The organism is Desulfobaculum sp. SPO524, from assembly GCF_044987625.1.
Taxonomy (GTDB): Bacteria; Desulfobacterota; Desulfovibrionia; order Desulfovibrionales; family Desulfovibrionaceae; genus Desulfobaculum.
On record NZ_JBJDSB010000002.1, the window covers coordinates 171,006 to 284,799 of the forward strand.

Sequence of the window (113,794 nt, forward strand, 5' to 3'; positions counted from 1 at the left end):
GGGCAAGGAGCGCCGCAGCGTCATCCTGTCCGAAGAGGAAAAGAAGACCACGGCCTACCATGAGGCAGGCCATGCCATTGTCGCCAAGTCCATCCCGGGAACGGACCCTGTTCACAAGGTGTCCATCATCCCCCGCGGACGCGCGCTTGGCGTGACCATGCAGCTGCCCGTGGACGACCGACACAATTATTCGAGGACCTACCTCGACGCGACCCTCGCCATGCTGCTTGGTGGCCGCGCCGCCGAAGAGATTATCTTCGACCAGCGCACCACCGGTGCCAGCAACGACATTGAGCGTGCCACCGACATGGCCCGCAAGATGGTAACCCAGTGGGGCATGAGCGAAGCCATTGGCCCGCTGTCCCTCGCCGAGAAGGACGACTCTGTGTTCCTCGGCCGGGAAATGACCCGCCATAAGAGCCTCAGCGAGGAGACTGCCCGCTTGGTGGACGCTGAAATCACCCGCGTGGTTCAGGAAGCCAACAACAGGGCGCACAGCATTCTCACGGAGAATTTGGACATCTTGCATGCCGTGGCTGATGCGCTTCTGGAACGCGAGACCATCTCCGGTGCAGACATCGACAAGCTGATGGCTGGCGAGTCCCTGCCACCCATGGAGAATGGTGTGGCCGTCCGCAAGCCCGGCGCTGTCGCCGCGGCCGAGGGCAAGACCACCACTGGCGAGGACCTTGACGACCAGCCTGCCCAGAGCGCCGCGCAGCCCGCGCCCGCCGAGGAAGGCCACAGCGCCGAGGCCACACGCCCCGAGGATGATGACACGCTGAAGGACGCCCATGAGGGCGAGGAGTTCACCCTTGAACCGGGTGAGCCCGAAGAGTCCCCAGAAGGGACATCCGACAAGCAAGGAAAGGACAACTAGCAATGCATGGTCGCGTTCACTGGAACGTTACGGGGGGTAGGGTCCTGGGCCCCGCCCCCTTTTTTGTTGTAGGCATCGTCAACGTTACCCCGGACTCGTTCTACGACGGGGGAGCGCACGACAGTCATGAGGCCGCCGTGGAGCACGGCAAAAAGCTCATCGCCGACGGCGCGCACATCCTTGATGTGGGCGGCGAGTCCACCCGGCCCACGGCCGAGCGCGTGGGTACCGGCGAGGAACTGCGCCGCGTGGTTCCCGTTGTGCGCGAGCTGGCCAAATACATCCGCGATAATGAGCTGGACGCCGCTATCTCCGTGGACACCTATAAAGCTGCGACCGCAGCGGCGGCTCTTGAAGCTGGTGCGGTTGTGGTCAACGATGTGTCCGGCTGCCGCTTTGATCCGGAGCTTATGGACGTGTTGGCGCAGTATCAGCCCGGTTATGTTTTGATGCATTGTCAGGGTCTGCCCGGCAGCATGCAGAACGATCCGTCCTACGTGGACGTGGTTGACGAGATTTCCGACTTTTTCGACCAGCGCCTTCGTCAGTTGACGCGGGCCGGCCTTGCCGAGGAGAACATCGTTCTGGACCCCGGCATCGGCTTTGGCAAAAAGCTGGAGCATAATCTGGAGATTCTGCGCAACATCGAGGCCTTTGGCCGCTTTGGTCTGCCCATGTTCATGGGCCTGTCCAACAAATCCCTGTGGGGCGACCTGCTGGGAGTGGACGTGGACAGCCGCCAGAATGCCACACAGATTGGAACGGCTCTTTTGGCCGCGCGCGGCGTACAGATTCACCGCGTGCATGAGGTGGCCCCCACCGTGGAGACGCTTCGTATCGTGCAGGCCATGGACAGGCGCACCGCGCGCCGCCACTACATGGAGTAGCCTGCATGCTGGAGCTTGGCGGATTCAGCATTTCGTGGATTGAGCTGGTGGACATCGCGCTTGTCGCGGTCATCTTCTACCGGCTCATCCTGCTGATCAAGGGGACCCGTGCACTGTCTGTGTTCACGGGCCTCGTGCTTTTGCTCATCATCTTTTATTTCTCCGACGAGTTGGGACTGACCACCCTGCACTGGTTGCTGGGCAAGTTCCTCGGCTCCATCTTCCTTGTCGTCATCATCCTGTTCCAGCGGGATATCCGCAACGCCTTGTCGCAGTTTGGGGCAGGGCGGATGTGGCGGCGCGCGCCGGTGGCGGAACAGGAGTTCAACACTCTTGCCGCCGCCGTGCTCTCCATGGCCGAAAAGCGCATTGGCGCACTGGTGGTCATTGAGAAGAATGTCCCCCTGGGGGACCTTGTGGCACGCGGCGTGAAGGTGGATGGCGAAATGACCAAGGAGCTTCTGCTCACCATTTTTCATCCGGATACGCCGCTGCATGATGGCGCGGTCATTGTCCGCCGTGGACGCATTGTGGCTGCGGGATGTATTCTGCCGTTGGCGGTGGGCATCCGCAAAAAGCAGCACTATGGCACACGGCACAGGGCGGCCATTGGCATCACGCAGGAGACCGACGCTGTGGCGGTTGTGGTCTCCGAGGAACGCGGCGAGATATCCCTTGCCGTTGGCGGCCGCCTAACGGCCAGCCTTGACGAAGTGCGCCTGAAGCGCGTGCTGAAACGGGTATGGAATAAGTAATTATGTTGCGCAATTGGCAATACAGGCTTCTCGCCCTCGTTCTGGCATTTGCCTGCTGGTACCTTGTCACGGGCCAGCAGAAGGTGGAGACGTGGCTTGAGGTGCCGGTGGATATTGTCAATGCGCCCAAGGATATTGCCATCCAGTCCGGCTTGAAGACGCGCATTAATGTTCGTGTGCGCGGTTCCAAGCCGATGCTTCGTGGGCTGGATGCCCGGAGTCTGGCCTATCCGCTGGACCTTTCCGGCCTGCGCGCCGGGACCGTTGTGCTCAATTTCGACGCGAACCGCATCCCCGTGCCCAAGGCCGTGGAGGTGCTGGAGATTGACCCGCCCCGTCTGACCGTTGACGCGGACAGAATGATCACCCGCCGCGTGCGGGTGGAGCCGCAGTGGAAGGGCAGCGTCGAAAAGAACTTTTCCCTGCTGGAGGCATGGACCGTGCCCGCGGCGGTGAAGGTGCGTGGCCCGCAGGACCTTGTGGACTCGCTTTCCGCTGTGCCGACCCTGCCGCTGGCAGGCAATGTGACCACAGCCGGCACCATGGAACGGGAGCTGGGCCTTGACCTGCCCGAATCCGTGGTGGCAGACCCCGCCGTGGTGAAGGCGAGCTTCCGCTTTGCGGAAAAGACGGAAAAGCTGTGGGTCAAATTGCCCCTGAAGGTGCTGCCTGAAAACCTTGCCAAAAGTGCGGGTGTACAGGTAAAGCCAAAGACCGTTCAGCTTCATGTGGAGGTTCCGGTGAGTCTTCTTGATAAAGAGGACTTCAAAAGCCTGTTCTCCACCTTCATTCTTCTGAACTCATCCATAGATCCGGGGTGGCATGTGGTGGAATACCGCACCAAGCTGCCTCCGGGCTGTACGCTTATTAAGGCTGTTCCGCAGAAGGTTGACCTGCGGGTGAGCCGCCGCCTGGCACCAGAGGGCGGTTAGTCCCCTATCATACGGCCCGCCACCGGCGCGGCGCCTCCTGATCTGACGAGGATACACATGACGCAACGCATATTCGGCACCGACGGCCTCCGCGGTCAGGTGAATATTTTCCCCATGCTTCCGGAGCTGGCCCTGCGCTTGGGCCTTGCCGCCGGGCAATACTTTCGTAATGGCAAAAAGCGCCACCGCGTGCTCATCGGCAAGGACACCCGCGTGTCTGGCTACGTGTTTGAGACGGCGCTGACGTCGGGCTTTTGCGCGGCGGGCATGGACGTGTTGCTGGTTGGTCCCATGCCGACCCCGGCTATCTCGTACCTGACCCGCAGCATGCGCGCGGACCTGGGCGTGGTGATTTCCGCCTCGCACAACCCCTTCATGGACAACGGCATCAAGTTCTTTGACCACAAGGGCTTTAAACTGCCCGACGAGGTTGAGGACCAGATTTCCGCCATGGTCATGGACCCCGACACCGCGTGGGACTACCCGGAGCCGGAGCACGTGGGCAAGGCCAAGCGCATTGGCGACAGCACCGGGCGCTACATTGTGGCGCTGAAGCACACCTTCCCGTCCGCGCTCACCCTCGACGGCGTGAAAATCGTCCTTGATTGCGCCAACGGCGCGACCTACAAGGTCGCCCCGCGCGTGTTTGAAGAGCTGGGCGCCGAGGTCATCAAGGTGGGCGTGGAACCCAACGGCCTGAATATCAACGACAAGTGCGGCTCTCTGTACCCCGAGGTGGTCGCCGACTGTGTGCGCCGCGAGGGCGCGGACATCGGCCTTGCCCTTGATGGCGACGGCGACAGGCTCATCGTGGTGGACGAAAACGGCCGCATCCTCGACGGCGATCAGATCATGGCCCTGTGCGCCATGGATATGATGGAGCGCGATGAACTGCCGGGCAAGCAGCTTGTTGCCACGGTCATGAGCAACATGGCGCTGGAGGTCTTCATGCAGGAGCGCGGCGGCAGCCTGCTGCGCACCGCAGTCGGCGACAGGCACGTTGTGGAGGCCATGCGCCGCGAGGGCGCAACCCTTGGCGGCGAGCAGTCCGGGCATCTGATCTTTTTGAACCACTCCACCACGGGGGACGGCATCCTTGCGGCGCTGCAGCTCCTGCGCATCATGGTGGAGCGCGACAAGCCGCTCTCTGACCTTGCGCACCTTATTGAACCCTTCCCGCAGAAGCTCACCAACGTGCACGTGGAACGCAAGATTCCCTTCGACTCCGCCCCCGCGGTGATAGACGCTGTGGCCGGCGCGGAAAGCGAGCTTGGCTCGCGCGGTCGCGTGCTGCTGCGCTACTCGGGAACCGAGTCCGTGGCGCGCATTATGGTGGAGGGACAGGATGACGCCCTTGTTGAGCGGCTTTCCGGTCAGCTGGCCGAGACTTTGCGCGAACACTTGCGCTAAGTCGAAAAAAAGATAGTATATCATCGTCTTATATATACGATCCAGTAAGGAGACCAGCATGGACATCACGAAAGTCGTCATACCCGTGGCCGGATGGGGAACCCGTTCACTCCCCGCCACCAAGAACATTCCCAAAGAAATGCTGCCCATCTACAAGAAGCCTGTGGTGCAGTACGTGGTGGAGGAAGCCATCCAAACGGGGTTGACCGATGTCATTTTCGTCAACAACCAGAATAAAAAAATTATCGAAGACCACTTCGACTACAACTTCATCCTTGAGAACCTGCTGGAGCGCAAAGGCAAACCGGAACTGCTCAAGGAAATCCGCGACGTGGCCGAGATGGCCAACATCATCTCCGTGCGGCAGAAGCTGCAGCTTGGGCTTGGGCATGCCGTGCTCTGCGCCCGTGAGGTCGTCAAGAATGAGCCCTTTGCCGTTATGGTGGGTGATGACCTGATGTTTGGCGTTGACCCGGGCATCCAGCAGCTTGTGGACGTGGCCAAGGCCGAGCGTATGGCCGTTGTGGGCGTGGTGGAAGTGCCGCAGGAAAAGGTGGACCGCTACGGCATCATTAACGGCGAGGAATACGTCCCCGGCATTTTCCGCGTGCGCAGTGTGGTGGAAAAGCCCGCCGTGGAGGACGCCCCCTCGCGCATGGCTATCGTTGGCCGCTACGTGCTGACGCCCGAGGTCTTTGACCATCTGGACAAGGTGGAGCCAGGCGTTGGCGGCGAAATTCAGCTGACGGACGCGCTGGAGCGCCTTGCTGCGGAAAATCGCCTGCTGGCGGTGCGCATGCGTGGCCGCCGGTTTGACGCAGGCGACTGGGCGGAGTACCTCACTGCCAACATCTACTTCGCATTGCAGGATGAAGAGCTCCGCGACGGCCTCGTTGCGAATCTTCTTGAACTCCTGCCTTGCAAATAATCCGTTGACCGGACATTCTGACCCCCGCCGGAATCCGTCCGGCGGGGGTATTTTTTTGTCATGAAACTCTGGCATGTAGCGCTGCCGTGCGCACCATTTTCCATCCTGACCTACGCTCACCCCGCGTGCCTTGCCCCGGATGCCCTGCATCCCGGTCAGCGCGTGGTGGTGCCCCTTGGCCGTTCCTCGCGCCTTGGGGTCATCGTGCGCGAGGCGGACGCCGCCCCCAAAGGTATTTCCATCCGCGAGATTGCATGGCCCGCAGAGCAGGAGCCACTGCTTGACGCACGCTTCATGGACCTTGCCGAGAACCTTGCCACCCGGCAGATGGTGGACCTTGGCCGCATCCTTGAGACGCTGCTTCCCCACGGCTACCGAACCGTCAAAATTTCCTTCAAGATATTCGACTCCCGCTTCCCCAAGCGCATGAGCGGTGCGGAACTCGCCGCCTTGCCGCAGGAGGACCGCACGGCGCTGGCCGCGCTGTGGGCCGAGGGCCGCATGCAGGTGGCCGCGCGAAGCGTGGCGCAAAAGGAGCAGGAATACTGCTTTCTGACGCAGGACCCGCCGTGGCCTGTGCGTCCTACAGCCAAGCTCCAGACCGCTGTGCTGGAATACCTGTGGGACAACGGCCCCTCGCCGCGCCCCGCCGTATTGCGCGACCTTGGCTCCAAGGTCTCTAACGCCTTGAATACGTTGGTGACTAACGGGGTGGTGAACATCGGCCCGCCGCCCGCCTACCACGATCCGGACGCCTGCGTTATGGACGCCGTCACCGCGGATGTGCCGGACCTGTCGGATGAGCAGCAGGAGAGCGTGGACGGCCTCATCGCCGCCCTTGAGAGCGAGCGCCCGGAGACGCGCCTTGTGTTTGGCGTCACCGGCAGCGGGAAGACCCTTGTTTATCTGCGCCTTGCGGAAAAGGCGCTTGCCATGGGGCGCTCCGTCTTGCTGTTGGCGCCGGAGGTGGCCCTTGCCTGTCATCTGTACAAGGCCGTGAGCACGCACTTTACTGAGCGAAGCGTCCACTTGTACCACGGCTACCAGCCCCCGGCGAAGCGCGAGGAAACCTTCCGCGCGCTTGCCACGTCCACCGCGCCGGAGCTTGTTGTGGGCACGCGCTCGGCGCTTTTTTTGCCGGTGGGACGCCTTGGCGCCATTGTGCTGGACGAGGAGCACGACACGTCCTTTAAGCAGGACGAGCGGTTGCCGTATCAGGCCAAGGAGGTGGCGCACTTCCGCACCCGTCAGGATGGCGGCGTGCTGGTGCTTGGCTCCGCCACACCGGACGTGAAGACCTTTCAGGCCGCGCGGCAGGGGGCCATCAAGGCCGTAACCATGGCCAACCGCGTGGGTGAGGGCACCTTGCCGGAGATTACGCTGGTGGACCTCAAGAACGAGCGCCCGTCCATGGGGCCGCTCACGCCGACGGCGGCGGCAGCCCTCAAGCATGTGGTGAAGCAGGGCGAGCAGGCCATCATTATGCTGAACCGCCGTGGGTATTCGCCGCTGATGTACTGCCTGAGCTGCGGGGCGGTGATGCGCTGCGGCAACTGCGACGTGGGCTTGACCTACCACAAGAACCGCGAGCGCCTTGTGTGCCACTACTGCGGCGCCAGTAAGGAATTTCCTTGCACGTGCACCTGCGGCAGTTCCAACTTTTTGCCCATGGGCGAGGGGACGGAATCCATTGAGGAGACGCTGAACACCATCCTGCCCGCCGGAACCGGCGTCCTGCGGCTGGACCGGGACAGCACCCGGCGGCCCGGACGCATGGAGGCCATCCTTGACGCCTTTGCGCGGGAGGAGGCGCAGGTGCTGGTGGGCACGCAGATGCTGTCCAAGGGGCACCACTTCCCCAGCGTGACGCTGGTCATTGTGCCTGACGGCGATATGGGGCTGAATATGCCGGACTACCGCGCGGCGGAGCGGACCTTCCAGCTGTTGGTACAGGTGGCAGGGCGCGCCGGACGTGGCGGCAAACCCGGCAACGTGCTCATCCAAACGCGCGACCCCAACCACTATTGCTGGGACTTTGTCCGGCGCAATGACTACAGCGGCTTTTTTGAGCGCGAGGTGGAACTGCGCCGCAAGTACAGCTATCCGCCGTTTTCGCGCCTTGCCCTCGTCCGCATGAGCTTTCCCGCCGAATGGCCGCAGGGTGAGCAGCGCATTATGGAATTGGTGCGCCAGCTTGGCGCGGTGGGGCGTGAGCGCGGCGTGCGGGTGCTTGGCCCTGCGCCGTCGCCGTTGGCGTTTCTGCGTGGGCGCAAGCGCTACCAGTGCCTGCTCAAGGGCGAGGACTGGCCGTCCGTGCGGCAGGTCTACGCGCATGTGAAAAAGCACCTGTCCCAGCACTCCAAGATTCGCGTTTCCCTCGACCTCGACCCCGTCAACATGCTGTAGGCAGAAGGGCTTCATGCTTTCCTCAACGCTTATCGTTGCGCTGGTGGTCTTCATCGGCGCGTTCACCCAAGGGCTGGCGGGCTTTGGCTTTGCCTTTTTCAGCTTGCCCATCATCTCGCTGGTGTTGGACTTTCAGACCTCGGTGGTTATCCTTGTGCTGATGGCGCAGGTGATGAACCTGCTCATCCTCAAGCAGCACGGCAGCCTGCCCCAGTGGGGCGACGTGCTGCCGCTGACGGTTGCGACACTGCCCGGTATTCCCGTTGGCGTGGCGATGCTCCAGTATCTGCCGGTGTACGTGCTGCAGGGGACCCTTGGCATCATACTGGTGCTGTATTGCCTGTACATGTGGTTTGTCTGCCCGGTGCCGCGCGTGCTTGGCAAGGCGTGGATTGTGGTGGCAGGGTTCATAGCCGGGTGCCTTGGCGGCGCGCTCAACTCGCAGGGGCCGCCGGTGCTGATGTACGTTGCGCTTCAACCGTGGGATAAGGACCGGGTGAAGGCCACAACCATCAGCTTCTTTATCGCATCCGGGGTGCTGGTCATTGCGGCGCAGGCGTGGCGGGGGCTGATTACCGCCGACGCGCTGGAGCTTTCCGCCCTGTGCCTGCCCGGTGTCCTCCTCGGCGCGACCTGCGGCCGCATTGCCTACCGCCGCCTTGGCGAAGGGGGCTTTCGGACGGTATTTATTGGTCTGCTGTTTGCCCTTGGGCTGTTTATGCTGGTGAAGAGCGCAGGAGATGTCATATGACGGGCGAAACGGGAAAAATGCTCATCTGGCTGGGGCTGGCTATTGCCGCCGTCGGCGTGCTGCTGGTCTTTGGTGACAAGCTGCCATGGGGGCGCATTCCCTTTGGCCGCCTGCCCGGCGACATCAACATCCAGCGCGAGGGCTTCCGGTTTTCCTTCCCCATAGTGACGTGCATTATCGTCAGCATCGTCCTGTCGGTGCTGTTCTCCATATTCCGCAAGTAGCGCCGAGAGGACTTGGCGCTGCCCGCAAAAAAGCGCGGCCTCCTCATGACGAGGGGGCCGCGCTTTTTTGGTGCGATAAGGCGAGGACTCGGCGCTACAGGTCGTTCCAGTCGCCGGGGAGCTTTTCCCAGTTAATCTTGCCGATGGATTTTTTGTATTTGCGCAGCAGGACGTACAGCGCGCCGGGGCCGCCGTCGCGGGGCTGGGCGGACACGAAGGCCAGCACCACCTGCCGCAGCGGGTCGCGGGTGAGCCAGTATTGCATCTCCTCGCGGATGATGCTTCGGCCCATGGGGGAGTTTTTGCCGCGTCCGGTGACCAGCAGCAGATAGCGGTGCCCCAGCTGGTACTGCTTGCGCATGAAGTCGAGAAGCGTGTGGCACGCTTGGTCCACGGTCATGCCGTGCAGGTCAAGGCGCGCCTCGATGTCGTAGCTTCCGGCCTTGAGCTTATTGAAAATCTTGGGGTCCAGACCTTGGACCTGCCCGTACTGGTAGCCCTCGGCGTAGTCCATATCAAAGGCGATATCGTCGTGCAGGAGCTTATGTACGCGCTCGCGGCTGAGGGCTTCCTCGGTGGAGAGCTTGGGCGCTTCCGGCTCTTTGGTCTTTTTGGGCACGGCGCGGCCGGATTCGCCATCCAGCGTCTTGACGCCGGACATGGCGCTCAGGAAGACGTCGGCCTCGGCGTCCGGGTCCACAGGTGCTGCGGGCTCCGGGGCGGGCTTTGGGGCTTTTTTCGGCGCGGGCTGTTTTGGGGCGCTGGCCTTGGGCTTGGCCGCCGCGGGCTTTGGCGCAGCATTTTTGGGGGCCACGCGTTTTGTGCTGTCCATGGGTTTTGTGCCCATCATGGCGGAGAGGAACAGGTCGTCATCCTTGGCTTTCTCCACCTCGGGGTCGGGCTTTTTGGGCTGAGGTGCGGGCTTGGGGACGCCTTTTTTTTCGTCGTCCTTCAGCTTGAGTCCTGCCTTTTTCAGTGCCGCAAAGGGCTTGTAATCTTGATCGTTCACCGTGGTCCTCCTGCGGCTTTTGTCACGCAGTGGGAAGGCGCTGTCAAGGCCCGCCCTCTGCGGTGTTTCATCACTTTTGCTTTGCCCGGGCCATGTGAGGTGATAGTATCCCGTACAGGCTCCGCCCGAATTTTCGCTTGTGGCGGGGCTAAAAGGGCAGAGTGACTGAAGGAGGCCAGCGATGGGAGAAGAACGGCGACACGATGCGCAGGGCGGCGCGGGGGCTGCCCCGGAGGTGATGCAGCTCTTTGGGCAATATCTCCACGTGCAGGCGCGAAACAGACGCATCAAGCGGCTGACCGGCGTTTTGGTGCTGGGGCTGTTTGTGGTGTACGGCTCCCTGATTGCCGGACTGTTTACGCAGTTCAATCAGGAGGAATTTGTGGCGGCGCTGCGCGGGGAGGTGTTGGCACTGCGTCCGCAGGCGGAGGTTATGCTCCGCGATGTGATTGAGGAAAATCGCGAGGAAACGCTGCGGCGTGTGGACAAAGCCGTCCAGCGCAATGCCCCGCTTGTGGCGGAGGCGCTGGACCGCGAAATTTCCCGCCTTGCCGAGGAAGCCAGCGTGGTCATGTACAACCGGGTGAACGGCTTTGTGAAGCGCCAGTTCGACACCCACGGCGCCGCGCTGTTTGGGCAGTATCCCGAGCTGGAGGATCCGGACTACAGGGCGGATGTGGAGAAGCACATCCTCGCCGTGCTGGACCGGACCGTGGCGCGGGTGATGGATGATGAACTGCGCGGCATTGAAACGTCGCTTCAGGACATGGAAAAGCTGCTGGCAATGCCCGAGGTACGGGCGCGCGTCACCCTTATGCGTGACGACCCGGCGCACAGTTCGCGCTTTATTCAGGCGTTTATGGCGCTTATGGCCGGGCCGTATGCCCGCTAGGCGCGCTGACGATATTTCCCGGTCCGGCCGGGTGAGTGCCGGGTGGACCGTTTGCGAGGAGGTGGCGCATGGCGCACGGACATGAAGAATTCGTATCCATGGAGCAGATGCAGGCGCGACTGGACGACGAACTTGCGCGCGAGCGCAAGGCCAAAACGCGCAATATCGTCCTGGGCATCGTGCTCATAGTGGGCGTGTGGTGGTATATGGGGTGGATTTACTCCAATCTGGGGCAGATGATGGACGAGGGCGAGATGGCCTCCATGCTGGGCGACTACGCGGAAGTGGAGGTCCTGCCCAAGGCGCGTCCCCTTGTGCGCGACTTCCTGCTGGAGGAGGTCCCCCGTGGGGTGGAGGATATTTCAAGGGCCGCAGTGGCGCGTTTGCCGCAGCTACGCGCCGAGATGCTCAGTGCCTTTACCGCGCCGCTGGACGCCGAGCTGGCGGCGCTGGATGAGCGTATGACGTCGGAGATGCGGCGCGAGCTTGCCGCCAGCAGGCCGCGCATTGAGCGCGTTCTTGCCGCGCTGCCGGACGATCAGAAGCGTGAGCAGATGGCCGATGAACTGGCCGCGCTGTTCCGCACGTACTATTCCTTCCAGTCGCGCGAGATGGTGCGTGAGTTCCGGCTGGAACTGGCAAGCGCGGAGCGGCACCTGCGGATGCTGCTGCTCACGCCGCCGGACGCGCTGTCGCCATCGCAGGCGCGGCGGCAGGAGCTTGTGTATCTGGCGCTGGCGACGCTGGAGAGTACCTTTGCCGGTGACGGCGCGAGTATTGTGGATGTGTTGCTTTCCGTGGCAACCGAGGGCCTTGACGACGAAAAATAACGCGCAGGTACCTCGGCCAAAAGGGCGGCTCGCACTGGCGTGCGGGCCGCCCGCGTTGTGTGACGGGCGAACGTGACGCGGTGGGGCTGCGCGGCGTGGGGGCAAAGCTGCTCCCACACGGCATGCGGGCGGTGGTACACAAGCGGCAACGATCGATGGGCGGGAGCGCCTTATTGCAGCAAGGGGCACGCGGCCCGTCGCGAAGGATGGTGCACGCAACTGGGGTAAAACAGTGCGTACGCAATGGCCGCTTTGTGCACGGCGTGCAGACTCTGGACAAGACGGCGGACAGCGGCTATGGAAGCAATTCACTGTCTGTGAAAATTTGCTCAAACACGTTTCATTGTCCTGAGAGGAGGTTCATCCCATGTCCGATACTCCCGTTGAACGCAAAGCCGTGCTCATTCGCTTTTTGTACACCATTGTCATCTTCATTGCCTTTGAAGTGGTGCGCCTGCTGGCGGAGCTTGGCACGCTGGTGCAGTACGGCATCGTGCTTGTGACGCAGAAGGAGAGCGAGCCGCTGCGGTCGTTTTGCAATGCCATGTCGCGCTACGCCTACCTGTGCCTGCGCTACATGACCCTCAACTCCAACACCAAGCCCTTCCCCTTCTCCCCCTTGCCCAAGGATGTGGAGACGCCTGACTCTCCTGTGGAGTACGGCAAGTAGAAGAGCTTGCCGGCACGGTTGTGCCAGCCTGATACGCTGTTGCCGCCCCGTTTCGCCCCGCGCGAAGCGGGGCGTTTTTTTCAGGGCCTTGGGGGCGGCGCGTTGTCCGTGTGGGGAAGCCCGTGCAGCACTGTGCGGGCGTAGACGAGGGCGAAGAGGGCGGCCGTCCATGTCACGCCAAAGATGCCCCACCAGATGGAGCCAAGGCCAAAGTCGAACACATGGATGCTCAGCCAGAAGACGGCGGCAGGGGCGAAAATTTGGCGGAACAGGCCAATCCAAATGGCGAACATGGGGCGCTTTAAGCCCTGCATGCACGCGACGTGGGCGTAGAGGACCACATAGGAGTACAGCACAAAGGCGGCAATGCGTAGATACTGCGTGCCCGCGGCTACAACGGCGGCGTCGTCCGTAAACAGGCCCATCAGCGTGTGCGCGCCAAGAAAGATGACCACCGCGCCAAGGCCCATCAGCCACGCGCCATGCACCAGCACGGTGCGCAGGGTCTGGCGGATGCGGTTGTAGTGCCCTGCGCCGTTATTCTGCGCCGTGATGGAGAGAACCGCCACATTCAGCCCAATGGTGGGCAGGAGCACGATTTGCTCCACGCGGGTGGCAATGCCGTAGGCCGCCACGGCTTCCTTGCCGAAGGAGGCGATGAAGTAGGTGATGATAAAGATGCCAAGGCCCACGGTGACCATGTTGAACGCGGCGGGAAAGCCCTGATGCGCAATGGCCGCCAGTGGCCTCGCCTGTGGCCTGCATCCGGAACGCAGGCAGCCGTCCAGCAGGCCCGTTTGCCATGCCCGCCAGCCAAGGTAGCAGGCCCCGGCGGCCTGAATGACCACCGTGGCAAGGGCAATGCCCGTAATGCCAAGGGCTGGCAGACCAAAACCGCCATAGATGAACCACGGGTCAAGGCCAAGGTTCAAAATGCTGCCCACGGCAAGCACGTTGCGGAAGGTTTTGGTGTCGCCCACGGCGTTGAGGACCGCGTTGAACATATAGGTCAGAATGAAGAAGATGGACCCGGCAAAGATGGGCCGCATGTAGGCGAGGCTGTCATCAAGGTACGCGCCGGACGCGCCGAGGGTGCGGAACAAAAAGGGCGAGGCCGCAATGCCAAGAATGGTGATGGCCCCTGCCACCAGCAGGCCGAAAACAAGGGCTTGGCGCGACAGGGTGCGTGCTTCCTCCATGTCATCCGCGCCAATGGCGGTGCCGATGAGGGCGGTTGCGCCGGTTTGCAGCCCGCTGCCCATGGCAATGATGATGAAAAAGACTGGAAAGGACAGCGACAGCGCGGCAAGGGCGCGCGTGTCCAAAAGCCCCGCGAAGTAGGTGTCCGTAATGTTGAACATGGTGTGGAAGAAAAAGCCGATGCTCGCGGGCAGTGCGATGCGCCGGACAAGTTCTGGCACGGGGCGTATGGTCAGCAGGTGGTCGTCGTTTCGCACAAGTTCTCCGCGTAGCGCTGATGCTGTGGGCCATGCGTGTTGCGTTGTGGCATTGCTCCCTCGCCGTCCAGCCTTCACCGTGGGCGTTTGTCTTGGTATGGTCAAGGGGAATGCGAAGGAAGGGCTTTGATTGCCTTGGCGGAATTGGTAAAGAATTCCGGACGATTTGCCGAAAAGACAGGGGAGTGCCCCGGCGCTGTGCCGCCGGCGTCATCCGCCAGCGCGTCAGAACGCGTAGGCCATGACGCCCCGGCGGCGTGAACCCCCAATCGAGTCAACAAGGAGTTGCCAACCATATGTCCTCTTCGCTCAGGCGCGGCGCAGTTGCCGCAATACTCGCCGGTTGTATGCTGCTGGCCCTGCCCATGGCGGGCGTGGCCGCGCAGAAGGTGTCCTTTGTGTTCGACAGCCGCTTTGTGCCCATGTCCTACGTGCGCAACCAAAAGCCCATGGGCTTCGAGGTGGAAATCCTCAAGGCCGCCCTCAACAGCACGGGGCTGAGCATCAGCTATACGCCTATGAAGGACTGGGACCGTGCGCAGGCCAACCTTGCCGGCGGTGTGGCCCATGTGGCCGCTGGTATGACGCGCACCCACCTGCGCGACAGGCTGTTCATCTATCCCCGCACGCCCACTGTGAACTTTTATCTGAAATTCTTTGTGCAGACGGGGTCGGACGTGCAGCGGGTGGACCAGCTTCGCGGCAAGACCGTGGCGACTATCCGTGATACGCTGTACCAGCGTCTGCTGCAGGACTTTGGCGGCGTTATCGTCAAACTGTACGACGACGGCGATAAGGCCCTTGCCGCGCTGGCCAAAGGCGAGGTGGACGCCTATTTCGGCGCGCAGAAAATTACCTACGACATGATGCGCCGGGAAAATTATACCAATATCCGGGCCGTTGGCGCGTCGCTGAGGCGTGTGCCTGTGTACTTTGCCGTGTACAAGGGCCAGCCCGAATTGCGCGAGACCATTGAGCGCGGCCTCAACCGCATTATGGCCAACGGCACCTACGACCGCATCTACCGCAAGTGGTTTGTGCCCGAACTCAGCACGGAGCAGCTCAAGGCCATGCTGAAGCAGGCACAGGACGCGCGCGGCGCGGCATACTTCCCCGACCGTGGCCCCGGCGGCGGCGCGGTGGTTGTGTCCCGCTCCGGTAAGACCTACACAGCGGGCGACGTGAACGGCGGTCCTGCTGGCGGTTATACCGCGCTTGAGGCCGCCGTGATGCAGGCCGTGGCGGCTGGTGACCTTGAAATCCGCGCCGTGGCGGCTGTGAACGGCGAGGGCAAGCCCCGCTTCCTGTCCGGGCGCGAGCGCCAGCTCGTGCGCGAGTTTGGCCGCGACGTCCTCGTTTTGTGGGAACCGTACCCCGGCGAGCTGGATACATGGATGATTGATAAGCTCCTGCCTTTTGGCGGCGGCGAAAGTATACGCGGTCAGCAGTAATCCCGTAACGGCCGGGAGCGCGTCTCCCGGCCCATCCCCACACGCTGTGGAGAGGAGAGGGCGAGATGGACAGCATTCTTGCGGCGGACATCGGCGGCACCAATGCGCGTTTTGCCGTCTTTTCCCTGGATGGGGACGGGGCGCTGGTCATGGGCGAGAGCATCTGGCTGGAGACCGGGCGCTGTGCCAGCTTTGCGGACCTTGTGGGGCAGTTGGAGGTGGAGCACTTTCCGCTGCTCCCGCGCGATGCCGACGTGGTGGGGCTGGCCGTTGCCGGTCCCGTCCATGGGCGGGCGTATAGCGACCCGCCGAATATCCCGTGGGATGTGGACCTTGCCGGGCGCGACGCGCTGTTGTTTAAGGACTTCACCCTCATTAACGACTTTACGGCGCAGGCCTGCGCTTGCATGACGCCCATCTTTGACGAGGCGCTTCTCATCCTGCCCGGCAAGGCCGAACCGGACACCACACGCGCCGTCATTGGCGCGGGCACGGGCCTTGGCATGGCCGCACTGGTCCCCGACGGCGCCGGCGGCTACCGGGTGATGCCCACCGAGGGCGGCCACAGCCTCTTCCCCTTTGTCAGCCGTGAGGAATTCGACTTTATGGACTTTGTCCGCGACAGGACGGGCCGGCGGCAGGTTATCGGCGACCTTGTGGTGACCGGCCTTGGGCTGAGCCTGCTGCATGAATTCTTTACAGGCGAACGTCTTGCCCCGGCGGAAGTGACCGCCGGTTTCTATTCCAAGTCCAAGATTCTGGCGTGGGCGGCGCGCTTCTATGGCCGCGCCTGCAGGAATTTTGCCCTGAGCACCCTTGCCCTTGGCGGGGTGACCATCAGCGGCGGCGTTGCGGCCCGCTCGCCGGAACTTGTCACCCATCCCGCCTTTGGCGATGCCTTCCGCTTTTCCGAAACCCATGCCGCTGTGATGGAACGCATTCCTGTTATGCTGAACGCCAACGAGGCCTCCGGGCTGTGGGGTGCGGCGCATGCGGCGTTACACCATGCGCGCACGGGCGGGCATGTGACCTAGCTCTGTTTTCGCTGTGCAGTGCGTTTTGTACGCAGTGTCTGTCATTGGCCTGAAAAAGGCGTGATTTATCCCGTGTATTGTGGAGGTGGTATTGACTTTTTTTCTGTATCACCATACCACAAGACAATGAGTGTTCTTCGCATGTTAACGTGTTGACGCACTGAGGGGGATGCCTTGAAACGCCTCATTCTGGGTACGCTGGTACTCGCGGTGATAATCGGTGGAGGTCTGCACAGTGCCCGGGCCACAACGCTCGGCGAACTGCTGCCCGGAATGATTGCGGAGCACGAGCGTCTGCATGCCGCGCAAAGCCGCGAAGACGCCGCGCAGTACCGCCTGCGGCAGGCCCGCGCCGCGTGGTATCCACGCCTCGACATCACGGGCGACGTCACCAAGGAAAACATCGAAAAGACCGGCGTTGCCGGGACGTCCCTCGGGCGCAATATCGAAAAGCTGCGCGCCACCCAGTTGCTGTGGGACTTTGGCCGCACCAACAGCATTATCGGCTCCAGCCGGGCAGGGTACGAGCTGTCCGAGGCCGAACGCGTCGCCGTCCGGCAGGCCCTGATTCAAGAAGGGGTCGCCGCCTACCTCAATTGCATCCGCGCCAGCAAGGTGCTGGCCTTTGCCCTCCAGTCCGAAGAAAACATCAAGCACCAGACCGGTATAGAAGAATCCCTCGTCAAACGCGGCGCTGGGCTGTCGTCCGACGTGCTGCAGGCCAAATCGCAGCTTGCCGGCGTTGCCGCCCTGCGCGTTGTGGCCGAGGGCGACCTCGTCAACGCGCGAAACCGCTTCCGCGCCGTATTCGGGCGCGATGTCACCGCCGACGAGATTGAAACCTTCATCCGGCCCGATGTCCCCTACGACAACGTGCCCGTTACGCTGGAGTCCGCCATTGCGCAGGCCATCAGCGACAACCCGAATCTGACCATGCTCCAAAAGAATGTGGACCTGACCGAGCACCAAATCGCCAGCGCGCGGTCCATGTTCTACCCCAGCTTCAATGCCTACGGCGAATACTGGCGCAAGGAGAACGACTCCGGCGTTGAGGAAATCAAGATTGAACAGCGCGTGGGTGTGGAATTTGCCTACAACATCTTTGCCGGTGGCGGCGACATGGCCGCCCTGAGCGCCGCCAAGAGCGACAAGCAAAACGCCGCCAATTCCCTGAAGGATCAGGAGCGCACCATTGAGGAACTCGTCCGTGTGAATTGGCAAAACCTGCTCACCGCCCGCGCCAAGGCCGAGTGGTTCCGCAATCAGGCCAATATCGAGGCAGAATTTCTGGAGCTGGCGCGCAAGGAACGCAAGCTGGGCAACCGCTCCCTGCTTGATGTGCTCACCGCCGAGGTCAACTACAACAACGCCCTGAGCGGAGCCATCTCCGCAGAGGTGGATCAGGACCTTGCGGCATTCAATCTGCTGTATGCCATGGGTGAGCTGGAGCTTGATTTGTTCGCCGCGCCCTAGCGCTCACCACGGTGGGTGACGCGCCCCAAAGCCGCTTGTGCTGGGCGCTCATCTGCGGCCCACGCACGGATCAAACCGGCAGACTGCATGCCACGGCATGGGCCTGCCGGTTTGTTGCATTTGGACCAAAGGAGGTCCCCCTCTGCCCCACGCCACGCCGTTTCCGTCCCTGACGGGGCATCTGGCCCGCCATCCCGCCCGCGCCGCAGAATTGCTGGCGGCCTCTCTGCTTATGAATCTTTTGGCCCTTGTGGATACCGTGTTCGTGATGATCGTGCTGCGGCGGTATGTGGCGCATGGTCTGGACGGAACGTTGTATCTGCTGGGCGGTGGAACGCTGGTTGCGGTGCTGGTGCTGTGGGGTGTGCGCCGGGCGCGAAACCGACTGGCCGCCGCCATGGACATGGGCCGCGCCGAAGCGGTGGAGGCCCGGACCATGGAGCATTTGGTTACCGCGCGGGTTTCGGGGCTGGAGGCAGAAGGCGTGAGCGGGCGGGGTCTGATGAGCGATATTGCCGCTGTGCGCGCCGCTCTTGGTCCGCAGAATCTCTGCGCCACGTTGGACGCGCCTTTTGTGCTGCTCTTCATTGTGGCGGTGTGGATGCTGCATCCGGTGATGGCCGCGGTGGTGGCGGGCGGCTGCGCCGTGGCTTGTGGCGGCGGGGTGTGGACGGCGCGCCGTGGTGTGGCGCTTGCGCCGCGCCTTGAGCGCGCTGCGGACCGGGCGCAGCGTGTGGTCAGCAATATGAGCGATGCGGGGGAGACGGTTCGCGCCTTTTGTGGCGGGGCGTTGGTGCGCAGTGCATGGACCGCCGCGCAGGAGCGCCTTGCGCTGTTGCGGCGCGCTGCGGCGCATGTGGGCGGCACCGGGACCGCGCTCACGCAAGGGGCGTCTGCGCTCTTGCGCGTCGGCGTGTTTGGCATTGGGGCGACGTATGTGGTCCGGGGCGGGCTGTCCGTGGCGGCGCTTATTGGCGTGAGTATGCTTGGGGCGCTGGCCCTGCGCGCGGTGTCGCAATCCGTGCAGGCGTGGCAGAGCATTATGCGGGGGCGGCAGGCGTGGCAGCGGCTAGAGGAATTTTGGAGCCTGCCGCGCGAGCAGGAGCAGGGCGAGCCGCCGGCGCAGTGGTCCGGCGCGCTGCGCCTTGAGGACGTCAGTTTTGCGTGGCCGGGGCGCGGGGCGCTGTTTTCGGGGCTGTCCTGCAGCGTCCGGGCCGGGGATATTTTGTTGGTGACCGGCCCTAACGGCGCGGGCAAGACCACGTTTCTTCGGCTGGTGGCGGGGCTTGTTGCGCCGCAGGACGGGGCGGTGTGGGTGGATGGCGCGCGTTTGGCGCAGGTGCCTGCGTCGTGGTGGCGGCAGCAGATATGCGTCATGCCGCAGGAGGCCGTGTTTTTGGACGGGACCATTGCCGAGAATATGACCCTTGGACCGCCGGGCGAATACGCCGTGGAGATGCAGGCCGCACTGGGAGCGGCAGGGATGCGGCGCTCTATCGACACCAGCGAGCATGGCGTTTCCGAGGTGCTCACCGGTGGCGGTGCAAAGCTCTCGCGCGGGATTCGGCGGCGGCTGGCCCTTGCGCGGGCGCTGGCGTCCGGTGGGCGCGTGGCGCTCTTTGACGAGCCAACGCAGAGCATGGACGCGGAGGGGCGCGCCTGTGTGTACGCGGCGCTCAATGCCATGGCGCGGGAGGGGCGCACCATTCTTGTCGCATCGGACGACCCGCATATCCGCAAGGGCGCAACCTGTCTGCTGGACCTTGCTGACGGCGCGTTTACGCGTGTGCGTGCCGCCGCCCCCGCCGCCACAGCCTCCGGCGCGCAGGAGGTGCGGCAATGAAGGAGATGACCGCCCGCCTGACGCAGGCCGCGCCGCTGACCATGCGCCTTTTTGCCGCGACGGTGTGTGTGAATGTCTTGTCCTTTGCCTCGCCGCTGTTTGTGATGCTCATCCTGGGGCAGTACACCAACACCGGATTTGACGGCACCCTTGTGACCTTTGCCGTGGGCATGGTGCTGGCGATGGCCCTGCAGGTGGGGTTGAAGCAGGTGCGCACGGCCATGGCGGCCGCCGTCAGCGAGGCCCCGGACGAGCGCCTTGCCGCGGGGGTGGCGGATGTGCTGACGCGGGCGCGCATGGGCGCGCTGTGGCGGGTGCCGGAGGCGCTGCGGCGGAGCATTCCCGCGCATCTCGACGCCGTACGCAAGGCCTACAGCGCCACCAGCATTACCAGTGTGCTCGATGCGCCGTTCTGCCTCGCGTTTATTGCGGCGGCGTGGTGGCTCAGTCCGTGGGTTGGGGCGGTTGCCCTTGTGGGGACGGCGGCGCTGCTGGGGCAGGGCCTTGCCGCAACGCGCGCGCAGCAGCGCACCATGCGCGAGGCCCAGCGGGAGGATATGACCCTGCGCGGCATGGTGGAGAGCGCCCAGCGCGGCGCGGATACCGTCCGCTTGTTTGGGGGCGGCGTGTTTGTGCAGGAGCGCTGCGCGCGGCAGGGGGCAACGGTTCGCGGCCTGAATATGGCGGTGGAGCGCATGCGTCTTGGCGGCATGAATGCGGCCATGACCATTCCCGTCTTGGCACGGGTGGCGGTATACGCCGTGGGCGCGAAGGAAGTGGTGGTGGGCAACCTGACCGTGGCGGGGCTTATTGCGGCGAATATTCTTGTGTCACGAGCCTTTATGGTTGTGGCGCAGTTTGTGGGCACGGGCATGCGTCTGGCGCGGGGCAGGCAGGCCCTGCGCGATATCCGCGAGCTGTCGCGCGTGCCTCTTGAGGCGGGCAGCGGCACCGCGCTTCGGGAATTTTCCGGGCGTCTGAGTCTGCGGGATGTGGCCTTTGCCTACCCCGGCAGCAGTGCGCCGCTGTTTGAATCCCTTACCGTTTCGTTGCCGCCGGGGTCGGTGGCCGTGGTGCATGGGCCTAGCGGCGCGGGCAAGACGACCTTTGCGCGGCTGCTCACCGGCCTTGTGGTGCCAACGCGTGGCGACGTGTTGGCGGACGGCATCACCCTGCGTCAGCTTGCCCCGGCGTGGTGGCGGGCGCAGGTGGTGTATGTACCGCAGGAGCCAACCTTCGTCAGCGGCACCCTGCGCGAGAATATTACCCTCATGCGTCCGGACATGGACGACGAGGCCGTGGCGGAGGTGGTGCGGCTGTGCGGGCTGACGGCGCTTGTGGCGGACCTGCCGCAGAGGCTTCAGACGCCGCTGACGCGGGCGGGGCGCACGTTATCCTATGGCATTCGCCGCCGCGTGGCCCTTGCCCGCGCGGTGACCACGCAGGGGCGGCTGGTTGTGATGGACGACCCCTTTGAAGGACTGGACGAGGACGGCGTGCACGTGGTGTCGGCAGTGCTGCGCGACTGTGCGCGCCAGGGGCGGACCATCATTGTCTGCGCGGATGCGCCGGATGTTCTGACGGACGCGCATGTCCGGCTGGACCTTGGGCGCAAGCCGGAACCGGAAATTGTGTGGGCCGCATCTCCCGGTCGGCAACGCACGAAGGAGCAAAGCGCATGACGCAGACGCCGGTACAGCCGGACCAAGCCGCCGACAGCGCGGCGCGGCGCAGTGAACGGGCGGCCCGGAGCTTTTTGTGGCTGTGTGTGGCGGGCGCGGTGGTGTTTGTGCTGTGGGCGGCCATTTTTCGGCTGGATATAGTGAGCATGGCGCAGGGCGAAGTTATCCCCAGCACCAAGGTCAAAAGCGTGCAGCATCTGGAAGGCGGCATTATCCGCGAGATTTTGGCGCGCGAGGGCGACGCCGTAAAGCAGGGTCAGCCCCTTGTCATTTTGGAGGAGACCTCCACCGGTGCCAGCGTGGAGGAGATTGCCATCCGCACCACATCCCTCACGGCGGAGGTCGCGCGCCTTGATGCGCAGGCGCGTATGCTGGACGCCCCGGTCTTTCCCGAAGGGTTTGCCATGGCGCACCCGCAGCTTGCCCGGCAGGCGACGACACTCTTTGAGGCCAGCCGCCAGCGCCTTGAAAGCGAACTGGCCGAACAGCGTGAAAATATCATCCAGCGCGAGCAGGACGTGAAGGAAATCCGCGCCCGCCTCAGGAATAACCGCCAGAGCCTGACCCTTGTGCGCGAGCAGGTGGCGCTGTCCGAAGAGCTGCTGCGTGATAACCTGACCACCCGCTATAAGCACCTGGCCTATCTGCGCGAGCAGTCGGAGCTTGTCAGCCGCATAGAGCAGGACCGCGCGGCCCTGCCGCGTGCGCAGTCGTCCCTTGCCGAGGCTCGTGAACGGCTGGTGCGCCTTGAGCGCGCCTACCGCGAGGAGGCGCAGGAGGATCTGCGCAAGGCCCGGCAGGAGCTGGAGGAGTTTTCCCAGCGGCTCAAGAAATTCCGCGACAGTCTGCGGCGGACGGTTATCCGCTCCCCCGTGGAGGGCGTGGTGAAGACCCTGCACGTGGTGACGCGCGGGGGCGTGGTGCGTCCGGGCATGACCCTTGTGGACATTGTGCCCTCAAGTGACAGGCTGGTGGTGGAGGCGCATTTGCCCATTTCGGACATTGGCTACGTGCAGGAGGGGCAGAGCGCCATTGTACGCTTGGCTTCGGCGGATGCGGCGCGTTTTGGCAAGCTGGACGGACGCGTGGTGCATGTAAGCCCGGACACCTTTACCACGCCGGAGGGGCAGACCTTCTATTCTGTGCGTATTGAGACCGAGGGCGACGGCTTTTCCCACGGCGACTTTCAATACCGTCTCATTCCGGGGATGTTGGTGATGGCGTATATCCATACAGGCCAGCGCACCGTGCTGGAATACCTGACGGACCCCTTCCTTGGCGCCATGGGGCAGGCCATGCAGGAGCGATGACTATGCGCGTCCTGCTGGTGCATCCCAATTTTCCGGCGCAGTTTCGGCACGTGGCGCGCGCCCTTGGCGCGGATAGTGCGACGACGGTGGTCTTTGCCACCACCAATCCGCGCCCGGACTGGACCATCCCCGGCGTGAAGAAGGCGATATTCTCACCAGTCAAGGCCAAGACGGAAGCAAAGGATGGCGACGCCCATCAACAGGCTGTGCGGCGGCTGGTGACGCCGTTTCGCGATGCCGCCGCGCAGGGCGAGGCCATGTACCGGCTGGCCCACCGGATGAAGCGGTCCGGCTTTACGCCCGACGTCATCTACGCCAGCTCCGGCTGGGGGCCGAGCCTCTACCTCAAGGACGTGTGGCCCGACACGCCCCTGATGTGCTACTTTGAGTGGTTTTACGATCCCTTTGGCGAGGACGCGCGCTTTGGCCGCAAGCCCCCGCCTGAGAAGGGGCTTGCCCCGCCGCAGACGCTGCGCTCGCGCAATGCGGCAATATTCAACGACCTGTGGGCCTGCGAGCAGGGCCTCTCGCCCACGCTGTGGCAGCGCTCCCAGTTTCCCGGCGAATATCATCACAAAATGGCCGTCCTGCACGACGGCGTGAATACGAACCTCTTCCGCCCACGGCCGGGCACGCCCATGCAGCTGAAAAACTGCGACCTGTCCGGCGTGCGGGAGGTCATTACCTTTGCCGGACGCGGCATGGAGCCGTACCGGGGCTTTCCGCAGTTTTTGACGGCGCTGGAAATGGTCCTGCGCCGTCGGCCGGAGGCGCACGCCGTCATCGCCGGGGCGGACCGGGTCTGCTACGGCACCCCGCACCCCAGCGGCAAAAGCTACAAGGACATCATGCTGGAGGAGTTGGACCTGCCGCAGGACCGCGTCCACTTTGTGGGGGCGCTGCCCTACGGCGAGTACCGGCGGATGCTGGCGGCGTCCTCGGTGCATGTGTACTTAACGCGGCCCTTTGTGCTGTCGTGGTCGGCCATTGAGGCCATGGCCAGCGGCTGTTGTCTCGTCACCTCGGATACGCCCCCGGTGAGAGAGGCGATGCGTGATGGCGAAAGCGCGCAGTTTGTAGATTTTGCAGATCCGAAGGACATTGCCGCAGGTATGGAACGGGTGCTGGACGATGCGCCCTATGCGGAGCGCCTCAGGCGCGGCGCGCGCGAGACAGCCGTCAGCCGCTACAGCTTGGAGCATTTGCTCCCCATGCACTTGCGCCTTATCGGCAATACGGCAAACCGGGGCGCGGTGGTACAGGGCGCGTTGGACGGGCGAGAGCGCGCTGATATTGAGGCCCCAGAGCGGGCAAAGGCGCCGCAGGGAAAGAACGGGCGCTGACGCGCCCCGGCGCGGCTAGTCCAGAATGACGGTGCTGACGTCCACCGCGTACTTGCGGATGCGGTTATGCACCGTGCCCCGGCTGACGCCCAAGAGGCGCGCGGCGGCGGTCTTGTTGCCGCCAGTGGCGCGCAGGGCGGAGACCAGTTGCGCGCGTGGACCTGCGGGGTGGTGCGCTTCCCCCTCGCGTGGTGCGGAGGGGTCAGCCGGGCGCAGCGGCGGGAGGCTTTCGGCGCGCTGTGCGTCATGATGGGGCAGGGGCGTGGTGTCCACCGGCGGAGGGCATGTCGCGTCTTCGCCCATGATGGAGGGCGGCAGGTGCTCCGGCAGGATGGGGCCGGCGTCCGCGATGACGCAGGCGTATTCCAGCGCGCTTTTCAGTTCGCGCACGTTGCCGGGCCAGCGGTGGGCCATGAGGCGGCGCATGGTCTCGGGCGCTATGCCCGCAATGTCCGCCCCGGAGCGCTGGCTGATGTCGTGGAGGAAAAAGTCCGCCAGCAGGGGGATGTCCTCAGCGCGTTCACGCAGGGGCGGAATATGGATAGGGATGACGTTGATGCGGTAGTAGAAGTCGCGCCGGAAGCGCCCCTCCTGCGTCAGGCGCTCCAGATTGCGGTTTGTGGCGGTAATGATGCGGGCGTCCACGGTGATGGGGCGGTTGTCGCCAACGCGCTCAATGCGTTTGCTTTCCAGCACGCGCAGCAGCTTCACCTGAATGGACAGCGGCACGTCGCCGATTTCGTCCAAGAAGATATCCCCGCCGCGTGCGGCCTCAAAGCGGCCCTCGCGGTGGCGGATGGCTCCGGTGAACGCGCCCTTTACATGCCCGAAGAGTTCGCTTTCAAGGATGCTTTCGTTGAGGGCGGCGCAGTTGCACTGGATGAATGGGCCGTCGCTGCGCGGGCCAAGGGCGTGGATGGCGTAGGCGGCCAGCTCTTTGCCGGTGCCGGATTCGCCGGAGATGATGACCGGCGCGTCCGAGGCCGCGGCCCGTTCAAGGATGCCGTAGAGGCGTTGCATGGCCGGAGCATGCCCCACCATGCCGTGAAAGCCCGTGTCGAACAGGCGGGTGAGTTCGTCGATGCGGCGCTTTTGGGCGTCCAGTTCGGAGATGTCCGTCAGGGTCTCCACAGCGGCGATGACGTTGTCGCCGTCCATGAGCAGACGGGCGTTTTTGATGACGGGGACGGAGGCGCCGTCCTTGCGGATAATGCGGCAGCGCTTGCGCGGCTCGCGCCGGGTGTCAAAGAGCGCGCACCAGTGCTCACGCCCCTTCTGGCGCGAAATGGCGCACACGTCGCACTGGAGCATGGTGCAGGGCTGGCCCGTGAGTTCCTCGCGGCTGTAGCCCGTCATGGCGGCCATGGCTTCGTTGACCATGCGGATACGCCCGTTGGGACCGATGATCATCAGCCCTTCGGCCATGGTTTCCAGAATATCTTGCAGCGAGTTCTTGATGGGGTCGATGTGCATTTCTTGAACACCTTTTGGGCATGTGTTTGAACAGGTGTAAAAAATGTGTACCACGTCCTGCACGCCATCACAACGGGGCCACGCGGTGGGAGGCCGCGTGGGGCGGGGATTCATCGTCAGTGGTCCCCGGCGCTTGCGTTTCGGCACATACCCTGCAAAAATCAGGACAATAGGAAATGTCTCAAGACCACAGACGAGGTTGAACACAACGTGAACAGGCGTACCTTTTTCAAGACCTTGGCCGCAGGCGGTGCTGCCTTGGCAACGGCGGAAGCCGCCGCGCCCCGCAGCGCCGAAGCCGCGAAGCAGAGGGTGGAACTCGCCACCGTGCTGGACCTGACGCAGTGCATCGGGTGCGGCGCGTGTGTGGAGGCCTGCCGCGACGCCAATGCCGCCAAGAAGCCCGAGCCGCAAAAGCCCTTCCCTAAAATGTACCCCGCCCGCGTCAAGGCCGAGGACTGGTCGGACAGGCGGGACGTGGACGACAGGCTGACCCCATACAACTGGCTGTATATCCAGACCGCGCAGGTGGAAGTGGACGGCGAGATGCAGGATATCTACATCCCGCGCCGCTGCCTGCACTGCGTGAATCCGCCCTGCGCCAATCTGTGCCCGTGGGGCGCGGCCCTGAAGCAGGAAAACGGCATTGTCCGCATCAACGACGACATCTGCCTTGGCGGGTCCAAGTGCAAGGCCGTGTGCCCGTGGCATATCCCCCAACGCCAGACCGGCGTTGGGCTGTATCTGGACCTGCTGCCTGCGTTTGCGGGCAACGGCGTCATGTACAAGTGCGACAGGTGCTACGACCGTGTGGCGGACGGCGGCGTGCCCGCGTGTATTGAGGTATGTCCCATGCAGGTGCAGACCATTGGGCCGCGCGATGATATGCTGGCCCTTGCCCACGCCCGCGCCGAGGAAATCGGCGGGTATATTTATGGCGAGCATGAAAACGGCGGGACCAATACCTTGTACGTGTCGCCCGTCCCCTTTGAGACGCTGGCCGAAGCGGTGGAGACCGGACCGGGCCGCCCGCACCTTGGCCCCGCGCAGGATGTGATGGCCAAGGATGAGGCCCTTGCACGCGCCGTTGTGGTGTCGCCGCTGGTGGGCATTGCCGCTGGCGTGCTGACCTTTGCCGCCGCCATGAAGAAGGGGGATTCGTAATGCTCAGGACTCCACGCTGGACAGTGCGGCTGTACATCCTGTGCTGCGCGGCCCTTGCCGTCACCGGGCTGGCGCAGATGCCCATCTTTAAGCGCTATTACATTGCGGACATCCCCGGCCTTGGCTGGACGGCGGATTTCGCCCTGACCCACGCCATGCACTACGCCTTTGCCGCCGTGCTGTTGGCGCTCATCTTCATGCACCTGACGCGATACGTGCTCGCCCGCCGCTGGCGGCTGACGTGGACGGGCGCACTGCGCGCCGCGTTTTTGGTGACCCTCGTGGGGACGGGATTTGTGCGGGTCTTTAAGAATATGCCGGATGTGTTCTTTTCGCCCACCACGGTGATGCTGGTGGACTGGACGCACCTTGGCGCGGCCATGGGGCTGGGCCTTGGGGCACTGGCCGCGCGCCTTGCCGGGCGGCAGCCCTATGTCCGCCCGCGCAGCAGCGTGCGATAGGGAACAGAAATCCCTGTGAAATCCAACAAACCCGGCATGTTAAAATCCCTACTGTCTGTAGGGAAAAAGGTTGGAAAAATCTATCGAAAGGGGTATGTTCCCGGCAAACGGAAAGGCTGTTTTGATACGGATAACAGCCGAGTCCACAGAACAGATTTGGCCGGGAGCATAGAGGATGAAACTCTCCACACGGAGTCGTTACGGAACGAGAATGTTGATCGATATTGCCCAGAACAGCAACGGCAAGCCCGTGTCCGTGAGTGACATGTCCAAGCGGCTTGGGGTGTCCGTGAAGTATCTGGAGCAGCTTATCCGTCCGCTGAAGAGCGCCGGATATTTGGACAGCGTGCGCGGCCCCAAGGGCGGGCACAGGCTGACCAAGTCGCCGGACGAGATTACCGTCGGCGAGGTGGTGCGCCTTTTGGAAGGCGGCATCAATCTGACCGACTGCGTGGGGGACGCAGCCAAGTGCGAACGAGCGGGAACCTGCAACGTTCGCGCAGTGTGGGTGGAGGCGACCAGCGCCATGAATTCCATCCTCGATTCCATTAAGCTGTCCCAGATAAGCCACGCCGAAGGCATCAACTGTTGTTCCTGACGGGGGTGTGACGCGCGCCCCCATATGCAGACGAGGTGATCCGGACGGACCGGGAGATGGTTCCGGTCCGCCGGGATGACGAGAGATGCAACCTACGGGGGTGACGCATGAGGCATTCTGCTTACGCACGCGGCGGCGTGCTCATCCTGCTGGCGCTGATGGTGGCGGGGCTTACTGTCCCGGCGCAGGCGGCAGTGTCGCCGGCGCCTGCACCGGGCCGGACCATGGCCCGCAAGGCCACGCAAACGCCGGAGCTGTGGATTACCGCGGACCACTCCAAGCACGAGGTCCTGAAGCAGGACTTCCAAAAGCCGGAGGAAGTGACCGCGGCGTGTCTGACCTGCCACACCGAAGCGGCGGTGCAATTCCACAAGACCATCCACTGGACGTGGCTGGACCCGCTGGAAGATCCCGCGCTGAAGGTTGGCAAGGGCGGACTTGTCATCAACAACTTTTGAATGAACATCCAAAGCAACGAGGCTCGTTGCACTTCCTGTCATGCCGGTTACGGGTGGAAGGATAAGTCCTTTGACTTTTCCGACCCCGTCAAGGTCGACTGCCTTGTCTGCCACGAGCAGACTGGCACCTACAAAAAATTCCCCACCATGGCGGGCTATCCTGTGGAGAAGCCCAAAAAGTTCGCGGGCAAGGAGCAGTTCTACCCGCCGGACTACAAGGCCGTATCGCAAAGCGTTGGCCGCCCGAGCCGTAAAAATTGCGGCACCTGTCACTTTTATGGTGGCGGCGGCGACGGGGTGAAGCACGGCGATTTGGATTCCTCCCTCTTTACGCCCACCAAGAATCTGGACGTACACATGGGTGTGGACGGCCAGAACTTCACCTGCGTGCGCTGTCATACCACCACGCTGCACGACATTGCCGGGCGTATCTACTCCAACCCGGCGGCCACCGAGCGCAAAAGCCTGCTGGAAGACGACCTGCTGCCCAAGATTATGTGCGAGTCGTGCCATAGCGCCACGCCGCACAAGGCCGGGCACAAGGCCAACGACCATACGGACAAGGTGGCGTGTCAGTCCTGTCATATCCCGGCTTTTGCGCGGGAGAATCCCACCAAGATGTCGTGGGACTGGTCCACGGCGGGCAAGATGAAGGACGGTAAGCCGTATAAAGAAAAGGGTCCGCTTGGGAAGGCGTCGTACGTTACCAAGAAGGGCAGCTTTGTATGGGGCACCAACGTGGTGCCGGAATACTACTGGTACAACGGCGTTATTGAATCCCTGCGCGTGACGGATACCATCGACCCCAGCGGTGTGGTGAAGTTGTCATGGCCCGTGGGAGACAAGGACGACCCACGTTCGCGCATTATGCCCTTTAAGGTCCACCGCGGAAAGACGCCCTACGACAAGGGCCACAACACCATGGTGGTGCCGCATCTCTTCGGAAAGGATAAAGCGGCCTACTGGAAGGGCTATGATTGGGAGAAGGCCATTCAGGCGGGCATGGACTACGTGGGACTGGACTACTCCGGCGAGTACGGCTTTGTGGACACGGAATGGGTGTTCCCCACCACGCACATGGTGGCGCCTAAGGAACAGTCGCTGGCCTGTAGCGAGTGCCACTCGCGGCAGGGCCGTCTGGCCAATCTGGCCGGGTTCTATATGCCTGGACGCGACCATAATCAGGCCGTGGACTGGATAGGCTGGGCCGCCGCGCTTGCAAGTCTTGTGGGCGTTGGCATCCATGGCTTCATCAGACTCGTCTCCCGCAAGCGGTGGGCAAACGGCGAGCCGAAGGAGTAGCGCCATGAAAGGAATGGACAAGATATACCTCTACACCCGGTTCGAGCGGTTTTGGCACTGGGCGCAGGGCGCGCTCATCATCCTGCTTGGTGTGACGGGCTTTGAACTGCACGGCTCGTACACGCTGTTTGGCTTTGAAAAGGCGCACGACATCCACGTGCTGAGTGCGTGGAGTTGGGTGGTGCTGTGGGCGTTTATTGTGTTTTGGGTCATCACCACGGGCGAGTGGCGACAGTACGTGCCCACCACCAAAAAAGTGCTGGAAGTGGCGCACTTTTACGCCATAGGTATCTTCCGCGGCGAGGCGCATCCCGTGCCCAAGACCATCCGCGCCAAGCATAACCCCTTGCAGCGCATCACCTACCTGTCCTTGTCCGCGCTGCTGTTGCCGGTGCAGATGGCCTCCGGCCTCCTGTATCTCTTCTACAACGACTGGGCGGCCCTTGGCGTGCAGGGCGTGCTGACCCTTGAGGCGGTGGCGCTGGTGCACACCGTACTTGCCTTTGCCTTGCTCGTGTTCCTTATCGTGCATGTGTACATGACCACCACGGGGCACACCGTATGGGCGCACATCACGGCCATGTTCACGGGCTGGGAGGAGATTGAGGACACCTCCGCCATTCAGGATTGGGAGCGAAAGACCGAACGGTTCTAAAAAACACCCAAGTTCGACGAAAAAAAATGAAGGCGGCCCCTGTTTTTTGGGGCCGTCTTTTTTTTTGCGGAAAAAGACGCATAACCCCGTGGCACGAGTGGCGTTTCCCCTGCTTGAGCATGCAATCACAAGCTCCGGGGCGTTGTAGAGATGAGGTGCTTTTATGGATATTGCGTATGCAATGTGCTATGAATTCAATGTGTTGTAGGGCGGTGTTCGCGCAAAATAAGCGGCGGGGAAGAATTTTTGCAAATGTCGCGCCGGGGTTGCTGTCTGAAGCTATTTGCGGTAGGAAGGGCCTCCCTCGCCGCAGAACGCCATCGCAAGCTGACCTTTCGGTCATGGCTCAGACAATCATCCCATCCCAATGGACGCGCGTGCTGCATCGAGTCTCGTATTTCCCTAAAAAGGTAAGGTATTATGGAGTGTTTTAAGGCCCTTGGCCTTTCGGATTGTATTTGTGACGCCCTTGCGCGCAAAGGTTTCAGCGAACCGACCCCCATTCAGGAGGCGGTTATCCCCAGATTGCTCAGCGGTGAGCGTGACGTTGTCGGTCAGGCAGCGACCGGCACGGGTAAGACTGCGGCGTTCGGTCTTCCCATTCTTGAGTCCATTGAGGCGGGCGCAGGTCATGTTCAGGCTTTGGTTCTGGCACCGACCCGTGAACTCGCTGTCCAGGTGGCGGATGAAATCGAGTCGTTCAAGGGAAACAAGCGTATCAACGTTTTGCCCATTTACGGCGGACAGGCATTTGGCCCGCAGTTCCAGGGTCTGCGCCGTGGCGCTGACATTGTCGTCGGCACGCCCGGACGCGTTCTGGACCACATCGAGCGCGGCAGCCTCGACCTGTCCAACATCTCTTTCCTCGTCCTTGATGAAGCTGACGAGATGCTCAACATGGGCTTCATCGACGACATCGAAACCGTCATGGCCGCCGCGTCCGAGGACAGAAGAACCCTGCTGTTCTCCGCGACCATGCCGCAGGACATCCTGCGCATTGCCAAGCGGTACATGAATGATTTCGAGAACGTGGCCGTCAAGCGCGAACAGCGCGACGTGCCGCTGACCGAACAGGTCTTCCACGAAGTGGCGGAGTCTGACCGTTTTGAAGCCCTGTGCCGCGTCATCGACGCCAACGACGGCTTCTACGGATTGGTCTTCTGCCGCACCCGTGCGGACGTGGACAACGTGGCCGCACGCTTGCAGGAGCGCAACTACGCCGCCGAAGGCCTGCATGGCGACGCCTCGCAGGCCCAGCGCGAAAAGGTGCTCAACAAGTTCCGCAAGCAGACCGTGACCGTGCTGGTCGCCACCGACGTGGCCGCCCGCGGTATCGACGTGCAGGAACTGACTCACGTGGTGAACTACGCCATCCCGCAGGATCCCGAGACCTACGTGCACCGTATTGGTCGTACGGGCCGCGCCGGGCGTACCGGTCACGCTGTGACCATCATCAACCCCAATGAGTTCCGCAAGATGCGCTTCATCACCCGTAACGCCTCGGGCGAAATCAAAAAGCAGAGCCTGCCCCGCGTGGAGGAAGTTATCTCCGCCCGCAAGCTCCGCCTGAAGTCCGGCGTTATGGCTGCCATGCAGCAGGAAGGTCTGGAACCCTTTGAAGCCTTCGCGCAGGAGCTGCTGGAGATCGACGACGATCCCAAGAAGGCTCTGGCCGCTGTGCTGAAGATGGCCTACCGCGACGACCTCGACGCGTCCCGCTATCGTCAGATTGACGATGCGCCGCAGCGCTCCATGGCTGGTGGCGGCAACGGCCGCGCCGAAATGTTCTGCGCCAGCGGCCGCGCCGACGGCATGTCCCCGCGTGAGCTGGTGGACGTCGTCTCCCGCGAGGCCGGCATCAACGGACGCCTCATTCAGGGCGTGCGCATTATGGCCCGCCACGCCGTGTTCCAGGTGCCCGAGAGGGAAGCCGAGAACATCGAGCGGACCTTCCGCAAGCTGGCCGCAGGCGCTCCGCCGCTGGTGCGCCGCTCCCGTCAGGGTCGCGGCGGCGGTGGCCGCAGTGGCCCCCGCGGCGGCTTCAAGCCCCGTGGCAACGGCGGCGGTCCCCGCGGTGGCAATGGCGGCAAGCGCCGCTATGACAACCGCGGCAACGGCAACGACCGCGACCGTGGCAACCGTTCCTACGGTTCCCACAACTAGCCGGCACTGCCAGCGCGCTGGATAACAGCATGTAAAAGGGCGCTCCCCACACGGGGAGCGCCCTTCTTTTTTGTGGAGCAGGGTGGGGCCACTGCCCACACCCTCGCGATACCATCCACCCTTTTTGGGGAGCAGGCTTCCGGCCCCCAAAGCCTCGGGATTCTTAAGGAGTCGCACCCCTTAAGTCGCCGAAGGCAACCTCTTGAATCCTAAGTTACGACCATGTTGTCTCGGCCGCACTTTTTATGCTCCGCAGGCTTAAGGATTTCATCCTTAAGAATCCTCTTTATACGCCACATTTGCCCCGACCGACGCGGCTGCAATCATGGCCTTACGCCAGCCACACCACCACGGGCCACTGCCGACACCCTCGCAATACCATCCACCCTTTTTTGGGGGCAGGCTTCCGGCCCCCAAAACCTCGGGATTCTTAAGGGGTCGCACCCCTTAAGTCGCCGAAGGCAACCTCTTGAATCCTGCGTTACGACCACGTCGTCTCGGCCGCACTTTTTATGCTCCGCAGGCTTAAGGATTTCATCCTTAAGAATCCTCTTTATACGCCACATCTTCCACGACCGACGCGGCGGCAATCATGGCCTTACGCCGGCCACACCACCACGGGCCACTGTCCACACCCTCGCGATACCATCCACCCTTTTTTGGGGGCAGGCTTCCGGCCCCCAAGGCCTCGGGATTCTTAAGGGGTCGCACCCCTTAAGTCGCCGAAGGCATCCTCTTGAACCCCGCGTTACGACCACGTCGTCTCGTGGGCGCAGTGGTGCGGGTTACGCGGCGTGTTTGCGGCGTTTCATCCTTTGGGACACATCATCCACCAGGGAGCAGAGCACCGGCACCACCACCAGGGTGAGCATGGTGGCAAACAGCAGCCCGAAGATAACGGCCACGGCCATTGGTCCCCACCACTGGGACGATTCGCTGCCGACTTCCCATGAGAAGTTGAGGAAGTCGAAGCTGACGCCTGTTGCCATGGGAATCAGGCCAAGGATGGTGGTGATGGCCGTGAGCAGCACGGGGCGGAAGCGCGTTTTGCCAGCTTCCAGCAGGGCCTCATGCGCGGAGCGGCCTTCGGCTTTGCATTGCAGGTAGTAGTCGATGAGCACGATGGCGTTGTTCACCACCACGCCCGCCAGCGAAATAACGCCAACGCCCGTCATGATGACGCTGAAGGGCATGCCTGTTACCAGCAGGCCCACAAACACGCCAATGAACGACAGCACCACCGACGTAAGGATGATAAGCGGCATGGCCAGCGAATCAAACTGCGTCACCAGCACAAGGAAGATGAGGAACAGCGCGGCGGTGAACGCCTTGCTGAGGAAGGCCGTCGCCTTGGCCTGTTCTTCCTGCTCGCCGGTAAAGGAGTAGGCGTAGCCGCGCGGCCATGGGAAGTCCGCAAGGCGGGCCTCGATGTCGCGGATGATTTCACCGGCCAACCGTCCGGCCACGTCGGCGGAGACGGTAACCACGCGCTGCTGGTCGATGTGCTGAATGCCGCCAAGGCCGCTGGTGAGCGACACGGTCGCCACGCTGGTCAGCGGGATGGGCGCGCCATCCTGGCCGGAGACGGTGAGACGGCGGATGCTTTCGATGCTGGTGCGGTCCTTGTCCGGCAGTTTGGCGACGATGTCGTATTCATCCTTGCCCTCGCGGTAGGTGCCGACCTTCATGCCGCCGATGGCGGCCTTGACCGTATTGGCGATGGTGGCGGTGGACAGTCCCATAACGGCGGCCTTTTCCTTGTCCACGTCCACGCGGATTTCCGGCTTGCCTTCCACAAAGTTGTCCTTGAGGTCCACAAGGCCGGGGATGTCCTCGATGCGGTCTTCAATGGCGGTGACAATGCGTCCAAGTTCGTGGATGTCGTCGCCGCGAATTTCCATGTTGATGGGCGATCCGGTGGGCGGGCCGCTTTCTTCCTTCTCTACGCGGACCTCCGCACCGGTGATGGCGCGTTGCAGGCGCTCGCGCAGGGTGTTCACGTCCGCGATGGACGAGCGGGAGCGCTCGTGGAAGTCTTTGAACTCCATGGTGACGGAGCTTACATGCGTGCCCGAACCGTCCGAGGACGACGGGTCCGCGCCCGAGGTGCCAACCTCCGTGATGGTATGCGTCACGTTGTCGCACGTGCCCACGATGGCTTCCACCTGCTTCACAATGATGTCCGAGGCGTCAAGGTTCGTCCCGACGGGCGCCTTTACTGTGACATAGGCGCGCTTCGGGTCGGAGTCCGGCATGAATTCAATGCCCTTGCCAAACATGCCAAAGGCAACGGCGGAGAAAACAAGCGCCGCAACGGCAACGCCCATAATCACCAGGCGGTGGCTTAGGCTCCACGTCAGCACGCGGGCATAGCGCGCCTGAGCGCGGCCCAGAAGGCGTTCCACGCGTGTGGGTGGGGCGGTGCTGGGGCGGATGGTCTGAAAGCGCGCAGAGAGCACGGGATTGACCACCAGCGCCACAAACAGCGACCCGGACAGCGCCATAATAACCGTGATGGGCAAAAAGCTCATGAACTCGCCCATCACGCCGGGCCAGAAAATCATGGGCACAAACGCGCCCACCGTGGTCAGGGTGGAGGCGATAACCGGCCATGCCACCTCGTTGGTGGCCGAGAGCGCCGCCTGCTGGCGCGTTGAACCGTCCTGCATGTGGCGGTAGATGTTCTCCACAACCACGATGCCGTTATCCACCAGCATGCCCAGCGCCAGAATGAGCGAGAAGAGCACCACCATATTCAGCGTGATGCCCGCCGCCTGCAGCAAAATGAACGCGATGAGCATAGACAGCGGAATGGACAGCGCCACAAACAGCGCGGACCGCCCGCCGATGAAGATGAGCACCACAGCCAGCACTAGCACAAGGCCGGAGATGATGTTGTTTTCAAGGTCCGCCACCATCAGCCGGATGTCCTTGGACTGGTCCGAGGTAATATCAATGCGCAGGGACGGCGGCGCTTCGGCGCGCAGTTCGTCCACAATGCGCTTTACTCTGTCCGTGATGTCGATGACGTTTTCGCCGCTGCGTTTTTTGATGGCGATGGTGACGCTTGGCTCCTCATCAAAGCGGCTGCGGGATGTTTCGTCCTTGGCGGCGTCCTTGATGGCGGCCACGTCGCGCAGGTACACGGGCTTGCCGTTGCGAACAAAGGCGACGATGTTGTTGATTTCCGCCGGGTTGTCGAAGTCCTCGGGCACGCGCACCAGGTACTTGGACGAGCCAATGTCCATGGAGCCGCCGGGCATGTTGACGTTGGCGTTTTCGATGGACCCCACCAGTTCGGAGAAGGGCATGTTGTAGAACGCCACGCGGTCAAGGTCGAACAGCACGTGGATTTCGCGCTCCAGACCGCCGATGAGTTCTGCATCCAGCACGCCGGGGACGGCCTCAAACCGGTCCTCCATATCATCGGCAAAGCTCTTGAGGCGTTTGAGGGAGAAGGGACCGGACAGCACCACGTTCATGATGGGGCGGTCCGAGAAGTTCATCTCCATCAGCACCGGATCGTCCGGCAGGTCCGACGGCAGGTCGGGCTTGGCTTGGTCCACCTTGTCGCGGACCTTTTGCATGGCGTCGTCGATGTCCACTTCCGGTAGGAATTTGATGGAGATGACGGACTGCCCGTCGATGGATGTGGATTTGATTTCCTCCACGTCCTTGAGGCCCCGTAGCTTGCGTTCCAGCGGGATGGTGACCAACTCCTCCATATCCTCTGGTGCCACGCCCTCATAGGCGGTGGAGACGAAGATGTAGGGGATGGTGATGTCCGGGCTGGATTCCAACGGCAGGGACACATAGGCCGTGGCCCCCGCCGTAATGATGAACAGCAGCAGGACCAGCACTGCGGATTGGCGCTTGAGCGCCGCGGTATTGATGATCATTGCACGTTGACCCGTGTTCCTTCCTCAACCTGTGCGTGGCCGCTGACAATAAGGCGCTCGCCTTCGCTCAGGCCGTCCAGAATCTGGATGCTGGTTCCGTTGACGACGCCTGTCGTCACCGTGCGGGCGCGGGCCATACCGCCGTCCTCCACGAAGACGACGCGCTCGCCGTTTTTGTCCTGAATAACGGCAAGGGGCACCGTGATGGCGTTATCGATGATGCGGCGCGTCAACGTTACGCGGGCCATCATGCCCGGACGGATTGCGCCGTCGGCGTTATCCACCACCACGCGCACGCGGAAGGTGCGGGTTGCCTCGTCGGCCTTGGTCGCCACAAAGTCCACCGCGCCGTCCCATGTCCGGTCCGGCCATGCGTCAATGCGCACTGCGGCCTTGTCGCCGGGGCGCAGGTAGCGCACGTCCAGCTCCGGGGCGTTCACAATAATGCGGATGGTGGAGCTATCCACAAGGTCCGCCACCGGGTCACCCGCATTGATATATTCTCCGGGGTCCACGTACACCTCATCCACCACGCCTGACAGCGGCGCTTCCACCACGCCCTTGGCGTAGTCCGATTCAGCCTCGCGGACATTGGCGCGGGCCAGCGTCAGCTCCGTTGCCGCGCCGTCCAGTTCCTCGCGGGAAAGGACGTTTGCCTCAAACAGTTCGCGGCGGCGTGTTTCCTTGGCCTGGGCAAGGTGCAGGTTCGCCTTGGCGCGCTCCAGCGCGGCGCCGAGCGCCACAGCGTCAATGCGCGCGATGGGCTGGCCCGACTGTACCGACTCGCCCCTGCGGACGCCGCGCCACTCCACCATGCCCGCGCGCTCTGCGGCAACGCGGACATCAGCGATAGGCTCAGTTTGTCCCGGCAGGGTAATGGCGTCGCGCAGGGCCGTGGGGGCAACCGTATGGACCCGGACGTTTACGCCCACCTTTTCCGGCGGCGCGGTCTGGTCCTGCGCGGTGGATTCGGCGCTGCCGCACCCGCCAAGGGCAACAAGCCCAAGGCACAAGCACAAAAGGCCGAGTAGTCTCAGCGGCATTGGTTCAACTCCTTGATGGCCCGGATTCCTCCGAGCGAAAATGCAATAATGTGATCCGCCAATTGGGCGAGATTGTCTTCCTCTGCAAGGGCGACCACTTCCTCCGGGATGTGGGCGATGCCCAGAAAATATTGGATACACTGCCCGACAATGCTGTCCGCCGTAAAGTGGACAACACGCTCGGGCGCATCCCCCAGCAGCTCCGCGACAACGGCGCGGAAATAGCGCTCCTCCTCGCACCACTGTTCAACCCGGAGCGTTGCGCCGGAGCTTGGTTCCGCCAGCTCCATCAACACAATGCGCGTGCGGCGGATCCACATTTCGCGGTCCTCCAGCGCGCCGCAAAAGATGCGCCGCAGCATCGCGTTGATAAAAAAGCGGAGCCGCGCTTCGGCAGGCTGCAGCTCAACCTCCGGCGTGCGGTACGGGTGCGACCTGTTCAGGTTTTCAATCCACCCGCGGAGCACCTGCGTGTAGAGCGAGCGCTTGTCTCCAAAGTGGTAGTTCACCGCCGCAGGATTGGCACCCGCGCGCGAACAGATGTCCCGAATTGTCGCTTTGCGAAAACCCTTTTGCGTAAATACGTCCGATGCGGCGGCCAAGATTCTCGCCTTGGTCCCGCCGTCTGTCTCCAAAACCTGCCCCATGTCCCTCACCCTCTCTTCAACTCTTCGTCTCTCTTAAATGCTGTTTCAAACAGTGTTTGAAATTGGTGCTGGCGTCAAGTGAGAAGTGCGGGACAGGGTAAGTCGTTACGCAGGAGGCAAGAAGATGCCTCCGGCGGCTCAAGGGTATGATACCCTTGAGAATCCCCAGAATTTTTCGGACGGAAGCCGTCCAAAAAATGGGGGTGGGGTTATGGCGGAGTGTTGTGCTTGTGCCCCGCGTTGGTGGGGCGGCAATGCGGGGGCGTGCGAGAGGCCGCGTGGACAGTGAGGGACGTGGCGTATGAAGAGGATTCTTAAGGATGAAATCCTTAAGCCTGCGGAGCATAAAAAAGTAGGGCGCAATCTCCTCACTAACTGCGTTCCGGCAAGGCCTCCGGCGTACAGCAGGAGGCGCAGGCGAAGCAGTGGGTGCCGGTGACGATACGGCGGTGCTCCATAGCGTCTGGGTCAAAGAGCTTGATATGGGCGCCTTCGCCGTGGTTGCTGGGCAGGTTGAGGGCTTGGTTGTAGTCGCAGTCGTAGAGGGTGCCGTCCCAGCCGATGTTGATTTGGTGGCGGCACATGAGCGCGGGGATATTGGAGCCGTTGCACGAGGCCTCGCGTAGCTGCATGTATTCCTCTTCCATGTCATGCACGCGCAGAAGCTCCAAATACCGCGCGAGGGAGACGTTGGTGGAGGTGATAAGACGGTTGAAGGTGATGCCGTGGCGCTCGCTGAGTTCGTCGCGGTAGGCGTTTTCCATGCGCTGCTGGGCTTCGGTGACGAAGGGGCCGAGGGGCTGGTTGAAGATGAGGTCCAGCTGCAGGTGTTCGTCCGTGCCGTAGCCCAGTTGGTTGAGGCGGCGCAGCACGTCGAGGCTGCTTTTGAACATGCCGTTGCCGTTGGTCTGGCAGGCGTTTTCGTCGAGGTAGCAGGGCATGGACGCCACAAGGTGTACCCGGTGCAGCGCGAAGAAGTCCGGCAGTTCATCCAGCCCTTCCACAGTCATGGCCGTAAGGTTGGTGCGCACCTGCACGGTGTGCGACTGCCGCAAAAGGCGGATAAACCGCTTGAGGTGGGGGTTCAGCTCCGGCGCGCCGCCTGTAATGTCCACCAGCGCGGGATGCACCTTGTCCGCCGCGTCGAGGATTGCTTCCTGCACACTCCATCCCATGATTTCCCGCCGGTCGGGCGAGCAGTCCAACTCGCAGTGCCGACAGGCCAGATTACAGCGAAGGCCAACGTTCACCTGAAAGACGGAAATGTCCTCCGCCGTCATGGTCCGGTCCAGATGCCGGGTGAGGGTGTGCATGCGCTCCTCCTGCCTGATGGTTTGAGAAATTCCGCCGCGTTAGAGTTTTCGCGCCAGCTCGATGATGGCCCTCATGAATGCGGGAAGGTCGTCCGGCTTGCGGCTGGACACTTGGTTGCGGTCCACAACAACGTCCTTGTCGAACCACGAGGCCCCGGCGTTGACGAGGTCGTCCTTGATGCCCGGTGTCGACGTGCAGTCAAAGCCATTCATGATGCCCGCCGAGATGGGAATCCACCCGCCATGGCAGATGTGCGCCACCAGCTTGCCCGCTTCGTGGATGTCGCGGGTCAGGCGCTTCACGCTGTCCAGCCGCCGCAGTTTGTCCGGGGCAAAGCCGCCGGGGATGACCAGCATGTCAAAGTCTTCGGCCTTCAGGTCGTCCGCCGCAACATCCGATGTGCACGGATATCCATGCTTGGACGCGTACACCGTCTGCCCCTCTGGGCCAGCCAGCGTCACCACCGCCCCCTCTTCCTCAAGGCGGTACTTCGGGTACCACAGCTCCTGGTCCTCGTATGTGTCCGCAACAAACATCAAAACGCGTTTTCCTGCTAATCCGGGCATATGTGACTCCTGCTCCATTTTGTGGCGGTAGCCGCCATAGAGTGCTGTTGCAAGCGTACAGGATACGCCATGCAACACACTGGCGCAAGAGGGGGCCAGCGTTTTGGGCGGGAAGTTGCGCGTTGGGGTGGTGCGGGCGTGCGGCAGGGAGAGAGAAGAGGCCTCCGGCGGCTCAAGGGTATGATACCCTTGAGAATCCCCAGGATTTTTCGGGCGGAAGCCGCCCGAAAAATAGGGTGGGGTGGGTTTTAGCCGTACGCTTGGCCTGTGCCCCGCGTTGGTGGAGGTGCGTTGTGGGGGCCAGATAGAGGCCGCGTGTTCGGAGCGTAGTACTGGCGTATAAATGGGATCGTTAAGGGCCCGCGGCCCTTAACCAGCGCTGCTATCTTAATCTCTAAGGCCCTTCGTCCTTTCAGGCCGAACGGACTAAGAGCTTAAGTCGCCGGAGGCCCTTTAAGCTTAGGTCGCGGGAGGCATCACAAGCCCCGCGCAACCACCGCCATTCAGCCATGCTTGCCATAAATGTCACGTGATACGGGCTTTTCAGGGCGGGCGGGGCATGATACAAGGCCGCCGATACAGGAGAAAGTTCTTCCATGCGAATACTGTCTTTGCTCATGTTCCCTGTTTTGTTCTTGGCATCCGCTGGCGCGGTTGTTGCGCTGGATATTGGCTTGCCGCCGGAGGTCGCGTCCACGGCTCCGTATGTGATGGCGGTGCTTGGCGGCCTGCTGAGTTGGCGGTTTAAGCGCAGCCGCTGCGTGTTTGCCATGGCGCTTTTGGCCTTGGGCTTTTGGTTTGTGAATACGTTTATGCAGGCGGGCGTGGGCGCAGATGCGTTGGGGCAGGTGGCCTATGCGGCGTACGCGTGTGCGTTTCCGGTCTTTGGGCTGTTGCTGGCGATTATGGGCGACCGTGGCCTCGTGACGCCGTGGGGCATCCTGTACCTTTCGACGGCGGGACTACTGACGGCATGTGTTTTTGCCGTGACGGATGGCTTCTTTGGCCTGATGAGCTACGAGGGCGTGGCGGGCATTCAGGTGGCTGTCGCCAAAGTGCTGCACGCGCGCCTGCTGCCGCCGTGGGCGGATAGCTGGACGTGGCTGCCACAGCCTGCGCTGGTTGGGTTTTTCTTTGCAGGATGTATCTTTTTGATACTGACCATCGTGCGGGAGGAACCGCTGGATGGCGGCTTTTTGGGGCTGATTCTTGGCGTTGGCGCGGGGCTTCACTCTGCGGGCAGCGGGCAGGCTCCGGCGCTGTTCTTCTCGGCGGCCGGGGCGTCGCTTATTGCGCCGCTGTTTCAGGACTCGTACCGCATGGCGTTCTTGGATGAGCTGACGGGCTTGCCGTCGCGCCGGTCGCTGGTGGCGGACTTTAAGAAGCTGGGTGGCCGATACGCCGTCGCCATGGGCGACGTGGATCATTTTAAGAAATTTAATGATACGTACGGACATGACGTGGGCGACGAGGTCCTGCGCATGGTGGCGAGTAAGCTGGACCGTGTGACGGGCGGCGGCTGCTCGTATCGGTATGGCGGTGAGGAGTTTACGATTCTGTTCCCCCGCGCTGATGCGGCGGAGGCGTTGCCACACCTTGAGGCGGTGCGCGCGGCCATCGAGAACGCGCCGTTCACCCTACGCTCCAAGAACCGCCCGGAAACCAAGCCCAAGAAGCCGAACAGCAAGAATGCGGGGAATAAGACGGTCTCCGTGACGATTTCCATCGGCGTGGCCCAGCGTACGGACTCGCGCCAGTCGCCCGAGGACGTGCTGAAGGAAGCGGACAAGGCGCTGTACAAGGCCAAGCAGAAGGGCCGCAATCAGGTCTTTGCCGCGTCGTAGGCAAGAGAAGAAGAGGGGTAAAAAGCGGCCCTTGTGGGCTGAAAACGCCAGCGCCCCGGAAGCAGTGAGCTTCCGGGGCGCTGGCGTTTTGTGCGTTTGGCGGTGCGGACGGTGAGGTGCGCGTTAGCCGCCAAGACGCACGCGGATGCCGTGCTCGCAGGCGTGAACGTCATAATGGGCAAGTTGGTCGGGCGTGGTGTCGATGACGGTGCGCACAACGCTGCGGCCCGGATGCACGCCGGTGCGGATGCGCGTGGCGTGGGTGGAGGAGACGGGAAGCTCCTTCATGGCCGGGGGGAGTTCGCTTTGGGCAAACAGGTCCACAACGATGCGCGCGGGATTGTCGAGGGCGAAGGCGGAAAAACGCGGGGATGCGCCGCGCGAGGCGATGTGCACGTCAAGGCGCGAGCCGCTCTCGGTGAAGTTGATACCGGTGATGATGGACGCATCGGTGAAGGCGCCGCCGGGGATGGTTGAAGCCGTGGCGGCGTGCTCGGGGGCGGACGCGTCAGGCTGATGACGCGGGGTAAAGGTGGCGCCGTTTCGGGCAGGCTGCGCCGCGTCGTCCGGGGAGGGGATGGAAAACAGCGAGTCCGGATTGATGACGGTGTGCGAAACGCTTTGCCGCACGTACCAGCGCTGCTCAGGCGCGCTGGACGGGTGCAGATACATGTTCACCCCGGCGCAGGCAGCGCCAAGAACAAGAGCGGTGCAGAGGATGCGAGCGATTTTCCCCATAAGGTCCCGTTGAAAACTCCGGCCCGTCCGCAGTGGACGGGCCGGAGGTGATGGTGGTTGAAACGTGCTTGCCTCGCGGCGTCAGCCCGGTGTGAGGGGCGGTGGCCGCGTGCGGCGCTAGCCCTTGGTGGCGGACTGGTCCGGAGTCGGCTGGGCCTGAGGCGCGGCGGCTTCGGATGCCTTGTTGATGCTGGCCTGTGCGGCCTCGTCCACGACGGGGGCCTTCGGTGCGGCCGGGGTCTCTCGCAGGGCGCTGTGGTCGCCCGGTGCGGGCGTGGCCTTTTGGGCGGGCGTTGCAGTGGACTGTTCGTCCTGCGCCGCGTCTTCAGCGGCGGAACCGGGGGCCTGCGCCGGAGCGGTGTCCTCATGAGTTTCACCGGCTGGAGTGGACTCCGGAGTCATGGTCGCGGGAAGCGTCACGGGGCGGGCTGTGTCACCTTCGGGCGCGACCTCGTCTGCGGCAGGAGCCGGAGCGATGGTCCCATTCGCCTCATCAGCCGGAGCTATGCCGGGCGCGAGGTGAGAGTCCGTGGCGTCGGGAGTTGTGGCGTTCGGTGCCGCGCCGGGCAAGGGTGAGGCGGGAAGGATGTCTTCCTCGGCCGCGCCGCCCTTGGTGACGTCGGAGAGCCACTTCATGGCGCTCTTGAACATGCCGGTGCCTTCGTTGTCCTTTTTCACTTCGCCTTCGGGTGTGTTCCAGGTCTCCCAGAACTCGGAGAAGGTGTCTGTGATAGCGGCCCACGTTTTGGCCAGCGCGCCGGGCGTGGCGTTTACTTCCGCCGGTGCGGTGGTCAGGCCCGGACCTGTGGTTGCGGGCATGTCCATGGCGCCATCGTTGCCGCCCACGGTCACCGTGGCGCCGGGCGCATTGGTTGCGGGGGCGCTGGTGGTATTGCCTGCCGGGGCCGTCTGCTGCGGGGCTGGTGCGGCCTCGGGCGCGGGAGCCGGTTGGATTGGCTGGACAGGTGCAGGCTCTGCCGCAGGCGCGCTGGGCGCGGGCGCGGCCTTGGGCTGCGGCGTGGGAGCGGGCTGGGTGGCGTTCTGCTCCAGCGCCGGAGTGGTTTCCGGAGCCGGGGCTTCGGCGGGCGCGCCGCCCTCGGGGGTGTTCACCAGCAGCACGTAGGGGCGGTCCACCACCCACTGCTCATGCACCACGCGCAGGTTGGCGGGGCGGTTGTCCCACGACTCCCAGTAGCGCCGCTGCATGCCAAGAACGAATTTGTCCTCGGTGCGGGCCATTTCGGCAAGGCGCGGCAGGTCCTGCGTTTCAAGGATGTTGGAGCCACAGTAGTAGGTGTAGACACCGGAGTAGATTTTGTAGGCCGCGGGGGTGTAGCCCTCGGCGATGTACTCGCCCATCAGCTCACCCTGTTCCTTGGGGCTCATCACGGCGTCCAGTTCTGGCACGGCAATGAAGGCCAGCGGCTGCACCCAGATGGTCATCAGGATGCCAAGGGTCAGCAGGGCGGGGCGGATATCCCAGCGGGAGACAAAGCGCCACAGCAGGGCCGCGATGATGATGTTGACCACCGCCAGCACGTAGATGCCCTTGAGCACGATGGGCCACTGGGTGAACAGGTTCGCCAGCGCAACGCCAACGCCCAGCACAGCGAACAGCCCGGCCACAAAGAGCACCAGCTTGCGCGTGCGCGCCGCGTCAAAGCCGAGAACGGTGCGCGCGGTGAGCAGGGCAAGGATGGGGAAGAGCGGCATCAGGTAGACGACAATCTTCGTGCTGAGGCAGGTGAGCAGAACAAAGCCGGAAATCAGTGCGCACCACAGGTAGCTGAGGCCGGAGCCTGTGGTGCAGACATCGGCCTTGCGGGCGTACCACAGCTCCTTCCAGAAGGAGCGGGTCAACAGCCGCTTGAAGGGCAGCAGCACCACAACGAAGGTCCACGGCAAAAATGCGGCCGGGAACGTGGCAAAGTAGTGCCAGAAGGGCTGCTCGTGGTGCGAGGCGTCTACCGCGCGGCGGTAAATCTGCTTGTAGAAGATGTTTTCCACAAGGGCGTGCTCGCCGGAGAACCACGCGGCGGCAATCCAGCCAACCAGGATGGCCACAGCCGCGCCAAAGCCCACCAGCACGTCGCGGCGGACAAGGCGGCTCAGGCGGCCACTCCATGCCAGATACACCACGGAGGCCAGCACCGGGAACACAAGCCCCAGCGGGCCTTTGGTCAGGGTCGCCAAGGCGGCGAGCACAAAGCCCGCCACGGTCCAGCCCATGGCGCGCTCACGCTGCCACGCGCGGAAGAGACAGATGTGCGAAAAGGTTATAAGTCCTGTAAACAAGAGGTCCATGCGCGAGTAATGCGTCAGGGCCACGAAGTAGAAGCAGGTGAGCAGGATAAGGCCTGCGGCCAGTCCATTTTCCCTGCCGCCTTTCAGGACGAGATGGTTCATGCACAGCATGCCCACCAGCACCACCAGCGCGCTGGCGGCGGCTCCGGCAAAGAACAGCGCGGGCTTCGCCCCGCCGAAGATGGGCAAAAACGCCGTGAGGAACCAGAAGTAGACGGGAGGCTTATCCGGGTAGGGCACGCCGTTCAGGTACATGACAAGCCACTTGTGGGCGTCAATAACATGCTCAAAAACGTTGGCGTAGCGGATTTCATCCGAGAACCACAGGGCGCGGGTGTCCAAAGAGGGCAGGGTCTGCGCCGCGAGGATCAGGCCGAGTATCGCCAGTGGGAGCAGTGCGGACACGCTCCACAGTCGCGAGAGGAACTTATTCATGGGCTGTGGTTTCCTTTTTGAGTCCGAAAGCATAGATGGCCCAGGCCGTAAAGGCGCCGTACATCCAGCCGAAGAAGACATCGGACGGGTAGTGCTGCATCAAATAGATGCGTGTCAGGGCCATAAGCGCCAGAGCCATTCCGAGGGCCAGCGTCAGCCACGCCTTGCGCCGCCAAAAGGCCAGCGCCAGCGCCGATGTGGTAAAGTCGGCAGTGTGGCCGGAGGGCAGGGAGTGGTAATGCGGATTCAGCGTCAGCATGTGGAAGACGCTCTCGCCCGTCATGGGGCGCGGACGGCCCAGCACCATTTTGGTGATGTTGAGCAGAGCGAGGTTGATGAGCAGCTGAAAGGCCACATAGGTCAGGGCGAAGCGGGTGAGGTCGGTATTCTTGGTGCGCACCCCGTGAACGAGGATGCCAAGAAATGTGACGTAACACGCGGGGTTGCCCCAGTCGGTAATGACGTTTGCGGTGAGGCGCAGGGCCTCGTGTGTATTTTTGTGTATCCGTACGCTTTGCATCAGGGCATCTTCCCCGCCGAAGGCGTAGGGAAGCGCCGCCGCCAAAGCGAGTACCGGCAGTGAGCCGAGCACAAAATGCCAAAATGGGGTGTGTGTTCGCATGTGGCGCTTATAGGGCATGGAGATAGCCGTGGCAAGCGCGGCGAGGCGCGGGCGCGATGTGCCCGCAGGAGGAGACGCCGCCGCCATGGCAGATTCTTGATGCAATGCCTTGAACGTTTTCCTATAGTGTGAACAGCACAGAACCCGGCGTGGTCTTATGGACGGCAACGCTGCGGAATGCTGAAGAGTATTTTGCGTTTGGAGATGAAGATGTACAGGTTTTTTACGACTCTCGCAATCGTCCTGCTGGCTGTAGGTCTGGTCTGGCAGCACCGTAGTGTGACCCGCCTTGCGGCGGAGCTTGCTGACTCGCAGTACAGAATGGAATCCCTGGAGCTTGAAGTCGCCAAGAAGCACGACATGGCCGACCTCTTTTATCGCTTCATTGTGAATAACCACAAGAGCATTCAGGAGCTTCGGCGTTCACGGCTCTTGACGGTGACGGCCTACAGCCCGCGCATCGGCGAAACTGACGACAGCCCCAATTACACCGCCACCAACCGCCGGGTGCGGCACGGCATCGTTGCGGTCTCGCGCGATTTGTTCAAGGCGGGGTGGGTGTTTGGCAAGAAGGTCTACATCAAGAACTATGGCGTATTCACCATTGATGACCTGATGGCCAAGCACAAGCGGAACCAGATTGATATCTTTATGTTCGACACCGACGCCGCCCTGCAGTTTGGCAAGAAGCGGCTGGAGGTGCACCTTATTGATCTTTAACGCCCAGCGCGCGCTTAAGCCCGTCGAAATACTCGTACTGCTTGATGCGCTCGCCAATCCAGATGCCGATGACGACGCCTGCGGTGTTGGCCAGCATATCGGACCATGAGGTGTAGCGCCCCGGCACAAAGTGTTGGCCTACCTCAAGGGCCGCGCCCAGCAGCACCATGCTCCACGCGGCGGTAATGGCAGGCCCACGCGTTTTGAATGCGCGCAGGGCCAAAAGCGCCAGCCAGCCGTAGGCAAGGGCGTGCTCTACAAGGTCGATGTGGTCAAGGTCGATGGGGCGCGGGGGTGTGGGCATAAGGGAGAGCCAGCACACGCCGACGACGGATGCGGCCCACAAACAGAGCATCGGTACCGAATACTTTTGGGACATTGGCTTTTGTGGGGTTGAAGGTGAAGGATGTCGCTTGGGTATACATTGTGCCCCTGTCCCTTGCAAGGGGTGACCAAAAAAACGCCCGGCACCAGTGGTGCCGGGCGTTTTGTCGTGCCTGAGGAGCGGGGCGGCGCGCCTTGGGGCGCGCTGTGGCCGCGCGGGGCGGGTCAGGCCGCGCTAGTGCTGGCCTGCGCGCCAAGGATGGAATCCATCAGCGCTACCTTGTCCAGCACGCGGCCGGTGATGTCCTTAAACCGCCGCATGTCCGCCGGAACGGGATGCTGGGTAAACCGCGCCATGCCCGCCATGTCCATGACCTCGTTGTAGAGGTAGGGCAGATAGAGCGGGTCTTGGCGCAGGAAGTAGACGAGGCTTTGCAGCTGTTCCAAAATAGCGCTCTTGTTGCGTGTTGGCTTTTTGTAGAGTTTTTCGAGGCGTTTTGTTGCGGCTTTGAGGGAGGTCCGCCACGTTTCGAACCGACGCTCAAAGACCGGACGCGGCAGGCTTCCGCGCGCCGCCGCAATGCAGGCGCTGATGCGGCCGTGGGTGGTTGGCAGGTCCGTCAGCAGGGTGGCGGCTTCGTCAACGGTGACGCGGCGTGTTCCGGCGATGGGCAGGCCGCCGCCGTAGATGTTGGCGACATTCAGCCCTAGGCGGGCGATGTCGCGCTCCATGTCGCGCTTGGACGTCAGGTAGGACATGGTGGAGTAGATGGTGTTGCCGTCCGCGTCCTTTTCCTTGATGTGCCGCTTGGGGTCAAAGACGCGCGTCGGGCGCGCGGCGTGGTGCCCTGCGGCGTGGCTGCGCTCGGCGCTCCACGCGTAGTCCTGCCCGGCCAGCACAAAGTCCTTCACGCCGCACCACGACAAAAAGCGCAGCAACGCGACGTTGACGTTGCCGCCCGCGTCAAAGACGGGTTCGGTCTTGTTGAGCACAAATGTCGCCAGCCCGCCCACGGTCCACAGGGGAAGTGTGGGGCCGGGGTAGCGCTCCACCACGTCCGGGCGAACCTTGGTGGAGTAGATGAGCGGAATGTCCGCCGCCCAGTTCATATCCAGCTTGTTGAAGACCTTGAGCATGCCGCCGCTGTAGTCGAGGGCCATGCACAGGTGCGGCGTGATGCCCGCGGCCTGCAGGGCGGGCAGGGTCTGCATGGAGGTGACGATGAGCGCGTCCGTCTCCATGGCCGCAAGGCGCGGCCCAACGTCATTGAGCGACGGTCCCGCGCCGACCATCAGCGCGGTTACGCCGTTCCCTTTGCCCTCAAGGGAGCGCAGGGTGCCGTCGTGGAACGAGCGCGCAAAGTTGTGCAGTTCGTTGCCGACCATGTCCTCCTGCCGCCGCCGCAGGGTGTTCAGCTCCACGGTGATGCCTTCCAGCATGCGTTTGATGATGCCGGTCCAGCGGGCGTATTCCGGCCCAATCTGTCTGCTTGGGAAGTCGGAGTGCATTTTCACCGCGCCATGGGTGAATTGCAGGCTGAGCTGTCCAAGATGATGGGAGATAAGCTTTTCGTCCGGCGGCAGGAAGGTCACTTGTCCGGAGGCAATCACCTGCGAGTAGTCCGTCAGCGCAAGACAAGCGCCCAGCACCTCGCGCCGTGGTTCCACCACCAGCACGGGATGCGTTGTGGGGGCGGACTGCAGAATTGTGAGCAGGCCGTAGCCGATATTGGTGCCGACGAGGATGGAGGCGTTTTTGTGCGGCGTGTCGCCAAGGTCCAAAGCCCCGTAACAGGCGGTGGGCGACAGGGCGTCGAACAGCGAGCCCCCGGCGCCGTTTGGCAGGTCCACAACGCCATGGCGGTTCGGCCCCACCTCGCCCTTAAGGGCGAGGTGGGCGTCGCCTTCCTCCAAGAGCCACGGCAATACAGGCGAATTCGCCTGCTTCAGCGCGGCGATATTGGTGTCGAGATACCGGTAGAGTTCCATGCACCCTCCTCGTCCGGTGTGGTTTGTATGTTTGGTGGCGCAATATACCGGCAGAACCGTTGCAAGGACTCTGCCACCACCAGAAGGCGCGTGACGGCGGCAAAGGGAGGGATTGGGGCGAGAGGAGAAAAGCCCCGGATGGTGCGGACTTTGGTCAAGACGAGAAAAGCGTAGAGCGCCGAGGCAGTGGGCGCGGAGAAGGGCGGCGGTGCGGGCGCGTCAAACTCTTGGCGTACGCCTTGCGTCAAAAAAGCCCCTGCCCGCAGAGTGCGGGCAGGGGCGTGGAGCCGAAAGTGTGGGAAGGGGCTAGCGTTTGCGCGATTTGCCCACGGCGAACTTTTTGGGGTCCAGCCGGTATTTCTTCACCTTGTAGTTGATGATGCGGTAGCTGGCCTTCAGGTCGCGGGCGGCCTGAAGCATGTTGCCGCGCGCCTTTTTGAGGGCGTCCACCAAGAGTTCCTGCTCGAAGCGCGAGACCGCTTCGCCAAACGACAGGCTGGTGTCCGTGGCCGAGGATTCGGCCGTCTGCAGGCTGGGCGGCAGGTGGTAGGTGCGGATGACCTCTTCATCGCAGATGAGCACCGCACGCTCCATGCAGTTGGCCAGTTCGCGCACGTTTCCGGGCCAGTGGTACTGCTGCAGCAGGTCGATGGCCGGGGTGGAGATGCGTTTGACGTCCTTGCTGTACTCCTCGGAGTAGTGCTGCATGAAGTGCTCGGACAGGGGCAGAATATCCATGCGGCGCTCGCGCAGGGGCGGGATGAAGATGGGGAAGACGTTGATGCGGTAGAACAGGTCTTCGCGCAGGGTGCCTTCCTCCAGCATCTTTTCCAGCGGACGGTTGGTGGCGGTAATCAGCCGCGCATCCACGCGGATGGTCTGCTCACTGCCAATGCGCTGGATTTCGCGTTCCTGAATGGCGCGCAGCACCTTGGCCTGCGCCTCCAGCGACAGTTCGCCAATCTCGTCAAGGAACAGGGTGCCGCCGTCGGCAAGCTCAAACAGCCCTTTCTTATTGCTCACCGCGCCGGTGAACGCGCCCTTCATGTGGCCGAAGAGTTCGGACTCCACAAGTTCGGCGGGCAGTGCCGCGCAGTTGAGCTTGATGAGGGGCTTGGTCTTGCGCGGGCTGACGCCGTGGATGGCCTCGGCCAGCAGTTCCTTGCCGGTACCGGATTCGCCGCGCAGGAGCACTGTGGCGCGGCTGGGGCCAACCTGCGAAACCTGCTGGAGCACCATGCGCATGGGCTTGGATGCCGCCACGATGTTGGGATGGCCGATGGCATCGTCGCCGCCCTGCTGCGCCGGGGGCATGCCCTGCGACATCAGGTGGCGCTGCATGGCCATTTCTTCCTGAATGTTGGCGACTTCCTTGGCAACAAGGGAGGCGACCACCTGCAGGAATTTGGTGTCGGTTTGCAGGTCTTCGGGGTCCCCGGCGGGGACGTCCACGGACAGGGTGCCCAGAATCTCGGTGTGCTCGTCCGCGTCCAGATGCCGCACGGGAACGCTGATGAAGCCGAGGTGCTCCATCTCTTCCTTGGTGCGGCCAAAGGCGAGGTTCAGAAAGGACGGATGGTCCTTCTGAATGGGAACGATGACCGGCTCGCCGGTGTTCATGACCTGTCCCGTCACGCCCTGTCCGGGCTGGTAGGATACCTCGGAATACCTCTGGGAACCGACGGTGATGCTCAGCTTAAGAGAGTTCGTCTCCGGGTCGAAGATGGTAAGAAGGGCGCGCTTGTAGCCGTGGTTCTCGCACAGGGTGCGCAACAGCGCCTTGAGTCCGGACTGGACTACACCCTGTGGACCAAGACCCTCCACGATATTGATCAGCGTGTCGAAATACGCGGCCTGCCGCTCCGGCGTGATAGCTTGACGTGTCATCGTTTCGTTGTGTTGTGCGGGGAGCTAGTGCGGCTCCCCGCATTTAATGGTTATGAGACGGCCTGAACCCCAAGGTCGATGGCTTTAAGGTTCATGTCGACGATTTTTGCTTTCAGCCGTGCTTTCACGGCGTTTGCCAGGTCTTCGGGCGTCAGGGGCAGTGCGCCGCTGGCGCAAGCCGCGCCAAGCAGGGCAAGGTTGCCGCACTGGAGTGCGCCCGCTTCCAGCCCAAGGGTGCGGCAGGGCAGAAAATGCGCCTGCGCCGCACAGGCTGTGGCCCGCTCCCGGATGGAACCGAGGTCGGGGTAGCTTTCGCGGCCCATGGTCACGCCGATGGGCATGATGGGCTCTTCATTGGAGATGATGGTGCCGCCCTCGGGGACGAGGTAGGGCAGGGCGCGCAGGGTCTCCAGCGGCTCAAAGCCGAGAAGGACGTGCGCCTCGCCGTGGCTGATGCGCGGGCTGCGGTAGCCGCCCAGCAGCAGGGCGGATTCCACCACGCCGCCACGCTGCGCCATGCCGTGCACCTCGCCCGCCGTAACGGGGATGTTCTTGTCCATGGCGGCCTGTGCCAAAATGATGGTCGCGGTGAGGGTGCCCTGACCGCCGACTCCGGTGAGGAAGACTCGTGTCTTGGTCATGGCTAGCTCCTTTTCCGTGCCTTGATGTCGGAACAGACCTGCAGGCAGAACATGCATCCCGCACACTGCTGTTCGTCAATGGAAACCCCGCTCTCGTCCTGACGGAAGGCGGGACAGGCAAGGTCGGTCAGGCACTTGGCCACGGCCTCGGTCTGCTTGGTCACATAGGCCGCGTTGGGGCGCGACTTGCGCAGGGTGCGCTTGGCAAACAGCACGCAAGGCTCTTCGGCGATGAGGACGCGCACGCCCTTCATGCCTTTCAGTTCCTCAATGGTGCTGCTGGTCTTTTTGAAATTGTAGGGAGACACGCGGCGGATGTGCTGGACGCCGCATCCGCGTACGATGGCCTCAATGTCCACCTGCGAGGGATTTTCGCCGTGTACGGTAACCTCTACGCCGGGGTTGGGCTGGTGCCCGGTCATGGCGGTGGTACGGTTGTCCAGGATGACGATGAGCACGTCGCGCTGGTTGTACACCGCGTTCACCAGCCCGGTAATGCCGGAGTGGAAGAACGTGGAATCGCCGATAAAGGCCACAACAGGCTTGTCCTGCGCCGCGGCAAAGCCGCTGCCCGCGCTGACGGACGAGCCCATACAGAGCAGGAAGTCCGCGGCGGAAAGGGGCGGCAGAATGCCAAGGGTGTAGCAGCCGATGTCCGAGGAGTACACCGCGTCATCGCCAAAGGCCTGACGCACGGTGTAGTACAGCGCGCGGTGCGAGCAGCCCGCGCACAGGTTCGGCGGGCGCATGGGCAGTTGTTCGGGCGCGGGGGACTCGGTGTTGGTGTCCGTGTCGCCAAGGAAGGCCGCAACGGCGGAGCGCACAATGCGCGTGCAGTATTCGCCCTGACGGGACAGGTGCGTGCCCTTGCCGGAAATCTCCACGCTGATGCCGTGCTTCTGGGCGAGGGTGCGCAGGGCGTCCTCCACCAGCGGCTCGCCTTCCTCCACCACGAGGACGCGGTCCACGGAGCGCAGGAAGTCGGTGAGCATGGTCTCGGGCAGGGGATAGGTGAGGCCAAGGCGCAGCACCTTGCACGCGCCGTCGAACTGGTCTTCGGCCAGCACGTCATCCACGTAGGCGCGCGCCATGCCGGAGGCCACAACGCCGACGGTGGCATCGCCGGAAACGCTGTTCCACGGCGAGGCTTCCACGTCCTTGCGGATGGCGTCCAGATTCTCCAGCAAAACGCCGTGACGCACACGCGACACGGCGGGAACGGGAACAAAGCGTCCCGGATTTTTGGTGAACTCGGGGCCGTGGATGGCGCCCGGACGCGGGCCAAAGTCCACAGGGCCGCGAACATGCGCCACACGGGTGGTGGTACGCAACATCACGGGCTGTTCGTGCTTGCGGGACAGCGCAAAGGCGTCGCGCGTCATGTCTTTGGCTTCCTGCGCGGAGCATGGCTCGAAGACGGGCATCCCGGCAAGGCGGGCGTAGTAGCGGTTGTCCTGCTCGTTCTGGCTGGAGTGGCAGCCCGGGTCGTCCGCCGACAGCAGAACAAGGCCGCCGGGAGTGCCGATGTAGGCCAGCGTCATCAGCGGGTCCGCCGCGACGTTGACGCCCACGTGCTTCATGGTCACGAGGGTCGGCGCGCCGGCAAGGGCTGCGCCGCCGCCGACTTCCAGAGCCACTTTTTCGTTAACGGAGTACTCGAAGGTGAAATCCCCGTCCGGGGCCAGCCGGTAGAAGGTATCCGGCACCTCGGAGGACGGCGTGCCCGGGTAGCAGCTGACGAAAGCGACACCTGCTTCAAGGGCGCCGCGCACGATGGCTTCGTTGCCCAAGAGCAGATGCCGCTGTCCGCCGTCCGAATTCAGAAGCGGATGAGACATGTTACAGATTCTCCCTATGCATAGTGTATCGAAAAACCTTCGGGGTGTTGCGAACCCTTAGGAGTTTGTGGACAGTGCGGCCTTCAGCTCGGCAACTTTGCCTTCGATGAAGCCCTTGTTGCGGGGGGACGCCTCGGCGAGCAGTTCCTCGTAGGCGGCAAGGGCGGACTTGAGGTCGCCGATGCTTTCGGAGAGGCTGGCCTTCTCGCGCAGGATGATGGAGGCAAAGGACTCGGGAGCCGTGGCCTTTGCGCCGTCCAAAATGGCGATGGCGTCTTCGGTGCGGTCCAGCTTGGTCAGCTCGTTGGCCTGCGCGATGGCGGCGACGGTGGACAGGCCATTGCCTGCCTTGGCAATCTTGCCAAGCTCTTCGGCGGCGCGCTCATGCTGGCCGGACTCGGACAGTGCGCCAGCCAGCTCCAGGCGGATGCCGGTGTGCATGTCCTTGGGGGCGGTGCTTTCAAAGTTCATCAGTGCTTCAACGCGCTGGGCTGCGGGCTGGGCGATGATGGATGCCAGCTGTGCTTCGGCCTCGGCGCGCTTTCCTTCCTGCACGTGCTTGTAGATGGCGGTGCCGCCCACGGCGAGGATGAGGACCGCGATGCCGGCTAGGATGAACCGGATGTTGTCGACGATGGCCTGAAGTACGGGATGCAGCGCCTCAGGGGCATTTTCAAGAAGTTCTTCGGCAGTTGCGCCCTGCGGTGTGCTTGGTGCGTTGTCCGTCATTGTGGTCTATCCTCCATTACGTACGTATTGACTTGCTTGCTGGATTTCGCAAAAAAACAAAGCGACCCCGATTAAAGGGACTGTATTTTTACTGATGGTTTACAGAAATGTCAAAAGAAGTCTACTGGGTTTTGCGTCATTTTTGTTGTACCCCTTTTTGATTGGATTTCAAGGAGTTTTCACGACTTACGCTCGGCAGCGCCACGAGGGTGCGTTTTTTGACCCGAAGCCTGACCGTGTTGCCGCTGCCTGCGGCTCAAGGAGATGCATATGGGAACCAGTGAACTGATGGAAGGCCTCGGACGCAGTGCCAAGCAGGCCGCGCGCCGTATGGCTGTGGCGTCCGCCGCAGACAAGGTGGCCGTGCTTGAGCGCCTTGCCGCACTGCTCGAACAGGAAGGCGACGCCATTGCCGCCGCCAACGACAAGGACCTTGCCGCCGCCGAGGCCGCGGGCATGGACGCCCCGCGTATGGACCGCCTGCGCCTGACGCCGCAGGTTATCGCCACCATGGCCGAGGCCTGCCGCATTGTTGCCGCGCAAAATGACCCGGTGGGCGAAATTGAGCGCATGTGGCAGCGCCCCAACGGTTTGCAGGTGGGTAAAATGCGCATCCCCCTCGGGGTTGTGGCCATGATTTTCGAGTCCCGTCCCAACGTCACTGTGGATTCCGCCATCCTCTGCCTGAAGGCAGGCAACGCCGCCATTTTGCGCGGCGGCAAGGAAGCCTACCACTCCAATCAGTTTCTGGCGTCCCTCATCCACCGGGCGCTGGAGGAGCGCGGCTTGCCCGCCGAAGCCGTGCAGGTTGTCCCCACCACGGACCGCGAGGCCGTCACCGCCCTGTGCAAGCTGGACGAGTATGTGGACGTTATCATCCCGCGCGGCGGCGAAGGGCTTATCCGCGCCGTTGTGGCCGAAGCCACCATGCCCGTGCTGAAGCACTACAAGGGCGTCTGCCACGCCTACGTGGACAGCGGCGCCGATGTGGACCGCGCCGTGAACGTCATCCACAATGCCAAAGTCTCCCGCCCCGGCGTCTGTAACGCCCTTGAGTGTGTTTTGGTGCACGCTTCCATGGCCGAGACCGTGTTGCCCCGCATTGGCGAGCGCCTTGCGGCCGATGGTGTGCATTTTCGCGCTTGCCCGCGTGCGTTGCCGCTTCTTGGGTCCATGGCCGTTCCGGCCGCAGACGAGGACTGGGGGCAGGAATTCCACGCCCTTGTTCTGGCCGTGAAGGTCGTCGATTCCATGGACGAGGCGTTGGACCACATTGCCGCGCACGGCTCCAACCACACCGAAATCATTCTGACGCAGGACCACGACCGCGCCATGCGTTTTCTGCGCGAGGCCGATGCGTCCATGGTGGCGGTCAATGCCTCCAGCCGCTTTAACGACGGCGGCGAGCTTGGCCTTGGCGCCGAAATCGGCATTAGCACCTCAAAGCTGCATTCCTACGGCCCCATGGGCGTGACGGAGCTTACCAGCTCCAAGTATGTTGTGCTGGGTGCAGGGCAGGTGAGGGAATAGATGGCCTGTGTCGGACTGCTGGGCGGGTGTTTCAACCCCATCCACAACGGGCACGTGCGTCTTGCTCTGGAGATGCTGGAACAGTTGGGGCTGGACCGCGTGGAACTCATGCCCGCCGCTGTGCCGCCCCACAAGCCCGGTGAAGGCATGCTGAGCTTTGCCCGCCGTGTTGAGATGGTGCGCGCCGCCGTAGACGGCATTGATGGGCTGGGCGTCAACTGTATAGAAGCCAAGCGCCCCGGCCCGTCCTACACCGTGGATACGCTGCGTCTGTTGCGCGACATGCGCCCCGAGGATGATTTTTGGTTCATCCTCGGGGCCGGCGACCTGCGCGTGCTCCCCAACTGGGAGCGCGGGATGGAGATTCCGGCGCTGGCGCATTTGGCTGTCTCCAACCGTGTGGAGGACGACCTTGAGGACGTCCGAGCCTTTGTGGGCAGCGCGTGGCCGGACGCCATTGAGGACGCCACAGGCACGTGGCGGTTTGCCGGGGGGCGCACTTTATCTTTCGCCAACGTGCCACGGCTGGACATAAGCTCCTCGCAGGTTCGCGAAAAGTGGTGCGCCGGCCGCTGCGTGCGCGCTCTTGTGCCGGATGGCGTGGAGCGGCTGATGCGGACGCATGCCGGGGAATTGAGCGGCGTGTGGGGGTGTGTGTAGGCTGGGCATGGAGGTGTTGGGGCTGGGCGTGGAGGTGCTGCGCCATGGTTCAATACCTCCGGTGGCTTAAGGATTTCATCCTTAAGGATCCTTTATTGGGGGATGGTTTGGGGTGAGTGGGGTGAATGTTTTGTGCGCCCGGAGTCGTGAGGCTCCGGGCGTTTTTGTGTTGTGTGCTGGGAGTTAGGTGACGTCGGTATCTGGGAGGTCGGCGTCGGTGAGAATGGGAAGGATGTCGTGGTCTGTCGGGTCTGGGAGCAGGGGAGCGTCGTATGGTGTGGCTGTGTCGAAGAGAGGGAGCGCGCCGGATTCGGTGTCTGTGAGCGCGCTGAGAGGGGAGTCGGTGAGGGATGGGGCGTTGTCGTGGTCGACAAAGGGGTGGAGTTCGGTTGGTTCCGCCATGGCAAAGGTGAAGGTCTCTGGTGTGTGGGCATCGTGCTGCGCGTCGTCTGTTACGGGACCGAAGGGGGCTTCAGTGTGTGCGGGCGTGAGGGATGAGAGGGGGGCCTCCGTTGGAGCGTGGTCAGGGGCGGTTTCAGCAGGTGCGGCGGCGTCCTCCAGGTCATGGATGGCGTCCAGCAGGTCTTGTGTGGTCAGGGCGTCGTCGTTGGTGGTGTCGTTGGTGGCGTCATTGGGGGTGAGGCGGGCGGCGAGGTCGTCCGGCAGGGGCGCTTCGTTGTGGAACAGGGCGCTTTCGTCCGCCGTATAGGGGCGAAGTGGGGAAATGTCGCCGCCCGGTGTGATGGTGCGCGCCAGTCCCGGATCCAGCAGGTGCGCCTGCGCAGTGGTCGTGGTGATGGCGGCAGGGATTTCCGCCGGAGCGAAGCAGCCTACAAAGATTTCCGTACCACCTGCGGCAATATCCACACCGCCTTCGTGTAGGGAAATATCGGCATCCGGGAGCACAATGTGAAGGTGCTGCGCCGAAGAATCTTCGGTTTTTTCTACGAGAGCCCTATAGACTCCTGCCGCAATGGCGATAGTGAGAGGGGACGAGGCGACGACATCGCCCTGCGCTGCGGTGAAAATCGACGCGGCACTGTTTTGCGCCTGGAGGAGGGTCGCAGCATCGTCAAATGTGACGCACAGTGTGCTGTCATCTTCTGTGACAAGCGTTTCCTGTGGGTAAACAGGCGATCCTGCAGAAAGGAAACGGAGACCGGTTTCAGATGTAGCATAGGTGCTGCCAGTGGCGTGGATGACTTCTCCCAGTGCTTCCATAGTCATGCTCCATGTTCCGCAGTGGATGTAGATGGCCTAGAGTATGCATAATGTTGCAGCCAAGGGCAATGCATTGTGAAGAAAAACATGCCAAAGTCCTACATCCTGTAATCTCCAAAATGTGGAGACGAAATTTTGGGCTTGGTGCGTCGGCATTTTTGCGGGGGGCACGTTGTGGGCGTGCTGTGCATGGCGCATGGCGCGCGGCGGCGTTTTGCCGGGAAGTGGTGTGGCCTGAAAACGGGGCGGAAAATGCCGCTCCAGTATCCCATTGCGGCAAAAAGCGTGGCCGAACGGTTGTTTGCCGTAAAAATATTGTATATCAGACGGCTGGACTCAATATGGGACACATGCGTCGAAAACCAAGGGAGGCCAGAACCTTCGCGGCGCAAACCCTTGCCTCAGCCTTGAATAGTTTTACCGGATGTGCAATTCATGAATAAGCTGGAAACGCTCTCCGCGCGGGGAATTTCCGGTGGCGGGAGATGCCATGTTTGATACTCCAGACAAAAGGGTGCGTGAGGACTTTGCACGCGCCAAAAGTGCACTGCATAAGGGCAACATCGCGAAGGCGTTGCTCCATGCGGCCTCTGGAGTGCGGCAAATGATGTCCCGTAAAATATTCGGGCGTGCCCGGTTTGAGGTGGAGGTTCACCTGCAGGAATTCCTCAAGGACTTCAACCGGCATCCCGAGGTAAAGGCCTTTATGCGGTCCAAGGGCGTGAAGGCTGGGCCGTATGTCACCTTCCGCCGGGGGACGGAGCGGCAGATTTTCGCCTTTTTTGTCAAGACCCTTGAGGTGCTGGAGGCAAAGGAAAAGGAAGCTGAGGAGGACGCCGAGGCCAAGCGCGCCCAACGTAAGAAGCTCCTCTTTGCCAAGGCGCAGCAGGCCTTCAACAAAAAGGAATTCCCCAAGGGCAAAAGCCTTCTCCGCCACGCCATTGAGGAGTTTGGCCGCGAGGAAGGCGTCCTGCGTGAAGCCGGGGCGCGGATGCTTAAGGCCGGGCTGTATTTCGAGGCCGGAGAAGTGCTGGAAAAGGCGCTGCTCCTCAACCCCCGCGACAGTAAGGCCCTTGCCTACGCCGTGCAGGCTTACAAGAATGCCCGCGAATATCCCAAGATGGAAAAGATGTACCGCTACGCCCTGCGGACCTTTGGGTCACACCCTAAGACCTTGCTGCACATGGCGGAGATGTATATTGAGTGGCGCAAGTACGACGAAGCCTACGACTACGCCAAACAGGCCTACGACGCCGACAAAAGCCTCGCCAAGGCCAAAAAGATTGTGGAACTGACAGAGAAGCGCATTTTCCGCTAGCGCGGTGCTGGTATCATATGCCGTCACGCGAAGGGCCGCCTCCGGTATACCGGAGGCGGCCCTTCGCGTTGGCAAAAGTGATGCGTGTTATGGCTGCGGCGCGGTAACGGCGCGGAAGACGGCGTCTGGCGTGATGTCCCTCATGCACTGGACGCCGCGGTCACAGCCGCGTCCGCCGTGCAGGGAGCAGGGGCGGCAGGGCAGGGCGGATTCCAGCACGGTGTCGTGCTCGCCGCTGGGAAAGAAGCCCCAGTGCCGCGTGGTGGGGCCAAACAGGCCCACGGTGCGGGTGCGCACAGCGGTGCCGAGGTGCATGGGACCGGAGTCGCCCGTGACCAGCACGGAGCACTGCTCCAGCAGGGCGCAGGTTTGGCGCAGGGTGGTGGCGCTGGTGAGGTCGGTGACGCCCTCGGGCGCGGATGCGCCGTAAAGCGGGGCGGGGTCGTGCCCGATAATGAGGCACTGCCATCCGGCGGCAAGCAGCCGCTCCGCCAGCTCGCGCCATGAGTCGTCCGGCCATTTTTTACCGTCGTGCGTGGCGTAGGGATGCAGGGCGGCGATGGGCGCCGCGAGGTTGTGGCGGGACAGAATCCCCCGAGCCTCGGCGCGTTCAGCCTCGCTCAGGTGAATGACGGGGCGCACGGCGGAGGCCGGGACGGTGCCGCGCTCCACGGCGCGGGCGTAGCGCTGCGGGACATTGAGCGATGTCAGGCTGTCCCCCGCCCACTGCCAGCCAAACCGGCCGTACAGCCGCCGCGTCAGCGAAAATTTTGGATACCGCCGCACCGGACCGCGCCAGAATGTGGCCAGCACCATGGACCGCAGGGTGCCGTGCAGGTCGAGAAGCCCCCAGCCGTTATAGCGTGCGGCCAGTTCGCGCGCGGCCTGCACCCATTTGAGGCCCTTAAGGGAGGCGTCCTCGGGCATGACGGTGTTTTCTATGGCCGGGTGTCCGGTTAGCACCGGGGCATTGGGCTTTTTGGTCAGGACGTGGAAGGTCCAGCCGCGTGTGGCATGCAGGTGGTCCAAGACGCCAGTGGTCAGCACCACGTCGCCAAGGGCAGACATACGCACAACAAGCCATGAGGTGGGAAGCGCCTTAGCCACGCGTCTGCTCCAGTGTGGTTCGTACGGCGTCCCACGCGGCGTCGGGTGTGATGCCGCGCATGCAGTCGTGGTGGCCCTTGGGGCACTGCCGGGGACCGTGCAGGGAGCAGGGGCGGCAATCCAGCGGATTTTCCAGCACCGTGGAGTGCTGCCCACGCGGGAAGAATCCAAGTTCGCGCACCGTGGGGCCAAAGATGGCCACCAGCGGCGTGCCCTGCACCCACGCCAGATGCATGGGACCGGAGTCGCCGGACAGGTAGCAGTCCACGCCAGCGATATACGCCCCAAGCTCAGGCAGGCTCAGTTGCCCTGCAAGGTTGGAGACCTGACCGCTGTCCGGCGAGACGCCAGACAGGCGCAGAACCTCTTCAGCAAGGTGGACTTCGTCCGGTCCGGCAAAGAGGAGGACGTGGATGCCCGCGTCGGCGGCGCTGCGCATGACGCTGGCAAAGTATTCCAGCGGCCACTGCTTGGTGGGCCATGTGGAGCCGGGATGAATGCCAAGGGTGGGGGCGTCGATATCCGCGAAAAAGTTTCGCGCGCGCACCCGCGCCTGCGGCGGGAGCACCAGCGTGGGCTTGGTGGTGGACGGAATGCTCAGCGGCTCAAGGAGTTTGCCAAGGCGCTCAATTTCCTCCAACTGGTCAAAGGCGCGGTCCACGGTGTGGGTGTAGAGCCAGTTGTTGAACCATGGGGAATTGTAGCCAATACGGCGGCTTGCCGACGTCCAGCGCGCAATGAGGCCGCTGCGCAGGCTGGTGTGGGGGCTTATCCACAGGTCAAAGCCTTCCTGCGCCAGCGAGCGCCCAAGGCGGTACGCGCCGCGAAGGCCCTTTTCTTTGCCGCGCTTGTCAAAACCGCGCACGGATGTCAGTTCCGGCTGGGCCGTAAACAGGCTGTCCACGCCTTTGCGCACAAAAAAGTGAAGCTCCGCCTCGGGGTAAGCCTGCGAGACGGAGTGGAGAAGCGGAAGGGTCAGGATGGCATCGCCAAGAAAGGCGGTGTTCCAGATGCCGATTTTGATCATGTGACTGATTCGCCGATTGTGGCGTTATGATGTAGAATGAAATCGCATGCCGCGCCAAGGTCGCGGGCAACGACGTGGGGCGCGCCCGCAGGGCGCGGCGAAGGCCGGGTCCAGATGGAGAGCGGCGCGCCAAGGGCGTACTTGTCCAGCTCCCCCGCACCTTTGCCGGTCAGCACCAGAATACTGGCGGCCAGCCCGGCCTCAAGGCCAAAGCGCACGTCTGCGTCCTTGTCGCCAATCATGACAGTGTTCGCCGGTGTCAGCCCATGGTCGGCGGCAAGGCGCGACCACATGCCCGTGGCGGGTTTGCGGCAGTTGCAGGGCGCATCCGGGGCGTGGGGGCAGAAGGCGGTGTCCACAATGCTGACGCCGTAGTCCGCGAGCATGTCACGCAGGCGGGCGTCCACGGCGTGGTAGTCCGCCTCGGGAAAATAGCCCCGGCCGATGCCGGATTGGTTGGTGGCAATGAACAGGCGTATTCCGGCGCGCGCCAAAAGCGTAAGCCCCTCTCCCGCACCGGGAAGAAGTTCAACGCCTGCGGGATCGTGCAGGTAGTGCTTGTCGACGATGACGGTTCCGTCTCGGTCGAGGATGACGTTTTCGATGTTTTCCATAAGAAGAAGATAGGGTATAGGCGGTCTCGCCGTTACGCGTCTCTTTGTGAGCCACAACAGGCGCGGCGTCAAGAGTGGGGCCATGTGCAACTATTATCACTTGCGCGCAGGCGCGGAGCTCTGGTAGACAGCCAAACAGTAAAGAGGAACCTGTGAAACCGCACCAATGCTTGATTAGCGAAAAAATTTCAGAAGCCGGAACCGGTGGAGTCCGCTGTGCTTGAACTCATTCTGGCCATCGTTCTCGCCACCGGGGTCTCCATGTTTTGCTCGGTGAGCGAGGCGGCGCTGTATTCAGTGCCGTGGAGCGTTATAGAGCGGTTAAGAAAGGCGAACTCCAAGTCCGGACACCGCCTCTACGCCCTCAGGATGAATATTGACGAGCCCATCGCGGCCATCCTGACACTGAACACGGTGGCGCACACAGCAGGCGCGGCCATAGCGGGCGCTGCGGCGGACAAGCTCTTTGGCTCCGAGAATCTGCTGTACTTCACCCTTGTGTTCACCGTCATCATCCTTGTGTTTTCGGAGATTTTGCCGAAGACCGTGGGTGTGCAGTATACGCGGACCCTTGCGCCGCTGTTGGCGCGGCCCATGGGTGGGCTGGTCTGGCTCCTTAAGCCCGCCATTTGGGTGCTGGGCTGGGTGTCCAGACTGTGCGAGCCCAAGTCCGCCGGCCCATCGGCCACGGAAGAGGACATCACCGCCCTTGCCGCGCTCTCGCGCCGTTCCGGGGTGCTGAAGCCGTACGAGGAAGAGTCCATCCGCAACATCCTGCAACTGGATGTGAAGGTGGTGCGCGAGATTATGACGCCGCGTACTGTGGTGTCGTCACTGCCCTCGTCCATGACGGTGGCCGAGGCGCGCGAGGACACGCACTGCTGGGCGCACAGCCGCGTGCCCGTCTACGATGAGGACCCCGAGGACATCGTGGGTATCGTCTTCCGGCGCGACGTGCTGGAAGCCGCCGCCGAGGACCTTGAGGACCGCCGCTTGATGGACCTCATGAAGCCTGTGCTCTTTGTGCTGGATACCTTGACCCTGGACAGGCTGCTGGGTAAATTTTTGGGATCGCGCACGCATTTGTGTGTGGTTCTGGACGAATATGGCGGGCTGTCCGGCGTGGTAACGCTGGAGGACGTTCTTGAGGAAATCCTTGGTAAGGAAATCGTGGACGAGACCGACGAAGTGACAGACATGCGGGAACTTGCCCGTCAACGCCGCGCCGAGCTTGCCCGGGCGGTGAAAAAATCCAGATAGGACCATATATGGCGAAGAAAACGAACAAGACAGTCTACATTGTGGCCCTGCTCCTTCTCGTGGGCGGTCTGGGATCGCTTGTGTATTCCGGCCTGTCACAAAACAGTGTGTATTTTCTGAACGTTTCCGAAGCGCGGGCCATGCCCGTGGGTGAGCTTTCCAACGTGCGTCTGTTTGGCACCGTTGCCGCTCAGGACATCGTTGGCGGTCCCGGTCAGAAAGGCGTGCAGTTCCGCCTGCTGGACAAAAGCGGCAACAAGGACTCCATCGCGGTGGAGTACGACGGCGTGGTGCCCGACACCTTCAAGCCCGGTGCCGAAGTTATTGTCGAAGGCGGTGTTGATTCCACTACCGGCGTCTTTGGCGCTCGGACCCTCATGACCAAGTGCCCCTCCAAATACAAGAAGCAGCGCGAGCAGGAAAAAGCTCAGAACGGCTGATGCGCACCTGTTCCCCCTCCTTTGCGCCACTCTCACGCCCGGCCTTGGCCGGGTCTTCTCTGACGAGGTGACGATGCATCTTTTCGCCCATTACTGTTTGTTGGCTGCTCTGCTCTTTTCGCTGGGGCTTGGTGGCCTTTCCCTGTACGCGGCATGGACCGGCAAGCGCGGGTTCTCCGTGTGGCATGAGCGTGGTCAGTTGGCCATGCTGGCCCTTGTGGTCGCCGCCAGTGCCGTGCTTCTTCGCGCACTGGTTGGCCGCGACTTCTCCCTGCAATACGTTGCGCAATATACCGATACCTTCCTGCCCATGTTTTACACGGTCACGGCCTTTTGGGCCGGGCAGGCCGGGTCGTTTCTGTTTTGGGCTCTCGTGGTTGTGGCCTGCGGCGCCGTGTATTCCGCCACAGAACATTACCGCGGCCTCAGTCCGCAGACCAAAACGTGGTTCTGGCTGTTTCACCACACGGTGTCGGCCTTCTTCCTGTATATTCTTTCCGGCCCGTCCAATCCGTTTCTGGAGCTGTCGCCCGCGCCCGCACAGGGCAACGGCCTGAATCCGCTGCTGCAGAATCCGGGCATGATTTTCCATCCGCCCCTGCTGTTCCTTGGCTATGGCGGCTTTACCGTGCCGTGTTGCTTGGCGCTGGCGTCGTGGGTGAACCGCGAGCAGCAGCCGTGGCTGGAGCATGGCCGCAAGTGGGTGCTGTTTGCGTGGATGTTCCTGACCGCAGGCATCATCCTTGGTGCGTGGTGGTCCTACATGGAGCTGGGCTGGGGCGGCTACTGGGCATGGGACCCGGTTGAAAACTCCTCCCTTGTGCCGTGGTTGGCCTCGACGGCCTTTGTGCATACGGCCATCATCCAGTCCCGCCGCAACTCCCTGCACCGGACCAACGTCTTCTTCATCGCGCTGACGTTCCTCCTGTGCATCTTTGCCACCTATGTGGTGCGAAGCGGCGTTGTGGACTCCCTGCATGCCTTTGGCACCAGTGAACTTGGCGAGCCGATTCTGCTCTTTATGGTGGGCGGTCTGATTGTGGCGATTATTGCCACCTTCTCCGCCAAGGAGCCGGATGCCCGCCCGCTGGACGACCTGTTCTCGCGTCCGGGGCTGTTGTTCCTAGCTGCGTGGATGTTCCTCGCCATCGGCTTTGTGGTGTTCCTTGGCATTTTGTGGCCTGTTATCTCCACCATCTGGAGCCAGCAGCCCATCGGCCTTGAGGCGGACTTCTACAACAAGGTTTGCCTGCCGCTGTTTGCGCTTATTTCGGTCTTCCTCGTGTTCTGCCCGTGGCTTGGCTGGAAGGGCGGCATCCGCGACAAGAAGATGTTCTACGCCGTGTGCGCGGCCATCCTGCCCGCTGCAGGGTTTTTCTGGATGGTTGGCGTGCGCCACCCCGTGGCCCTGATGGGCGCGGTGGCGGCGTGTGTGGGCCTTGCGGGCATTGTGGGCCTGTTCATGACCCGTCGCGATATGTTGCGCAACCCGTCCTCTCTTGCGGCCTACGGCGTGCACGTTGGTCTGCTGCTGATGACGCTGGGCATCGCCTTCTCCGGCCCCTACAAGGTGGAGAATGAGGCGGTTCTGGAGCCTGGCCAGAGCATGCAGGTTGCCGAGTACACCGTGACCTACAAAGACAGCGAGGAAGTCTCCACGCCCGGTATGGCCTACTTTGAGGTGCTGCTGTCCGTGGACAAGGACGGCAAGCATGTGGGCGAACTGACGCCGCAGCGCCGGGCCTACCGCAACAACAAAAATGTCTTTGCCGAAGTGTCCGTTATTCCGGGCCTTGGCGATGAAATCTATGCCACCCTTATCGGGTCCACCAAGGAAGGGAGCGTTTCCCTGCGCATCAGCGTGAATCCTTTGGTGAACTGGATTTGGATTGGCGGCACCCTGATGTCCATCCTGCCGCTACTGGCTTTCCGCCGCAGAAAAGCGTAGGAAAGTCGGCATGATGCTTCGACTTGAGAATGTTGCTAAGTTCTACGGCTCGAAGCTCGTCTTTAAGAAGATGAGCTTCGAGCTGGAGCGCGGCCGCGTCTTGCTGCTGGTTGGCGAGAATGGCGCGGGCAAATCCACGCTCCTGAAGATATTGTCCGGACTGGCCCGGCCTTCCGCCGGGTCCGTCCACTGCGCCGCCTCGCAGGACCGCGTTGCCTACGTGGGCCACCAGACCTTCATCTACCCCAAGCTCAGCGCCGTGGAGAACCTTGCCTTTTGGGCCAAGCTCTATGGCGCGGACACCAGCGAGACCACCCTTGTGCGCATGCTGGACCGGGTGGGCCTGAAGGCGGCGGCCTTTGAGGAGGCGGGGTCCTTCTCGCGCGGGATGGCCCAGCGCCTGTCGCTGGCCCGCGTGTTTATGCTGGACCCGGAACTGCTCTTCCTTGACGAGCCGGGAACGGGGCTTGATGTGCGCTCGCAGGAGGTGCTGTACGGCGAAATCGCCGCGGCCCGTGAGCGTGGGGCGACCATTGTGTGGGTCAGCCACGATGTGGCGGGCGACCTGCACCGTGCGGACACCGTCCTTGCCATAGAGGGCCGCACTGTGGGCTACTTTGGCCCGGCGGCGGACTATGTGCCGACCGGGGCTGTGGCTGTGGGAGGTGGCGCGTAATGTTCGCTTCCGCTGTTGCCATTGCCCGCAAGGATATGCGCCTTGTGCTGTCCGGGGGCGTTGGTCTTGCGCAGCCCATTTTGTTGGGCCTTTTGCTTATTTTTGTGTTCAGCACGTCGCGACCCGCCGGGGAGCTTGTTCCCGCGCAGGCCGCGGCGGGTATTTTTTGGCTGGCCTCGTGCTTTTCGCAGGTGCTCATCTTCAATACTCTGTATGGGTTGGAGGAGATGAACGGCGCGCGGACGGCGCTGTTGTTGTCGCCCATTCCGGTGCACGGGGTGTGGCTGGGCAAGGCCCTTGCCGGTTTTGCGCTGCTTTTTGCCTCGCAGCTTGTGTTTGTTCCGGCGGCGGTGGTCTTCCTTGGGCAGGACGTGCATGCGGACTGTTTGGTGATGTTGGCCACCCTTGTTGCTGTGGACTGGGGCGTTGTGGTGCTGGGCGCGCTGCTTGGCGCGCTGGCGCAGGGGCAGGCCGCCAAGGAATCGCTGCTGACGGTGATTTTGTTTCCTTTGCTCATTCCGCTGTTGCTGGCTGGCGTCAGCATTGGCGGCGCGTACTTTGCCGGAGAGAGCACCAGCGGCCTTATGGGTTGGCTGGGATTGGCCGGAGCCTTTGACGCGCTGTTTACGGGCGCGGCCCTGTTTTTGTTCCCGCATGTGTATGGGGCCGAAGGCTAAAGGGCGTCTGGCGACGCATTGAATACAGTTTGGCCGCCATCCGTGCGCAGCGCGCTGTGGACGGACGGCGACGATCTACCCAAACGGAGAGAGAACGAGTGAACAGCCGCACGAACTGGCTTCCCTTTGCCGCAGTCGCCTGCGCGCTGGCCATGGCCGTGAGCCAGTGGTTCATCTGGGTGTATGCCCCCGTGGAGGAGACCCTTGGTCCGGTCCAGAAGATTTTTTACTTTCACCTTGGCCTTGCATGGTGGGCGCTGTTTAGCTTCTTCGTCGTGTTTGTGGCCGGGGTGCTGTTTCTGCTGAAACGGACATCGCGCTTTGACCATCTGGGCGGTGCTGCCGCTGAGGTGGGCGTGCTGTTTGCGGGCCTTGCGCTGGTGACGGGTTCCGTATGGGGCCGCGCCTCGTGGGGCGTGTGGTGGACGTGGGACCCGCGTCTGACCACCACGCTGATTATGTGGTTCGTCTACTGCGCGTACCTTATCCTGCGCGCCAGTGGCATTGGCGAGGAACGCCGCGCCACGGTTTGCGCCGTGGTGGGGATTGTCGCCTTTTTGGACGTGCCGCTGGTCTTTTACTCCGCCCGCATGTGGCGGAGCATCCATCCGGCTGTTTTTGCCAAGCAGGGTGGCGGGCTGGAGCCGGAGATGCTGACAACGCTCTTTGTCTCCCTTGCCGCCTATGGCCTTTTGTGGCTGTGCGTGACGACCATCCGCGCGCGCCAGCTTGCAGCCGGAGAGAAACTCGACGCCCTTGCCAAGGGCGGAATGCACTAAACGACAACACACGGCCTCCGACGAAGTGGGGGCGGGGAGTTCGTCATGGATTACACCGGATACCTTTTGACCGCCAATGTGGCTGTTTGGCTTGGAGTGGGCGGCTACTTGCTGCTGCTTGGCGCAAAGCAGCGCCGCTTCGAGACCCGGCTTCGGCAGATGGAGCACATTCACGATGACAGCTAAGAAAACGACGGCCAATGACACCGCCTCCGCCCCGCAAAATGCGCAGGGCCCGGGCGGCCGACAGGTTCTCCTGCTGCTGATGGCGGTAGGGCTGGTGGCACTGTTCGCCGGTTCTCTCGTCTACCGCGCCAAGCACCCGTCCCTGACGCAGCATGTGGAGCACACAGGCTCGCAGCAGGGCGGCGGGCAGGCCATGTCCGGCGCATCCATGGAGATGATTAAGGCCCTGATGGCCAAGCTGGAGGAAAACCCCGAGGACGTGCACGTGCTGCATACCCTTGGCGAGCAGTTCATGCGCATGAAGGCGTGGGACCGCGCCAAGGCGCTGCTGGAGCGCGGCCTGAGTGTGGAACCCGCCAACAAGCAGATTCTGCGTTTGCTTGGGCTGACGGAGTTCAACATGGAGCACTACGCCGATGCCGCGGAGAAGTTTGAAACCGTGGTGGCGCTGGAGCCGGGCGATTATATTTCGCACTACAACCTCGGCATTGTGTACGCCCACTTCCTTGAAAAGCCCGAGAAGGCGCGGGAGCACTTTGAGGCCGTTGCCAATGGCGACGGTGTCCCCGAAGAGTCGCGCAAGGAAGCGCAGGAGCAGCTGAAGCACCTGCACTAATCCCCGCGAAGAGCTGAAGAAGAGCAGGGAGGAACCGTATGACGGTTCCTCCCTTTTTTTGTGTTCCGCGCAGGATAAGAGGGTGGGGGCGCATGGCTCAAGGGACAGCGGCGTGAGAACGCTGTGTATGGACGCACAGGCGAAGATTGATACATGTTGACGGGATGCTTCTGTGCGGTATGGGGCGCTGTTGTTGGGAGTGTTTGTGCGGCATGAACTGCACCGTGTGGTGTGAAATGGATTTTGTGCGTCAATTGTGGCGCAAGTGTGCTGTATCTGTGCTGATTCTTTACTGCTTCGATTGACATGGTGTGGGCGCTGTGGCACCACTATACATGGTGGAAAAGTGTACCCTGTCTTCGGAGCCTGTCCTGTGTGTTGGGGCGGCGCAATCTTGACTGGTCGCGGACGGAAGCGAAGCCGCGGAGGAGAGCGTTATGCGGATGAAAGGTCTGTTGGGAGTATGTCTTGCGCTGGTGGGGCTGCTTGTGCTGGCTGGGGCCGCTCAGGCGAAAACGGTGACCATTGCCTGTGCCTCGCCCTTTACAGGTCCCCTTGCTCCGTATGGCGACAACGTCAAGGCCGGGGTGATGATGAAGGTGGATGAAGTGAACGCCGCAGGCGGCATTGATGGCGCGCAGGTGGAGGTGGTCTACCTCGACGAACTTTGCGACCCTAAGGAAGCCGCCACCGTCGCCGCCAAGATTGCTCGTAACGACGACATCGTCGGCGTGGTGGGGCACCTGTGCTCCTCGGCGCATCTTGCGGCGCTGCCGACCTACGTTCGCCGGGGCATCCCCGCTATTTCGCCCACGGCGACCAACGTGACCATCAGCTACCAGAACAAGGACAGAAAAGGACTGGTCTGGTCTTTCCGCGATGTGTACCGCGACGACTTCCAGGGCAAGTTTCTTGCCCGCTACGCCGCCGAAAAGCTGGGTCTCAAGCGCATTGCTATCTTTTACGAGAACAACGACTACGGCATCGGCCTCAAGGATGCCTTTAAGCTCCAGGCCATGGCGCTGGGGCTGACCATTGTGGGTGAGGAAGCCTACATCAAGGGCACGCCTGACTTTACACCGCAGCTCACCAAGCTGAAGGCGGCTGGCCCCGACGGGCTGTTTATTTCCGGCTACTACAACGAAGGCGCGCTCATTGCCGGACAGGCCAAAAAAGTGGGGCTGGACGTCTTGAAGTTTGGCGCGGACGGCTTTGACAACGCGGACTACATTACCCTCGCCAAGGAAGCCGCCGAAGGGACGTACCTGACGGTGCCCTTCCTCTCCTCCGAGGCAGGTCCCGAGGCGCAGGCGTTTATGGACGCCTTCCGCAAGCGCTTTGGCCGTGAGGTGGACTACATGAGCGCCAATGCCTACGACGCCGCGGGCATCCTGCTTCAGGCCATTCGCGAGGCCGGACCGGACCGCCGCAAGGTCCGCGATTATCTGGCCGGGATGAATACGCCGGAGAAGGGCTACAAGGGCGTCTCCGGGCTGACCTACTTCAACGAACACGGTGACGCGCAAAAGCCCGCCTTCGTAAAGATGGTCAAGGACGGCGCGTTCGTTCCCGCCGAGCAAATGCAGTAACATGCGGGGGCCGGTGGGCGGCTGCTTTCCGGCCCTTTTGCGCCCCCTCTTTGCGCCCTTGTTCGCTGGACACGTTGGCGCGGGGGCTGTGGGTTTTGTTCGTGGCTCTGGTGGCGGGTGCGCGGCGGCTGGCGGGCGAGATGTCCTCTTCCTCGCCGGGCCGTAAGACCGTCGCCTCTGCGTCTTTTGCCTGCGGCTTGACTCTGTGATCCCTATGCCAAGGAGGCCCCGTGGAGCAATTCCTCGCCCAACTCGTCAACGGCCTGACCCTTGGCGTTATCTACGCCCTCATCGCCGTGGGCTACACCATGGTCTACGGCGTCATTGAGCTTATCAACTTCGCCCACGGTGAAATCTACATGCTGGGCGCGTTTTTCTGCGTCACTTTCATCACCGCGTTTGGCATGCCGTTTTATTTGGCGCTGGTGCTGGCTATGGGCTGCTGCGCGGTGCTGGGCATTCTGCTGGATATTGTGGCCTACCGCCCCCTGCGCAAGGCCCCGCGTCTGGCGGCGCTCATTACGGCCATCGGCATGTCCATTTTCTTGCAGAATCTGGCCATGGTCATCTGGGGCAGCCGCCCCAAGCCCTTCGCGCAGGAAGCCGTCCCCGCCTACCTCAAGGCCACTGCCCTCGACATGGGCGGCGTGCACCTGACGTGGCTGCAGGTGTTCATCTTTGCCGTGACGCTGACCATGATGGCCGTCCTGTACTTCATTATCGCCCGGACGCGCATCGGTACGGCCATGCGCGCCCTGGCGCAGAACAAGACCGCCGCCGCGCTGATGGGCATCAACGTGAACTTTGTCATCGGCTTCACCTTCGCCCTTGGGTCGGCCATGGGCGCGGTGGCCGGGGTACTGGTGTCGGTCTATTACAACACGCTGTACCCCACCATGGGCTATGTGGCGGGGGTGAAGGCCTTTGCCGCGGCGGTGCTTGGCGGCATAGGCTCCGTGCCCGGTGCGATGCTGGGCGGGGTTATCCTTGGCGTGGCCGAGGCGCTGGGCGCGGGCTACGTGTCGTCGCTGTACCGCGACGGCGTGGCGTATGCCGTGATGATTGCGGTTATCCTGTTCAGGCCGTCCGGCCTGCTGGGTAAATCCATTGTGGATAAGGCGTAGGGCGCCCGTCGCACGCGCAAGGAGCAACGCATATGAACGGACCTGGCAGAGGGGGAGGGCGGTTATGACCACAGCCAGAACGCGCATCCTGCGCCGCGTGATGGGGGTGGGGCTGGCTCTTGCGCTGGTGTACCCCGCGCTGCCGTGGGCCAGTGAGTATGTGATGCACGTCATGACGCTGGTGCTGGTGTACATGGTGTTGGCCATGGGGTTGAACATCGTGCCCGGTTTCTGCGGACTGCTGGACCTTGGGTTTGTGGGGTTCTACGGCATTGGCGCGTACACCTCGGGCCTGCTCACCATCCACTATGGCATGCCGTTTTGGTTTATTGTGCCCCTTGCCGCGCTCAATGGCGCGCTGTGGGGCATCCTTCTCGGCGCGCCGACCCTGCGGTTGACCGGGGACTATTTCGCCATTGTTACCTTTGGGTTCAGTGAGCTTGTGGTGCTGTTCCTTACCAATGAAATTTGGCTGACGCGCGGCCCCCTCGGTTTGCCGGGGATTGATCCGGTGTCCTTGGACCTGAGCTTTCTCAATGAGGACTGGTTCTGGGAGTTCTTTGGCGAGCGGCCGTATTTCTATTTGGCGGTGGCGATGGCGGCGCTGGTGTATGTCATTGTGCGGCGGGTGGAGGATTCGCGCCTTGGGCGGGCATGGTTTGCCCTGCGCGAGGACCCGCTGGCCGCGGCCAGCTGCGGCGTGAATATTTTGAACTACAAGGTCATCGCCTTTGCCATTTCCGCCGGGATTGGGGCCCTTGGCGGCTCGTTCTTTGCGCGGTGGACCATGTTCCTGTCGCCGGACATGTTTAAGTTTTGGGAGTCGTTCCTTGTGCTGTGCATGGTGGTGCTGGGCGGGCTTGGCAATGTGAGCGGGGCGCTGGTTGGCGCGGTTATCCTTGTGTGCCTTGGCGAGGTGCTGCGCGAGGTGCTCCCCGCCCTTGGCATGCCGCCGGAGGTGCGGTTCCTTGCCTATGGTCTCATCATGGTGCTGATTATGCGGTTTAAGCCCAGCGGCTTTTTCCCCAACATTGCCGACGGCGGACGGGGCAAGGCGCTGTGGGCCGAGGAGCGGGCCGCCGGCGCGCGGCAAAAGGAGGAGAGCGGTGGAACCACTGCTGCGGGTTGATGGCCTGTGTAAACGATTTGGAGGCCTGATGGCCCTTGCCGAGGTGAGCTTTGACGTGCGCCCCGGCGAAATACTGGGCCTTATCGGGCCGAACGGCGCGGGCAAGACGACGCTGTTCAACTGCATCGCCGGCGTCTATAAACCAACGCGCGGCGATGTGCTTTTTGACGCCGGAAGCGGCCCGGTGCGCATGAATGGCATGAAGCCCGAGAAGGTGACCGCCCTTGGCGTGGCCCGGACCTTTCAGAACATTCGCCTGTTCACGGACCTGACGGTGCTTGATAATGTGCGGGTGGGGTGCCATTGCCGCTCGCGCGGGGGCTTTTTGGGCGCGGTGCTGCGCACGGCCTCGCAGCGGGAGGAGGAGCGGCGCATTGTGGCCGAGGCCATGCGGTGGATTGACTTTGTGGGCCTTGGCGATGTGGCGCTGAGCGGCGCGGCGTCCTTGCCGTATGGCGATCAGCGGCGGCTGGAGATTGCCCGCGCGCTGGCGACGCGCCCGCGCCTTATCATGCTGGACGAGCCTGCGGCGGGCATGAACCCGCAGGAGACGCAAATGCTGGTGGACCTTGTCTACCGCATACTGGATGCCGGGGTAACCGTGGTGCTCATAGAGCATGACATGAAGCTGGTTATGCGCATTTGTCAGCGGCTGGTGGTCCTTGATCACGGCATTCTGCTGGCCGAAGGGCCGCCGGATGTGATACGCAGAGCACCGGAAGTGGTGGAAGCCTATCTTGGACGGGGAGCCGCGCATGCTTGAAGTGGATGGCATACACACCTATTACGGTAGCATTCACGCGCTGCGTGGTGTGAGCCTGCGCATAGCCGCCGGGGAGGTTGTGACCCTCATCGGCGCCAATGGTGCGGGCAAGACCACAACGCTTATGAGCATCAGCAGCGTCACCCCGGTCCGCGAGGGGCGCATCACTTTTAAGGGAGACGACATTACCCGGATGTCTTCGGAACGGATTGTGGCGCGCGGCGTAACGCAAGTTCCGGAGGGGCGGATGATTTTTCCTGCACTGACGGTGGAAGAGAATTTGCGTATGGGCGCATATCTGCGTAAAGACAGGGACGGCGTTCGCCGCGATGCGGACATGGTCTACGATTTGTTCCCCGTTTTGCGCGAGCGCCGCCGTCAGCATGGCGGAACTTTATCTGGTGGCGAGCAGCAAATGCTTGCCATAGGGCGTGCGCTTATGGCACAGCCACGTCTCCTGCTTTTGGACGAGCCTTCGTTGGGACTCGCGCCCATCGTTGTGGAAAATATCTTCGAGGTCATCAGACAGATTAACCGCGCCGGAACAACCGTGCTGCTGGTGGAGCAGAATGCGCAGATGGCGCTTTCCGTTGCCCACCGTGGCTACGTGCTTGCCACGGGGCAGGTGATAATGGAAGGGACCTCCGAGGAACTCCTGAACGATCCAAAGGTACGGGCTGCCTACCTTGGCGAGGACTGAAGCGTCGGTCCCGCCCTTTCGGTGCTTGCCCGTGCCCCAGACCCCACCTTTCAAGGACGCATGGAGTAACGTAATCATGGAAAAAGTTGTTTTGAGAGGACTGACCTTCGACGATGTCCTGCTTCTGCCCGCCTACTCCGAGGTGTTGCCGGATTCCGTCGACGTGAGCACCAAGCTGACGAATGACTTGCGGCTCAACATCCCTCTGGTCAGTGCGGCCATGGACACTGTGACCGAGTCCGAGATGGCTATCTCTCTCGCGCGCAATGGTGGTGCTGGTGTTATCCACAAGAACATCACCATCGAGCAGCAGGCGCTTGAGGTCGAAAAGGTCAAGAAGTCCGAGTCCGGAATGATTCTCGACCCCGTCACCATCCCTCCGGAAATTTCCGTCGGTCAGGCTCTGGGCGTGATGTCCGACTACCGCGTGTCCGGCCTGCCGGTGGTGAAGAATAACCAGCTTGTGGGCATCCTCACCAACCGCGACGTGCGCTTTGTGACCAAGCTGGACACCCCCGTCAGCGACGTGATGACCAAGGAACGTCTGGTCACCGTGCCCGTGGGCACCACCCTTGAGGAAGCCAAAGAGCACCTGCATGCCAACCGCATCGAAAAGCTCCTCGTCGTGGACGACCAGAATAAGCTGCGCGGCCTCATCACTATTAAGGACATTGAGAAGATCAAAAAGTATCCCATGTCCTGCAAGGATGAGCACGGCCGCCTGTGCGTTGGCGCCGCCATTGGCGTTGGCAAGGACAGGGACCAGCGCGCCGAAGCCCTGCTGAGGGCCGGCGTGGACTTCCTCGTTCTCGACTCCGCCCACGGCCATTCCGCCAACATTCTGCGCTCCGTTGAGGCGCTGCGTGCCCAGTTCCCCAAGGCCCGCGTAGTGGCCGGCAACGTGGCCACCTACGACGGCGCCAAGGCCCTGTTCACCGCAGGCGCAGACACCGTCAAGGTCGGCATCGGCCCCGGCTCCATCTGCACCACCCGCGTGGTTGCCGGTGTGGGCGTGCCGCAGATTTCCGCCATTATGGAAGGCGTGCGCGCCGCCAAGGAATTTGACCGCTGCATCATCGCTGACGGCGGCATCAAGTTCTCCGGCGATGTCGTCAAGGCGCTGGCCGCCGGCGCGGACTGCTGCATGATGGGCTCGCTGTTTGCCGGTACTGAGGAAAGCCCGGGCGAGACCATTCTCTATCAGGGCCGGACCTATAAGATTTATCGCGGCATGGGGTCCATCGACGCCATGCGCGAGGGAAGCTCCGACCGCTACTTCCAGGAGAAGCAGGCACAGGCCGAAAAGCAGGAAGCCGTTGTCTCCGGTGGTCGACTTTCCGACGATTCCAAGAAGCTGGTGCCCGAAGGCATTGTGGGCCGCGTGCCCTACAAGGGCCCGGTGACCGACAGCATCTATCAGTTGCTCGGCGGCCTGCGCTCCGGCATGGGCTACACCGGTTGCGGCACCATTCAGGAACTCAAGGATAAGGCACAGTTCACGCGCATTTCCCCCGCGGGTCTGCGCGAGTCGCATGTGCATGATGTCATCATTACCAAGGAAGCCCCGAACTACCGGGTGGATTCCTACTAACCCGTCCCTGAAGACAAGGCGGATTAATCAATGCAAAACGTGGATTCAGTCGTCATCCTCGACTACGGGTCCCAGTATACCCAGCTTATCGCGCGCCGTGTGCGCGAGGCTGGCGTGTACTCCGAGATCCTCACCTGCGAGGCGACCCCTGAAGAGATCAAGGCCCGTGACCCTCAGGCCATTATTCTGTCCGGTGGCCCTGCCAGCGTCACCGGCGAGGATTCCCCGGTTCTGAACAAGGAAATCCTCGACTGGAACCTGCCTGTCCTTGGCATCTGCTACGGCATGCAGCTTCTGGCCTATAATCTTGGTGGACGCGTCTCCGCCAGCGAGGACCGCGAATACGGCCGCGCTGACTTGGAGCTGTCCGGTTCCTGCCCCCTGTGGGACGGCCTGCCGGAAAAGGACAACCACGTTGTGTGGATGTCCCACGGCGACCATGTGGACGCTGTGCCCGAGGGCTTTGAAATCATGGCCCGCACGCCCAACGTTCCCGTTGCGGCCATGGCGGACGTTGATCGCAAGATCTACTGCCTGCAGTTCCACCCCGAGGTGGCCCACACCGACGACGGCACGCTCATCCTGACGAACTTCCTGTTCAAGGTCGCTGGCCTCAAGGCCTCCTGGACCATGAGCTCCTTCGTTGACTCCTGCGTGGCCGACATGCGCGCCACCATCGGCGAGGACGAACACGTGGTCTGCGGCCTGTCCGGCGGCATTGACTCCACCGTGGTTGCCCTGCTGCTGCACAAGGCCATCGGCAAGCGCCTGACCTGCATCTTTGTGGATAACGGTCTGCTGCGCATGAACGAGGGTGAGGAAGTCATCGGCTACCTGCGCGAGCACTTCGACCTGAACCTTGTGTGGGTGCAGGCTCAGGACGAGTTCCTGAACAAGCTGAAGGGCGTGGATGATCCCGAAGAAAAGCGCAAGATCATCGGCCACACCTTCATCGAGGTCTTCGACCGCGAAGCCAGCAAGATCCCCAACGTGAAGTACTTGGCCCAGGGGACGCTGTATCCTGACGTCATCGAATCCATCTCCTTCAAGGGTGGCCCCAGCGTGGTCATCAAGAGCCATCACAACGTGGGTGGCCTGCCCGAGAAGATGAAGATGGGCCTCGTTGAGCCGCTGCGTGAACTCTTCAAGGACGAAGTCCGCCGCGTGGCCGTGGAGCTTGGTCTGCCGGATTCCATCATCTGGCGCCATCCCTTCCCCGGTCCCGGTCTGGCTATCCGCGTCATTGGCGAGATCACCGAGGAGCGTCTGGAGATTCTGCGCAAGGCCGACAAGATCGTGCAGAACGAACTCCACGCCGCCGGTTGGTACAGGAAAGTGTGGCAGGGTTTCGCTGTCCTCTTGCCCTTGAAGACTGTCGGGGTTATGGGAGATGATCGCACGTACGAACATGTCATCGCCCTGCGTGTGGTGGATTCCATCGACGCCATGACCGCGGACTGGACCCGCCTGCCTTCCGAACTGCTGGCACGCATGTCCAACCGCATCATTAACGAAGTCAAAGGTGTCAACCGCGTGGTGTACGACGTTTCGTCGAAGCCTCCGGGAACCATCGAATGGGAATAAGACCGTAAATCACGGTTTGACAGGGCGGCGGCGCGGCCAGCGCCGCCGCCTTTAACTCTGCAACCAAGGTCGGACCATGTTTGGAATCGGCAGCACCGAACTTCTTCTGATATTGGGCATTGCGCTTCTGGTCATCGGCCCCAAGAAGCTCCCGCAGATGGCGCGCAGCCTTGGCAAAGCCATGGGCGAATTCAAGCGCGTCTCCAACGACGTCAAGCGCACCATCGACGCCGAAGTCGACCGCGTGGAAAAGCAGGAGCAGACCTCCCGCGCCAAGGCCGAACTCAAGCCCGAGGACGCCCCTCGCCCCAAGGCCGAACAGGCCGAAGACAGCGAGAAGCCCACCGCCGCAGCCACGGCGGAATCCGCCGACGCGGCGGCTGACTCCAAGAACGCCTAAGCGGGAACCCAGCACATGAGCGAGAACGATCGCAAGCCTGAAGATTTGGACCAGAATCTGCCCGTGGATGGTCAGGACGACGGCGACCCCTCCGCGGAACTCCCCGAAGACGACGACACCACAACCGAATCCACAGCCGACGCTGACGCCGCAAGCGAGGACGCTCAGGCCGCAGATGCTGCTGACGACGCCGCAGAAGAGGGTGCTGAGGACGACGAGCTTGTGGAGATGGGCCTGTTGGACCATCTGGAGGAGCTTCGCATTCGGCTGACGCGGTGCGTCATTGCCGTTATCGTGGGGCTTTTTGCGTGCTATGGCTTTGCCGAGCAGATTTTCGACTATCTGCTGATGCCGCTCAAGCCCATCCTGCCCGAAGGCTCCACCCTTATTTTCACGGGCTTGCCGGAAGGCTTCTTCACGTACATCAAGCTTTCGGCATTTGCCGGACTGTTTTTGACCAGTCCGTACCTCTTTTATCAGATTTGGGCCTTCATCGCGCCCGGATTGTACAAGGAGGAGCGGCGCTGGGGCATACCCGTCGCGCTCTTTTCCGCAATTTTCTTCACAGCCGGCGCATGCTTCGGCTACTTTGTGGTGTTCCCCATCGCCTTTGAATTCTTCATGGGCTTTGAGACGGAACTCATCAAGCCGCTGCCGAGCCTGAAGGAGTACCTGTCCTTCAGTTTGAAGCTGCTCGTGGCCTTTGGTGTGGCCTTTGAGCTGCCGCTGTTCATTTTCTTCCTCGCCCGCCTTGGCATGGTGTCATCCAAGTGGCTGCGCGAAAAGCGCAAGTACTTTGTGCTGGTGGCCTTCGTCACCTCCGCAGTGCTGACGCCGCCGGACATCGTGTCCCAGTGCTTCATGGCCGGACCGCTCATCATTCTGTATGAGCTGGGCATTGTTGTGGCGTGGATGTTTGGCAAGGCCGAGCCCAGAAAGCAGCAGGCCGCCGAATCCGAATCCTAGCGCCGCCGGGTGTGCCTCGTCGCGCCCAGATGGCCCAAGCGACCTTGACGCGCCCCCTCCCACCGGGAGGGGGCGCTTTTTGCGCGTGACTGCAAAGTGCTGGCCTGAGGGGCTGTTTTGTGCATCTCGCTTTGACCTCGCAGGGGAAAACGGGCATGCTACTGGGTGCAGGATAGGGTTTGGTAACTCCCTTGAACACCACATGAAACGGAGACGCTCATGGCACTGCGCACCGCGCAGATTACGCGCACCACTCGCGAGACGGACATCACCCTTTCGCTGACCCTCGACGGCAGCGGAACCACGGACATTGCCACCGGAATTGGCTTTGCAGACCATATGCTCACCCTTATGACCTTTTGGGCCGGGTGGGATTTGACCCTCAAATGCGAGGGCGACACACATATTGACGCGCACCATAGCCTTGAAGATGTCGGCCTGTGCCTTGGCGCGGCCATTGCCGACGCCATTGGCTCCAAGGAAGGCATCGCCCGCGTGGGCAACGCCCGTGTGCCCATGGACGAGGCCATCACGCAGGTGGACCTCGACATCTCAGGACGCGCCTATTTGGTCTACGACGACGCCGTTGTCCCGGACCTCGTCGCTGGCGAGGAAAAGGACGTCTGGCGCGAATTCTTCAAGTCCGTTGCATTCCGCGCGGGCCTGAATCTTCACATGCAGTTCCTGTATGGCCGCAATGCCCATCATCTTTTGGAATCTGCCTGCAAGGGCTTTGGTCTGGCGTTTCGTCAGGCGGCCTCGTGCGAGCGCAGTGGGGTGCTGAGCACAAAAGGGAGGCTAGACTAATGAAGACGCGGAAGTCACTCTATTTCTTGATGATTGCAGCTTTTGCCGTGCTTCTTTGCGCCGGTTGCCAGCGGGCTAATGTCCCGGTGGAAGGCCCGCAAGGGTATATTGGCGTGGTCTTCTTCAACCAGCCCGAAACATCCAGTGAACTGCTGGCGGGCTACATTCCCGAGAATGCCAAGCCCGTAAAGACCGAGGTGCTTGAAGGGTTGGATATGCAACTGCGAGAAGCCCTCGCGAAAAGTGGAACCACGGACTATGTGCCGCCTGGCGCGGCCTTGCGGTGCACGCACATCGTTATTTCCCGCCTGGCCAGCGTGCGCGCCACCGCGTCTTTGGACCAGTGGGTGGGCGTTGGTATGTGCCTTGGCGTGGATTACCTGCTGGTCCCTCAGCTCCTCTACTGGCAGGAGCGCGACGGCAGTGAAGTGGCCGTCCGTGAGCCCGCCGCTGTTGTTCTGGACCTTTTCCTTGTGGACGTGAACGCGGGCACCATTGCGGCGCGGTATCATTTCGACGAGGAGCAGCTCTCGCTCACTGAGAATATTTTGGAAGCGGACAAGTTCGTCAAACGTAAAGGCAAGTGGATCACGGCAACTGAATTGGCCCGCGAAGGCATCAGCCGTGGCGTGAAGGAGCTCGGATTGTGATCGTTTTTCCCGCAGTCGACATCAAGGACGGCAAGTGCGTCCGTTTGAAGCAAGGGTTGGCCGACAAGGTCACCGTCTTTAACGACAGCCCCGTGGACGCCGCCATGCATTGGCTGGAACACGGCGCGCGCTATCTGCATATCGTCGATCTCGACGGCGCTTTTGACGGCCACCCCGCCAACTACGAGCAAATCTCCACCATCTGCTCCAAGCTGGACATCCCCGTGCAGCTTGGCGGCGGCATTCGGGATATCAAGACCGCCGCGGCCTACCTTGAGGCCGGTGTGTCCCGGCTTATCATCGGCACCATGGCCCTTGAGGACCCGGACCTCTACGGCGAGCTGTGCGCCGCCTTCCCCGGCCGCATCGGCGTCTCCCTCGACGCCGTGGACGGCAAGCTCAAGACCAAGGGCTGGGTGGAGGATTCCGGCTACACCGTGTTTGACGTCATCCCCCGCCTTGAAGAGCAGGGGACCAGCTTTATCATTTACACCGACATCAGCCGCGACGGCATGCAGTCCGGCGTGAACGTGGACGCCCTCGCCAAGCTCTGCGAAGCGACGAGGCTCCCCGTTGTCGCCGCCGGCGGCGTCGCCACCATGGACGACATTCGCGCTCTTTACCCCCTCTGTAGGCAGGGCCTCGAAGGAGCCATCACAGGGAAGGCCGTGTACGAAGGCACCCTTGATCTCGCCGAGGCCCACGAATGGATCGACGCCCAGAGCGCGTAAAACCACTCAAGGAGTGAACTATGTCCAAGAGCATTGAAGTCAAAGGCATGAGCTGCCAGCATTGTGTTGCTTCCGTCACCGACGCACTGAACAAGGTGCCCGGTGTGAAGGACCTGAACGTCAGCCTCGAAGACGCCAAGGCGACCTTTGAGGAGGATAGCCCCGTCGACATGCAGAAGGTGAAGGACGCCATCTCCGCCATTGGCTTTGAGCCGGGCGCGACGGCAGACTAGCCCTCACCATCGCCTCAAAAGCGAACCGCCCCGGAAGGTCATACCTTCCGGGGCGGTTTTGCGTTCTGCGGTCAACGCGTTTTTGCGTGAGCCTACGGCGTCCAGTAGCCGCCATCGTGCAGGCGCTGCATCAGGTCGCGGGCAATGGCGTAGCGGTTGAACGGGGGCATGATGTATATGCCCGAGAAGTGCGGCCACGCGTACTCCATCAGTTCCCACGCAATTTCCGTCCCCACGGCCGCGCCGTTGTCGCCTGCCTCGCGCATGCGGCGGCGGGTGTCGTCCGGGATGCTGATGCCCGGAAACTCGTTGTGCAAAAACTCCGCATTGCGCGAGCTGACAAGCGGCATAATCCCAAGGAAAATGGGCACCGTGATATGCGCCGTGAGTTCGCGCACCTCGTCAATGGCTTCGCGCGTGTACACCGGCTGCGTCAGGAAGTACTCGGCCCCGCACTCAATCTTGCGCTCCATGCGCCGCACCTGAAGCGCCTTGTTGCGCGTATTCGGGTTATACGCCGCGCCCGTGCAGAAGTTCGCCTTTAGGCGCATGGAATCGCCGTGGTGGTTCACGCCCTCATTAAAGGTTTTCGTCAGGCTGATGAGGTCAAAGGAGCGCACGTCAAACACGCCCTTTACCACATCGTCTGCGCCGGCAGGCGGCGGGTCGCCCGTCACGGCCAGCACATTGGACAGCCCATCCACGGCCAGCCCCATCAGCGTGGCCTGCATGCCAATGAGGTTTCTGTCGCGGCCTGTCAGGTGCACAATTACCTCACACCCCGTGCGGCGGCGTATCATGCCCGCAAGGATGGTGTTCGACAGTCGAGGCACCGCCAGCGGATTTTCCGCGATGGTGATGGCGTCCGCGCCCGCGCTGGCTATGGCGTCCGCCGCCTCCAAGGCCTGCGACACGTCGAGATGCTTTGGTGGGTCAAGCTCCACCAGTACCATCTTTTTCCGCCCCAGCTTTTGGCTCAACAGCGTCGGCGGCAACGAACGCGGAGCGGCGTCCTGCGTCTGCGATTCGCCGACACGGGGCGTGGCCTTGGGCGTTGCCGTCGACGCAGGTTCCGCCGCATCCAACAGACGGCGCAGTGCGGCAATATGCTCCGGCGTCGTGCCGCAGCAGCCACCCAGCAGGCGCGCGCCAAGCTCGGCGCAGCGCATGACCGTCTCCGCAAAGTAGTCCGGAGCACTCCCGTACAGCAGCCTGTCCCCGGAGCGCTCCGGGTAGCCGGAGTTCGGGAAGACCGACAGCAGAGCGCCCGGATCGCCCACGCGGCGCAAGGTTTCCAGTACGCCAAGCGGCCCCGTGCCGCAGTTGATGCCAACCACGTCCGCACCGGCCTCAACAAGGGCGCGCAGGCATTCCTCAGGCGTTTTTCCGCTAAAGGAGCCACCCTGGCTCGTAAAGACCATCTGCGCGACTACAGGGAGGTTTGTAGCGCGTTTTACGGCCGTGACCGCAGGCAGCAGCATGTCCAGACGCGAGAAGGTCTCCAGGACCATTACGTCCGCGCCGCCCTCGGCCAGCGCCAAGGCCTGCGCCGTGTACATTTCGCCGATGCGCTCGGGTGAGGGCATGTCCTCAAGGCGGCCCAGCGGCCCCATGGAGCCGCCAACCCATGCACTGTCTCCGGCGCACGTACGCGCAATCTCCGCGCCGCGCCGGTTGATCAGGTGCAGCTTGTCCGCAAGGCCAAAGCGCTCCAGCTTCAGCTCATTGGCGCCAAACGTGTTCGTTTCAATAAGCTCCGCCCCAGCACGCAAGTACTCATCATGGATGGCAATGATCAGCTCCGGCTGGGTTACGTTCAATTCGTCGTAGCACGACTCCGCGCCTACACCCTTCTCGTGGATGCGCGACCCCATCGCGCCATCCGCCACAATGCGGCGGCGTGCAAGTTCTTGTAAAAAATCGCGTTGCATGGTTTTCCCTTTCCCCAAATGCGGGGCCACAAAGACTGACCGCGTGGCTATGTCTTGTCAAGATAGCACAGCGGCGCTGGTAGGTGGGGATGCCTCCGGCGGCTGGGAAAGAGAAGAGAAAAGAGGGCCTCCGGCGGCTCAAGGGAATGATTCCCTTGAGAATCCCCATACTTTTCGGGGCGGAAGCCGCCCCGAAAAGACGAGTTCGTGGGGTGGAGATGCGGCGTGCTTTGTATGCTGTCACTCGAGGCCTTCCTCGCCGGGGTATTGAGCCGGAAAAGGGCGCGCCACTGTTTCCTTCCTCAGTTCACCAGCCACGACCCGTATTTTCAGGAGCGGCTTCCGCTTCTGAAAATTCTAAGGATTGTTAAGGAAATTATTTCCTTAACCCGCCGGAGGCTCTCTTCTCTCTTCGCCATGCTGGCCGCAGGCCCCAAAAAAAGCGGCCACCCGTGTTGGGTGGCCGCTTTGGTGAGCATATCGATTCAGGGAGGGCGTCCTTTGCAAGCTGTTTAGGGCTTGAGGGTATGTTCGCCGCTGTCCTTGATATATTCGTTGAGGCAGGTCTCGTAGTAGTCGAAGGTTTTTTTGAGGCCTTCGTCGATGGAGACCTTGGGTACCCAGCCGAGGTCATTGGTAATCTTTGAGCAGTCGCCGTAGAAGTCGCCGATGTCGATCTTCTTCTTTTCTTCTGGCCAGGGGACGAGCTTGAAGCTGCCTTTGCCAGCGGTGGCGATCATTTTCTCGCAGATTTCCTTGAGGCTGATAGGCTCATCGCCGGCGAGGTTGTAGACCTGTCCTGCGGCGCGGTTGTCTTTTCCTGCGGTGAGGATGGCGTCGACGACGTCGTCCACGTAGTTCATATCGCGGCGCTGTGCGCCGTCGCCGTAGAGCTGGATTTGCTTATCTTCGGCAACGAGTCGGATGAACCAGCCGAGGAAGCCCTGCCGGTTGTGCTTGAGCAGCTGACGCGGCCCGTAGGTGTTGGTCAGCCGCAGCACGGCGGCGGGGATGCCGTACACTTTGTTGTAGAGCAGGTGGTACCATTCGCCGGCAATGCAGTTGATGCCGTTGACGTCCACGGGGTCGAGGGGGTGGTTTTCGTCAACGGGCATGTAGTGCGGTTTGCCGTAGATTTGGCGGGTGCTGGTGAGCACCAGTCTGGCATCGCGGTTGTAGTAGCGGCAGGCTTCCAGCACGCCCAACTGGGCCTTGGCGTTGATCTCAAGGTCCGTGTAGGGATCGTGCATAGAGTCGATATGGCTGACCTGTCCGGCGAGGTTGAAGATAAACTCCTGCCCGCGGATGAGGTACTGCATGGCGACCCGGTCGCGCACGTCCGAGATATTGAGCCGGATATCGTCCTTAACCGGAGCGATATTGTGCAGGTTGCCGCCGTATTCGTCGATCATGGAGTCCACAACGGTGACGTCGGCCCCGGCTTCAACCAGTCGGATGACGAGGTTGGAGCCGATGAAGCCGCAGCCGCCGGTGACCATGACCTTTTTGCCTTTGTAGAACTGCATGGAATCATTCCGCCTAGTGCTTGGTCTGTGGAAGAACGAGGTTCAAAACGACGCCGATGACACCTGAGAGTCCGATGCCTGTCAAGGTGACTTTGGCGACGCCGAAGCTCATTCCGCCGATGCCGAACACGAGAATAACGGCCACAATGGCCATGTTGCGGGGTTCCATGAGGTCGTCGCCTGCTTTGACGAGGGCGTTCATGCCAACAACGGAGATAGCGCCGAAGAGCAGAATCATGATGCCGCCCATGACCGGGGTGGGGATGGTGTGCAGCACTGCGCCCAGCTTGCCCACAAAGGCGAGAACGATGGCCGTCAGTGCGGCCCATGTCATCACGCCGGGGTTGAAGGACTTGGTGAGTGCAACGGCGCCGGTGACCTCGGAGTAGGTGGTGTTCGGCGGACCGCCGAGACAGGAGGCCAGCGCGGTTGCCAGACCATCGCCCAGCATGGTGCGGTGAACGCCGGGGCTTTTGATGTAGTCCTTTCCGGTGACTGAGCTGATGGCCAGCACGTCGCCAAAGTGTTCAATGGCCGGGGCGATGGCCACGGGCACGATGAACAGGATGGCTTCGATGTTGAACTCAGGTGTGACGAAGCTCGGCACGGCCAGCCACGGGGCGTCGGCAACGGCGGAGAAATCCACAATGCCGAAGAACAGGCTGACGATGTAGCCGGAGACGATGCCGCACAGGATGGGGATGAGCTTAAAGAAGCCTCGTCCCAGCAGGGAGACCAGAATCGTCACGGCGAGGGAAATCATGGACACGGTCAGCGCGGTGTCGCGGGGGATAAGCTCCAAGGAGCCGTCGCCGGACTTGCCGACGGCCATGAAGATGGCTGTCTTGGCGAGCAGTAGGCCGATGACCATGATAACCGGGCCGGTGACGATGGGGGGCAGCACGCGGTGCAAAATGCCCGCGCCGCGGAACTTGATGAGGGCGGACAGCAGGACGTAAAAGACGCCGGCTGCGGCAAGGCCGCTCATTGTCGCGGGGATGCCCCATGTTTCCACGCCGTAGATGATGGGCGCGATGAAGGCGAAGGAGGATGCCAGAAAAATGGGCACACTGCGTTTGGTGACAAACTGGAACAGCAGCGTTCCGGCACCGGCCGTGAACATGGCCACGTTGGGGTCAAGCCCTGTGAGCAGGGGAACCAGCACCAAGGCGCCAAACGCCACAAAGAGCATCTGCGCGCCGATGAGGCTGTCTTTCAGGCGGAATGCATAATCCGTCGCGGCCATATCCTTCTCCTTCTTGCTATGCTGTATGGTTATATGATGTCGTTGGGGACAGGTGCGGCACTACTTGGTGCCGAAGATCTTGTCTCCCGCGTCACCAAGACCGGGCAGGATGTAGCCGTTTTCGTCGAGGCGCTCGTCCACGCTGGCGGTGTAGACTTCCACGTCGGGGTGCTTTTCGTGCAGGCGCTCCAGGCCTTCGGGCGCGGCCACGAGGAAGATGCCGCGGATGTTCTTGCAGCCAGCCTTCTTCAGGATGTCGATGGTGGCGATGAGGGTGCCGCCGGTGGCCAGCATGGGGTCCAGAATAAGGGCCATGCGGTCTTCGATCTTGTTGGCGAGCTTGGTGTAGTATTCGACGGGTTCGAGGGTTTCCTCGTTACGGAACAGGCCGACAACGCTGACCTTGGCGCCGGGCACCATGTCCAGCACGCCGTCCAGCATGCCGATACCGGCGCGCAGGATGGGCACAACGGTCAGGGTCTTGCCCTTGATGGAGTCCGCCTGAGTGGGACCGGCCCAGCCTTCGATGGTGGCCAGCTCGGTTTCGAGATCCTGCGTGGCCTCGTAGGTGAGCAGACGTGCAACTTCGTTGGAAAGGGCGCGAAAATCCTTTGTGCTCAGGCCGACCTGTCTCAGCAGGCCGAGCTTATGCCGGACCAGCGGGTGGTCCACAACATGAACTGCCATGGTATCTCCTAGGCTTGATTTGTGGGGTTGTTTTATGACGTGGAAAATGCGTGGCGCAAAATCTTGTCGTCCTTACCCGCAAAGGTTTGCAAGGTCAAGCCAAAATGCGCGCCAGCATTGGCCTCTCGCGGAAAAAGCAAAGCGTCGCGGTGAAGTGGAAGAATCCGCCACTTGGTGTGCGGCAGCGTGGCGGCGGCGTGTAAGGCGTCTGCCGGTGGGATGTGGTGTGGAGCGGAAACATGGAGCCTCCCCCTGCTGATGCAGTGAACCAATCGCTCTTGCGGCGGCTGACATCTGTGATGTGGTCCCTTGGATACCACGTTTACGTGCCGTGGGCGAGTGGTGCTGCGCTCGCGCTGTGCGGCCCGTCAGCAGCCGAAAAAATGATATTTCGGGGATTGCTCCACATGCGGTGTGGCGGGTGGTGCATGCGGGAAAGTCCCCGGTGCGTCTGCCCCCGCTGGTGCCCGTGGCGGAAAATATTGAAAAACCTGCAACGTTGTGAGGATTTTACATGGACACGATTCTTGTCTACATGACTGCTTCGGACGCGGAAGAAGCCCGCCGTATCGGCGCGGTGCTCGTGGAGCGCCGCCTTGCCGCCTGCGTGAACATCCTTGGGACCATTCAGTCCATGTTCTGGTGGGACGGCGCGGTGCAAGACGAGGGTGAAACCGCGTTCATCGCCAAAACCCGGCGCTCCCGTTTCGAGGAGCTGGCCCGCGCCGTGCGCGAGGTGCACTCCTATGACACGCCGTGCATCATTGCCATGCCCGTGGCGGCGGGTGATCCGCAATTCCTCGGCTGGATTGCGGAATCCACAACCCCGGACTCAACACCATCCTAGAGGAGAATACATGCAGACCTTCGTCTTCGGCTCTCTGGCCTTTGACCGCATCATGACCTACCCCGGCAAATTCTCGGACCACATCCTGCCCGACAAGCTGCACATCCTGAACGTGTGCTTCGTTGGCAACGGCCTTAAGGAGCGCTTTGGCGGCACCGCGGGCAACATTGCCTACAGCATGTCGCTGCTGGGCGAGAAGCCGGTCATCGTCTCGTCTGCGGGGCGTGACGACTTTGGTCGATATGAAGAGCGGCTGAAGGCCCTTGATCTGACGACCGAAGGCATCCGCATCGTGGACGAGGCCCTGACGGCCAACTGCCACATCACCTCCGACCTTGCCGACAACCAGATTACCTGCTTCAACCCCGGCGCCATGGGCTTCCCCTGCGAGTATGATTTCTCCAGCGCGGACCCGGAAAAGGACATCGCCATCATCGCCCCCGGCAACCACGAGGACACCATCGGCCTTGCGAAGAAGTTCCGCGAGATGGGCATGCGCTACATCTTTGATCCGGGCCAGAACATCACCGCCATCCCCGGCGAGAAGCTGCTGGAAGCCATCACCGGCTCGTGGATTTTGGTGTCCAATGACTACGAGCTGGAAATGATTCTGCGTGCCACGGACCTGTCTCTGGACCAGCTGATGAACCGCACGGAGAATATCATCACAACGCTTGGCGAAAAGGGCTGCACTGTGCATGAGACGTCCGATGTGACGGAAATCCGTGCCGCGTCCGTCGGCGAAGTGGTGGACCCCACCGGCGCTGGCGACGCCTTCCGCGCGGGACTGCTCAAGGGCATCACCATGGGCAAGGACCTGCCGGAAGCCGCCCGTATAGGCGCATGCTGCGCCACGTGGTGCATTGAGTGCATGGGAACGCAGGAACATTCCTTTACAGAAGAGGAGTTCTGGGAGCACTATAGGAAGAATTTCGGACAGACGGACTAAGCGGACCAACGGCCCCCGCCCAGTGCGGGGGCCGGCGCCGCCCAGCGGCCAGAAGTGCCAAGGCCTCCGCGTGGCCGTCAGTCCCCGCCGAACACTCCGGCATCCCGCTGTGGGCTGCCGGTTGAAAACGGGAGGCCACATGATCGAACTGACTCTGGAAGCCGTTGAACGCTACCTGCGCGACACCTTTGGTTCTGGTGTGAAGCTGACTGGCGTAGGGGAAATCGGTTCGCTGGACGAGCAGGGCATGAAGGACTTTGGCTACGGCAAGCCCCTGCTTGTCAGTTGGGAGGAAAACGGCGAAACGCGGCAGGCCGTGCTGTCCATGATGCGCGGCGACCGCTACGGCCATCAGGGCTACTGGGACAGGGCGCGCGTTTTGCTCTTTCAGCATGCCGCCGGGCCAAAGATGGAGCGCCACGTCCGCCCGCTGGGCCTTGGCTATGTGGATACCTCGGGGCACATGGTGCCCGTGACGGACCCACAGGAATTCTTCATCATCAACGAAAAGATTCAGGGGCGGGACTATTTCCTCGACCTCTACCGCATCCGCGAGGGCGACTTCCGCCCGCAGGATGAACATCTCGCCCGCGAGTTCGCCCTTTGGCTGGCCCGCATCCATTCCCGCAAAAACGATGACCCCGACCTCTACATCCGCCGCATCCGCAACCTTGTGGGCGACTGCGAGTGCATTTTTGGCATCGCGGACGGCTATCCGCATCCGTATTCGGAGTTCCCGCCGGAGCGCTTTGTGGCGCTGGAAAAGCGGCTGATTGACTGGCGCTGGAAGCTGCGCGGCTATACGGACCGGCTGGCCGAGGTGCATGGCGACTTCCACCCGTGGAATGTGCTGGTGCAGGACGGCGAGCCGCCGAGTTTTGGCGTACTGGACCGCAGCCGCGGCGAGTGGGGCGACCCCGCCGACGATGTGGCGACCATGACGCTGAACTATCTGCTCTTTGGTCTGTACGACACGCCGCGCCTGTCCGGTGCGTTTGAAAAGCTGTACCGAACGCTGTGGGACACCTATCTGGAGGAAACCGGCGACAGGCAGATGCTGGAGGTCATTGCGCCGTTTTATGTGTTCCGCGCTCTCGTCGTGGCGTCCCCGGAGTGGTATCCTGACCATCCCATTGCGGTGAGGCGTGGTCTGTTCCGGCTCATTGAAAATGTGCTGGAGGACGACACCTTTGATTGGCGCAATATCAATAAGTATATGGAGTAGCCATGAGCGGAGCTGGCGCATGCGGGCAGACGTGCTGGGCGATATGGGTTGTGGGCCTGCCGGGGTCGGGAAAGTCCAACCTTGCCCGCGGTATTGTGGATGACCTGCGCAAGGAGGGCTACGCCGTGCAGTGGCTGCAAATGGATGCCCGCCGCAAGGTGTATTTCCCGCGTCCACAGTATACGGCGCAGGAGCGCGAAGCCGCCTACCGCATGTTTGCCGAGGAGGCCGCGCAGATGGTGGAAAACGGCGTCAACGTCGTCATGGACGGCTCCGCCTATCAGGTGGCCATGCGCGACTACGCCCGCCAGCTTATTCCCAACTTTGCCGAGGTGCATGTGCAGTGCACCCTGGACAATGCCATGCAGCGCGAAGCGGGACGTCCCGCCGGGCTGGTGATGGCAGGGCTGTACGAAAAGGCCCTGCGCCGCAAGGAAACAGGCGAAGAGGTCGAAGGCCTTGGCGAGGTCATTGGCGTGGATGTGCCCTTTGAGGAAAACCCTCGCGCAGAGTTCATCATCGCCAACGACGACATCCCAAAGGAGGAAACCCGCCGCCGGACCATGGCTTTTGTCCGGGAGTGGCTGCGTTCCTTGTAGGCGGCTGTATTGACGCGATAAATGGAGACTGGCCGTCGGAAGCCTTGGCGCTTTCGGCGGCTGGTTTGCGCTTGGCGTTTGGCGCTGCGCGCGGGCAAAACGGCCGGGCGCATGTCCCACTGGAAGGGGAGGAGATGCCGCTGCGGATTTGCCAACGGCGGCAGTTTTTCATAAGCACGAACCCTCGGCGCGGCTGTCGCGCCCAAGACGACTTCCACCGGCGAGCCATCGCCGCCTCAAGGATATATGATATGAGCAGCAAGACCTTTCATGTGATGACCTTTGGATGCCAGATGAATGTCCACGATTCCGAGTGGTTATCGCGCGCCCTGACCGCGCGGGGATGGACCGAGGCTCCCGAGGGCGAGGCGCAGGTTATCGTGGTGAATACGTGCAGTGTGCGCGAGAAGCCGGAGCAGAAGGTCTACAGCCTGCTTGGCCGCCTGAAGGCGATTATGGAGGCGCACCCGGACCGCTTTGTGGCCGTGGGCGGCTGTGTGGCGCAGCAGATTGGGCGCAATTTCCTTGCGCGCTACCCGTATGTGCGCCTTGTGTTCGGCACGGATCAGACCGGACGCGTGCCCGAGGAGCTTGACCGCTTGGCCGAACACGGCGAGGGCCGCACCGCGCTGCTGGACTTTGAGGACGGCTACCCGGCGCAGGACGCCGTGCTGCCCGAGGACGGCCCGGTGTCGCACCTGCCGGGGCAGGCGTTTGTGAACATTATGAAGGGGTGCGATAATTTCTGCGCGTACTGCATTGTTCCCTACGTGCGCGGACGCCAGAAGTCGCGTCAGGCGGCGGATGTGGTGGCGGAGTGCCGCGCCCTTGTCCAGCGCGGCGTGCGCGAAATTACTTTGCTGGGGCAGAACGTGAACAGCTTCGGGCTGGACAAGCACGGCGACGGCACCAGCTTTGCCCAGCTTTTGGAGCAGGTGGCGGGCATTGAGGGGTTGACGCGCCTGCGGTTTACCACCTCGCACCCCAAGGATATTGCCCCGGAGGTTATTGAGGCCTTTGGCCGGTTGGACGCACTTTGTCCCTCGCTGCATTTGCCGATGCAGGCAGGTTCAGATACTGTATTGAAAGCTATGGGTCGTGGCTACGATATGCAGCGCTACATGGGCCTTGTTGAGGGACTGCGTGCGGCGTGTCCCGATATTGCGCTCACCACGGACCTTATCGTCGGTTTCCCCGGCGAGACGGACGAGGACTTCCGCCAGACGCTGGACGCCGTGGAGCGGGTGGGCTTCGAGTCGAGCTTTTCGTTCATGTACTCGGACCGCCCCGGAACCCGCGCCGAGAAGATGCCCTTCAAAATCGACCGAGCCGTGAAGGGGGAGCGTCTTATCCAGTTGCAGTCTTTGCAGGAGGAGTTGACCGCCAAGGCGCTGGCCGCCAGCGTGGGGCGCGAGGCCGAGGTGCTGGTTGAATCGCGCAGCAAGGTGCAGGGCGCAGGAGAGGACATCTCCTGGCGTGGCCGCGACCGCCACGGGCGCGTCGTCAACTTCCTTTGGCCGGAGGAAGCGGGCGATTTGGCCGGAAAGTTGGTTCGCGTGCGGATCGAAACGGCCAAGAAACATTCCCTGTGGGGAAAAGCGGTGGGGGAACCATGGTAGAGATGAAGGTAGTCGGTTTGGCGCTGGATGAAACAGCGCAGGTGCCCGTCCTCGTGCTCAAGGATTTGGAGGAGACCAAAACGCTCCCCATCTGGATAGGAGCCATGGAAGCCATGGCCATATCCCTTGCCCTGAACGAGGTGCATCTGCCGCGTCCGATGACCCACGACCTCCTCCTCAACATGACCAACGGTATGGGCGGACTCATCCAGCGTGTGGATGTGACCCGTCTCGACAGCGGAACCTACTATGCGGAAATTGTGGTGGATATGAAAGGCGAGGAGCGGCGTATAGACAGCCGCCCTTCGGACGCGGTGGCTCTTGCCCTGCGCGCTGGGTGTCCCATTTTTGTGGCGCAGGCCATCCTTGACGAAGTCAGCACCGAGGTGCGCACCGGAGAAGGCCCCATCTTCTCCACGGAAGACTCCGACAAGTGGAGCGAGATTCTGGAGCGATTTTCCGAGGATGACACCAAGTACAAGATGTGACACCGTCACCACGTCTCCGCGTTATGTGACGCAATAGCCTGAGCCTGTCTTCTCGGGCCGCATGCCTGCGGGTGCGCGCTGGGCACAGTGTATCTCGCCCCGCCACCGCAAACGGATGGCATCGGCCAACGACCAAAGGAACCTGACCCGATGATAGATCTGCATACGCATACCGTCTTTAGTGACGGCGCGCTCATCCCTGCGGAGCTTGCGCGCCGTGCCCGCGTGGCCGGATATAAGGCCCTTGCCATGACCGACCACGCCGATGCCTCCAATCTGGAATTCATCATCACCAACGTCCGCCGCGTTACCGAGAGCTATTCCCCCTATGCCGGGATTGATCTGTTCTGCGGGGTGGAGGTCACGCATGTTCCGCCGGGACTCATCCCGGACACCGTGGCCCGCGCCCGCGAGCTTGGCGCGGACATCGTGGTGGCCCACGGCGAAACCATTGCCGAGCCAGTGGAGCAGGGCACCAACCTTGCCGCCATTGAAGCCGGTGTGGACGTGCTGGCGCATCCGGGCCTTATTACGCCCGAAGAGGTTCGCCTTGCGGTTGAGAAGGGCGTGGCGCTGGAGATTACCACCCGCAAGGGGCACAGCCTGACCAATGGTCATGTTGCGGCCCTTGCCCGCGAGTACGGCGCAACCCTTGTCATCAACAACGACGCCCACGAACCGGGCGACCTTGTGGGCGAGGAAATGCGGCGGAGCATCGCCCTTGGCGCGGGCCTGAGCGTGGAGGAATACCGCGCGGCAGAGGCTGCGTCCCGGCGCATTATCTCCTCGCTTATCGGAGGCGGGCGGTGAGCCGGAAGAAACGGGCCTCGCGGCTCAATCAGGATGACATTTTAACGGCGGCGCAGCTTCTGCGGGAAGCTCGCGCCGCTGTTGCGTTTACCGGCGCGGGCATCTCCGTGCCCAGCGGTATTCCGGATTTTCGCAGCCCCGGCGGCCTGTGGTCGCGCTACGACCCGCAAAAGGTCGCTAGCCTTCAGGCGCTGCGCACCGCGCCGGAGGACGTGTGGGCCTTCATGCACGAGGCGCACGGCATGTTTAGCGCGGCGTCGCCCAATCCCGCGCACACCGCCCTTGCGGACATGGAGCGCGCGGGCCTTCTCACCGGCATCATCACCCAGAATATCGACAGTCTGCACCAGCGCGCCGGTTCGCGCGAGGTTGTGGAGTTTCACGGCAGCGCGGACCGCTTTCATTGCATGCGCTGCGCGCGCCCGTACGAGGCCGTGAATCTTGCCGCGCTGGGCGGCGTTGGCGTGCCGACGTGTCCGTCCTGCGGCGGCGTGGTGCGCCCGGATGTGGTGTTCTTTGGCGAGGGGATTCCAAGCCAGCCCCGGCGGCGGGCCGAGGCGCTTATTGCCGCGGCGGACTGTATCCTGGTCATTGGCACCTCCGGCGATGTGATGCCCGCGAATACGTTCCCCTACCGCGTCAAGAACGCGGGCGGGGCGGTTATTGAGGTGAACCTTGGCCCCACGGCCTACGGGGCGCTCCCCGATGTGCGCTTTGACGCCCCGGCGCAAGAGGTTCTGCCGCTTCTTTATGATTGCGCCGTTTCCTGATATGCCCCACCAGTAGGGTTTAAACTACAGTGATTTTACGCTAGTGTGTCCGGGCCGGAAGCCCGCCCGGATTATGGATGCCGTGGCGCGTCTCGCGCGTCCGGATCGACTTTTCACGATACGAGGATACCCCGATATGGAGATGTTACCGCAGACCGGTGTCATTGCTCTGCTTTCCCACGCGACGCTGACGGTGAAGTTCGTGCTCGGACTGCTCGTTTGCATGTCTCTGGTGAGCTGGAGCATCATATTGTTCAAGGTGTTTGTGTTGGCGCAGGCACGCAGCCGCGCCCGGCAGGATTATACGAAGTTTGTCGGCGCAAGTGACCTTGGCGAGGGCATGCGCGCCCTTGGCCGCGACCAGACCTCGCCCGTCTACCGTTCCGGCGTCAGCGCCATGAACGAACTGCGGCGGCTGGAAAGCTCCGGCCTGCTCACCTGCAAGAATCTCGACGTGGTCATCGACAACCTGCGCCGCGCCCTGAGGCAGGGCGTCAGCTCCCAGCTTGGCGGATTGTCGCGGTCCCTGTCCTTTTTGGCCACATGCGGCAACTCCGCGCCCTTTATCGGGCTGTTTGGTACCGTGTGGGGCATCATGCATTCCTTCCATTCCATCGGCCAGATGAAGACGGCGGCCCTCGCCGCTGTGGCTCCGGGCATCTCCGAGGCGCTCATCGCCACGGCCGTTGGGCTGGCCGTCGCCATTCCGGCGACCATCGCCTACAACTTCTTCCTTGGCATGTTGCAATCCATCGAAACGGAACTGGTGAACTTCGCCGGTGCGTTCCTGAACACCGTTCAGCGCGAGCTGTCCGGCGATACGGTGGATGCGCCCCAGCAGCGCAGGAGGAGTGAGGACAATGGCGGACTTTAATCCCCACAAAAGGGGATTCATTGCGGAAATCAACGTGACGCCCTTTGTGGACGTCATGCTGGTTCTGCTTATTATCTTTATGGTCACCGCGCCGCTGATGACGCAGGGGCTGGAGGTGGACCTGCCGCAGACCAAAACCGTGCGGACCCTGCCGAAAGACAAGGACCACATGGTGCTGACCATCCGTGCGGATGGGACCATCTATCTGGACGAGTACAAGGTGCCGCAGGGCGAACTGGGCGGGCACCTTCAGCGGCTGGTCAAGGCCGAGAACAAGTTCCTCTACATCCGCGCCGACAAGGCCGTGGCCTACGGCGTGGTGGTCGGCGTGATGGGCGAGGTGAAATCCGCAGGGATTGACCGCCTCGGCGTCGTGGCGGAGCCCGAAGACACCCGGCCTGCGCGGCCGGGCGAGAAGTAGTCTAGGCCGCGCACTATGCGACTGCTCAGTTGGATTCTTTCCATAGCCCTTCACGGGGGCATCTTGCTTATGGCGGTATATCTGGCCACGCCTTCGCCCATGAAGGTGAATCTGGATGTGCCCGTCTATCAGGTGGACCTCGTGAAGCTGGCGCCCAAAAAGGGTGTGGCCGTGCCAAAACCCAAGGCCGCCGCCAAGCCCGCTCCGCCCCCAAAGGCCAAACCTGCGCCGAAGCCCCAGCCCAAACCCAAGCCGCAGGCCAACGAAATTGCCGCCAAGGTGGAGAAGCCGAAGCCAAAGCCCGAGGCTAAAAAAGCCCCGGAAAAGCCAAAGCCGAAACCGGCCCCCAAGCCGAAACCAAAACCAAAGCCAGAACCGAAGCCTAAGGAAAAAGCTCCGGAAAAGCCCCAGAAGTCCCGGCAGGACTTGCTGAACGAAGCCCTTGCACAGGCCAAAAAGGACGTGCAATGGAAGGAGCACCTCCAGCGAAAAACCGTGGAGCGCGAACTGGCGGCCCTGCGTGAGCAGGTTGCCAAACAGGACGCCACCCAGGCCGACGGCGCCGGCGGCGAAAGCGAAGAGGGCGTCTCCGCCGGTTTGGAGGAAATCTACGCCGCGCAGGTGAAGGCCATCATTCGCGAGAATTGGCGCTTTCCGTCCATTCCTGTGGATGCGGCCCTTGTGGCGACGGTGTATCTGCGTGTAGGTCCCGAGGGGAGCATTACGGAGTCGCGCCTGTTGGCGACGTCCGGACGCCCCGATTTTGATTCCTCGGTCATGAAGGCCGTGCAGGAAACGCGGCAACTGCCGCCCCCGCCCGGCACCGTCCGGCAGATTCGCATCAACTTCAATCTTCAGGACATGCAGTGATATGAGAATACTTCAGACGTTGGCCCTCGCCGTCGTCCTCGCCGTTTGCCTTTCGGCAACCGCGTGGGCGTCCGAGGCGCTGACTATCGATATCTACGGTCCCGGCCAGAGCCGCGTGAACCTTGCGCAGGCCGCGCCAAAAGGCCTCGACGCCGCGCCCGTTCCGGCCCTTGCTCCCACCTTCGGGCAGCTGGTGAGCCAGAACTTCTCCTTTTTGCCCTTCATCCGCGAAGTTGCGCCCACGGACGTCCTTGGCGGCGTTCAGCTTGCCGGAGTCTCCCGCAGCGGCATCGACTTTAAGCGCTTTCAGCTCAGCAAGGTTGACCTTGTCATGACCACGGGCTGGAAGCCCAATGGCCAAGGCGGCAGCCGCCTTGAGTGCCGGGTGTACGAGACCTTCACCTCCCGCCTCGTGGTGGGCAAGGCCTACTCCGGCGTTAACGAAAAGAACATCTCCCGTGTGGCGGACCTGTTTTGCGCCGCGTTTATGGAAGCCCTCACCGGGCGTGATGAGTATTTCCGTTCCATCATCGCCTTCTCCAAGACCGGCAAGGACGGCAACAGGCAGATTTGGACCGTCACCCCGCAGGGACGCGAACTGCGGCAGGTGACCTATCTGCACGGCGCCAGCATCAGTCCGGCGTGGTCCCACACGGGCCGCTATCTCGCCTTTGCCCATCACAGCGACCACGACCACACCCTCGGCATTTGGGACTCCAAGGAGAACCGCATCTTCCGGTCCAAGCTCCCCGGCACCACCATCGGCGGTACCGCGTTCAGCAAGGACGACCGGGTGGTCGTGGCCCTGACGCGCGGCAATATGGAAATCTACGAGCTGACGCGCGACCTGCGGCGCATTCATAAAACGCTGGTGCAAAACTGGTCCATCGATGTGTCGCCATGCTTCACCAAGGACTATTCCACCATGGCCTTCACCTCGGACCGTCGCGGCAACCCGCACATCTTTGTGAAGGATATGGAGTCTGGTAAAGTCACCCGCGTGACCTACGACGGCAAATACAACACCAGCCCGTCCATCAGCCCCGATGGAAAGCTAATTGTCTTTTCCCGCCGTACACCGGAAGGGCACCGCATCTTTCTGCATGACATGCAGTCCGGAAAGGAACGTCAGCTGACCTTCGGTCCCGGTAGCGATGAGGAACCCGCATTTTCCCCCGACGGGTACTTCATCTGCTTTGCATCAAACAGGTCAGGAGAGTATAAACTGTATCTTACCACGCGGCATGGTGCGCAGCCCAAACTGTTGCCCACAGGTGACGGTGCGGCAACGCATCCAGTGTTCGGCCCGAGATACGGTGAATAATGCCCGCGCCAAGGCGTTGACACCATTGTAACTCTCAAGAAATGACTTGTTCTTTTGTTGATTTTCGTATTATGGCGGGGTAGACCTGAAAAAGTCGAGGGCCGCGTGCGCCCTTCGCACCTGATGACGACGCAAAGGTTTTTCCTTTTTTAGGAGTAAAGTCCCTGAATCTGATCGAGGAGGATGTAATGAGAACGAAACTCCTGGTGGTTATGGTCATGATGGCCTTTGTTCTGGCCCTTGGCACCGGCTGTGCCAAGAAGCAGATGAGCGCAGAACCCGCACCCGCTGCAACCCAGCCCGCAGACTCCAGCTCCGCTGATGATGCACAGCGCATCAAAGAGCAGGAACTGGCTGCCGAAAAGCAGGCCATGGTGGCCGCCGAACAGGCGATCACCGGCAACAAGATCTACTTCGACTTCGACAAGTACGACCTGAAGCCCGAAGCAAAGAAACTGCTGACCGCCAAGGCCGAACTGCTGAAGAAGTACAGCTCTTGGAAGCTCCTCATTGAGGGACATTGCGATAACCGCGGCACCGAAGAATACAACCTCGCCCTCGGCGAACGCCGCGCCCGCGCCGCCTACGAATTCCTCGTAGTGCTCGGCGTGCCTTCCTCCCGCCTCAAGGTCGTTTCCTACGGCGAAGAGCGCCCCGCAGTCGACGAAAACAACGAGACCGCATGGGCCATGAACCGTCGCGACGAGTTCAAGCTCTTCAAGTAAGACGCGACAAGTACGGTAGATACGACGTTAAAAACGCCGCCGGTGAAAACCGGCGGCGTTTTTTTGTGGCCGACGTGGTCGTTACGCCTGGTTCAAGAGGTTGCCTTCGGCGACTTAAGGGGTGCGACCCCTTAAGAATCCCGAGGTTTTTGTGGCTGGAAGCCAGCCCCAAAAAAGGGTGTAGGCCATGCCGGGCGTGGGGTGAGTGGCCCGTGATGGCGTGGCAGGCGTGGGGGCGTGATTGCGGCCGTGCGGGTGCTGAGGGGCGTGGCGTATAAGGAGGATTCTTAAGGATGAAATCCTTAAGCCTGCGGAGCATAAAACGGGTGGCATGGCCGACGTGGTTGTAATGCCGGGTTCAAGAGGTTAGCTCCGCTGGTTTAAGGGCTTCGCCCTAAAAAATCCCAAGGTTTTGTGGCTGGAAGCCAGCCCCAAAAAAGGGGTGTAGGCCATGCCGGGCGTGGGGTGAGTGGCCCGTGATGGCGTGGCTGGCGTGGGGGCGTGATTGCAGCCGTGTGGGTGGTGAGGAGCGTGGCGTATAAGGAGGATTCTTAAGGATGAAATCCTTAAGCCTGCGGAGCATAAATACGCTCATCCTCAACGCCGCCACATGCCCAAATTTCCATAACCTGTGTGGCAGCGTTTTTTTCTTGCACCACACGTTCCTAAATAGTAAAGATAGTTATTAGCGACAACATGAGCGTGGGGAGGCGATTATGGCGCAGCCTGAAGAGATGTACCGTTGCCAGACGGTGAATTGCGGGTATGTGTATGACCCTGACAGGGGAGACCGGAAGGGCAAGATCCCTAAGGGAACGCAGTTTAGGGACTTGCCGGATACGTGGCGTTGCCCCATCTGTGGTGGCACCAAAAAGTGTTTTCGTCCTATGGCGGGGCCGGGAGCGGACGGCTCTACCGAATGTGAACTGCCTACTGAGCAGTAGCTGAATTTGTGTGTCCTCCTGTCCCGGTTGTTCGGGCATCACACAAAAAGCGGCCGCATCCTCTTATGGGGATGCGGCCGCTCATTTTTGATGCGTCGGTGGCGCTGTTACTTGACGCCGTGCTCGCGCAGGAAGGGCCCGTATTTTCTGTCGGTGCCCTTGATGTGCCCGGTGAGCCAATCGCGCAGGAAGTTGAGCAGATCGCTGGAGACGTCCGCCTTGCCGGCTTTGAAGTTGCGGGCGAATTCGCCCACGGTGTCGGTGAACTTCTTGTGAATGCGCTTGTGGCTTGCGGTGTCTTCGTAACCGAACTTGTCGAAGTATTTTTCCTCGTGCCCGAAGTGGTAGACGGTGTAGTCGAGCAGTTCGTCCACGATTTTCTGGGTGACCTCACGGGCGTGTCCGCGCTTCATGGCGCGGTAGAGGGCGTTGATGAGTTCGACGAGCTTCATGTGCTGCTTGTCGATTTCTGTCACGCCGACGGAGAGGTCTGAGGTCCAGTTGATGAGTACGTCGCTGGTGACGTTTTTAAGGTCGCCGATGAGGACGTTGAGCTCTTCGTTCATGCCGGTGAGCTCGTGGGCGGACTTGGCGGCGTTGATGATGCCGTCGGCGATGCGGGCGGCCACGTCGTTCACTTCGTCCACGGCGCGGTTGATTTCGACCATGGTCTGGGCCTGTTCTTCGGAGGCGGCGGCGATGGCCTGCACCATGATGTGGTTATCGTCAGCAAGCTGGGTGATGGCGGTCACGGCGGCGCCGGACTCGCGGGCGAGCTCGGCGGCGTTGTTGATGAGGGATGCGGCCTCGTCCATGCGCTCCACGTTGGCCTGTGCGGAATTTTGAATGCCGGTGATGGATTCGCCCACTTCTTTGGTGGCGGTCATGGTCTTTTCGGCGAGTTTGCGAACCTCGTCGGCGACAACGGCGAAGCCGCGGCCTGCTTCGCCGGCGCGTGCGGCCTCAATGGCGGCATTAAGGGCGAGAAGGTTGGTCTGGTCGGCAATGTCGTTAATGACGCCGATGACCTGCCCGATGCCCTGCGCCTGTTGGCCGAGGTCGTGCATGAGTTCCTTGAGGCCGTGGGTCATGCCGTCCACCTGAACGATGGCGTGCTGGGCCTGCGTCACGATGTCTGCGCCCTGACGGGCCTGCTCGCGCGTGTTTTCAACGTTGAGGGCCGTTTCCTGCGTGTTGCGGGAAATGTCCGTGACGGCGGCGGCCATCTCCACCATGGCGGTGGCGGTTTCCTGCATGCGCTCGCGCTGGGTCTTGGCGCCCTCGGCAATGGTGTCGGTCAGGTCCGTGATGTGCGCTGTGGCGGATGTGGTCTTGCTGACCATGGTGTCCAGCTTGGAGGCGACTTCGCCCATGCCTTGTTCGCGGGCTTCCTCGGCGATGCGGGAGGCCTCTGCGGCTTGGCGGATGGAATTGTCGGCTTCGCGCTGCTGGGCCTCAAGGCGCGCGGCGAGGGCTTCATATTCCTTCCGGTTTTCTTCGAGCTGGCGGATGGCTTCCTTGGCGGCGATGTCGAGGGGCTGCGGCTGGGCGCCCCTGGCCGGGCCGGCCAGCGTTTTGGCGACGGCCTCATTCATGGCGTACGCGCCCTGCGAGGCCAGCATGAAGGAGGCGGAGGCCAATACGGCGACAGCAAAGCTGACCGCGCCGACAAAGGTCATGGACGGATGCCCCAGCAGGGCGGCGAGGGCAAGGCCAAGGGCAAGCAGCACTGCCAAGGTCGTGGTCAGGGTGAAAATGTTTTTGTTCGTCATGGTATCCTCGAAAAAGTAAAACGCCGTGATGGCGGGTGATTGCACGCTCTCTGTTAGGAATAATTCCTAACAACGGCTTGCAATCTGCCAGAAACCGCACCGGGAGGCAAGGGCTAGTTCATGAGCGGGGCCACCCAGTGAACGTAGGCCCAGCGCGCGCCCCACATGCAGAGCGCGGCGTACAATCCGGCAAGAAGGTCGTCTATCATCACGCCAAAGCCGCCAGGGAGCCAGTTCTCAGCGGCTTTTACCGGCCAGGGCTTGGCGATGTCGAAAAGGCGAAACAGCATAAAGCCGAGGAGAATTTGCCACGTGGTCATAATGGGGAAGAGGGCGAAAACCATCCACTGCCCAAGCACTTCGTCGATGACCACACTGCCGGGGTCCTTACTGCCGATGACGGCTTCCGCGCGGGTTGCGACCAGCCCGCCCACAAGAAAGAGCGCGGCGAGAATAAGGCAGCGCACTGTGGGCGACAGGGGCAAAAAGATAAAGGGCGCGGCGATGACGGCGGCGGCGGAGCCCCATGTGCCGGGAGCCTTGGGCAGATGGCCGATGGGGCCGAGGGTGGCGAATGCTGTGGCAATGCTGTCGGAGCGGGAAATGTGTGTCATGAAAGCGTGTCCAAATGCATGTTGTGGAATGAATGTGTTGTTTACGCCGACGCAGTAGGAATAGCAAGGCACACTGCGGCGCTGCGAAATGATGAAAAGGCCGGGTGACTTGGGCGTCTTCGCTTCGTGCAGGCGCTGAAAAGTGGCGCGTAGGAGGCGCTTTGCCATGTGCTTGTGCTGCGCTGTGGCGGCGTGCAGGGCAAAAAGAGACGGCCCCGGCAAAAGCTGGGGCCGTTTGGCGCGTGCGGGGGCCGGCTAGCGCTCCATGGCGCGTGGCCGGATGGCGCGGATGTCCTGTAGAACGTCCACCAGATGAGCCAGCGGCATGCCCACAACATTATTGTAGGAGCCGTTGATGCTCTGCACCAAAAAGCCGCCCTTGCCCTGAATGGCGTAGCTGCCGGCCTTGTCCATGGGTTCGCCGCTGCTGGCGTAGCTGAACAGCACTTCCAGCGGTTGGGGGCCCATGGTGACCTCCGTCGCCACGGTAAAGGCGACGGGCTGAGACGCATGGGGATGAAAGACAGCGCAGCCGGACACGACGCGGTGGGTGTTGTCCACCAGCTTGGAGAGCATGAGCAGGGCCTCGTTTTGGTCCGAGGGCTTGCCCATGATTTCGCCGTCCAGCGTGACGACGGTGTCCGAGCCGATGACCACGGCGTCCGGGTAGTCCTCGGCAACGGCTTCGGCCTTGGCTATGGCCGCGCGCTGGGCGTAGTCCTCCGGCGATTCGTCCGGGGCTGGCGCGGGTTCGTTGCCGGGAGAGGGGATGATGTCGAATTCCAGACCGAGGTTTTCCAGCATTTCGCGCCGCCGGGGGGAACCGGAGGCGAGAATGATGCGTTGCGCGGCCTCGAAGGGACCGGGTTCTACGATGGGCTCAATATTCATGCGCTCGTCTTTTCCGTTGGGAGAACACGGGCCGGACGCCTCATGGAGGTGCCCGGCCCGGTTGAATCCTGATGTATTGTCGTGATGCTTAGTTGTCTGTCTGCTCAGCAGTCAGCGCGTCAAGCAGGGCTTCGTCCAAAGTCGGATGCGCCCAGATGATACGGTCTGCGTCGTCTTTCGTCCAGCCGTCATGAACGGCCAATGTTGCCGGGGTGATGAGGTGCGAGACCCCATGCCCTGCGGCGGTGACGCCGCACACGCGGCCATTATGCCAGCAGACCTTGATGAACCCCTGCACGGCGGCGTGCGCCTGCGCGATGGGGTTGGCCGCCAGCATGGCGCGCGAGACGCGCACCGTCATGCCTTTGGCCTTGGCGTCCTCGGGCATAAGGCCGACGCGGAAGCTCTCGGGCGCGCCGTAGACGCACCACGGAACCGGGCCGGACTCGTAGGGCGTCTTGGCGGTGCCTGCGGCGTGAAGCGCGGCGTAGCGGCCCTGATGCGAGGCGGTGTGCGCTAGCATGGCCATGCCGTTCACGTCGCCAACGGCGTAGACGTGTGCCGCACAACGCAGGTGCTCGTCAACCGGCAGAAAGCCTTTGGCATCCGGAGTGACGCCAAGGGCCGGCAGGTTCAGCCCGTCCGTCACAGGACCGCGCCCGGTGGCAACAAGGGCGACGTCCGCCGTGATGGTGTCGCCGGAGTCCAGCGTCAGCAGCGCGTGGTCGTCCTCGGTGACGAGGCTGGCGACGCGCTGGCCGGTGCGGATTTTCCACTTGGCGCGCTTGCACTGGCCGGCAAGGAGCTTGCTGACCTCGGGGTCCTCCCACGGGGCGATGCGGTCCATGGCCTCGACGACGGTGATGCGCGAGCCAAGGCGCGAGAACACGCGGCCAAGCTCCAGCCCGATGACGCCGCCGCCTACGATAAGCAGGTGCTCCGGCACGTCCGTCAGGTCCAGCAGGGCGTCGGAATTGAGCACCCTGTCGCCGTCGGGCTGCATGCCGGGGAAGGCCGTTGGCGTGCTGCCGGTGGCAATGACGCAGGCGCTGTATTCAATGGTTGTGGCTTCGTCGCCGTCAATGGCAATGGTGCCGGGCGCGGTAAAGCGCGCGTGCCCGCGCAGTAGTGTGATGCCAAGGCCCGCCAGCTTCTTTTCCATGCCCGTTCGGCTTCCGGCAAGGAGCTTGCCCTTGCGGTCCTGCAGTGCGGGGAGGTTGAAGCTGATGTCGCCGGAGGCCACCTTCATCTTGGCCTGCGCGGCGAGGTCGCTGGCGCATTCCGTGGCGCCGAGGAAGAGCTTGGTGGGGATGCAGCCTCTGTTGAGGCAGGTGCCGCCAAGCTCGCCGCGTTCGATGACGGCAACGGATTGCCCGCGCCGCGCGGCTTCCTCTGCGCTGGCAAAGCCGCCGGGACCGGCGCCGATGACGACAAGGTCGTACCGGACGAGATGGCTAGGCGTCATCGGTCAACACCATTTGGCGCGCGGCCTTGGTTTCGTCCAAACGGGAGACGGGCAGCGTGGTGGGTGCGGCCTTCACCGCGTCCGGGTCTGTCCGGGCGGTGCGCAGAATGTCGATGAGGGCGTCGGCGAAGTCGTCCAAGGTGGACTTGGCTTCGGTCTCCGTCGGCTCAATCATCAGGCACTCGGGCACGATGAGCGGGAAGTACACCGTGGGCGCGTGGTAGCCTTTGTCGAGCAGAGCCTTGCCTACGTCCAGCGCGCGGACGCCGCCAAGATCGTCCCCGGTGACCGAGGCCACGAACTCATGCATGCAGATGCGGTTGTGCGGAACGTGCAGGTCCTTCTCAAGGCGTTTGCGCAGGTAGTTTGCCGCCAAGACGGCATTTTCGCTGACGCGGATAAGCCCCTTGCGGCCAAGGCGCACGATGTAGGAATACGCTTTGAGATAGACGCCGAAGTTGCCGTAAAACGGGGCCATGTAGCCGATGCTCTTCGGGTGGTCGTAGTCGAGGACAAAGCGGCCGTCCTCCAGCTTCTTTACGCGGGAGACGGGCAGGAAGGGCCGCAGGCGCTCGCAGACGCCAACCGGACCGGAACCCGGTCCGCCGCCGCCATGGGGCGTGCCGAAGGTCTTGTGCAGGTTCAGGTGCACCACGTCAAAGCCTGCATCGCCAACGCGCATTTTGCCGAGGATGGCGTTCATGTTTGCGCCGTCGTAGTAGAGTAGGGCGTCCACGCCGTGGACCATTTCCACAATCTCGGGCAGGTGCTGCTCAAACAGCCCAAGGGTGTTGGGGCAGGTGAGCATGACGGCGGCGACGTCGTCGTCCAGCGCCTCGCGCAGGGCCTCGGGGTCCACCATGCCGTCCTTGGACTCAATGGAGACGATGTCGAACCCGGCGAGGTGGGCGGAAGCGGGATTGGTGCCGTGGGCGGAGTCCGGGACGATGACCTTGGACTTCTGGTTGCCCTTGTCGGCGTGGTAGGCCGCAATGAGCATGGCGCCCGTCAGTTCGCCGTGCGCGCCCGCCATGGGGTGCAGGGTGTAGGCGGCCATGCCTGTGGTTTCGCAGAGCAGGTTTTCCAGCTCATGCATGACTTCCAGCGCGCCTTGGGTGAAGTGTCCTGCGCCCTTCAGTTGGGCCATCAGCGGGTGCAGACGGGTGAAGCCGGGCAGGGTGGCGGCCTGTTCCATGAACTTAGGGTTGTACTTCATGGTGCAGGAGCCAAGGGGATAGAACGTGCTGTCGACGCCGTAGTTGAGGTGAGACAGGCGCGTAAAGTGGCGCACCACGTCCAATTCGCCAAGTTCGGGCAGGTTGGCCGGGGTGGAGCGGCGCATGCCTTCGGGCAGAAAGTCCGCCGTGCAGCAGTCCGGCTTGGAGATGCACACGCCCCGGCGGCCGGGGGTGGACTGGGCAAACATGGTTTTCATCGCAGCAGGCCTCCCATCATCTCGGCAAGGATGCCCACATCCTCGCTGGTATGCTTTTCTGTACAGGCCACCAGCAGGCAGTCCTCAAGGCCATCGTAGTAGCGGCCAAGGGGGAAGCCCGGCACGTAGCCGCGCTCCGTCAGGCGGTCCACCACCTCATAGGCGGGAACGGGCAGGCGGATGGCGAACTCGTTGCAGAAGGGGGCGTCCGACAGCATCTGTACGCCGGGCAGGGCGGTGAGGCGCAGGGCGGCCTCGTGCGCGGTGTGCGAGGCCTTGAGGGCCACGCGCTCCATGCCGCAGGGGCCAAGCAGGCTCATGTAGGCCAGCGCGCGCAGGGCGCACAGGGACTGGTTGGAGCAGATGTTGGAGGTCGCCTTCTGCCGCCGGATGTGCTGCTCGCGCGCTTGCAGGGTCAGCACATAGCCGGTGCGGCCTTCCGTGTCTGTGGTGCGTCCGGCGATGCGGCCGGGCATTTGGCGGACCATCTTCTTGGTGCAGGTCATGATGCCAAGGTACGGGCCGCCAAAGGACAGCGGCATGCCCAGGCTCTGGCCCTCGGCGACGGCGATGTCCGCGCCCATCTCGCCCGGCGTCTTGAGGACGCTTTGCATGAGCGGATACATGGAGATGACGCTTTTGGCCTTCACCGAGCGGGCGTGTTCGCACAGGGCGGTGAAGTCGTTGACGTTGCCGAAGAAGTTGGGATTCTGCACCACCACGGCGGCGGTGGCGTCGTCCACGGCGTCAATGAGGGCGTCGATGTCGGTGTTGCCGTCCTTGTGGGGGACGGTGACGAGGTCCAGCTTGAGGTTGGACGTGTAGGACGCCAGCATGATGCGGTAGATGGGAGAGAGGGCCTCGCTGATGACGAGCTTGGTGCGCTTGGTGGCGCGCACGCCCATCATCATGGCCTCAAAGATGGCGGAGCCGCCGTCGTAGACCGAGGCGTTGGCGCAGTCCATGTCCAGCAGTCTGGCGATGGCTGTTTGGTATTCGAAGATGGCTTGCAGGGTGCCCTGCGAGGCTTCGGGCTGGTAGGGCGTATAGGCTGTGGCGAATTCGCCACGGTTGGTCAGGGTGTCGACGGCGGCGGGGATGTGGTGGTCATAGAACCCCGCCCCAAGAAAGCTGACGACATCCACTTTGTTTTTGGCGGCCAGACGCTCCATATGCGCCATGACTTCCATTTCACTTTTGCCTTCGGGCAGGTTGAAGCTGGCGGGTCGCAGTTGTGGCCCGATGTCGGCAAACAGCTCATCCATGGACGAAACGCCCACGGTGTCGAGCATTTGCCTTGTTTCGTCCTCGGTGTGCGGGACGTACGGCATGGTGGTGCTCCTGCGGGGGCTTGAGGCTAGTGGGAATCGGCGCTAACGACGGCTTCGTACTCCTCGGGCGTGAGCAGGCCCTCGGGCTGGGCGGAGAGGGTGATGGTGAACATCCAGCCGCTGGCGTACGGGTCTTCGTTGACCTTTTCCGGGGCGTCTTCCAGTTCCTCGTTCACGCTGGCCACGGTGCCGGCGACGGGGGCGTAGATTTCGCTGGCGGCCTTTACGGACTCCACGGAGCCGATTTCGTCCCCAACCTCAAACGATTCGCCAACTTCGGGAAGCTCCACATAGGTCAGGTCGCCAAGCTGCTCCTGCGCGAAATGGGTGATGCCGATGGTGGCGGTTTCGCCCTCTATGCGTACCCATTCGTGGGATTTGGCGTACAGCAGGTCTTTTGGAATCACGGTCGCACCTCCTTGGTGTATGGCCGGGGCCCGGCGCTGCGGCGCATGGGCCGTTCGGATGGATTGTCGTGTTGCGGCGTGGGACGCAAAACACAGCGCGTCCGAGCACACTGCGGACATATCCTTTTGCAGAAATGCGTGCAAGGGGAGAGTGTTAGAGAGATGCTAAAGAACGCTGCGCGGAAAAGGCGGGGGCGCACAGCGCGCCGAAAGAGGACGAGCCGCCGGGTGCGGCCGTCCTCTATGGTTGACAAGAGTGGTGAAGGGGACGAAAAGAACGGGCGTCCTATGCCTCCACGGCTTTGCCTTGTCCCTCCTTGAGCTGGATGGACAACCCAAGGTTGCGCATCTCGTTCAGGAGTGTTTTCTTGCGGATGGGCTTGACGAGGTAGGACGTGGCTTCGCCAAGAAAGAAGGCGTCGTGCAGTTCCTTGGTATCGTCAAGGGCGGAAATCATCACCGTCTTGATGCGGGCCTCATCGGAGATGCCGCGTTCGGTTTCGATTTCGCGGATTTCCTGAAGCGCTTCCTGCCCGTCCATGTTCGGCATGATGATGTCAAGGCAGATGAGGTCGTAGGGTTCGTCATTGTTGAGCGAACGCTTAAAGGCCTCCACCGCCTCTTCGCCATCAACGGCAACATCGCAGTATCCGTAGGGATACAGTATTTTCTGCATGAGCCGCCGGCTGTCGAAGTCGTCGTCGACTATCAGAAATCGCATCGGTTCCCCCATATGTTGTGAGTATCCTGCGTAATGTGTTCCTTAAAGGATTTTGCCGCGCGTTGCAATATTCGCCAACAGGTTGAGATGCTTGGCAAGAGGGCGTAAAGTGCATTTGCCTGCGTCCGGGAAGGCCCGTGGCGCGCGATTTTTTGCGGAGTGATAAATAATGGATTTCTTTCGTGCCATCGGCATTTCTTTTTTTCTGACCGTGGTTTTGGCCACATCGGCCATGGCGGCTGGGCCGGGCAGCGCGGTGAACCCGTGGCTGGCCTCGGCTGTACGCATAGGGGCCATGGTGCTGACCTTTGCCGGCATCATCTTCTTTTTGCGGTATCTGTACGGCCCGAAAGGAAAATTCCGGCCGAAGGAATTTGGCACGGAGCATATAGACGAGCGCCGTCAGCGCAAGGCCGCCCTAGCGGACCTGCGGCGCGACGTGGCAAAGGGGCGGATATCGAAAGACGAATATGCCGCCGAGCGAGAGAGGATTGAACGCGCATGAAGACTTTTGACATAACGCCGCACCTTGCCTTTTTTGACGAGTATGTGCGGCGGTTTCGTGGCAACAGCGACGAGGACAGGGAAAATGTGGACCTGAAGCGGGACCACAGCCTGCGTGTGCTGGATGAAGCCCGTATGATTACCGCCAGCCTCAGCGGCGACGGCAACATGACGGCCGAGCTGATGCATCTGGTGCATCTGGCCGCGCTGTATCACGACCTTGGGCGCTTTCCGCAGTATGCGCGCTGGCGCACCTTTGACGACAGCGTGTCCGAGAATCACGGCCGCCTTGGCCTCAAGGCCCTGCGTGAGGAAGGCGTGATTGCGGACCTGCCCGAGGCCCAGCGCAAGCTGGTGCAGACCGTGGTCTGCCTGCATAACCGCCGTTTTATGCCGCGCGGGCTGCCTGCGGACGTGGACACCGCCCTGCGGGTGGTGCGCGACGCGGACAAGCTGGACATCATCCGTGTGGTGCTGTCCTACTTCAGCCCGGACGCGCATGAAAACTCTGTGGTGACCCTTGGCCTTGTGGATGATCCGGCTTCGTATACGCCGGTTCTGCTGGAGCGCCTCGCCTCCCACAAGCAGGCCAAGTACACGGAGATGCAGTATTTCAACGACTTCCGGCTCATGCTCATGAGCTGGACCTATGATTTGAACTTCGCCGCCAGCAAGATGGCGGTTCTGGAGCGCGGGTTCTTTGATGCATTGGCGCAGGGCTTGCCGGACAAGCCGGAACTGCGCGATGCGGTCCGCCGTGTCCGGCGCGACCTGGAGGCCCGTCCCGCCTGCTCCGCCTAGCGTTTTGCTCAGGCACTGCATGCGACAAGCGCCCCGATACGGCATGGCCGTGGCGGGGCGCTTTGCGTCTGGTGGGGGCGGGGCGGTGTTAGGGTGTTAACAGTTCCGAAACACGTTCCACATAGGCGTCGATGTGCTCCATGACGTGCTCCGGCACGTCCGCAAAGCGGATGCCGATGTCCGTGCCCGCCGCACTGCGGGAGATGCGCCGCACGCAGCCCGTGAGCAGGTTGCCGGGACCGGTGGCCAGAAAGATGGCGCTTTCAATGCCCACTTCGTCGTTGATATCAACGGCATGGTCCGAGCCGGTGAGGCTGATGCGGCAGCCGCCGGTGCTGATGTCCGTGATGACGGTGTCCATCAACTCGCCCCGTAGCCAGACCGAAGCGGGGAAGGAGCATTCCACCCTATGGCGTTGGCGCAGATTGTGGGATTCCACAGATGTTGGAAAGTCGAGAAACAGCAGTCGTTGGGGCTTGGCGATGCGCCCTTGCACTGCGGTGACAAAGCCCCAGACGTTGCCGTCCTTGATGTAGCGGACCACCACGGTGTTGCCGGTGTAGGTGTGGTCGTACACATCCGGGTGCGTGGCGGACGGGGGCATATGCACGATGAAGCAGCGTCCTCTGTCCTGCCCGATGTAGTGGGTGGGTATGCGTTTGCCGAGGCCTGCCGCGTCGAGCACAAGGCGTGTTCCGGGACGCAGGTGGTACAGGCTGCCCGGAATGCTGCTGGACCGTGGTTGTGTGGCGGAAGCGTGTGTCTGTGTCATGGTTCCTGTTGCATGGTTGAGTCTGCGAATATGGAAGCGTGTGGCATAGGCGGCCATGAGGGACAATAGGATTTTCGCCTAAAGAGGTGGGGATTTCTCACAGGAGCGACAAGGTTCTTTTTTGGCGGGAAATGGGATACCGTTTTTTTCAGGCACGGCAATGAACTTCGACCATCATATGCAAGAGAGACTGGCGTGACTGCGGAAGCTGAACAGACTGTCGACATCACGGAAATGCCCCTTGAGGGAATTGCCGCCTATTGGCTGTCCCTCAAAAAGATTATGGGAACCAAGGTCACGGCCAAGGCCGCGCAGGAGGAAGCCGAGCGCACCGAAGAGCCGTACATCAAATATTTACTTGAGACGGCCTTCACCGGCCTGACGGACGAGCAATTCCGGCGCGTGTGCGTCATCCGCGCGCAGACGTCCCTTGATGGACTGCGCCAGCGCCTTGGCCTCATGCGCGAGGCGCACCTGTCCATGGCGGCGGGGGAGAATCCGCGCAAGTCGCTGGTGCGCATGGCCGCGTGCTTTCCCTGCCAGCACATGCCGGAGGAAAAAATCACCCGCATGGCGCTGGAGATGGTCAAAAAGGCGCGTTCGGGCAACACGCAGGACTATCTGGTCACCGTGGATACCCGCATGCCCGCCGATCAGTTGCTGGTCAAACTGATGTTTTACGTCATCTGGGCGCGGCACGAGGGGACAAGCACCATCGAGCCCTTTGCCGAGAGTTCCCGGTGTGTCTTCTTTCGCGAGGGATTGACCCTCGTCAGCGACGGCTTCGACCGGAGCTTTATCAAAACCTGTCTGGATGCCCGGTACGACGGCATCCTGCACGAGGCGGAACGCAAAATGGCCATGGCGGCGGAGCTTGCCACGGCCCTGCGCACGCGCTGTTCCTATGAGGACATGTTCGCGGTGGCGCAGGCGTATTTGTAGCGCGCCTCATCCCTCTTTAGCCAAACGAGATACAGCAGAGTATGCAAAGCGATAGACCTACCGGCGACGTCAGCGAGAATGGCGTCTGGAGTGCTGTGGTCCCCCGGACCATGGCCGGTGAGCGGCTGGATGTGTTTTTGTCCTCGGCCTTCAAGGACGGCGGCCTCTCGCGCAGCAAGATTCAAAGCCTTATCAAGTCCGGCAGCGCCAGCGTGGACGGCGAAGTGGCCCGCAAGCCCAAGCTCAAGCTCTCCGGCGGCGAGACCATCGCCCTTACGGTGGACCTCCCCTCGGCGGAGCTTGCGCCGGAGGATGCGCCCTTGGACGTTATCCACGCCGATGAGCACCTTGTGGTGGTCAACAAGCCGTGGGGGCTGACGGTTCATCCCGCCCCCGCGCAGCCAAGCGGCACCCTTGTGAACCGCTTGGCGCATCACTTTCCCGCCATAATGAGCATGGAGGGCGAGCGCCCCGGCGTTGTCCACCGCATCGACAAGGACACTTCTGGACTGCTGCTTGTGGCCCTTGATGAAAAGACGCGCCTTGCCCTCAGCGCCGCCTTTGCTGGGCGTGATGTGGACAAGGACTATCTTGCCATTGTCCATGGCGTGCCGCAGGACGAGTCCTCGGGCCGACAGACCGGCACCATCGACGCCCCCATCGGCCGCGACCCCAAAAGCAAGACCAAGATGGCCGTGGTGGACAAGGGCGGGCGTGAGGCGCTGTCCGAGTGGGAAGTTTTGTGGTCCAGCCCTGACGGGCAGGCCAGCCTTGTGCGGGTGCACATCTACACCGGGCGCACGCATCAGATTCGTGTGCACATGGCCCACATCGGCCATCCGCTCATGGGCGATGCCATCTACGGCGCGCGCCAGCACAAGGAGTGGCTGCGCGACTCCGGCCATGACGCATCCCTTGCTCCCCGCCAGATGCTGCATGCGTGGCGGCTTGGCTTCACGCATCCCGAGACGGAACAGGACATGCGCTTTGTGCTTGAGCCGCCCGAGGATTTCCGCCGCCTGCTGTTTACGCTGGCGCGGACCACGGTTCGCGTTGGCGTGGTGGGCATGCCCGGTTGCGGCAAGTCCGCGCTGTCGGGCTTTTTGCGTGAGGCCGGGGTGCCGGTCTTTAGCGCCGACGATGCCGTTGCCGCGCTCTACGAGCACGGCGAGGACGGCTGGACACTTGTCCGCCGCCGCTTTGGCGAGGAGTTCGCCCCGGATGGCGAGCCTGTGGCCAAGGGCCGTCTGTTTGCCGGGATGCGCCAGTCCGAGGACTTCCGGCGCGAGGTGCTCGACATTGTGCATCCCCTTGTGCAGCACCGGCTTGAGGAGTTTTGGGCGCAGCATGCGGACGCTCCCGTTGCCGTTGCCGAGGTGCCGCTTTTGGTCGAAGGCGGCTGGGACGAGCGGGGAATTGTGGATATGGTTGTTGGTGTGCATTGCCCCGAGGCCGTCCGCCGTGGCAGACTGGAAGACCGGGGCTGGGACGAGGCCACCATGGCCGCGCTGGAGGCGTGGCAGTGGTCCGAGGCTGACAAGCTGGCCCGCTGCGCCCATGTGGTGGACAACAGCGGCACCTTGGATGACCTGCACGCCGAAGCCCAGCGTCTGCTCCAGCGTATCGACGCCGACAGGCGCGCCGATGAGGAGCGCGAGCACCAGCGTATTATGGCGCTGTGGAGCGGCGATAAAGACGCCTCCGCCGGCGCGGACGCGACAGCCTCGTAGAGCACGGTTTTTGACTGCGCGTATGGACCGGGGCGGGCGGATGAGCCGCCTGTCCCCGGGCGCGCCGTGCTCCTGCCGTCCCGTGACGTTGGCTTAACACTTCGTAACGCAAGCAGGGAGGCCCTTCATGTTCCCCATTCGCGACAATATCCCCCGCGTGCACAAGCCCTACGCGGTTTGGGCGCTCATTGTCGCGAACACCATCGTCTTTGCCTTCACCATCTATATGCCCGAGCGTGAAGCCGCGCTGATGTTTCATCTGCTGGGCGTGGTGCCCTCGCGCTTTGCCGACCCCGTTCTCGCCAGCAGTTTGGGCTATCCGCCCGGCGGATTCTACGCCTTTTTTTCCTACATGTTTCTGCACGGCAGTTGGATGCATTTCATCGTCAACATGTGGACGCTGTGGATTTTTGCGGACAACATTGAGGATGTGATGGGCCCGGTGCGGTTTGTGCTCTTTTATCTGCTGTGCGGGCTGGCCGCGCTGGTGGCGCATATGTTGTTCAACCTGCATTCGCAGGTGCCCGTGGTGGGGGCCAGCGGGGCCATCGCCGGGGTGATGGGGGCGTATTTTTTGCTCTACCCTCACGCTCGCGTCATTACCGTTATTCCCATCGTCATCATTCCCTTCATTATTGAGATTCCGGCCATTGTGTACCTTGGCGTGTGGTTCTTTTCACAATTCTTTTCCGGGGTGTTTTCCGCCATTTCGCCGGAGCAGGGCGGCGGCATTGCGTGGTGGGCGCATGCCGGGGGCTTTGTGGCCGGAATGGTGCTATTGCCCGCATTTCGCATGAAGGGACGCTGCTATTTTTGCCGGATTCCCGAGGGCGACCCCGGAGCCGCGCGCTCGCGCAGGCGGCATTGAAAACGGCCGTCACCGCCCATACGAGAGTGGACATTTTTCAGATTCTGATTATGTCTTTGGGGCGCTTCGGGCTTACGTGCCGTTGCGAGAAACCACCGAAAGGAACCGCGATATGCTGAAAATCGAAGATCTCCACGTAAATATCGGCGACAAGGAAGTGCTGAAGGGCATTGACTTGCACATTGCCGAGGGTGAGACGTTCATCCTGTTCGGCCCCAACGGCTCCGGCAAGACCACGCTCTTGATGACGCTGATGGGTTTTGGAAACTACTCCATCACGGGTGGCCGTATCCTGTTCAAGGGGCACGACATCACCTACGCGCCCATTCACGAACGTGCGCGCCTTGGCATCGGCATGTCGTTCCAGCGTCCGCCGACGATTCACGGCCTGAAGACCCGCAACCTCGTGGAAATGTGTGGCCTCCACGGGCACAACGGCACCACGCCCGTTGACGACCTCGCCGAGCGCGTCAATTTTTCCAGCTTCCTCGACCGCGACATCAACGCCGGGTTCTCCGGTGGCGAAATTAAGCGTTCCGAGCTGCTCCAGCTTATGGCTCAGTCCCCGGACCTCGTCCTCTTTGACGAACCTGAATCCGGCGTGGACCTTGAGAACATGAAGCTCATCGGCAAGACCGCGCGCAAGCTGCTGGACGGTTTCGTGACCCCGCATCCCGAATTGTCCATGAAGGAGATGAAGTCCAGCCACAAGCGCTCCGGACTCATCATCACCCACACCGGCTACATTCTTGATTACATCAACGCTGACCGTGGTCAGGTGATGTACAACGGCCATCTGTGCTGTGAAGCCCGCCCCCGCGACATTCTGGAGCATGTGGGCAAGTACGGCTATCAGGAATGCGTTCGCTGTCTGACCAAATAACGACAACGCCTTTGCGGAGAGAGATATGAAAGACGTCAATCTGTCCGATTTTTCGTTCTCGGGCGCGGAATCCGCGTCTATTGAGGACCTGCGGACGCTGGACCCCGCAGACAAGAAGCGGCTGCTCATGGCAGGTGTGGATGTCAACGAGCAGGACCGCGCCGGAAGCTTTCTGCACATGAACCACAGCGCCGTGCATTGCACCACCACGCAGCAGGGCGTTGAACTCATGGACATCAAGGCCGCCCTCAAGAAATACGACGGCCTGCCCCAGCATTACTGGAACCTCATGGACCCGGACAAGGATGAGTTCACCCGCGCCGCCCGCGAGAACCTGCACGGCGGCTACTTTATCCGTACCGAAAAGGGCGCCAAGCTCACCGCGCCCGTGCAGTCCTGCCTGTTCATGAAGGGCAACAAAGTCGGCCAGAACGTGCACAACATCGTCATCGTTGAGGACGATTCCGAGCTGCACCTCATTACCGGCTGCGCCGTT

The 113,794-nt window shown here is 62.2% G+C and carries 107 protein-coding genes (2 of these 107 only partly in view); 73 read left to right on the forward strand and 34 right to left on the reverse strand.

What is annotated here, in order from left to right; all coding sequences use genetic code 11:
• The 9 genes in view from ftsH to ACI3L3_RS06375 are tightly spaced (at most 60 nt apart) and all read left to right on the forward strand, a layout consistent with a single transcriptional unit that may run on beyond the window.
• Positions 1-880: the 3' end of an ATP-dependent zinc metalloprotease FtsH gene (gene ftsH / locus ACI3L3_RS06335; RefSeq protein WP_404844266.1), read on the forward strand. The gene continues 1,184 nt to the left of window position 1, outside the view; 880 of the gene's 2,064 nt are visible here — the last part of the coding sequence; its start codon lies beyond the left edge, outside the window; its stop codon occupies positions 878-880.
• 2 nt (positions 881-882) lie between these two features.
• Positions 883-1,767: a dihydropteroate synthase gene (folP, locus tag ACI3L3_RS06340; protein ID WP_404844267.1), complete on the forward strand. Its 885-nt coding sequence runs from the start codon at positions 883-885 to the stop codon at positions 1,765-1,767.
• A 5-nt stretch (positions 1,768-1,772) separates the two neighbouring features.
• Positions 1,773-2,522 (forward strand): diadenylate cyclase CdaA, encoded by a 750-nt coding sequence (cdaA, locus tag ACI3L3_RS06345; RefSeq protein ID WP_404844268.1) that lies wholly within the window; start codon positions 1,773-1,775, stop codon positions 2,520-2,522.
• A 2-nt stretch (positions 2,523-2,524) separates the two neighbouring features.
• Positions 2,525-3,454, forward strand: coding sequence for a YbbR-like domain-containing protein (locus tag ACI3L3_RS06350; RefSeq protein WP_404844269.1), 930 nt, complete (start codon positions 2,525-2,527; stop codon positions 3,452-3,454).
• 57 nt (positions 3,455-3,511) lie between these two features.
• Complete coding sequence (glmM, locus tag ACI3L3_RS06355) at positions 3,512-4,864, forward strand: phosphoglucosamine mutase (RefSeq protein WP_404844270.1); 1,353 nt, start codon at positions 3,512-3,514, stop codon at positions 4,862-4,864.
• Positions 4,865-4,922: 58 nt separating this feature from the next.
• The gene (galU, locus tag ACI3L3_RS06360; protein WP_404844271.1) at positions 4,923-5,792 is read left to right on the forward strand and encodes a UTP--glucose-1-phosphate uridylyltransferase GalU; all 870 of its coding nucleotides are present in this window, start codon (positions 4,923-4,925) and stop codon (positions 5,790-5,792) included.
• 60 nt (positions 5,793-5,852) lie between these two features.
• Positions 5,853-8,198, forward strand: coding sequence for a primosomal protein N' (priA, locus tag ACI3L3_RS06365; protein WP_404844272.1), 2,346 nt, complete (start codon positions 5,853-5,855; stop codon positions 8,196-8,198).
• A 13-nt stretch (positions 8,199-8,211) separates the two neighbouring features.
• A complete protein-coding gene (locus ACI3L3_RS06370; RefSeq protein ID WP_404844273.1) occupies positions 8,212-8,949 on the forward strand; it encodes a sulfite exporter TauE/SafE family protein in 738 nt (245 codons plus the stop codon).
• Positions 8,946-9,173, forward strand: a complete 228-nt coding sequence (locus ACI3L3_RS06375; protein ID WP_404844274.1) for a DUF2905 domain-containing protein — start codon at positions 8,946-8,948, stop codon at positions 9,171-9,173. The genes ACI3L3_RS06370 and ACI3L3_RS06375 overlap by 4 nt, the downstream gene beginning before the upstream one ends.
• 94 nt (positions 9,174-9,267) lie before the next feature.
• On the opposite strand, the gene ACI3L3_RS06380 is transcribed toward ACI3L3_RS06375, so the two are convergent.
• A complete protein-coding gene (locus tag ACI3L3_RS06380; RefSeq protein ID WP_404844275.1) occupies positions 9,268-10,182 on the reverse strand; it encodes a Smr/MutS family protein in 915 nt (304 codons plus the stop codon).
• 181 nt (positions 10,183-10,363) lie between these two features.
• Here ACI3L3_RS06380 and ACI3L3_RS06385 point away from each other — a divergent pair, with 181 nt between their 5' ends.
• The 3 genes from ACI3L3_RS06385 (at position 10,364) to ACI3L3_RS06395 (ending at position 12,574) form a co-directional block, all read left to right on the forward strand.
• Entirely contained in the window at positions 10,364-11,074 is a 711-nt protein-coding gene (locus ACI3L3_RS06385; protein ID WP_404844276.1) for a hypothetical protein, read from the forward strand.
• A 68-nt stretch (positions 11,075-11,142) separates the two neighbouring features.
• Positions 11,143-11,904 carry a hypothetical protein gene (locus tag ACI3L3_RS06390; RefSeq protein ID WP_404844277.1) on the forward strand — a complete coding sequence of 254 codons (762 nt, stop codon included), beginning with the start codon at positions 11,143-11,145 and terminating at the stop codon, positions 11,902-11,904.
• Positions 11,905-12,271: 367 nt separating this feature from the next.
• Positions 12,272-12,574 carry a DUF4389 domain-containing protein gene (locus tag ACI3L3_RS06395; protein WP_404844278.1) on the forward strand — a complete coding sequence of 101 codons (303 nt, stop codon included), beginning with the start codon at positions 12,272-12,274 and terminating at the stop codon, positions 12,572-12,574.
• Between the two features lie 80 nt (positions 12,575-12,654).
• Here the strand turns inward: ACI3L3_RS06395 and ACI3L3_RS06400 are convergent, their stop codons facing one another.
• Positions 12,655-14,031 (reverse strand): MATE family efflux transporter, encoded by a 1,377-nt coding sequence (locus tag ACI3L3_RS06400; protein WP_404844279.1) that lies wholly within the window; start codon positions 14,029-14,031, stop codon positions 12,655-12,657.
• 296 nt (positions 14,032-14,327) lie between these two features.
• Between ACI3L3_RS06400 and ACI3L3_RS06405 the strand changes: the two genes are divergently transcribed.
• The 7 genes from ACI3L3_RS06405 to ACI3L3_RS06435 all read left to right on the forward strand — a co-directional run bounded on the left by ACI3L3_RS06405 (position 14,328) and on the right by ACI3L3_RS06435 (position 24,167).
• Entirely contained in the window at positions 14,328-15,482 is a 1,155-nt protein-coding gene (locus ACI3L3_RS06405; protein WP_404844280.1) for a transporter substrate-binding domain-containing protein, read from the forward strand.
• 65 nt (positions 15,483-15,547) lie between these two features.
• Positions 15,548-16,516, forward strand: coding sequence for a glucokinase (locus tag ACI3L3_RS06410; protein ID WP_404844281.1), 969 nt, complete (start codon positions 15,548-15,550; stop codon positions 16,514-16,516).
• A gap of 174 nt (positions 16,517-16,690) precedes the next feature.
• Positions 16,691-17,989: a TolC family protein gene (locus tag ACI3L3_RS06415; protein WP_404844282.1), complete on the forward strand. Its 1,299-nt coding sequence runs from the start codon at positions 16,691-16,693 to the stop codon at positions 17,987-17,989.
• A gap of 97 nt (positions 17,990-18,086) precedes the next feature.
• Positions 18,087-19,832 carry an ATP-binding cassette domain-containing protein gene (locus tag ACI3L3_RS06420; protein WP_404844283.1) on the forward strand — a complete coding sequence of 582 codons (1,746 nt, stop codon included), beginning with the start codon at positions 18,087-18,089 and terminating at the stop codon, positions 19,830-19,832.
• A complete protein-coding gene (locus ACI3L3_RS06425) occupies positions 19,829-21,514 on the forward strand; it encodes an ATP-binding cassette domain-containing protein (protein ID WP_404844284.1) in 1,686 nt (561 codons plus the stop codon). Before ACI3L3_RS06420 ends, ACI3L3_RS06425 begins: the two co-directional genes overlap by 4 nt.
• Positions 21,511-22,824: an HlyD family type I secretion periplasmic adaptor subunit gene (locus ACI3L3_RS06430; protein ID WP_404844285.1), complete on the forward strand. Its 1,314-nt coding sequence runs from the start codon at positions 21,511-21,513 to the stop codon at positions 22,822-22,824. Before ACI3L3_RS06425 ends, ACI3L3_RS06430 begins: the two co-directional genes overlap by 4 nt.
• On the forward strand, positions 22,821-24,167 hold the full coding sequence (locus ACI3L3_RS06435; protein ID WP_404844286.1) for a glycosyltransferase: 1,347 nt from the start codon (positions 22,821-22,823) through the stop codon (positions 24,165-24,167). The genes ACI3L3_RS06430 and ACI3L3_RS06435 overlap by 4 nt, the downstream gene beginning before the upstream one ends.
• A gap of 15 nt (positions 24,168-24,182) precedes the next feature.
• Here the strand turns inward: ACI3L3_RS06435 and ACI3L3_RS06440 are convergent, their stop codons facing one another.
• Positions 24,183-25,640 (reverse strand): sigma-54 interaction domain-containing protein, encoded by a 1,458-nt coding sequence (locus tag ACI3L3_RS06440; RefSeq protein ID WP_404844287.1) that lies wholly within the window; start codon positions 25,638-25,640, stop codon positions 24,183-24,185.
• A gap of 210 nt (positions 25,641-25,850) precedes the next feature.
• On the opposite strand from ACI3L3_RS06440, the gene ACI3L3_RS06445 reads away from it, so the two are divergent.
• From ACI3L3_RS06445 to ACI3L3_RS06470, 6 genes are all read left to right on the forward strand, one after another.
• On the forward strand, positions 25,851-26,804 hold the full coding sequence (locus ACI3L3_RS06445) for a 4Fe-4S dicluster domain-containing protein (RefSeq protein WP_404844288.1): 954 nt from the start codon (positions 25,851-25,853) through the stop codon (positions 26,802-26,804).
• The gene (locus tag ACI3L3_RS06450; RefSeq protein WP_404844289.1) at positions 26,804-27,265 is read left to right on the forward strand and encodes a hypothetical protein; all 462 of its coding nucleotides are present in this window, start codon (positions 26,804-26,806) and stop codon (positions 27,263-27,265) included. Before ACI3L3_RS06445 ends, ACI3L3_RS06450 begins: the two co-directional genes overlap by 1 nt.
• Positions 27,266-27,440: 175 nt before the next feature.
• Positions 27,441-27,863, forward strand: coding sequence for an RrF2 family transcriptional regulator (locus tag ACI3L3_RS06455; protein WP_404844291.1), 423 nt, complete (start codon positions 27,441-27,443; stop codon positions 27,861-27,863).
• A 107-nt stretch (positions 27,864-27,970) separates the two neighbouring features.
• On the forward strand, positions 27,971-29,623 hold the full coding sequence (locus ACI3L3_RS06460) for a tetrathionate reductase family octaheme c-type cytochrome (protein ID WP_404844292.1): 1,653 nt from the start codon (positions 27,971-27,973) through the stop codon (positions 29,621-29,623).
• Positions 29,624-29,627: 4 nt separating this feature from the next.
• Entirely contained in the window at positions 29,628-30,278 is a 651-nt protein-coding gene (locus tag ACI3L3_RS06465; protein WP_404844293.1) for a cytochrome b/b6 domain-containing protein, read from the forward strand.
• A 420-nt stretch (positions 30,279-30,698) separates the two neighbouring features.
• Positions 30,699-32,441, forward strand: coding sequence for a DEAD/DEAH box helicase (locus tag ACI3L3_RS06470; protein WP_404844294.1), 1,743 nt, complete (start codon positions 30,699-30,701; stop codon positions 32,439-32,441).
• Positions 32,442-33,226: 785 nt separating this feature from the next.
• Here ACI3L3_RS06470 and ACI3L3_RS06475 read toward each other — a convergent pair.
• The 5 genes from ACI3L3_RS06475 to ACI3L3_RS06495 form a co-directional block, all read right to left on the reverse strand.
• Entirely contained in the window at positions 33,227-36,340 is a 3,114-nt protein-coding gene (locus ACI3L3_RS06475; protein WP_404844295.1) for an efflux RND transporter permease subunit, read from the reverse strand.
• On the reverse strand, positions 36,337-37,383 hold the full coding sequence (locus ACI3L3_RS06480; protein WP_404844296.1) for an efflux RND transporter periplasmic adaptor subunit: 1,047 nt from the start codon (positions 37,381-37,383) through the stop codon (positions 36,337-36,339). Before ACI3L3_RS06480 ends, ACI3L3_RS06475 begins: the two co-directional genes overlap by 4 nt.
• The gene (locus tag ACI3L3_RS06485) at positions 37,374-38,030 is read right to left on the reverse strand and encodes a TetR/AcrR family transcriptional regulator (RefSeq protein WP_404844297.1); all 657 of its coding nucleotides are present in this window, start codon (positions 38,028-38,030) and stop codon (positions 37,374-37,376) included. Before ACI3L3_RS06485 ends, ACI3L3_RS06480 begins: the two co-directional genes overlap by 10 nt.
• A 371-nt stretch (positions 38,031-38,401) precedes the next feature.
• Entirely contained in the window at positions 38,402-39,343 is a 942-nt protein-coding gene (gene arsS / locus ACI3L3_RS06490) for an arsenosugar biosynthesis radical SAM (seleno)protein ArsS (protein ID WP_404844298.1), read from the reverse strand.
• Between the two features lie 39 nt (positions 39,344-39,382).
• Positions 39,383-39,910, reverse strand: coding sequence for a type 1 glutamine amidotransferase domain-containing protein (locus ACI3L3_RS06495; protein ID WP_404844299.1), 528 nt, complete (start codon positions 39,908-39,910; stop codon positions 39,383-39,385).
• Between the two features lie 596 nt (positions 39,911-40,506).
• On the opposite strand from ACI3L3_RS06495, the gene ACI3L3_RS06500 reads away from it, so the two are divergent.
• Positions 40,507-41,754 carry a GGDEF domain-containing protein gene (locus tag ACI3L3_RS06500; RefSeq protein ID WP_404844300.1) on the forward strand — a complete coding sequence of 416 codons (1,248 nt, stop codon included), beginning with the start codon at positions 40,507-40,509 and terminating at the stop codon, positions 41,752-41,754.
• Between the two features lie 123 nt (positions 41,755-41,877).
• On the opposite strand, the gene ACI3L3_RS06505 is transcribed toward ACI3L3_RS06500, so the two are convergent.
• The 3 genes from ACI3L3_RS06505 to ACI3L3_RS06515 all read right to left on the reverse strand — a co-directional run bounded on the left by ACI3L3_RS06505 (position 41,878) and on the right by ACI3L3_RS06515 (position 45,853).
• Complete coding sequence (locus ACI3L3_RS06505) at positions 41,878-42,492, reverse strand: AMIN domain-containing protein (protein ID WP_404844301.1); 615 nt, start codon at positions 42,490-42,492, stop codon at positions 41,878-41,880.
• Positions 42,493-42,609: 117 nt separating this feature from the next.
• Positions 42,610-45,231, reverse strand: coding sequence for a glycosyltransferase family 39 protein (locus ACI3L3_RS06510; protein WP_404844302.1), 2,622 nt, complete (start codon positions 45,229-45,231; stop codon positions 42,610-42,612).
• Positions 45,224-45,853, reverse strand: coding sequence for a phosphatase PAP2 family protein (locus tag ACI3L3_RS06515; protein WP_404844303.1), 630 nt, complete (start codon positions 45,851-45,853; stop codon positions 45,224-45,226). The genes ACI3L3_RS06510 and ACI3L3_RS06515 overlap by 8 nt, the downstream gene beginning before the upstream one ends.
• A gap of 210 nt (positions 45,854-46,063) precedes the next feature.
• On the opposite strand from ACI3L3_RS06515, the gene ACI3L3_RS06520 reads away from it, so the two are divergent.
• A complete protein-coding gene (locus tag ACI3L3_RS06520) occupies positions 46,064-46,573 on the forward strand; it encodes a 3D domain-containing protein (protein WP_404844304.1) in 510 nt (169 codons plus the stop codon).
• On the opposite strand, the gene ACI3L3_RS06525 is transcribed toward ACI3L3_RS06520, so the two are convergent.
• From ACI3L3_RS06525 to ACI3L3_RS06550, 6 genes are all read right to left on the reverse strand, one after another.
• Positions 46,560-46,928 carry a VanZ family protein gene (locus ACI3L3_RS06525; protein WP_404844305.1) on the reverse strand — a complete coding sequence of 123 codons (369 nt, stop codon included), beginning with the start codon at positions 46,926-46,928 and terminating at the stop codon, positions 46,560-46,562. The two genes, ACI3L3_RS06520 and ACI3L3_RS06525, sit on opposite strands and share 14 nt — an antisense overlap.
• Before the next feature lie 194 nt (positions 46,929-47,122).
• Positions 47,123-48,886 (reverse strand): motility associated factor glycosyltransferase family protein, encoded by a 1,764-nt coding sequence (locus ACI3L3_RS06530; protein ID WP_404844306.1) that lies wholly within the window; start codon positions 48,884-48,886, stop codon positions 47,123-47,125.
• Between the two features lie 306 nt (positions 48,887-49,192).
• Positions 49,193-50,773, reverse strand: a complete 1,581-nt coding sequence (locus ACI3L3_RS06535; RefSeq protein WP_404844307.1) for a sigma 54-interacting transcriptional regulator — start codon at positions 50,771-50,773, stop codon at positions 49,193-49,195.
• A gap of 50 nt (positions 50,774-50,823) precedes the next feature.
• Complete coding sequence (locus tag ACI3L3_RS06540; protein ID WP_404844308.1) at positions 50,824-51,414, reverse strand: indolepyruvate oxidoreductase subunit beta; 591 nt, start codon at positions 51,412-51,414, stop codon at positions 50,824-50,826.
• A 2-nt stretch (positions 51,415-51,416) separates the two neighbouring features.
• Positions 51,417-53,252, reverse strand: a complete 1,836-nt coding sequence (gene iorA, locus ACI3L3_RS06545) for an indolepyruvate ferredoxin oxidoreductase subunit alpha (protein WP_404844309.1) — start codon at positions 53,250-53,252, stop codon at positions 51,417-51,419.
• A 57-nt stretch (positions 53,253-53,309) separates the two neighbouring features.
• On the reverse strand, positions 53,310-53,981 hold the full coding sequence (locus tag ACI3L3_RS06550; RefSeq protein ID WP_404844310.1) for a tetratricopeptide repeat protein: 672 nt from the start codon (positions 53,979-53,981) through the stop codon (positions 53,310-53,312).
• Between the two features lie 270 nt (positions 53,982-54,251).
• On the opposite strand from ACI3L3_RS06550, the gene ACI3L3_RS06555 reads away from it, so the two are divergent.
• The gene (locus ACI3L3_RS06555) at positions 54,252-55,511 is read left to right on the forward strand and encodes a glutamate-5-semialdehyde dehydrogenase (RefSeq protein WP_404844311.1); all 1,260 of its coding nucleotides are present in this window, start codon (positions 54,252-54,254) and stop codon (positions 55,509-55,511) included.
• Positions 55,512-56,171, forward strand: a complete 660-nt coding sequence (gene nadD / locus ACI3L3_RS06560; RefSeq protein ID WP_404844312.1) for a nicotinate (nicotinamide) nucleotide adenylyltransferase — start codon at positions 55,512-55,514, stop codon at positions 56,169-56,171.
• 183 nt (positions 56,172-56,354) lie between these two features.
• Here nadD and ACI3L3_RS06565 read toward each other — a convergent pair whose 3' ends face one another.
• A complete protein-coding gene (locus ACI3L3_RS06565; protein WP_404844313.1) occupies positions 56,355-57,038 on the reverse strand; it encodes a hypothetical protein in 684 nt (227 codons plus the stop codon).
• An 844-nt stretch (positions 57,039-57,882) separates the two neighbouring features.
• Between ACI3L3_RS06565 and ACI3L3_RS06570 the strand changes: the two genes are divergently transcribed.
• Positions 57,883-58,710 carry a tetratricopeptide repeat protein gene (locus tag ACI3L3_RS06570; protein ID WP_404844314.1) on the forward strand — a complete coding sequence of 276 codons (828 nt, stop codon included), beginning with the start codon at positions 57,883-57,885 and terminating at the stop codon, positions 58,708-58,710.
• Between the two features lie 87 nt (positions 58,711-58,797).
• On the opposite strand, the gene ACI3L3_RS06575 is transcribed toward ACI3L3_RS06570, so the two are convergent.
• The 3 genes from ACI3L3_RS06575 to ACI3L3_RS06585 are packed head-to-tail and all read right to left on the reverse strand — an operon-like array spanning position 58,798 to position 61,458.
• Positions 58,798-59,817, reverse strand: a complete 1,020-nt coding sequence (locus ACI3L3_RS06575; protein ID WP_404844315.1) for a glycosyltransferase family 9 protein — start codon at positions 59,815-59,817, stop codon at positions 58,798-58,800.
• On the reverse strand, positions 59,810-60,844 hold the full coding sequence (locus ACI3L3_RS06580; RefSeq protein ID WP_404844316.1) for a glycosyltransferase family 9 protein: 1,035 nt from the start codon (positions 60,842-60,844) through the stop codon (positions 59,810-59,812). Before ACI3L3_RS06580 ends, ACI3L3_RS06575 begins: the two co-directional genes overlap by 8 nt.
• Positions 60,841-61,458 (reverse strand): D-glycero-alpha-D-manno-heptose-1,7-bisphosphate 7-phosphatase, encoded by a 618-nt coding sequence (locus ACI3L3_RS06585; protein ID WP_404844317.1) that lies wholly within the window; start codon positions 61,456-61,458, stop codon positions 60,841-60,843. The genes ACI3L3_RS06580 and ACI3L3_RS06585 overlap by 4 nt, the downstream gene beginning before the upstream one ends.
• A 216-nt stretch (positions 61,459-61,674) precedes the next feature.
• Between ACI3L3_RS06585 and ACI3L3_RS06590 the strand changes: the two genes are divergently transcribed.
• From ACI3L3_RS06590 to ACI3L3_RS06690, 21 genes are all read left to right on the forward strand, one after another.
• The gene (locus ACI3L3_RS06590; protein WP_404844318.1) at positions 61,675-62,718 is read left to right on the forward strand and encodes a hemolysin family protein; all 1,044 of its coding nucleotides are present in this window, start codon (positions 61,675-61,677) and stop codon (positions 62,716-62,718) included.
• Between the two features lie 8 nt (positions 62,719-62,726).
• Positions 62,727-63,158, forward strand: coding sequence for a cytochrome c maturation protein CcmE (locus ACI3L3_RS06595; RefSeq protein ID WP_404844319.1), 432 nt, complete (start codon positions 62,727-62,729; stop codon positions 63,156-63,158).
• 73 nt (positions 63,159-63,231) lie between these two features.
• Complete coding sequence (locus tag ACI3L3_RS06600; protein ID WP_404844320.1) at positions 63,232-65,106, forward strand: heme lyase CcmF/NrfE family subunit; 1,875 nt, start codon at positions 63,232-63,234, stop codon at positions 65,104-65,106.
• A gap of 10 nt (positions 65,107-65,116) precedes the next feature.
• Positions 65,117-65,782, forward strand: a complete 666-nt coding sequence (locus ACI3L3_RS06605; RefSeq protein ID WP_404844321.1) for an ATP-binding cassette domain-containing protein — start codon at positions 65,117-65,119, stop codon at positions 65,780-65,782.
• Positions 65,782-66,459 (forward strand): heme exporter protein CcmB, encoded by a 678-nt coding sequence (locus ACI3L3_RS06610; RefSeq protein WP_404844322.1) that lies wholly within the window; start codon positions 65,782-65,784, stop codon positions 66,457-66,459. Before ACI3L3_RS06605 ends, ACI3L3_RS06610 begins: the two co-directional genes overlap by 1 nt.
• A gap of 152 nt (positions 66,460-66,611) precedes the next feature.
• Positions 66,612-67,238: a cytochrome c biogenesis protein CcsA gene (gene ccsA / locus ACI3L3_RS06615; RefSeq protein ID WP_404845207.1), complete on the forward strand. Its 627-nt coding sequence runs from the start codon at positions 66,612-66,614 to the stop codon at positions 67,236-67,238.
• Positions 67,239-67,283: 45 nt separating this feature from the next.
• Complete coding sequence (locus ACI3L3_RS06620; protein WP_404844323.1) at positions 67,284-67,424, forward strand: CcmD family protein; 141 nt, start codon at positions 67,284-67,286, stop codon at positions 67,422-67,424.
• Positions 67,414-68,040: a tetratricopeptide repeat protein gene (locus ACI3L3_RS06625; RefSeq protein WP_404844324.1), complete on the forward strand. Its 627-nt coding sequence runs from the start codon at positions 67,414-67,416 to the stop codon at positions 68,038-68,040. The genes ACI3L3_RS06620 and ACI3L3_RS06625 overlap by 11 nt, the downstream gene beginning before the upstream one ends.
• Before the next feature lie 437 nt (positions 68,041-68,477).
• Positions 68,478-69,629: an ABC transporter substrate-binding protein gene (locus ACI3L3_RS06630; protein ID WP_404844325.1), complete on the forward strand. Its 1,152-nt coding sequence runs from the start codon at positions 68,478-68,480 to the stop codon at positions 69,627-69,629.
• A gap of 230 nt (positions 69,630-69,859) precedes the next feature.
• Positions 69,860-70,753: a branched-chain amino acid ABC transporter permease gene (locus ACI3L3_RS06635; protein WP_404844326.1), complete on the forward strand. Its 894-nt coding sequence runs from the start codon at positions 69,860-69,862 to the stop codon at positions 70,751-70,753.
• Positions 70,754-70,817: 64 nt separating this feature from the next.
• Complete coding sequence (locus ACI3L3_RS06640; RefSeq protein WP_404844327.1) at positions 70,818-71,882, forward strand: branched-chain amino acid ABC transporter permease; 1,065 nt, start codon at positions 70,818-70,820, stop codon at positions 71,880-71,882.
• Positions 71,860-72,645: an ABC transporter ATP-binding protein gene (locus ACI3L3_RS06645; RefSeq protein WP_404844328.1), complete on the forward strand. Its 786-nt coding sequence runs from the start codon at positions 71,860-71,862 to the stop codon at positions 72,643-72,645. Before ACI3L3_RS06640 ends, ACI3L3_RS06645 begins: the two co-directional genes overlap by 23 nt.
• Positions 72,638-73,345, forward strand: coding sequence for an ABC transporter ATP-binding protein (locus ACI3L3_RS06650; RefSeq protein WP_404844329.1), 708 nt, complete (start codon positions 72,638-72,640; stop codon positions 73,343-73,345). The genes ACI3L3_RS06645 and ACI3L3_RS06650 overlap by 8 nt, the downstream gene beginning before the upstream one ends.
• A 76-nt stretch (positions 73,346-73,421) precedes the next feature.
• Complete coding sequence (guaB, locus tag ACI3L3_RS06655; RefSeq protein ID WP_404844330.1) at positions 73,422-74,936, forward strand: IMP dehydrogenase; 1,515 nt, start codon at positions 73,422-73,424, stop codon at positions 74,934-74,936.
• A 30-nt stretch (positions 74,937-74,966) separates the two neighbouring features.
• Positions 74,967-76,520 carry a glutamine-hydrolyzing GMP synthase gene (gene guaA, locus ACI3L3_RS06660; protein ID WP_404844331.1) on the forward strand — a complete coding sequence of 518 codons (1,554 nt, stop codon included), beginning with the start codon at positions 74,967-74,969 and terminating at the stop codon, positions 76,518-76,520.
• Positions 76,521-76,596: 76 nt separating this feature from the next.
• Positions 76,597-76,920, forward strand: coding sequence for a Sec-independent protein translocase protein TatB (gene tatB, locus ACI3L3_RS06665; RefSeq protein WP_404844332.1), 324 nt, complete (start codon positions 76,597-76,599; stop codon positions 76,918-76,920).
• Positions 76,921-76,935: 15 nt separating this feature from the next.
• Entirely contained in the window at positions 76,936-77,886 is a 951-nt protein-coding gene (gene tatC, locus ACI3L3_RS06670; protein WP_404844333.1) for a twin-arginine translocase subunit TatC, read from the forward strand.
• 219 nt (positions 77,887-78,105) lie between these two features.
• A complete protein-coding gene (hisB, locus tag ACI3L3_RS06675; RefSeq protein WP_404844334.1) occupies positions 78,106-78,693 on the forward strand; it encodes an imidazoleglycerol-phosphate dehydratase HisB in 588 nt (195 codons plus the stop codon).
• Positions 78,693-79,343 carry a hypothetical protein gene (locus tag ACI3L3_RS06680; RefSeq protein ID WP_404844335.1) on the forward strand — a complete coding sequence of 217 codons (651 nt, stop codon included), beginning with the start codon at positions 78,693-78,695 and terminating at the stop codon, positions 79,341-79,343. Before hisB ends, ACI3L3_RS06680 begins: the two co-directional genes overlap by 1 nt.
• A complete protein-coding gene (hisA, locus tag ACI3L3_RS06685) occupies positions 79,340-80,074 on the forward strand; it encodes a 1-(5-phosphoribosyl)-5-[(5-phosphoribosylamino)methylideneamino]imidazole-4-carboxamide isomerase (protein ID WP_404844336.1) in 735 nt (244 codons plus the stop codon). Before ACI3L3_RS06680 ends, hisA begins: the two co-directional genes overlap by 4 nt.
• A 20-nt stretch (positions 80,075-80,094) precedes the next feature.
• Positions 80,095-80,307, forward strand: a complete 213-nt coding sequence (locus ACI3L3_RS06690; protein ID WP_404844337.1) for a heavy-metal-associated domain-containing protein — start codon at positions 80,095-80,097, stop codon at positions 80,305-80,307.
• A gap of 92 nt (positions 80,308-80,399) precedes the next feature.
• On the opposite strand, the gene ACI3L3_RS06695 is transcribed toward ACI3L3_RS06690, so the two are convergent.
• The 4 genes from ACI3L3_RS06695 to upp form a co-directional block, all read right to left on the reverse strand.
• On the reverse strand, positions 80,400-82,238 hold the full coding sequence (locus tag ACI3L3_RS06695) for a bifunctional homocysteine S-methyltransferase/methylenetetrahydrofolate reductase (protein ID WP_404844338.1): 1,839 nt from the start codon (positions 82,236-82,238) through the stop codon (positions 80,400-80,402).
• A 512-nt stretch (positions 82,239-82,750) separates the two neighbouring features.
• A complete protein-coding gene (locus tag ACI3L3_RS06700; RefSeq protein WP_404844339.1) occupies positions 82,751-83,764 on the reverse strand; it encodes a GDP-mannose 4,6-dehydratase in 1,014 nt (337 codons plus the stop codon).
• Between the two features lie 13 nt (positions 83,765-83,777).
• Positions 83,778-85,010, reverse strand: coding sequence for a uracil-xanthine permease family protein (locus ACI3L3_RS06705; RefSeq protein ID WP_404844340.1), 1,233 nt, complete (start codon positions 85,008-85,010; stop codon positions 83,778-83,780).
• 60 nt (positions 85,011-85,070) lie between these two features.
• Complete coding sequence (upp, locus tag ACI3L3_RS06710) at positions 85,071-85,697, reverse strand: uracil phosphoribosyltransferase (RefSeq protein WP_404844341.1); 627 nt, start codon at positions 85,695-85,697, stop codon at positions 85,071-85,073.
• A 50-nt stretch (positions 85,698-85,747) separates the two neighbouring features.
• Between upp and ACI3L3_RS06715 the strand changes: the two genes are divergently transcribed.
• From ACI3L3_RS06715 to ACI3L3_RS06785, 15 genes are all read left to right on the forward strand, one after another.
• On the forward strand, positions 85,748-85,900 hold the full coding sequence (locus tag ACI3L3_RS06715; RefSeq protein WP_404844342.1) for a hypothetical protein: 153 nt from the start codon (positions 85,748-85,750) through the stop codon (positions 85,898-85,900).
• Between the two features lie 311 nt (positions 85,901-86,211).
• Complete coding sequence (cutA, locus tag ACI3L3_RS06720; RefSeq protein ID WP_404844343.1) at positions 86,212-86,544, forward strand: divalent-cation tolerance protein CutA; 333 nt, start codon at positions 86,212-86,214, stop codon at positions 86,542-86,544.
• A gap of 10 nt (positions 86,545-86,554) precedes the next feature.
• Positions 86,555-87,493 carry a carbohydrate kinase family protein gene (locus ACI3L3_RS06725; protein ID WP_404844344.1) on the forward strand — a complete coding sequence of 313 codons (939 nt, stop codon included), beginning with the start codon at positions 86,555-86,557 and terminating at the stop codon, positions 87,491-87,493.
• Between the two features lie 139 nt (positions 87,494-87,632).
• Positions 87,633-88,718, forward strand: a complete 1,086-nt coding sequence (locus ACI3L3_RS06730; RefSeq protein WP_404844345.1) for a phosphotransferase family protein — start codon at positions 87,633-87,635, stop codon at positions 88,716-88,718.
• A gap of 2 nt (positions 88,719-88,720) precedes the next feature.
• Positions 88,721-89,317 (forward strand): adenylyl-sulfate kinase, encoded by a 597-nt coding sequence (locus ACI3L3_RS06735; protein ID WP_404844346.1) that lies wholly within the window; start codon positions 88,721-88,723, stop codon positions 89,315-89,317.
• A 251-nt stretch (positions 89,318-89,568) separates the two neighbouring features.
• Positions 89,569-90,936, forward strand: coding sequence for a tRNA (N6-isopentenyl adenosine(37)-C2)-methylthiotransferase MiaB (gene miaB / locus ACI3L3_RS06740; RefSeq protein ID WP_404844347.1), 1,368 nt, complete (start codon positions 89,569-89,571; stop codon positions 90,934-90,936).
• The gene (locus tag ACI3L3_RS06745) at positions 90,930-91,424 is read left to right on the forward strand and encodes a bifunctional nuclease family protein (protein ID WP_404844348.1); all 495 of its coding nucleotides are present in this window, start codon (positions 90,930-90,932) and stop codon (positions 91,422-91,424) included. The genes miaB and ACI3L3_RS06745 overlap by 7 nt, the downstream gene beginning before the upstream one ends.
• Positions 91,425-91,574: 150 nt before the next feature.
• Positions 91,575-92,234 carry a histidinol phosphate phosphatase domain-containing protein gene (locus ACI3L3_RS06750; RefSeq protein WP_404844349.1) on the forward strand — a complete coding sequence of 220 codons (660 nt, stop codon included), beginning with the start codon at positions 91,575-91,577 and terminating at the stop codon, positions 92,232-92,234.
• Positions 92,231-93,004 carry an SIR2 family NAD-dependent protein deacylase gene (locus ACI3L3_RS06755; protein ID WP_404844350.1) on the forward strand — a complete coding sequence of 258 codons (774 nt, stop codon included), beginning with the start codon at positions 92,231-92,233 and terminating at the stop codon, positions 93,002-93,004. Before ACI3L3_RS06750 ends, ACI3L3_RS06755 begins: the two co-directional genes overlap by 4 nt.
• 136 nt (positions 93,005-93,140) lie before the next feature.
• On the forward strand, positions 93,141-93,878 hold the full coding sequence (locus ACI3L3_RS06760; protein ID WP_404844351.1) for a MotA/TolQ/ExbB proton channel family protein: 738 nt from the start codon (positions 93,141-93,143) through the stop codon (positions 93,876-93,878).
• Positions 93,865-94,299: a protein TolR gene (gene tolR / locus ACI3L3_RS06765; RefSeq protein ID WP_404844352.1), complete on the forward strand. Its 435-nt coding sequence runs from the start codon at positions 93,865-93,867 to the stop codon at positions 94,297-94,299. Before ACI3L3_RS06760 ends, tolR begins: the two co-directional genes overlap by 14 nt.
• 15 nt (positions 94,300-94,314) lie before the next feature.
• A complete protein-coding gene (locus tag ACI3L3_RS06770) occupies positions 94,315-95,169 on the forward strand; it encodes an energy transducer TonB (RefSeq protein ID WP_404844353.1) in 855 nt (284 codons plus the stop codon).
• 1 nt (position 95,170) lies between these two features.
• Positions 95,171-96,493 (forward strand): translocation protein TolB, encoded by a 1,323-nt coding sequence (locus tag ACI3L3_RS06775; protein WP_404844354.1) that lies wholly within the window; start codon positions 95,171-95,173, stop codon positions 96,491-96,493.
• 188 nt (positions 96,494-96,681) lie between these two features.
• Positions 96,682-97,218: a peptidoglycan-associated lipoprotein Pal gene (gene pal, locus ACI3L3_RS06780; RefSeq protein ID WP_404844355.1), complete on the forward strand. Its 537-nt coding sequence runs from the start codon at positions 96,682-96,684 to the stop codon at positions 97,216-97,218.
• Positions 97,219-97,934: 716 nt separating this feature from the next.
• Complete coding sequence (locus tag ACI3L3_RS06785; RefSeq protein ID WP_404844356.1) at positions 97,935-98,162, forward strand: rubredoxin; 228 nt, start codon at positions 97,935-97,937, stop codon at positions 98,160-98,162.
• Between the two features lie 107 nt (positions 98,163-98,269).
• Here the strand turns inward: ACI3L3_RS06785 and ACI3L3_RS06790 are convergent, their stop codons facing one another.
• The 8 genes from ACI3L3_RS06790 to ACI3L3_RS06825 form a co-directional block, all read right to left on the reverse strand.
• Positions 98,270-99,934, reverse strand: coding sequence for a bacteriohemerythrin (locus ACI3L3_RS06790; protein ID WP_404844357.1), 1,665 nt, complete (start codon positions 99,932-99,934; stop codon positions 98,270-98,272).
• Between the two features lie 113 nt (positions 99,935-100,047).
• The gene (locus ACI3L3_RS06795) at positions 100,048-100,548 is read right to left on the reverse strand and encodes a phosphatidylglycerophosphatase A (protein ID WP_404844358.1); all 501 of its coding nucleotides are present in this window, start codon (positions 100,546-100,548) and stop codon (positions 100,048-100,050) included.
• Between the two features lie 255 nt (positions 100,549-100,803).
• The gene (locus ACI3L3_RS06800) at positions 100,804-101,439 is read right to left on the reverse strand and encodes a Maf family protein (RefSeq protein ID WP_404844359.1); all 636 of its coding nucleotides are present in this window, start codon (positions 101,437-101,439) and stop codon (positions 100,804-100,806) included.
• Positions 101,440-101,527: 88 nt separating this feature from the next.
• A complete protein-coding gene (locus ACI3L3_RS06805) occupies positions 101,528-102,904 on the reverse strand; it encodes a dihydrolipoyl dehydrogenase family protein (RefSeq protein WP_404844360.1) in 1,377 nt (458 codons plus the stop codon).
• Positions 102,894-104,339 (reverse strand): aminomethyl-transferring glycine dehydrogenase subunit GcvPB, encoded by a 1,446-nt coding sequence (gene gcvPB, locus ACI3L3_RS06810; RefSeq protein WP_404844361.1) that lies wholly within the window; start codon positions 104,337-104,339, stop codon positions 102,894-102,896. The genes ACI3L3_RS06805 and gcvPB overlap by 11 nt, the downstream gene beginning before the upstream one ends.
• Positions 104,336-105,670 carry an aminomethyl-transferring glycine dehydrogenase subunit GcvPA gene (gene gcvPA, locus ACI3L3_RS06815; protein WP_404844362.1) on the reverse strand — a complete coding sequence of 445 codons (1,335 nt, stop codon included), beginning with the start codon at positions 105,668-105,670 and terminating at the stop codon, positions 104,336-104,338. The genes gcvPB and gcvPA overlap by 4 nt, the downstream gene beginning before the upstream one ends.
• Positions 105,671-105,696: 26 nt before the next feature.
• Positions 105,697-106,077, reverse strand: coding sequence for a glycine cleavage system protein GcvH (gcvH, locus tag ACI3L3_RS06820; RefSeq protein ID WP_404844363.1), 381 nt, complete (start codon positions 106,075-106,077; stop codon positions 105,697-105,699).
• Between the two features lie 286 nt (positions 106,078-106,363).
• Positions 106,364-106,798: a response regulator gene (locus tag ACI3L3_RS06825; protein WP_404844364.1), complete on the reverse strand. Its 435-nt coding sequence runs from the start codon at positions 106,796-106,798 to the stop codon at positions 106,364-106,366.
• A 169-nt stretch (positions 106,799-106,967) separates the two neighbouring features.
• On the opposite strand from ACI3L3_RS06825, the gene ACI3L3_RS06830 reads away from it, so the two are divergent.
• Positions 106,968-107,303 carry a hypothetical protein gene (locus ACI3L3_RS06830; RefSeq protein WP_404844365.1) on the forward strand — a complete coding sequence of 112 codons (336 nt, stop codon included), beginning with the start codon at positions 106,968-106,970 and terminating at the stop codon, positions 107,301-107,303.
• On the forward strand, positions 107,300-108,103 hold the full coding sequence (locus tag ACI3L3_RS06835) for an HD domain-containing protein (protein WP_404844366.1): 804 nt from the start codon (positions 107,300-107,302) through the stop codon (positions 108,101-108,103). The genes ACI3L3_RS06830 and ACI3L3_RS06835 overlap by 4 nt, the downstream gene beginning before the upstream one ends.
• 88 nt (positions 108,104-108,191) lie before the next feature.
• Here ACI3L3_RS06835 and ACI3L3_RS06840 read toward each other — a convergent pair whose 3' ends face one another.
• A complete protein-coding gene (locus ACI3L3_RS06840) occupies positions 108,192-108,875 on the reverse strand; it encodes a PilZ domain-containing protein (RefSeq protein ID WP_404844367.1) in 684 nt (227 codons plus the stop codon).
• Between the two features lie 195 nt (positions 108,876-109,070).
• Here ACI3L3_RS06840 and ACI3L3_RS06845 point away from each other — a divergent pair, with 195 nt between their 5' ends.
• The 5 genes from ACI3L3_RS06845 to ACI3L3_RS06865 form a co-directional block, all read left to right on the forward strand.
• Positions 109,071-109,817 (forward strand): hypothetical protein, encoded by a 747-nt coding sequence (locus tag ACI3L3_RS06845; protein WP_404844368.1) that lies wholly within the window; start codon positions 109,071-109,073, stop codon positions 109,815-109,817.
• 41 nt (positions 109,818-109,858) lie between these two features.
• Positions 109,859-111,547, forward strand: a complete 1,689-nt coding sequence (coaE, locus tag ACI3L3_RS06850; RefSeq protein ID WP_404844369.1) for a dephospho-CoA kinase — start codon at positions 109,859-109,861, stop codon at positions 111,545-111,547.
• 127 nt (positions 111,548-111,674) lie between these two features.
• The gene (locus ACI3L3_RS06855) at positions 111,675-112,415 is read left to right on the forward strand and encodes a rhomboid family intramembrane serine protease (protein WP_404844370.1); all 741 of its coding nucleotides are present in this window, start codon (positions 111,675-111,677) and stop codon (positions 112,413-112,415) included.
• A 112-nt stretch (positions 112,416-112,527) separates the two neighbouring features.
• On the forward strand, positions 112,528-113,298 hold the full coding sequence (locus ACI3L3_RS06860) for an ABC transporter ATP-binding protein (RefSeq protein WP_404844371.1): 771 nt from the start codon (positions 112,528-112,530) through the stop codon (positions 113,296-113,298).
• Between the two features lie 25 nt (positions 113,299-113,323).
• Positions 113,324-113,794, forward strand: the 5' portion of a protein-coding gene (locus ACI3L3_RS06865) for a SufB/SufD family protein (protein WP_404844372.1). It continues 690 nt past the right edge of the window; 471 of the gene's 1,161 nt are visible here — the first part of the coding sequence; it begins with the start codon at positions 113,324-113,326; its stop codon lies beyond the right edge, outside the window.

Coding starts and splice junctions, on each gene's coding strand:
- folP (WP_404844267.1), top strand. CDS start 883: ATGCATGGTCGCGTTCACTGGAACGTTACGGGGGGTAGGGTCCTGGGC.
- cdaA (WP_404844268.1), top strand. CDS start 1,773: ATGCTGGAGCTTGGCGGATTCAGCATTTCGTGGATTGAGCTGGTGGAC.
- ACI3L3_RS06350 (WP_404844269.1), top strand. CDS start 2,525: ATGTTGCGCAATTGGCAATACAGGCTTCTCGCCCTCGTTCTGGCATTT.
- glmM (WP_404844270.1), top strand. CDS start 3,512: ATGACGCAACGCATATTCGGCACCGACGGCCTCCGCGGTCAGGTGAAT.
- galU (WP_404844271.1), top strand. CDS start 4,923: ATGGACATCACGAAAGTCGTCATACCCGTGGCCGGATGGGGAACCCGT.
- priA (WP_404844272.1), top strand. CDS start 5,853: ATGAAACTCTGGCATGTAGCGCTGCCGTGCGCACCATTTTCCATCCTG.
- ACI3L3_RS06370 (WP_404844273.1), top strand. CDS start 8,212: ATGCTTTCCTCAACGCTTATCGTTGCGCTGGTGGTCTTCATCGGCGCG.
- ACI3L3_RS06375 (WP_404844274.1), top strand. CDS start 8,946: ATGACGGGCGAAACGGGAAAAATGCTCATCTGGCTGGGGCTGGCTATT.
- ACI3L3_RS06385 (WP_404844276.1), top strand. CDS start 10,364: ATGGGAGAAGAACGGCGACACGATGCGCAGGGCGGCGCGGGGGCTGCC.
- ACI3L3_RS06390 (WP_404844277.1), top strand. CDS start 11,143: ATGGCGCACGGACATGAAGAATTCGTATCCATGGAGCAGATGCAGGCG.
- ACI3L3_RS06395 (WP_404844278.1), top strand. CDS start 12,272: ATGTCCGATACTCCCGTTGAACGCAAAGCCGTGCTCATTCGCTTTTTG.
- ACI3L3_RS06405 (WP_404844280.1), top strand. CDS start 14,328: ATGTCCTCTTCGCTCAGGCGCGGCGCAGTTGCCGCAATACTCGCCGGT.
- ACI3L3_RS06410 (WP_404844281.1), top strand. CDS start 15,548: ATGGACAGCATTCTTGCGGCGGACATCGGCGGCACCAATGCGCGTTTT.
- ACI3L3_RS06420 (WP_404844283.1), top strand. CDS start 18,087: ATGGGCCTGCCGGTTTGTTGCATTTGGACCAAAGGAGGTCCCCCTCTG.
- ACI3L3_RS06425 (WP_404844284.1), top strand. CDS start 19,829: ATGAAGGAGATGACCGCCCGCCTGACGCAGGCCGCGCCGCTGACCATG.
- ACI3L3_RS06430 (WP_404844285.1), top strand. CDS start 21,511: ATGACGCAGACGCCGGTACAGCCGGACCAAGCCGCCGACAGCGCGGCG.
- ACI3L3_RS06435 (WP_404844286.1), top strand. CDS start 22,821: ATGACTATGCGCGTCCTGCTGGTGCATCCCAATTTTCCGGCGCAGTTT.
- ACI3L3_RS06440 (WP_404844287.1), bottom strand. CDS start 25,640: ATGCACATCGACCCCATCAAGAACTCGCTGCAAGATATTCTGGAAACC.
- ACI3L3_RS06450 (WP_404844289.1), top strand. CDS start 26,804: ATGCTCAGGACTCCACGCTGGACAGTGCGGCTGTACATCCTGTGCTGC.
- ACI3L3_RS06455 (WP_404844291.1), top strand. CDS start 27,441: ATGAAACTCTCCACACGGAGTCGTTACGGAACGAGAATGTTGATCGAT.
- ACI3L3_RS06465 (WP_404844293.1), top strand. CDS start 29,628: ATGAAAGGAATGGACAAGATATACCTCTACACCCGGTTCGAGCGGTTT.
- ACI3L3_RS06470 (WP_404844294.1), top strand. CDS start 30,699: ATGGAGTGTTTTAAGGCCCTTGGCCTTTCGGATTGTATTTGTGACGCC.
- ACI3L3_RS06475 (WP_404844295.1), bottom strand. CDS start 36,340: ATGATCATCAATACCGCGGCGCTCAAGCGCCAATCCGCAGTGCTGGTC.
- ACI3L3_RS06480 (WP_404844296.1), bottom strand. CDS start 37,383: ATGCCGCTGAGACTACTCGGCCTTTTGTGCTTGTGCCTTGGGCTTGTT.
- ACI3L3_RS06485 (WP_404844297.1), bottom strand. CDS start 38,030: ATGGGGCAGGTTTTGGAGACAGACGGCGGGACCAAGGCGAGAATCTTG.
- arsS (WP_404844298.1), bottom strand. CDS start 39,343: ATGCACACCCTCACCCGGCATCTGGACCGGACCATGACGGCGGAGGAC.
- ACI3L3_RS06495 (WP_404844299.1), bottom strand. CDS start 39,910: ATGCCCGGATTAGCAGGAAAACGCGTTTTGATGTTTGTTGCGGACACA.
- ACI3L3_RS06500 (WP_404844300.1), top strand. CDS start 40,507: ATGCGAATACTGTCTTTGCTCATGTTCCCTGTTTTGTTCTTGGCATCC.
- ACI3L3_RS06505 (WP_404844301.1), bottom strand. CDS start 42,492: ATGGGGAAAATCGCTCGCATCCTCTGCACCGCTCTTGTTCTTGGCGCT.
- ACI3L3_RS06510 (WP_404844302.1), bottom strand. CDS start 45,231: ATGAATAAGTTCCTCTCGCGACTGTGGAGCGTGTCCGCACTGCTCCCA.
- ACI3L3_RS06515 (WP_404844303.1), bottom strand. CDS start 45,853: ATGCGAACACACACCCCATTTTGGCATTTTGTGCTCGGCTCACTGCCG.
- ACI3L3_RS06520 (WP_404844304.1), top strand. CDS start 46,064: ATGTACAGGTTTTTTACGACTCTCGCAATCGTCCTGCTGGCTGTAGGT.
- ACI3L3_RS06525 (WP_404844305.1), bottom strand. CDS start 46,928: ATGCTCTGTTTGTGGGCCGCATCCGTCGTCGGCGTGTGCTGGCTCTCC.
- ACI3L3_RS06530 (WP_404844306.1), bottom strand. CDS start 48,886: ATGGAACTCTACCGGTATCTCGACACCAATATCGCCGCGCTGAAGCAG.
- ACI3L3_RS06535 (WP_404844307.1), bottom strand. CDS start 50,773: ATGACACGTCAAGCTATCACGCCGGAGCGGCAGGCCGCGTATTTCGAC.
- ACI3L3_RS06540 (WP_404844308.1), bottom strand. CDS start 51,414: ATGACCAAGACACGAGTCTTCCTCACCGGAGTCGGCGGTCAGGGCACC.
- iorA (WP_404844309.1), bottom strand. CDS start 53,252: ATGTCTCATCCGCTTCTGAATTCGGACGGCGGACAGCGGCATCTGCTC.
- ACI3L3_RS06550 (WP_404844310.1), bottom strand. CDS start 53,981: ATGACGGACAACGCACCAAGCACACCGCAGGGCGCAACTGCCGAAGAA.
- ACI3L3_RS06555 (WP_404844311.1), top strand. CDS start 54,252: ATGGGAACCAGTGAACTGATGGAAGGCCTCGGACGCAGTGCCAAGCAG.
- nadD (WP_404844312.1), top strand. CDS start 55,512: ATGGCCTGTGTCGGACTGCTGGGCGGGTGTTTCAACCCCATCCACAAC.
- ACI3L3_RS06570 (WP_404844314.1), top strand. CDS start 57,883: ATGTTTGATACTCCAGACAAAAGGGTGCGTGAGGACTTTGCACGCGCC.
- ACI3L3_RS06580 (WP_404844316.1), bottom strand. CDS start 60,844: ATGATCAAAATCGGCATCTGGAACACCGCCTTTCTTGGCGATGCCATC.
- ACI3L3_RS06585 (WP_404844317.1), bottom strand. CDS start 61,458: ATGGAAAACATCGAAAACGTCATCCTCGACCGAGACGGAACCGTCATC.
- ACI3L3_RS06595 (WP_404844319.1), top strand. CDS start 62,727: ATGGCGAAGAAAACGAACAAGACAGTCTACATTGTGGCCCTGCTCCTT.
- ACI3L3_RS06600 (WP_404844320.1), top strand. CDS start 63,232: ATGCATCTTTTCGCCCATTACTGTTTGTTGGCTGCTCTGCTCTTTTCG.
- ACI3L3_RS06605 (WP_404844321.1), top strand. CDS start 65,117: ATGATGCTTCGACTTGAGAATGTTGCTAAGTTCTACGGCTCGAAGCTC.
- ACI3L3_RS06610 (WP_404844322.1), top strand. CDS start 65,782: ATGTTCGCTTCCGCTGTTGCCATTGCCCGCAAGGATATGCGCCTTGTG.
- ccsA (WP_404845207.1), top strand. CDS start 66,612: ATGGCCGTGAGCCAGTGGTTCATCTGGGTGTATGCCCCCGTGGAGGAG.
- ACI3L3_RS06620 (WP_404844323.1), top strand. CDS start 67,284: ATGGATTACACCGGATACCTTTTGACCGCCAATGTGGCTGTTTGGCTT.
- ACI3L3_RS06625 (WP_404844324.1), top strand. CDS start 67,414: ATGACAGCTAAGAAAACGACGGCCAATGACACCGCCTCCGCCCCGCAA.
- ACI3L3_RS06630 (WP_404844325.1), top strand. CDS start 68,478: ATGCGGATGAAAGGTCTGTTGGGAGTATGTCTTGCGCTGGTGGGGCTG.
- ACI3L3_RS06640 (WP_404844327.1), top strand. CDS start 70,818: ATGACCACAGCCAGAACGCGCATCCTGCGCCGCGTGATGGGGGTGGGG.
- ACI3L3_RS06650 (WP_404844329.1), top strand. CDS start 72,638: ATGCTTGAAGTGGATGGCATACACACCTATTACGGTAGCATTCACGCG.
- guaB (WP_404844330.1), top strand. CDS start 73,422: ATGGAAAAAGTTGTTTTGAGAGGACTGACCTTCGACGATGTCCTGCTT.
- guaA (WP_404844331.1), top strand. CDS start 74,967: ATGCAAAACGTGGATTCAGTCGTCATCCTCGACTACGGGTCCCAGTAT.
- tatB (WP_404844332.1), top strand. CDS start 76,597: ATGTTTGGAATCGGCAGCACCGAACTTCTTCTGATATTGGGCATTGCG.
- tatC (WP_404844333.1), top strand. CDS start 76,936: ATGAGCGAGAACGATCGCAAGCCTGAAGATTTGGACCAGAATCTGCCC.
- hisB (WP_404844334.1), top strand. CDS start 78,106: ATGGCACTGCGCACCGCGCAGATTACGCGCACCACTCGCGAGACGGAC.
- ACI3L3_RS06680 (WP_404844335.1), top strand. CDS start 78,693: ATGAAGACGCGGAAGTCACTCTATTTCTTGATGATTGCAGCTTTTGCC.
- ACI3L3_RS06690 (WP_404844337.1), top strand. CDS start 80,095: ATGTCCAAGAGCATTGAAGTCAAAGGCATGAGCTGCCAGCATTGTGTT.
- ACI3L3_RS06695 (WP_404844338.1), bottom strand. CDS start 82,238: ATGCAACGCGATTTTTTACAAGAACTTGCACGCCGCCGCATTGTGGCG.
- ACI3L3_RS06700 (WP_404844339.1), bottom strand. CDS start 83,764: ATGCAGTTCTACAAAGGCAAAAAGGTCATGGTCACCGGCGGCTGCGGC.
- ACI3L3_RS06705 (WP_404844340.1), bottom strand. CDS start 85,010: ATGGCCGCGACGGATTATGCATTCCGCCTGAAAGACAGCCTCATCGGC.
- upp (WP_404844341.1), bottom strand. CDS start 85,697: ATGGCAGTTCATGTTGTGGACCACCCGCTGGTCCGGCATAAGCTCGGC.
- cutA (WP_404844343.1), top strand. CDS start 86,212: ATGGACACGATTCTTGTCTACATGACTGCTTCGGACGCGGAAGAAGCC.
- ACI3L3_RS06725 (WP_404844344.1), top strand. CDS start 86,555: ATGCAGACCTTCGTCTTCGGCTCTCTGGCCTTTGACCGCATCATGACC.
- ACI3L3_RS06730 (WP_404844345.1), top strand. CDS start 87,633: ATGATCGAACTGACTCTGGAAGCCGTTGAACGCTACCTGCGCGACACC.
- ACI3L3_RS06735 (WP_404844346.1), top strand. CDS start 88,721: ATGAGCGGAGCTGGCGCATGCGGGCAGACGTGCTGGGCGATATGGGTT.
- miaB (WP_404844347.1), top strand. CDS start 89,569: ATGAGCAGCAAGACCTTTCATGTGATGACCTTTGGATGCCAGATGAAT.
- ACI3L3_RS06745 (WP_404844348.1), top strand. CDS start 90,930: ATGGTAGAGATGAAGGTAGTCGGTTTGGCGCTGGATGAAACAGCGCAG.
- ACI3L3_RS06750 (WP_404844349.1), top strand. CDS start 91,575: ATGATAGATCTGCATACGCATACCGTCTTTAGTGACGGCGCGCTCATC.
- ACI3L3_RS06760 (WP_404844351.1), top strand. CDS start 93,141: ATGGAGATGTTACCGCAGACCGGTGTCATTGCTCTGCTTTCCCACGCG.
- tolR (WP_404844352.1), top strand. CDS start 93,865: ATGGCGGACTTTAATCCCCACAAAAGGGGATTCATTGCGGAAATCAAC.
- ACI3L3_RS06770 (WP_404844353.1), top strand. CDS start 94,315: ATGCGACTGCTCAGTTGGATTCTTTCCATAGCCCTTCACGGGGGCATC.
- ACI3L3_RS06775 (WP_404844354.1), top strand. CDS start 95,171: ATGAGAATACTTCAGACGTTGGCCCTCGCCGTCGTCCTCGCCGTTTGC.
- pal (WP_404844355.1), top strand. CDS start 96,682: ATGAGAACGAAACTCCTGGTGGTTATGGTCATGATGGCCTTTGTTCTG.
- ACI3L3_RS06785 (WP_404844356.1), top strand. CDS start 97,935: ATGGCGCAGCCTGAAGAGATGTACCGTTGCCAGACGGTGAATTGCGGG.
- ACI3L3_RS06790 (WP_404844357.1), bottom strand. CDS start 99,934: ATGACGAACAAAAACATTTTCACCCTGACCACGACCTTGGCAGTGCTG.
- ACI3L3_RS06795 (WP_404844358.1), bottom strand. CDS start 100,548: ATGACACACATTTCCCGCTCCGACAGCATTGCCACAGCATTCGCCACC.
- ACI3L3_RS06800 (WP_404844359.1), bottom strand. CDS start 101,439: ATGAATATTGAGCCCATCGTAGAACCCGGTCCCTTCGAGGCCGCGCAA.
- ACI3L3_RS06805 (WP_404844360.1), bottom strand. CDS start 102,904: ATGACGCCTAGCCATCTCGTCCGGTACGACCTTGTCGTCATCGGCGCC.
- gcvPB (WP_404844361.1), bottom strand. CDS start 104,339: ATGAAAACCATGTTTGCCCAGTCCACCCCCGGCCGCCGGGGCGTGTGC.
- gcvPA (WP_404844362.1), bottom strand. CDS start 105,670: ATGCCGTACGTCCCGCACACCGAGGACGAAACAAGGCAAATGCTCGAC.
- ACI3L3_RS06825 (WP_404844364.1), bottom strand. CDS start 106,798: ATGCGATTTCTGATAGTCGACGACGACTTCGACAGCCGGCGGCTCATG.
- ACI3L3_RS06830 (WP_404844365.1), top strand. CDS start 106,968: ATGGATTTCTTTCGTGCCATCGGCATTTCTTTTTTTCTGACCGTGGTT.
- ACI3L3_RS06835 (WP_404844366.1), top strand. CDS start 107,300: ATGAAGACTTTTGACATAACGCCGCACCTTGCCTTTTTTGACGAGTAT.
- ACI3L3_RS06840 (WP_404844367.1), bottom strand. CDS start 108,875: ATGACACAGACACACGCTTCCGCCACACAACCACGGTCCAGCAGCATT.
- coaE (WP_404844369.1), top strand. CDS start 109,859: ATGCAAAGCGATAGACCTACCGGCGACGTCAGCGAGAATGGCGTCTGG.
- ACI3L3_RS06855 (WP_404844370.1), top strand. CDS start 111,675: ATGTTCCCCATTCGCGACAATATCCCCCGCGTGCACAAGCCCTACGCG.
- ACI3L3_RS06860 (WP_404844371.1), top strand. CDS start 112,528: ATGCTGAAAATCGAAGATCTCCACGTAAATATCGGCGACAAGGAAGTG.